This window comes from Tardiphaga sp. 20_F10_N6_6 (assembly GCF_052076045.1).
Taxonomy (GTDB): Bacteria; Pseudomonadota; Alphaproteobacteria; order Rhizobiales; family Xanthobacteraceae; genus Tardiphaga; species Tardiphaga robiniae.
The window spans coordinates 1,751,458-1,862,090 of record NZ_CP197239.1 but is presented as its reverse complement, the minus strand read 5'-3'; the positions used below and the strand labels follow the sequence as shown (position 1 = coordinate 1,862,090).

General features: G+C 59.9%; 124 protein-coding genes, 1 tRNA gene and 1 other annotated feature (2 of these 126 only partly in view). Of the genes, 72 read left to right on the top strand and 53 right to left on the bottom strand.

From position 1 onward, the window contains the following. From AB7813_RS09145 to AB7813_RS09130, 4 genes are all read right to left on the bottom strand, one after another. Positions 1-710: the 5' portion of an NAD(P)/FAD-dependent oxidoreductase gene (locus AB7813_RS09145; RefSeq protein WP_439083202.1), read on the bottom strand. Its footprint begins 439 nt before the window's first position; 710 of the gene's 1,149 nt are visible here — the first part of the coding sequence; its start codon is at positions 708-710; the stop codon falls past the left edge of the window. Further along, on the bottom strand, positions 707-1,444 hold the full coding sequence (locus tag AB7813_RS09140) for a methyltransferase domain-containing protein (protein WP_439064283.1): 738 nt from the start codon (positions 1,442-1,444) through the stop codon (positions 707-709). Before AB7813_RS09140 ends, AB7813_RS09145 begins: the two co-directional genes overlap by 4 nt. A gap of 4 nt (positions 1,445-1,448) precedes the next feature. Further along, positions 1,449-2,525 carry a type III polyketide synthase gene (locus AB7813_RS09135; RefSeq protein WP_439064282.1) on the bottom strand — a complete coding sequence of 359 codons (1,077 nt, stop codon included), beginning with the start codon at positions 2,523-2,525 and terminating at the stop codon, positions 1,449-1,451. 91 nt (positions 2,526-2,616) lie between these two features. Further along, positions 2,617-2,871: a hypothetical protein gene (locus AB7813_RS09130; RefSeq protein ID WP_141137186.1), complete on the bottom strand. Its 255-nt coding sequence runs from the start codon at positions 2,869-2,871 to the stop codon at positions 2,617-2,619. Between the two features lie 530 nt (positions 2,872-3,401). Here AB7813_RS09130 and AB7813_RS09125 point away from each other — a divergent pair. The 20 genes from AB7813_RS09125 to eutC all read left to right on the top strand — a co-directional run bounded on the left by AB7813_RS09125 (position 3,402) and on the right by eutC (position 27,035). After that, positions 3,402-4,079 (top strand): response regulator transcription factor, encoded by a 678-nt coding sequence (locus tag AB7813_RS09125; RefSeq protein WP_089267551.1) that lies wholly within the window; start codon positions 3,402-3,404, stop codon positions 4,077-4,079. Next, a complete protein-coding gene (locus AB7813_RS09120) occupies positions 4,039-5,421 on the top strand; it encodes an ATP-binding protein (RefSeq protein WP_439064281.1) in 1,383 nt (460 codons plus the stop codon). Before AB7813_RS09125 ends, AB7813_RS09120 begins: the two co-directional genes overlap by 41 nt. A 124-nt stretch (positions 5,422-5,545) precedes the next feature. Continuing rightward, on the top strand, positions 5,546-5,983 hold the full coding sequence (locus AB7813_RS09115; protein ID WP_439064280.1) for a hypothetical protein: 438 nt from the start codon (positions 5,546-5,548) through the stop codon (positions 5,981-5,983). A 227-nt stretch (positions 5,984-6,210) separates the two neighbouring features. Beyond that, on the top strand, positions 6,211-7,164 hold the full coding sequence (rpoH, locus tag AB7813_RS09110; protein WP_439064279.1) for an RNA polymerase sigma factor RpoH: 954 nt from the start codon (positions 6,211-6,213) through the stop codon (positions 7,162-7,164). A gap of 93 nt (positions 7,165-7,257) precedes the next feature. Beyond that, entirely contained in the window at positions 7,258-8,631 is a 1,374-nt protein-coding gene (locus AB7813_RS09105; protein ID WP_439064278.1) for a sensor histidine kinase, read from the top strand. A 91-nt stretch (positions 8,632-8,722) separates the two neighbouring features. After that, positions 8,723-9,067, top strand: coding sequence for a hypothetical protein (locus tag AB7813_RS09100; RefSeq protein ID WP_141137184.1), 345 nt, complete (start codon positions 8,723-8,725; stop codon positions 9,065-9,067). Positions 9,068-9,139: 72 nt separating this feature from the next. Further along, positions 9,140-12,322, top strand: coding sequence for an efflux RND transporter permease subunit (locus AB7813_RS09095; RefSeq protein ID WP_439064277.1), 3,183 nt, complete (start codon positions 9,140-9,142; stop codon positions 12,320-12,322). Beyond that, the gene (locus AB7813_RS09090; protein ID WP_441228080.1) at positions 12,319-13,572 is read left to right on the top strand and encodes an efflux RND transporter periplasmic adaptor subunit; all 1,254 of its coding nucleotides are present in this window, start codon (positions 12,319-12,321) and stop codon (positions 13,570-13,572) included. The genes AB7813_RS09095 and AB7813_RS09090 overlap by 4 nt, the downstream gene beginning before the upstream one ends. Before the next feature lie 20 nt (positions 13,573-13,592). Then, entirely contained in the window at positions 13,593-14,240 is a 648-nt protein-coding gene (locus AB7813_RS09085; RefSeq protein ID WP_439064275.1) for a hypothetical protein, read from the top strand. Positions 14,241-14,661: 421 nt separating this feature from the next. After that, entirely contained in the window at positions 14,662-16,245 is a 1,584-nt protein-coding gene (locus AB7813_RS09080) for an ABC transporter substrate-binding protein (protein ID WP_120292964.1), read from the top strand. A 68-nt stretch (positions 16,246-16,313) separates the two neighbouring features. Then, complete coding sequence (locus AB7813_RS09075) at positions 16,314-17,294, top strand: ABC transporter permease (RefSeq protein ID WP_175367975.1); 981 nt, start codon at positions 16,314-16,316, stop codon at positions 17,292-17,294. Continuing rightward, positions 17,294-18,211 (top strand): ABC transporter permease, encoded by a 918-nt coding sequence (locus AB7813_RS09070; protein WP_439064273.1) that lies wholly within the window; start codon positions 17,294-17,296, stop codon positions 18,209-18,211. Before AB7813_RS09075 ends, AB7813_RS09070 begins: the two co-directional genes overlap by 1 nt. Next, positions 18,211-20,049, top strand: coding sequence for an ABC transporter ATP-binding protein (locus tag AB7813_RS09065; RefSeq protein WP_441228079.1), 1,839 nt, complete (start codon positions 18,211-18,213; stop codon positions 20,047-20,049). The genes AB7813_RS09070 and AB7813_RS09065 overlap by 1 nt, the downstream gene beginning before the upstream one ends. 64 nt (positions 20,050-20,113) lie before the next feature. Further along, entirely contained in the window at positions 20,114-20,875 is a 762-nt protein-coding gene (locus AB7813_RS09060) for a DeoR/GlpR family DNA-binding transcription regulator (RefSeq protein ID WP_116661694.1), read from the top strand. Further along, positions 20,868-22,154: a Zn-dependent hydrolase gene (locus AB7813_RS09055; protein WP_441228078.1), complete on the top strand. Its 1,287-nt coding sequence runs from the start codon at positions 20,868-20,870 to the stop codon at positions 22,152-22,154. The genes AB7813_RS09060 and AB7813_RS09055 overlap by 8 nt, the downstream gene beginning before the upstream one ends. A gap of 1 nt (position 22,155) precedes the next feature. Beyond that, entirely contained in the window at positions 22,156-23,121 is a 966-nt protein-coding gene (locus AB7813_RS09050) for a phosphotransferase family protein (protein WP_439064271.1), read from the top strand. Between the two features lie 14 nt (positions 23,122-23,135). After that, on the top strand, positions 23,136-24,071 hold the full coding sequence (locus tag AB7813_RS09045) for a phosphotransferase (RefSeq protein WP_439064270.1): 936 nt from the start codon (positions 23,136-23,138) through the stop codon (positions 24,069-24,071). Then, entirely contained in the window at positions 24,071-24,859 is a 789-nt protein-coding gene (hisN, locus tag AB7813_RS09040) for a histidinol-phosphatase (protein WP_439064647.1), read from the top strand. The genes AB7813_RS09045 and hisN overlap by 1 nt, the downstream gene beginning before the upstream one ends. Positions 24,860-24,868: 9 nt before the next feature. Beyond that, positions 24,869-26,260 carry an ethanolamine ammonia-lyase subunit EutB gene (gene eutB, locus AB7813_RS09035; RefSeq protein ID WP_439064269.1) on the top strand — a complete coding sequence of 464 codons (1,392 nt, stop codon included), beginning with the start codon at positions 24,869-24,871 and terminating at the stop codon, positions 26,258-26,260. A 1-nt stretch (position 26,261) separates the two neighbouring features. Continuing rightward, positions 26,262-27,035, top strand: a complete 774-nt coding sequence (gene eutC, locus AB7813_RS09030) for an ethanolamine ammonia-lyase subunit EutC (protein ID WP_439064268.1) — start codon at positions 26,262-26,264, stop codon at positions 27,033-27,035. A 984-nt stretch (positions 27,036-28,019) separates the two neighbouring features. Here eutC and AB7813_RS09025 read toward each other — a convergent pair. Beyond that, entirely contained in the window at positions 28,020-28,331 is a 312-nt protein-coding gene (locus AB7813_RS09025) for a hypothetical protein (RefSeq protein WP_184518050.1), read from the bottom strand. A 475-nt stretch (positions 28,332-28,806) separates the two neighbouring features. Between AB7813_RS09025 and AB7813_RS09020 the strand changes: the two genes are divergently transcribed. Further along, entirely contained in the window at positions 28,807-29,028 is a 222-nt protein-coding gene (locus tag AB7813_RS09020; protein ID WP_141137104.1) for a hypothetical protein, read from the top strand. A 9-nt stretch (positions 29,029-29,037) separates the two neighbouring features. On the opposite strand, the gene AB7813_RS09015 is transcribed toward AB7813_RS09020, so the two are convergent. After that, the gene (locus AB7813_RS09015) at positions 29,038-29,241 is read right to left on the bottom strand and encodes a hypothetical protein (RefSeq protein ID WP_439064267.1); all 204 of its coding nucleotides are present in this window, start codon (positions 29,239-29,241) and stop codon (positions 29,038-29,040) included. A gap of 93 nt (positions 29,242-29,334) precedes the next feature. Beyond that, positions 29,335-29,598: a hypothetical protein gene (locus AB7813_RS09010; protein WP_093762074.1), complete on the bottom strand. Its 264-nt coding sequence runs from the start codon at positions 29,596-29,598 to the stop codon at positions 29,335-29,337. Between the two features lie 290 nt (positions 29,599-29,888). On the opposite strand from AB7813_RS09010, the gene AB7813_RS09005 reads away from it, so the two are divergent. After that, positions 29,889-30,314 (top strand): hypothetical protein, encoded by a 426-nt coding sequence (locus tag AB7813_RS09005; protein ID WP_184518042.1) that lies wholly within the window; start codon positions 29,889-29,891, stop codon positions 30,312-30,314. A gap of 50 nt (positions 30,315-30,364) precedes the next feature. Continuing rightward, complete coding sequence (locus tag AB7813_RS09000) at positions 30,365-31,027, top strand: hypothetical protein (RefSeq protein ID WP_439064266.1); 663 nt, start codon at positions 30,365-30,367, stop codon at positions 31,025-31,027. Between the two features lie 124 nt (positions 31,028-31,151). Here the strand turns inward: AB7813_RS09000 and rlmB are convergent, their stop codons facing one another. Beyond that, the gene (gene rlmB / locus AB7813_RS08995; RefSeq protein WP_439064265.1) at positions 31,152-32,003 is read right to left on the bottom strand and encodes a 23S rRNA (guanosine(2251)-2'-O)-methyltransferase RlmB; all 852 of its coding nucleotides are present in this window, start codon (positions 32,001-32,003) and stop codon (positions 31,152-31,154) included. 245 nt (positions 32,004-32,248) lie between these two features. On the opposite strand from rlmB, the gene AB7813_RS08990 reads away from it, so the two are divergent. The 3 genes from AB7813_RS08990 (at position 32,249) to AB7813_RS08980 (ending at position 34,118) form a co-directional block, all read left to right on the top strand. Further along, positions 32,249-32,334: transfer RNA gene (locus tag AB7813_RS08990), tRNA-Tyr, on the top strand. Positions 32,335-32,904: 570 nt separating this feature from the next. After that, entirely contained in the window at positions 32,905-33,441 is a 537-nt protein-coding gene (locus tag AB7813_RS08985) for a helix-turn-helix domain-containing protein (protein WP_441228077.1), read from the top strand. Then, positions 33,438-34,118 (top strand): hypothetical protein, encoded by a 681-nt coding sequence (locus AB7813_RS08980; RefSeq protein WP_441228076.1) that lies wholly within the window; start codon positions 33,438-33,440, stop codon positions 34,116-34,118. The genes AB7813_RS08985 and AB7813_RS08980 overlap by 4 nt, the downstream gene beginning before the upstream one ends. Before the next feature lie 177 nt (positions 34,119-34,295). Here the strand turns inward: AB7813_RS08980 and AB7813_RS08975 are convergent, their stop codons facing one another. The 6 genes from AB7813_RS08975 to AB7813_RS08950 form a co-directional block, all read right to left on the bottom strand. After that, complete coding sequence (locus AB7813_RS08975; protein ID WP_441228075.1) at positions 34,296-35,099, bottom strand: hypothetical protein; 804 nt, start codon at positions 35,097-35,099, stop codon at positions 34,296-34,298. A 218-nt stretch (positions 35,100-35,317) separates the two neighbouring features. Continuing rightward, entirely contained in the window at positions 35,318-35,536 is a 219-nt protein-coding gene (locus AB7813_RS08970; RefSeq protein WP_441228074.1) for a hypothetical protein, read from the bottom strand. A gap of 134 nt (positions 35,537-35,670) precedes the next feature. Continuing rightward, positions 35,671-35,901: a hypothetical protein gene (locus AB7813_RS08965; protein ID WP_441228073.1), complete on the bottom strand. Its 231-nt coding sequence runs from the start codon at positions 35,899-35,901 to the stop codon at positions 35,671-35,673. Positions 35,902-35,982: 81 nt separating this feature from the next. After that, the gene (locus AB7813_RS08960) at positions 35,983-36,222 is read right to left on the bottom strand and encodes a hypothetical protein (RefSeq protein WP_441228072.1); all 240 of its coding nucleotides are present in this window, start codon (positions 36,220-36,222) and stop codon (positions 35,983-35,985) included. Between the two features lie 75 nt (positions 36,223-36,297). Then, positions 36,298-36,522 carry a hypothetical protein gene (locus AB7813_RS08955; RefSeq protein ID WP_441228071.1) on the bottom strand — a complete coding sequence of 75 codons (225 nt, stop codon included), beginning with the start codon at positions 36,520-36,522 and terminating at the stop codon, positions 36,298-36,300. Positions 36,523-36,843: 321 nt separating this feature from the next. Further along, the gene (locus AB7813_RS08950) at positions 36,844-37,074 is read right to left on the bottom strand and encodes a hypothetical protein (RefSeq protein ID WP_441228070.1); all 231 of its coding nucleotides are present in this window, start codon (positions 37,072-37,074) and stop codon (positions 36,844-36,846) included. A gap of 72 nt (positions 37,075-37,146) precedes the next feature. On the opposite strand from AB7813_RS08950, the gene AB7813_RS08945 reads away from it, so the two are divergent. Further along, positions 37,147-37,338, top strand: a complete 192-nt coding sequence (locus AB7813_RS08945; RefSeq protein ID WP_441228069.1) for a hypothetical protein — start codon at positions 37,147-37,149, stop codon at positions 37,336-37,338. A 110-nt stretch (positions 37,339-37,448) separates the two neighbouring features. On the opposite strand, the gene AB7813_RS08940 is transcribed toward AB7813_RS08945, so the two are convergent. The 9 genes from AB7813_RS08940 to AB7813_RS08900 form a co-directional block, all read right to left on the bottom strand. Beyond that, positions 37,449-38,528, bottom strand: coding sequence for an acyltransferase family protein (locus AB7813_RS08940; RefSeq protein WP_441228068.1), 1,080 nt, complete (start codon positions 38,526-38,528; stop codon positions 37,449-37,451). A gap of 532 nt (positions 38,529-39,060) precedes the next feature. Continuing rightward, complete coding sequence (locus AB7813_RS08935) at positions 39,061-40,371, bottom strand: hypothetical protein (protein ID WP_441228067.1); 1,311 nt, start codon at positions 40,369-40,371, stop codon at positions 39,061-39,063. Continuing rightward, positions 40,304-40,672 carry a hypothetical protein gene (locus tag AB7813_RS08930; RefSeq protein ID WP_441228066.1) on the bottom strand — a complete coding sequence of 123 codons (369 nt, stop codon included), beginning with the start codon at positions 40,670-40,672 and terminating at the stop codon, positions 40,304-40,306. Before AB7813_RS08930 ends, AB7813_RS08935 begins: the two co-directional genes overlap by 68 nt. A 13-nt stretch (positions 40,673-40,685) precedes the next feature. Next, complete coding sequence (locus AB7813_RS08925; protein ID WP_441228065.1) at positions 40,686-41,228, bottom strand: hypothetical protein; 543 nt, start codon at positions 41,226-41,228, stop codon at positions 40,686-40,688. Further along, complete coding sequence (locus AB7813_RS08920) at positions 41,228-41,698, bottom strand: hypothetical protein (RefSeq protein ID WP_441228064.1); 471 nt, start codon at positions 41,696-41,698, stop codon at positions 41,228-41,230. Before AB7813_RS08920 ends, AB7813_RS08925 begins: the two co-directional genes overlap by 1 nt. Positions 41,699-41,771: 73 nt before the next feature. Then, on the bottom strand, positions 41,772-42,761 hold the full coding sequence (locus AB7813_RS08915) for a hypothetical protein (protein WP_441228063.1): 990 nt from the start codon (positions 42,759-42,761) through the stop codon (positions 41,772-41,774). Beyond that, entirely contained in the window at positions 42,761-43,492 is a 732-nt protein-coding gene (locus tag AB7813_RS08910; protein ID WP_441228062.1) for a phage regulatory protein/antirepressor Ant, read from the bottom strand. Before AB7813_RS08910 ends, AB7813_RS08915 begins: the two co-directional genes overlap by 1 nt. 79 nt (positions 43,493-43,571) lie before the next feature. Then, positions 43,572-44,204: a helix-turn-helix domain-containing protein gene (locus AB7813_RS08905; protein ID WP_441228061.1), complete on the bottom strand. Its 633-nt coding sequence runs from the start codon at positions 44,202-44,204 to the stop codon at positions 43,572-43,574. A 395-nt stretch (positions 44,205-44,599) separates the two neighbouring features. Beyond that, a complete protein-coding gene (locus AB7813_RS08900) occupies positions 44,600-44,854 on the bottom strand; it encodes a chemotaxis protein (RefSeq protein WP_441228060.1) in 255 nt (84 codons plus the stop codon). 544 nt (positions 44,855-45,398) lie between these two features. Between AB7813_RS08900 and AB7813_RS08895 the strand changes: the two genes are divergently transcribed. From AB7813_RS08895 to AB7813_RS08860, 8 genes are all read left to right on the top strand, one after another. Then, positions 45,399-45,851: a hypothetical protein gene (locus AB7813_RS08895; protein WP_441228059.1), complete on the top strand. Its 453-nt coding sequence runs from the start codon at positions 45,399-45,401 to the stop codon at positions 45,849-45,851. Between the two features lie 30 nt (positions 45,852-45,881). Next, a complete protein-coding gene (locus tag AB7813_RS08890; protein ID WP_441228058.1) occupies positions 45,882-46,250 on the top strand; it encodes a hypothetical protein in 369 nt (122 codons plus the stop codon). A 2-nt stretch (positions 46,251-46,252) separates the two neighbouring features. After that, a complete protein-coding gene (locus AB7813_RS08885) occupies positions 46,253-47,206 on the top strand; it encodes a hypothetical protein (RefSeq protein WP_441228057.1) in 954 nt (317 codons plus the stop codon). Between the two features lie 22 nt (positions 47,207-47,228). After that, complete coding sequence (locus tag AB7813_RS08880) at positions 47,229-47,861, top strand: hypothetical protein (protein ID WP_441228056.1); 633 nt, start codon at positions 47,229-47,231, stop codon at positions 47,859-47,861. 413 nt (positions 47,862-48,274) lie between these two features. Continuing rightward, positions 48,275-48,586: an HGGxSTG domain-containing protein gene (locus AB7813_RS08875; RefSeq protein ID WP_441228968.1), complete on the top strand. Its 312-nt coding sequence runs from the start codon at positions 48,275-48,277 to the stop codon at positions 48,584-48,586. Further along, positions 48,583-48,957, top strand: a complete 375-nt coding sequence (locus tag AB7813_RS08870) for a hypothetical protein (RefSeq protein WP_441228055.1) — start codon at positions 48,583-48,585, stop codon at positions 48,955-48,957. Before AB7813_RS08875 ends, AB7813_RS08870 begins: the two co-directional genes overlap by 4 nt. Then, positions 48,954-51,623, top strand: coding sequence for a beta strand repeat-containing protein (locus AB7813_RS08865; protein WP_441228054.1), 2,670 nt, complete (start codon positions 48,954-48,956; stop codon positions 51,621-51,623). The genes AB7813_RS08870 and AB7813_RS08865 overlap by 4 nt, the downstream gene beginning before the upstream one ends. A 146-nt stretch (positions 51,624-51,769) precedes the next feature. Next, a complete protein-coding gene (locus tag AB7813_RS08860; protein ID WP_441228053.1) occupies positions 51,770-52,162 on the top strand; it encodes a hypothetical protein in 393 nt (130 codons plus the stop codon). A 134-nt stretch (positions 52,163-52,296) separates the two neighbouring features. Here AB7813_RS08860 and AB7813_RS08855 read toward each other — a convergent pair whose 3' ends face one another. Both AB7813_RS08855 and AB7813_RS08850 read right to left on the bottom strand, forming a co-directional pair. After that, entirely contained in the window at positions 52,297-52,620 is a 324-nt protein-coding gene (locus AB7813_RS08855) for a hypothetical protein (protein WP_441228052.1), read from the bottom strand. A 980-nt stretch (positions 52,621-53,600) separates the two neighbouring features. Continuing rightward, on the bottom strand, positions 53,601-53,774 hold the full coding sequence (locus AB7813_RS08850; RefSeq protein ID WP_441228051.1) for a hypothetical protein: 174 nt from the start codon (positions 53,772-53,774) through the stop codon (positions 53,601-53,603). Positions 53,775-54,071: 297 nt separating this feature from the next. On the opposite strand from AB7813_RS08850, the gene AB7813_RS08845 reads away from it, so the two are divergent. After that, positions 54,072-54,425: a hypothetical protein gene (locus AB7813_RS08845; RefSeq protein WP_441228050.1), complete on the top strand. Its 354-nt coding sequence runs from the start codon at positions 54,072-54,074 to the stop codon at positions 54,423-54,425. 303 nt (positions 54,426-54,728) lie between these two features. Here AB7813_RS08845 and AB7813_RS08840 read toward each other — a convergent pair whose 3' ends face one another. The 6 genes from AB7813_RS08840 to AB7813_RS08815 all read right to left on the bottom strand — a co-directional run bounded on the left by AB7813_RS08840 (position 54,729) and on the right by AB7813_RS08815 (position 58,399). Further along, a complete protein-coding gene (locus AB7813_RS08840; RefSeq protein ID WP_441228049.1) occupies positions 54,729-54,938 on the bottom strand; it encodes a hypothetical protein in 210 nt (69 codons plus the stop codon). A 733-nt stretch (positions 54,939-55,671) separates the two neighbouring features. After that, entirely contained in the window at positions 55,672-55,965 is a 294-nt protein-coding gene (locus tag AB7813_RS08835; protein WP_441228048.1) for a hypothetical protein, read from the bottom strand. A gap of 554 nt (positions 55,966-56,519) precedes the next feature. After that, positions 56,520-56,801 (bottom strand): hypothetical protein, encoded by a 282-nt coding sequence (locus tag AB7813_RS08830; RefSeq protein WP_441228047.1) that lies wholly within the window; start codon positions 56,799-56,801, stop codon positions 56,520-56,522. Beyond that, positions 56,798-57,526 (bottom strand): SOS response-associated peptidase, encoded by a 729-nt coding sequence (locus AB7813_RS08825; protein ID WP_441228046.1) that lies wholly within the window; start codon positions 57,524-57,526, stop codon positions 56,798-56,800. The genes AB7813_RS08830 and AB7813_RS08825 overlap by 4 nt, the downstream gene beginning before the upstream one ends. Positions 57,527-57,528: 2 nt before the next feature. Beyond that, entirely contained in the window at positions 57,529-57,978 is a 450-nt protein-coding gene (locus AB7813_RS08820; RefSeq protein ID WP_441228045.1) for a hypothetical protein, read from the bottom strand. 43 nt (positions 57,979-58,021) lie between these two features. After that, on the bottom strand, positions 58,022-58,399 hold the full coding sequence (locus AB7813_RS08815; RefSeq protein WP_441228044.1) for a hypothetical protein: 378 nt from the start codon (positions 58,397-58,399) through the stop codon (positions 58,022-58,024). A gap of 521 nt (positions 58,400-58,920) precedes the next feature. On the opposite strand from AB7813_RS08815, the gene AB7813_RS08810 reads away from it, so the two are divergent. The 3 genes from AB7813_RS08810 (at position 58,921) to AB7813_RS08800 (ending at position 59,743) form a co-directional block, all read left to right on the top strand. Next, positions 58,921-59,145, top strand: coding sequence for a hypothetical protein (locus AB7813_RS08810; protein WP_441228043.1), 225 nt, complete (start codon positions 58,921-58,923; stop codon positions 59,143-59,145). 67 nt (positions 59,146-59,212) lie between these two features. Beyond that, positions 59,213-59,476, top strand: a complete 264-nt coding sequence (locus AB7813_RS08805) for a ribbon-helix-helix domain-containing protein (protein WP_441228042.1) — start codon at positions 59,213-59,215, stop codon at positions 59,474-59,476. 99 nt (positions 59,477-59,575) lie between these two features. Next, positions 59,576-59,743 carry a hypothetical protein gene (locus AB7813_RS08800; protein ID WP_441228041.1) on the top strand — a complete coding sequence of 56 codons (168 nt, stop codon included), beginning with the start codon at positions 59,576-59,578 and terminating at the stop codon, positions 59,741-59,743. 26 nt (positions 59,744-59,769) lie between these two features. Here the strand turns inward: AB7813_RS08800 and AB7813_RS08795 are convergent, their stop codons facing one another. Next, on the bottom strand, positions 59,770-60,033 hold the full coding sequence (locus AB7813_RS08795; protein ID WP_441228040.1) for a PepSY domain-containing protein: 264 nt from the start codon (positions 60,031-60,033) through the stop codon (positions 59,770-59,772). Between the two features lie 67 nt (positions 60,034-60,100). Then, positions 60,101-60,280, bottom strand: coding sequence for a hypothetical protein (locus AB7813_RS08790; RefSeq protein WP_441228039.1), 180 nt, complete (start codon positions 60,278-60,280; stop codon positions 60,101-60,103). Between the two features lie 682 nt (positions 60,281-60,962). On the opposite strand from AB7813_RS08790, the gene AB7813_RS08785 reads away from it, so the two are divergent. Beyond that, entirely contained in the window at positions 60,963-61,136 is a 174-nt protein-coding gene (locus AB7813_RS08785; RefSeq protein WP_158596809.1) for a hypothetical protein, read from the top strand. Between the two features lie 823 nt (positions 61,137-61,959). Here the strand turns inward: AB7813_RS08785 and AB7813_RS08780 are convergent. Continuing rightward, entirely contained in the window at positions 61,960-63,450 is a 1,491-nt protein-coding gene (locus tag AB7813_RS08780) for a SulP family inorganic anion transporter (protein ID WP_441228038.1), read from the bottom strand. 68 nt (positions 63,451-63,518) lie between these two features. Continuing rightward, positions 63,519-63,574, bottom strand: a sequence feature (sul1 is cis-regulatory element that is thought to sense ions involved in sulfur or methionine metabolism; They are found in Alphaproteobacteria). Between the two features lie 1,478 nt (positions 63,575-65,052). Beyond that, positions 65,053-65,562 (bottom strand): lipocalin-like domain-containing protein, encoded by a 510-nt coding sequence (locus tag AB7813_RS08775; RefSeq protein WP_441228037.1) that lies wholly within the window; start codon positions 65,560-65,562, stop codon positions 65,053-65,055. Between the two features lie 147 nt (positions 65,563-65,709). Between AB7813_RS08775 and AB7813_RS08770 the strand changes: the two genes are divergently transcribed. After that, positions 65,710-65,973, top strand: coding sequence for a ribbon-helix-helix domain-containing protein (locus AB7813_RS08770; protein ID WP_441228036.1), 264 nt, complete (start codon positions 65,710-65,712; stop codon positions 65,971-65,973). Positions 65,974-66,361: 388 nt separating this feature from the next. Here AB7813_RS08770 and AB7813_RS08765 read toward each other — a convergent pair whose 3' ends face one another. The 3 genes from AB7813_RS08765 to AB7813_RS08755 all read right to left on the bottom strand — a co-directional run bounded on the left by AB7813_RS08765 (position 66,362) and on the right by AB7813_RS08755 (position 70,261). Continuing rightward, positions 66,362-68,566, bottom strand: a complete 2,205-nt coding sequence (locus AB7813_RS08765; RefSeq protein WP_441228035.1) for a xanthine dehydrogenase family protein molybdopterin-binding subunit — start codon at positions 68,564-68,566, stop codon at positions 66,362-66,364. Between the two features lie 172 nt (positions 68,567-68,738). Next, the gene (locus tag AB7813_RS08760; RefSeq protein ID WP_441228034.1) at positions 68,739-69,755 is read right to left on the bottom strand and encodes an FAD binding domain-containing protein; all 1,017 of its coding nucleotides are present in this window, start codon (positions 69,753-69,755) and stop codon (positions 68,739-68,741) included. Continuing rightward, on the bottom strand, positions 69,752-70,261 hold the full coding sequence (locus AB7813_RS08755; RefSeq protein ID WP_441228033.1) for a (2Fe-2S)-binding protein: 510 nt from the start codon (positions 70,259-70,261) through the stop codon (positions 69,752-69,754). Before AB7813_RS08755 ends, AB7813_RS08760 begins: the two co-directional genes overlap by 4 nt. Positions 70,262-70,481: 220 nt before the next feature. Between AB7813_RS08755 and AB7813_RS08750 the strand changes: the two genes are divergently transcribed. Continuing rightward, a complete protein-coding gene (locus tag AB7813_RS08750; RefSeq protein WP_441228032.1) occupies positions 70,482-70,727 on the top strand; it encodes a hypothetical protein in 246 nt (81 codons plus the stop codon). 1,805 nt (positions 70,728-72,532) lie between these two features. Here AB7813_RS08750 and AB7813_RS08745 read toward each other — a convergent pair. Both AB7813_RS08745 and AB7813_RS08740 read right to left on the bottom strand, forming a co-directional pair. Further along, positions 72,533-72,661, bottom strand: a complete 129-nt coding sequence (locus tag AB7813_RS08745; protein ID WP_441228031.1) for a hypothetical protein — start codon at positions 72,659-72,661, stop codon at positions 72,533-72,535. A gap of 884 nt (positions 72,662-73,545) precedes the next feature. Continuing rightward, entirely contained in the window at positions 73,546-74,268 is a 723-nt protein-coding gene (locus tag AB7813_RS08740) for a hypothetical protein (protein ID WP_441228030.1), read from the bottom strand. A gap of 173 nt (positions 74,269-74,441) precedes the next feature. On the opposite strand from AB7813_RS08740, the gene AB7813_RS08735 reads away from it, so the two are divergent. Both AB7813_RS08735 and AB7813_RS08730 read left to right on the top strand, forming a co-directional pair. After that, on the top strand, positions 74,442-74,834 hold the full coding sequence (locus tag AB7813_RS08735) for a hypothetical protein (RefSeq protein ID WP_441228029.1): 393 nt from the start codon (positions 74,442-74,444) through the stop codon (positions 74,832-74,834). Positions 74,835-74,892: 58 nt separating this feature from the next. Continuing rightward, positions 74,893-75,357 carry a hypothetical protein gene (locus AB7813_RS08730; protein WP_441228028.1) on the top strand — a complete coding sequence of 155 codons (465 nt, stop codon included), beginning with the start codon at positions 74,893-74,895 and terminating at the stop codon, positions 75,355-75,357. A gap of 581 nt (positions 75,358-75,938) precedes the next feature. Here the strand turns inward: AB7813_RS08730 and AB7813_RS08725 are convergent. After that, positions 75,939-76,304, bottom strand: coding sequence for a hypothetical protein (locus AB7813_RS08725; protein ID WP_439064264.1), 366 nt, complete (start codon positions 76,302-76,304; stop codon positions 75,939-75,941). A 1,102-nt stretch (positions 76,305-77,406) separates the two neighbouring features. Between AB7813_RS08725 and AB7813_RS08720 the strand changes: the two genes are divergently transcribed. The 3 genes from AB7813_RS08720 (at position 77,407) to AB7813_RS08710 (ending at position 79,504) form a co-directional block, all read left to right on the top strand. After that, positions 77,407-78,456, top strand: a complete 1,050-nt coding sequence (locus AB7813_RS08720) for a YeeE/YedE family protein (protein WP_439064263.1) — start codon at positions 77,407-77,409, stop codon at positions 78,454-78,456. Between the two features lie 88 nt (positions 78,457-78,544). After that, a complete protein-coding gene (locus tag AB7813_RS08715) occupies positions 78,545-79,021 on the top strand; it encodes a DsrE family protein (RefSeq protein WP_439064262.1) in 477 nt (158 codons plus the stop codon). A gap of 30 nt (positions 79,022-79,051) precedes the next feature. Beyond that, positions 79,052-79,504 (top strand): DsrE family protein, encoded by a 453-nt coding sequence (locus AB7813_RS08710; protein WP_184518027.1) that lies wholly within the window; start codon positions 79,052-79,054, stop codon positions 79,502-79,504. Between the two features lie 67 nt (positions 79,505-79,571). Here AB7813_RS08710 and AB7813_RS08705 read toward each other — a convergent pair whose 3' ends face one another. The 3 genes from AB7813_RS08705 to AB7813_RS08695 form a co-directional block, all read right to left on the bottom strand. Continuing rightward, positions 79,572-80,681, bottom strand: coding sequence for a YeeE/YedE family protein (locus tag AB7813_RS08705; protein ID WP_439083208.1), 1,110 nt, complete (start codon positions 80,679-80,681; stop codon positions 79,572-79,574). Between the two features lie 69 nt (positions 80,682-80,750). Beyond that, complete coding sequence (locus tag AB7813_RS08700; protein ID WP_068731992.1) at positions 80,751-81,128, bottom strand: ArsR/SmtB family transcription factor; 378 nt, start codon at positions 81,126-81,128, stop codon at positions 80,751-80,753. Positions 81,129-81,163: 35 nt separating this feature from the next. Further along, positions 81,164-81,535 (bottom strand): thioredoxin fold domain-containing protein, encoded by a 372-nt coding sequence (locus tag AB7813_RS08695; protein WP_320444733.1) that lies wholly within the window; start codon positions 81,533-81,535, stop codon positions 81,164-81,166. A 79-nt stretch (positions 81,536-81,614) separates the two neighbouring features. Between AB7813_RS08695 and AB7813_RS08690 the strand changes: the two genes are divergently transcribed. Both AB7813_RS08690 and AB7813_RS08685 read left to right on the top strand, forming a co-directional pair. Continuing rightward, a complete protein-coding gene (locus AB7813_RS08690; RefSeq protein ID WP_320444732.1) occupies positions 81,615-82,358 on the top strand; it encodes a cytochrome c biogenesis CcdA family protein in 744 nt (247 codons plus the stop codon). A gap of 21 nt (positions 82,359-82,379) precedes the next feature. Continuing rightward, on the top strand, positions 82,380-82,967 hold the full coding sequence (locus tag AB7813_RS08685; RefSeq protein ID WP_320444731.1) for a SoxW family protein: 588 nt from the start codon (positions 82,380-82,382) through the stop codon (positions 82,965-82,967). 15 nt (positions 82,968-82,982) lie between these two features. Here AB7813_RS08685 and AB7813_RS08680 read toward each other — a convergent pair whose 3' ends face one another. The 3 genes from AB7813_RS08680 to soxA are packed head-to-tail and all read right to left on the bottom strand — an operon-like array spanning position 82,983 to position 84,967. After that, on the bottom strand, positions 82,983-83,483 hold the full coding sequence (locus AB7813_RS08680; RefSeq protein ID WP_414716955.1) for a GlcG/HbpS family heme-binding protein: 501 nt from the start codon (positions 83,481-83,483) through the stop codon (positions 82,983-82,985). A 22-nt stretch (positions 83,484-83,505) separates the two neighbouring features. Then, complete coding sequence (gene soxX, locus AB7813_RS08675; RefSeq protein ID WP_320444730.1) at positions 83,506-84,132, bottom strand: sulfur oxidation c-type cytochrome SoxX; 627 nt, start codon at positions 84,130-84,132, stop codon at positions 83,506-83,508. Positions 84,133-84,142: 10 nt separating this feature from the next. After that, positions 84,143-84,967: a sulfur oxidation c-type cytochrome SoxA gene (gene soxA / locus AB7813_RS08670; RefSeq protein ID WP_320444729.1), complete on the bottom strand. Its 825-nt coding sequence runs from the start codon at positions 84,965-84,967 to the stop codon at positions 84,143-84,145. Positions 84,968-85,132: 165 nt separating this feature from the next. On the opposite strand from soxA, the gene soxY reads away from it, so the two are divergent. The 6 genes from soxY to AB7813_RS08640 all read left to right on the top strand — a co-directional run bounded on the left by soxY (position 85,133) and on the right by AB7813_RS08640 (position 90,236). Continuing rightward, a complete protein-coding gene (gene soxY, locus AB7813_RS08665; protein ID WP_068732003.1) occupies positions 85,133-85,597 on the top strand; it encodes a thiosulfate oxidation carrier protein SoxY in 465 nt (154 codons plus the stop codon). Positions 85,598-85,645: 48 nt separating this feature from the next. Further along, positions 85,646-85,975: a thiosulfate oxidation carrier complex protein SoxZ gene (gene soxZ / locus AB7813_RS08660; RefSeq protein WP_089264796.1), complete on the top strand. Its 330-nt coding sequence runs from the start codon at positions 85,646-85,648 to the stop codon at positions 85,973-85,975. A gap of 102 nt (positions 85,976-86,077) precedes the next feature. Next, on the top strand, positions 86,078-87,775 hold the full coding sequence (gene soxB / locus AB7813_RS08655) for a thiosulfohydrolase SoxB (RefSeq protein ID WP_439064259.1): 1,698 nt from the start codon (positions 86,078-86,080) through the stop codon (positions 87,773-87,775). A gap of 40 nt (positions 87,776-87,815) precedes the next feature. Then, a complete protein-coding gene (gene soxC, locus AB7813_RS08650) occupies positions 87,816-89,090 on the top strand; it encodes a sulfite dehydrogenase (RefSeq protein ID WP_320444727.1) in 1,275 nt (424 codons plus the stop codon). Beyond that, positions 89,074-89,775, top strand: coding sequence for a c-type cytochrome (locus tag AB7813_RS08645; RefSeq protein WP_439064258.1), 702 nt, complete (start codon positions 89,074-89,076; stop codon positions 89,773-89,775). Before soxC ends, AB7813_RS08645 begins: the two co-directional genes overlap by 17 nt. Before the next feature lie 71 nt (positions 89,776-89,846). Further along, a complete protein-coding gene (locus tag AB7813_RS08640; RefSeq protein WP_184517989.1) occupies positions 89,847-90,236 on the top strand; it encodes a c-type cytochrome in 390 nt (129 codons plus the stop codon). A gap of 14 nt (positions 90,237-90,250) precedes the next feature. On the opposite strand, the gene AB7813_RS08635 is transcribed toward AB7813_RS08640, so the two are convergent. Further along, positions 90,251-92,218, bottom strand: coding sequence for a cache domain-containing protein (locus AB7813_RS08635; RefSeq protein ID WP_439064257.1), 1,968 nt, complete (start codon positions 92,216-92,218; stop codon positions 90,251-90,253). A 912-nt stretch (positions 92,219-93,130) separates the two neighbouring features. Between AB7813_RS08635 and AB7813_RS08630 the strand changes: the two genes are divergently transcribed. Both AB7813_RS08630 and AB7813_RS08625 read left to right on the top strand, forming a co-directional pair. Then, the gene (locus AB7813_RS08630; RefSeq protein WP_439064256.1) at positions 93,131-93,586 is read left to right on the top strand and encodes a type II 3-dehydroquinate dehydratase; all 456 of its coding nucleotides are present in this window, start codon (positions 93,131-93,133) and stop codon (positions 93,584-93,586) included. 11 nt (positions 93,587-93,597) lie between these two features. After that, positions 93,598-94,512, top strand: coding sequence for a 2-hydroxyacid dehydrogenase (locus AB7813_RS08625; RefSeq protein WP_439064255.1), 915 nt, complete (start codon positions 93,598-93,600; stop codon positions 94,510-94,512). Here the strand turns inward: AB7813_RS08625 and AB7813_RS08620 are convergent. Then, the gene (locus AB7813_RS08620; protein ID WP_439064254.1) at positions 94,480-95,427 is read right to left on the bottom strand and encodes a LysR family transcriptional regulator; all 948 of its coding nucleotides are present in this window, start codon (positions 95,425-95,427) and stop codon (positions 94,480-94,482) included. The genes AB7813_RS08625 and AB7813_RS08620 overlap by 33 nt on opposite strands. Positions 95,428-95,518: 91 nt before the next feature. On the opposite strand from AB7813_RS08620, the gene AB7813_RS08615 reads away from it, so the two are divergent. The 7 genes from AB7813_RS08615 (at position 95,519) to AB7813_RS08585 (ending at position 101,991) form a co-directional block, all read left to right on the top strand. Next, a complete protein-coding gene (locus AB7813_RS08615; RefSeq protein ID WP_089264772.1) occupies positions 95,519-96,979 on the top strand; it encodes a 4-hydroxyphenylacetate 3-hydroxylase family protein in 1,461 nt (486 codons plus the stop codon). Beyond that, a complete protein-coding gene (locus tag AB7813_RS08610; protein ID WP_093762112.1) occupies positions 96,976-97,479 on the top strand; it encodes a flavin reductase family protein in 504 nt (167 codons plus the stop codon). The genes AB7813_RS08615 and AB7813_RS08610 overlap by 4 nt, the downstream gene beginning before the upstream one ends. 11 nt (positions 97,480-97,490) lie before the next feature. Beyond that, entirely contained in the window at positions 97,491-97,901 is a 411-nt protein-coding gene (locus AB7813_RS08605) for a RidA family protein (RefSeq protein WP_089264770.1), read from the top strand. 175 nt (positions 97,902-98,076) lie between these two features. Beyond that, a complete protein-coding gene (locus tag AB7813_RS08600; protein WP_439064253.1) occupies positions 98,077-99,114 on the top strand; it encodes an ABC transporter substrate-binding protein in 1,038 nt (345 codons plus the stop codon). Positions 99,115-99,192: 78 nt separating this feature from the next. Next, complete coding sequence (locus AB7813_RS08595) at positions 99,193-100,047, top strand: ABC transporter permease (protein ID WP_439064252.1); 855 nt, start codon at positions 99,193-99,195, stop codon at positions 100,045-100,047. Then, positions 100,044-100,859 (top strand): ABC transporter permease, encoded by an 816-nt coding sequence (locus AB7813_RS08590; protein ID WP_439064251.1) that lies wholly within the window; start codon positions 100,044-100,046, stop codon positions 100,857-100,859. The genes AB7813_RS08595 and AB7813_RS08590 overlap by 4 nt, the downstream gene beginning before the upstream one ends. Continuing rightward, complete coding sequence (locus tag AB7813_RS08585) at positions 100,843-101,991, top strand: ABC transporter ATP-binding protein (protein ID WP_439064250.1); 1,149 nt, start codon at positions 100,843-100,845, stop codon at positions 101,989-101,991. Before AB7813_RS08590 ends, AB7813_RS08585 begins: the two co-directional genes overlap by 17 nt. A gap of 11 nt (positions 101,992-102,002) precedes the next feature. On the opposite strand, the gene AB7813_RS08580 is transcribed toward AB7813_RS08585, so the two are convergent. Beyond that, positions 102,003-102,656, bottom strand: coding sequence for a DUF1028 domain-containing protein (locus tag AB7813_RS08580; protein ID WP_439064249.1), 654 nt, complete (start codon positions 102,654-102,656; stop codon positions 102,003-102,005). A gap of 39 nt (positions 102,657-102,695) precedes the next feature. Here AB7813_RS08580 and argE point away from each other — a divergent pair, with 39 nt between their 5' ends. Genes argE through AB7813_RS08560 form a run of 4 tightly spaced genes read left to right on the top strand, consistent with a single transcriptional unit; the run spans position 102,696 to position 105,972 of the window. Beyond that, a complete protein-coding gene (argE, locus tag AB7813_RS08575) occupies positions 102,696-103,874 on the top strand; it encodes an acetylornithine deacetylase (protein ID WP_439064248.1) in 1,179 nt (392 codons plus the stop codon). Next, the gene (locus tag AB7813_RS08570) at positions 103,871-104,881 is read left to right on the top strand and encodes an NAD(P)H-quinone oxidoreductase (protein ID WP_439064247.1); all 1,011 of its coding nucleotides are present in this window, start codon (positions 103,871-103,873) and stop codon (positions 104,879-104,881) included. The genes argE and AB7813_RS08570 overlap by 4 nt, the downstream gene beginning before the upstream one ends. A gap of 48 nt (positions 104,882-104,929) precedes the next feature. Continuing rightward, complete coding sequence (locus AB7813_RS08565; RefSeq protein WP_439064246.1) at positions 104,930-105,355, top strand: GlcG/HbpS family heme-binding protein; 426 nt, start codon at positions 104,930-104,932, stop codon at positions 105,353-105,355. An 8-nt stretch (positions 105,356-105,363) separates the two neighbouring features. Further along, the gene (locus AB7813_RS08560) at positions 105,364-105,972 is read left to right on the top strand and encodes a glutathione S-transferase (RefSeq protein WP_439064646.1); all 609 of its coding nucleotides are present in this window, start codon (positions 105,364-105,366) and stop codon (positions 105,970-105,972) included. A gap of 8 nt (positions 105,973-105,980) precedes the next feature. On the opposite strand, the gene AB7813_RS08555 is transcribed toward AB7813_RS08560, so the two are convergent. Both AB7813_RS08555 and AB7813_RS08550 read right to left on the bottom strand, forming a co-directional pair. Further along, positions 105,981-106,253: a hypothetical protein gene (locus AB7813_RS08555; RefSeq protein WP_089264763.1), complete on the bottom strand. Its 273-nt coding sequence runs from the start codon at positions 106,251-106,253 to the stop codon at positions 105,981-105,983. Between the two features lie 73 nt (positions 106,254-106,326). Beyond that, positions 106,327-107,472: a GGDEF domain-containing protein gene (locus AB7813_RS08550; protein ID WP_184517961.1), complete on the bottom strand. Its 1,146-nt coding sequence runs from the start codon at positions 107,470-107,472 to the stop codon at positions 106,327-106,329. 220 nt (positions 107,473-107,692) lie between these two features. On the opposite strand from AB7813_RS08550, the gene AB7813_RS08545 reads away from it, so the two are divergent. Both AB7813_RS08545 and AB7813_RS08540 read left to right on the top strand, forming a co-directional pair. Beyond that, positions 107,693-107,941 carry a hypothetical protein gene (locus AB7813_RS08545; RefSeq protein WP_184517958.1) on the top strand — a complete coding sequence of 83 codons (249 nt, stop codon included), beginning with the start codon at positions 107,693-107,695 and terminating at the stop codon, positions 107,939-107,941. A 117-nt stretch (positions 107,942-108,058) separates the two neighbouring features. Continuing rightward, on the top strand, positions 108,059-108,382 hold the full coding sequence (locus AB7813_RS08540; RefSeq protein ID WP_089264760.1) for a GrlR family regulatory protein: 324 nt from the start codon (positions 108,059-108,061) through the stop codon (positions 108,380-108,382). A gap of 8 nt (positions 108,383-108,390) precedes the next feature. On the opposite strand, the gene AB7813_RS08535 is transcribed toward AB7813_RS08540, so the two are convergent. After that, complete coding sequence (locus AB7813_RS08535) at positions 108,391-108,804, bottom strand: hypothetical protein (RefSeq protein WP_120293092.1); 414 nt, start codon at positions 108,802-108,804, stop codon at positions 108,391-108,393. Between the two features lie 210 nt (positions 108,805-109,014). Here AB7813_RS08535 and AB7813_RS08530 point away from each other — a divergent pair, with 210 nt between their 5' ends. Continuing rightward, positions 109,015-110,022: an ABC transporter substrate-binding protein gene (locus tag AB7813_RS08530; protein ID WP_120293156.1), complete on the top strand. Its 1,008-nt coding sequence runs from the start codon at positions 109,015-109,017 to the stop codon at positions 110,020-110,022. 42 nt (positions 110,023-110,064) lie between these two features. After that, on the top strand, positions 110,065-110,633 hold the 5' portion of the coding sequence (locus AB7813_RS08525) for an ABC transporter permease (protein WP_068732044.1). 247 nt of this gene lie beyond the right edge of the window; the window shows 569 of its 816 coding nt (coding positions 1-569); its start codon is at positions 110,065-110,067; its stop codon lies beyond the right edge, outside the window.

The following is a 110,633-nucleotide window of genomic DNA, read 5'->3' as shown; positions in this document are numbered from 1 at the left end:
AGTGCGGGAAGTGCCGCCGCCACATGGTTGCGCAGCGCGGGCCAGCCGGATCCGAACTGGCTCATGACTTTACCCGGCAGCACCATGCAGAGGTTGGCGATACCGTCTTCGACCAGTTCGAGGCCGATATAGCTGGCCTCCAGAAAGTAAAGCTCGACCCGACCCTCGAGCGCTCGGCGAATGTGGGGGGTAGGCCGCAGGTGCATTTTCAACCCGACCTGCGAGCCGTCGCGTGTGTCGTCGATGCCGCGCAGACCCAGCTTGCCGGTGGCCAGTACGAGGTTCCGGCAACTCACCGTATGGCCGTTGTCGCACACGACCAGCCAGCCGGATCCATCGGGTCTCGCCGTTTTCACCGTCACGTCGCGATGCAGGCGTGCGCCGCTGAAATGCGCGTGTCGCAGCAGCGCGGCGTCGAGTCGATAGCGCGACAGCGACAGCCCGCGAAACGGTAGTGCCGAGGTCACGCTGCGGCGCGAGGAATAGAGCGCCACCTCATCGACCGGCACCGCGCCGAGCGCCAGCGGATCGACGCCCAACCGCCTTAACAGCAGCTGTGTCTCGACGCTCAGGAATTCGCCACACACTTTATGCTGGGAGGTCGCTGTGCGCTCGATCAGCATGACGTCGTGGCCATACCTGGCCAGACCGCAGGCCACCGCGCTGCCGGCCGGCCCGCCGCCGATGACGATCGTCTCGACCTGAATCATCGCACACGTCCGATCACGAAGCGGAACAAGAACCATCGCAGGCGCACCACGCGCGGCGCGATCCCGGCATCGCGTAACCGCGCCGTCCATTCCGCGCGGGTGAGGGCTCTCGCAACCGAGATCCGGCCGTCGTGAATGACGATGGGATGCAGCCGCGTCAGCCAGCCCATCAGGCCGATGAAATGGAACGGCACCCGGTGGCGCTGCAGGTCGTAGATCATCCAGCCGCGTCGCGCGGTCCTCTCCATCCAGCGCAGGAACGTCACGATCATCTCGTCGGACATATGATGCGTGAGCAGGCTACTGACGACGAAGTCAATGGGGGAGGGCGGGATGAAATTGAAGATGTCCATCACCTGATATTCGATATTGAGATCGTTTCCTGTCGCCGACTGCGCGATGCGGACCGTCTCGCGATTGAGATCGAGCCCGATCAGCTTGATCTGCCGGCCGCGCCCGGCGGCCCAGCTGCGGATCGCCCGCAGCAGGTCGCCATAGCCGCAACCGACATCGACGAGTGTGAGCTCGGTGCCTTCAGGTATCCGCTGGATGGCGGCGTCCAGCCAGGCGATCACCGCCCGGTGCCCGAGCATCGCGCCGTTGAAGCGGGCGAGGTCGCGCAGCACAAGTTCGAGCTCTTCCGAACTTGCGCCGGCGCTGTCCAGCCATTCGGCTTCGGTACTTCGCTGCGACAGGTCCGTCGCTGCAGCGCGGGTGGTGCTGAATGTGCTCATGGGCTCAGGCCGCGGTTCGAAAAAGCATGGTTTCTGCGATCAGTCCGGGCCCGAACGACATTGCGCACCCGCTGCGGCCGCGTGCGCCCGAACGCATCAGTCGCTCGATCACGAACATGACCGTCGCCGACGACATGTTTCCATAACGGCGCAGCACGTCGCGCGACGCCGCCAGTGCGGTCGGCGCCAGCGCGAAGGCTCGCTCCACCGCGTCGAGAACGGTCCGGCCGCCGGGATGCACCGCCCACAGGTCGACCGCCGCCGCGGGCGCTCCAGCCAGGATTTCATCGGCGCTCCGCCGTAGGCCGTCCTGGATAACGGCCGGAACGCGTCCCGACAAAACCATGTCGAAGCCGGCATCGCGGATGTTCCATGTGATCAGATCGCGGGTATCGGGGACCAGCATGGCGCGGAAACTGTCGAGCGCGATGCCGGACGGCTCGGCGCTCACGAGGCTTGCCGCACAACCGTCGGCGAACAGCAGGAACGAGAGCATCTGCTCGAGATCGGCGTTTTCCTTGAGATGCAGCGTACAGAGTTCGAGGTTCACGACCAGTACGCGCGCCGACGCCTCGGAGCGGACGATGTGATAGGCCAGCTTCAGGGCGTTGATGGCGGCGTAGCAGCCCATGAAGCCGATAACGGTACGTTCGACCGTCGTCGGCAGCTCGCAACGCGCGATGAGATCGAGGTCGAGGCCGGGCGCGGAGAAACCTGTGCAACTGGTGATGATCAAGTGCGTGATGCGGTCACGATCTGCTCCGAGATGCAGGCGATCGACGGCGGCTTGCGCCAGTTCGGGCGCGTGCCGCTCATACTGCTCCATCCGCGTCGCCGTATCGGGAAAACCACTACGGGCATAGAAGCCGCCGGCATCGAAATGGTCGCCTTCCGGTCGATTGCCCGGCGTAAGGCACGAGAAGCGGTGCTCGATACCGGACTTGTCGGCCATGCGTTCGAACAGCCGCGCCTGACGCGGGTTGGCCAGATGGAGCGTAGACTGTGCGAAGCGGCGAAAAGTGTCATGAACGTCGTAAGGCGGCACAGCCGTTGCGACACGATTGATATAAACTGCTGGCAAGGGAATCCCTCCGTATGCCTCCGCCGAAATGAGCGCCGGCCGATGAAGGTCGAGATAGCGAAGAAAGTCCGCGGAGCGATTAAATTGCGATTTAAGAACGGACCGACGCTCTGCTTCGGTTGCTGCCGGGGATGTCGATGGCAGGTGTCTGGCCGGCAATCGTTGCGCACGGGGCGTCGCTGCGTTGCAGGTTAAATTCGTATTTAATTGAAGAACAGAAGCCTTCCGAAGATGTTGTGGCCATTGGTTCGCCGTCCGGCTCGGCGCGTTCCGATGGCTGCTGCATCAGTAAGCGCCGTTCGCAGGTGGGTGGATGCTCGGAATTTTGACGTCGTTCGTTCGACAAGGTGCGATCTCGTTAGGGGTATCGCTGTTGCTTGCCGCAACCGCATTTGCGGTGGCGCGCCCGCCGCACAAGTCGCCGCCGTTTCAACCGGCAGCGATTGAGCGTCGCCCGGCCACTGCAGCCGCGTTCATTGGAGCGAGTCCGCTCGCTCTCAACAGCTGTTCTGCGTCCGACAAGATGGTCGCTGATATCAATCTTCGGCCGATAGCGGGTAGGGATCAGGATGTGATTGCGGGATTGGTATCGCGAGGGCCGGACGCAATCGACCTGGCGCAGGCCGTGCTCTGCTACGGACACGAGGAAAAGCTCCGCGGACTGGCCCGGCAGATCATGGTGACACGGCATACCGATGCCGGAGCAACGCTGTACGCGATCCCGGGATCCTTGGTCCCTGTCGCAGCGGTGAGGCTTGTACCGACCGGATGGACGAAATGACCGAGTTTCGACAAAATGACGACGTTTTCCGCTATGCTACGGCGCGGTCGCACCTTGTCGTGTCTTCAGATCAAACGGTGCCCGAGATACTCCAGATGACCAAGATTCTGCTGATCGAGGACGACAATGAGACCGCCGAGGAACTCGCGGCCGAACTGACGCAGCGCGGCTTCGAGGTCGAACATGCCGCGAACGGCATCGAAGGACTCGACAAGGCTCGCTCCATCAAGCCGGACTTGATGGTCGTCGATCGCATGTTACCGGGAATGGACGGACTCACCATCGTCGAGGCGCTGCGGCATGACCAAATTCGCACGCCCGTACTGATCCTGAGCGCGCTCGGAGCGGTCGATGATCGCGTCCGCGGATTACGTATGGGCGGCGATGACTATCTGACCAAGCCTTTTGCGATAGTCGAACTGGTGGCGAGGATCGAGGCCCTGTTGCGCCGTCCGATCGAAACGCGGGAAACCATGTTGCGGGTGGGACCGCTCGAACTCGACCTGATCGAACGCACAGCGCGGCGTGGCGAGCGGGAGATCGAATTGCTGCCGCGGGAATTCCGCCTTCTCGAATACATGATGCAGCGTAACGAGCAGCTGCTGACGCGGGCGATGTTGCTGGAGGAGGTCTGGAACTATAAATTCGTCCCGGACACCAATCTTGTCGATGTTCATATGGGGCGGCTGCGGCACAAGGTGGACACGCCGGGCGATCCGCCGATGATCCACAATGTCCGCGGCGCAGGATTTATTCTTCGTGCGCCTTCCTGATTTCGTCCGCACGACGACGTTCCGGTGGACGTCCATCGCGATCGCGCTCTGCATTCTTTTGTTCTCGGCCTTCGTGTACTGGGAGGCTGGCAGTTCGATGCGGGCTGACATGGACGCTTCGATCGCGGAGGCAAGCGAGGCGATCGCGTCGGATGTGCCGGAGCGCAGGATCATCGCCATCGAGGACCGCCTGGCGTCCGATCCGCGCCGGACCCGGTTGGCCGGTCTGTTCACAGCTGACGGAAAACGGATCGCCGGCAATCTGCGCGATATCCCGCCGCAATTGGCGATCGACGCGCGGATTCATGCGACGCAGGTGGTCAGGATCGATCCGCACAAGCCGGAGTCGATGTCCGTGCGCGCCATCGGTCGTCGCTTGTCTGACGGCCAAGTGTTGGTCATCGCCCGCCATAGCGGCGAACTCAAGGAACTGGCGGCGGCGATCGGCCGCGCCCTGCTGCTCGGTCTGCCGGTGGCGGGCGCCCTTAGTCTGGCGATCGGTGGCGTGCTCAGCCTGCGGGTGCAGCGTCGTGTCGATGAACTCCATACGCAGGTCAGGCGCATTATCGATGCCGACCTACGCGAGCGACTTCCCACGGCCAACCTCGACCACCCCTTCGATAAGCTGGCCATCATCGCCAACGGCATGCTCGACGAGATCGAGGTGCTGGTCACCGAAATGGCAGGGACCGGCAACGAGATCGCGCATGACCTGCGCACGCCACTGACCCGTGTCCGCGTTGGCCTCGAGCGCGGCCGCGCCAATGCCTCGACGGTCGCGGACCTGCAGGCGGTCGCCGACCGCGCGATCACTGACGTGGACGAAGTGCTCACCATTATCACCAGCCTGCTGCGTATCCAGGAGATCGAGCATTATGGCGACCGCAGGGGATTCGGCGATGTGGTGCTGGCGGGTTTACTACGTGAGGCTTGCGACCTCTACGAACCGATCGCTGAAGACAAGCAGGTCAGCCTGCGCGTCGATGTCGAGGACGATGCCATTGTCCGATGCGACCGCGATCTGCTGCAGGAGGCTATCATCAACCTGGTGGATAACGCGGTCAAGTTTACGCCGCCCTACGGATGCGTCCGGTTGGCTCTGGTGCGAGGGCCCAGCGATGTCATTGTCAGAATATCGGACACCGGACCCGGCATTGGAGAAGACGAGCGTGAAGCAGTGCTGCGGCGGTTCTATCGCTCCGACAAGAGTCGCAGGACCGTTGGCACCGGTCTTGGCCTCAGCCTGGTTTCCGCGATCGTCAAGCTGCATGGATTCCGGTTGACGCTGTCGACCGGTCCCGGCTGCGTCGCGGAGATCGCCTGTCCATTGCCGGAAAGGTGATCTGTCTGAAGGACATTTTAGTCGTCTCGCCGTGTCCCCTCACCATGTTTCGTAGATCGCGCTGTTGCCTCGATGCCATATGGGCGCTTTCGGCAACAACGGCCTCGATGGAAAGGATGAGATCATGAAAGGACGTACATTCAAGGTACTCGCAACGGCTGCGCTGGCGTTGAGCCTGCTAGCCACCGCCGCTGATGCACGCGGCGGCGGCGGAGGTGGCCACGGAGGTGGTTTCGGCGGCGGTGGCGGCCATATGGGCGGCTTTGGCGGTGGCTTCGGTGGTGGTCACATGGGGGGCTTCGGAGCCGGCGGCGGCCATATAGCAGGCATTGCCGCCGGTCATGTGGGTGGAATCGGCGGCGAGCATCTCGGCGGAATAGGCGGCCAGCGTTTCGCAGGAGGCGGATTCGGATCGCACGCTTTTGCCGGACATCACCTCGTCAGACATACCGGCCGTGGCTTCGGCTTCCCGGGCTACTACGATGATTACGGCTACGGCTGTCCGTATGTTTACGGCCCGCTGCATCCCCACCATTATCCTTGGGTCGCCGGCTGCAGCTAACGAACCGTCCTGCAAGGCATCGCGGGCGTGACGTTGCGGAAGCCACGTCACGCCCGCCTTGTTCGTGCCGCAAGCCGAATCTGAATTCGAATTTATATCCTTAACCTGTAATTTAATGGTTCCCGTGATCGCCGCCGCTATCTTTTCAGGATCGTCCGCAAAGGCCGTGACATCGGCCCCGGACGGACATTGATCAGCAACAGATCAATCATAGCGGAGGGGCTGACATGAATATCGATGGAACGTCGACGGAATATTCCACACCGGCGTCTGGTCTGGCGGCTCCGATCGGGCTGCGGTCGCCCGCGGCAGCCGGCACCGCCTTGAATTACCGAACCGACATCCGGCGTTTTGCGATGCTCGAACGCGAGCAGGAATACGTGCTGGCGATACGCTGGCGCGATCACGGCGACCGTGCTGCAGCCGAGCAACTTGTCACCAGCCACTTACGCCTCGCTGCCAAGGTGGCCATGAACTATCGTGGTTACGGCCTGCCGCTGTCGGAGATCATGTCGGAGGCCAATCTCGGCCTGATGCAGGCCCTTGACGGGTTCGACCCGGACAAGGGATTCCGCTTCTCCACCTACGCGGTGTGGTGGATCCGTGCGGCGATCCAGGACTACATCCTGCGCTCATGGTCGCTGGTGAAGATTGGCACCACCGCGAGTCAGAAGAAATTGTTCTTCAAGCTGCGTTCGGCCAAGAGCAGGATTTCGGCGCTGGGAGGCGGCGACTTGCGGCCCGACCAGGTGACTCTGATAGCCAGCGATCTGGGCGTGACCGAGAAGGACGTCGTCGACATGAACCGTCGGCTCGGCGGCGATGCTTCGCTCAACGCGCTGGTGCACGATGACGAGGGTGCCGCCGAGTGGCAGGACTATCTGATCGACCAGGCGCCCACGCCAGAACTGATGACGGTCGAGCAGGACGAAATCGATCATCGCCGCCAGGTTCTGGTGCGCGCGATTGACGTACTCAATGCGCGCGAGCGGCACATCTTCGAGGCGCGTCATCTCGTCGACGAGCCGGATACGCTCGAAGACCTCGCGCAGCACTATGGGCTGTCGCGCGAGCGGATCCGCCAGATCGAGCAGCGGGCGTTCGAGAAGGTGCAGTCGGCGGCGCGCAAGCTTTCGCACGATCGACGTCACACCCGCGCCCCGGCGCTGGCAACGCATTGAATTGCGTCATTCCGGCGGACGATGACGAATCGCGCAAGCGTGGGAAATCCGTTATGTTGGCGGCCCAAATATCCCCCACGGGCCGCTCACGCGATGAATCTGGCCGAGTTTGCGAGTAGTTCAACCTTCCGCGCCGCTACGGTCGCGGCTGTCGCGCTTTCTTTGTTCGTGCTGGTCCTGTTCGGCTTCATCTATTGGAAGACCGACCGTCTGCTGGTGACCCGCTCCGACCATGTCATCGCCTTGCAGCTGCAAACGGTGGCGGCATTGCCGAATGAACGCAGGCTCGACGCGCTTCATCTTCAACTCAGCGAGGATTCGCGCGACGTGCATTTCGTCGGCCTGTTCCGGGCGGATGGAAGCCGGGTCGCCGGCAATCTTGAGCGCCCGCCGGCGATGCTGCGGCTGGACGCCACGGTGCAGACCGTCGAGATCATAAGGCCGCGCCCCGCTGGCCCGGAGCAACTAACCGTTCAGGCCATCGGCCAGCAGTTGCCGGACGGCGAAATATTGGTGATCGGCCGCTATGTCGATGAGGCGATTCAGCTGTCGATGGTTGTCAGCCAGGCTCTGGCTCTCGGTCTGATCCCGGCTCTGCTGCTATGCCTCGCGCTGGGCGCACTGCTCAGTCTGCGTGCCGAACGTCGGATCGCCGGAGTTAATGAGCGCATTCAGCGCATCGTGGCGGGTAGTCTGCATGAACGGCTCCCGGTTGATCGCGGCCGCGATCCGTTCACTCAGCTCGCCGCCATGGTTAACAGCATGCTGGACGAGATCGAAACGTTGATCCACACGATTGCCGGAGTCGGCAATGACATCGCGCACGACCTGCGGACCCCGTTGACCCGGGCACGCCTGGCCCTGGAGCGCGGCCGGAACAACGCCAGGACGCTGCCCGAACTGCGATCTGTGGTCGACAAGGCCATCTTGAGCATGGACCAGTCGCTGGCGATTGCCGCAGCACTGCTAAGGCTGGCCGAGATCGAGAACAGCCGTCGCTCCACCGGATTCGGCAAGGTCGCACTGGAGGAACTGCTGCACGAGGTCCGCGATCTCTATGCGCCGATCGCCGAAGACAAGGGCATCACGCTGCGCACCGATATCGTTCATACCCCGATCGTCGAGGGAGATCGGGACCTGCTGATGGAGGCGATCGCCAATCTGGTCGATAACGCCGTCAAGTTCACGCCGCGGGGTGGGCAGGTCCAGATCACGACCGTGTCCGGCGACGGCGAGAGTATCCTGCGCATCACGGACACCGGCGCGGGGATAAACGAAGACGAGCGCAGTGCGGTGCTGCGGCGGTTCTACCGCTCCGATGCGTTTCGCAAGACACCAGGTCTTGGGCTTGGCCTCACTCTTGTTGCCACGATTGCCAAATTGCACGGCTTTCGGTTGACGATCTTTTCGGGGGCGGGGTGCGTGATCGAAATTGGATTCCCTGACGCTTCCGAGACAAAAGTCTAGATCGCGATCACATCGCGGCGAGATCGCTGTCCGTTGTTCGGTGCGCCGTTTCCTAAATCGTTATTTAGTTGGCCCTCCGCATCGCATCATTATGTCTTCCGAAGACCCAACTGTCGCGCGCCGCTGGATTGCCAATCCGGTCGGGCGTCAAGGAAGGAATGATCCAATGCGCTCAAATCTCATGCCAGTAGTGTCGGCAGTCTTCATCGCGTTGATCGCCATCGCAGCAGCTCCGAATGCCGCGATGGCCCGTGAACCCATCGTTGCATCGAAACCCCTGCCGGCTCCGGTGGGGCATGCCCAGCCGACCCCGAATGGCTTTCTGTCAGACGAAGATGCGAACGCGGACGAACAGCAGCGACTTTCGAAGTTCGATGCGCAGCAGCATTTGCTGGACGAGCAGCTCGACAAGTCGCTGAACATCTGCCGGTGCTGATGTTCTGCCTTCACACGGCGCTTCGGGGCAGTCGCAGAATTATTCCACGTACGGACAATCTTGGAGCGAGCAATGGGCATCGTGCGGTTTGCACTGAGATTTCCGTATACCTATTACGTGGTGGCGGTGCTGATTCTGTTTCTCGGCGGCGTTGCCATCCGCTCGATGCCGACCGACATCTTTCCAGAGATCCGAATTCCCGTCGTAACGGTGATCTGGAGCTATACGGGTCTCTCGACACCTGAGATGGAAGATCGGGTCTCGACTTACAGTCAGTACTCCATCAGCGCGAACGTCAACGGCATCAAGAATATCGAAGCACAAACTCTGAACGGGCTCTCGATTCAGAAGATCTACTTCCAACCCGACGTCAATCTCGACCTCGCAATTTCGCAGATTGTTTCGGCTACAAATGCGATCCGTGCGCTGATGCCGCCTGGCATCCAGCCGCCAATCGTGGTGCAGTTCAATGCCTCCAGCGTTCCGGTGCTGCAGCTCAGCCTCAACTCCGATACGCTCAACGAACAGCAATTGTATGATTTCGGCATCTACAGAGTCCGGCAACAGCTGGCGCCGGTGCATGGCGTGACGCTACCTACCCCGGCTGGCGGCAAGTATCGCCAGATTATGGTTGATCTCGACCCTGACAAGCTACTGTCGCGCGGACTGACGCCGCTCGATGTCGTCAACGCGGTCAATACTCAGAACCTGACGCTGCCGACCGGAACCGCCAAGATCGGTGACAAGCAGTATACGATGCGTACAAACGCGACGCCCGCAAGCATCGCTGACCTCAACATGATCCCGGTCAAGTTTGTCAACGGCGCGACGATCTTTCTGAAGGACATTGCCCAGGTTCGCGACGCGTCGGCAGTGCAGCAAAATATCGTGCGCCAGGACGGCCGGCGTTCGGTGCTGTTGAGTATCATCAAGAACGGCAACGCCTCGACGCTGACCGTGGTCAACGCAGTCAAGGACGTGCTTAAACAGGCGCGGGCAGCAGCGCCTGCCGGGTTAAAAATCAACGAATTGTTCGATCAGTCTGTATTCGTCAAGTCATCGGTGACGGGCGTGCTGCACGAAGGCGCGATCGCCGCCGGCCTGACGGCGCTGATGATCCTGCTCTTCCTGGGATCGTGGCGTTCAACACTTGTGGTGATGATCTCGATCCCGCTGGCGATCTTGTCGTCGCTCGTGGTGTTATATTTCCTCGGCGAGACGCTCAACACGATGACGCTCGGCGGCCTCGCGCTTGCGGTCGGCATTCTGGTCGATGATTCCACGGTGACGATCGAGAATACGCATCGGCTACTGACCGAGGAGCACATGACGCTGCCGGACGCGACCCTGCATGGCGCAGCCGGCATCGCGATCCCGACGCTGGTCTCGACGCTGGCTATAAGTTGCGTCTTCACCTCGGTAGTGTTCCTCGATGGCCCCGCGAAATATCTGTTCACGCCGCTTGGCCTGGCGGTCGTATTCGCCATGCTGGCATCCTACGGCCTGTCGCGGACGCTCACCCCGATTACTATCGGGCTGCTGCTGCGGTACGAAAAGCACGGCCCGGACGATGGCCATCCGAAGGGGCTGTTCGCGCGGCTGTCGGGTGCGTTCGAGCGCGGCTTCGAGCAGATGCGTACTGGCTACGTCGCGCTGCTGACCCAGTTGCTCAAGAACCGCGTCGCCGTGCCGGTGGCTGCAGTGCTGATCATCGGTCTCGGCGGCGTCATGCTGGTCTCGGTCGGCCGCGATTTCTTCCCGTTGATCGACGGCGGCGAGATCCAGCTCCACGTTCGTGCCCCCGCCGGCACGCGGATCGACGCCACCGAAAAAATCTTTCAGCAGGTAGAGGACAAGATCCGCCAGATCGTTCCGGTGAGCGAGCGCAGTCTGATCGTCGACAATATTGGCCTGCCTGCCCGACCCTATAATCTTGCCTTTACCGACGGCTCAACCATCGGTGTCAATGACGGCATTATCCAGGTGGAGCTCAAAGAAGGTCACAAGCCGACCGCTGACTACGTTCGCAAGCTGCGCGAGGTGCTGCCTGCGGCATTCCCCGACGATGTGTTCTACTTCCAGGCTGCCGATATCGTAACGCAGATTTTGAATTTCGGGCTGCCGGCGCAGATCGACGTCCGAACCGTAGGCTACGATCCTGGTGACCTTGCTATCGCGCAGAAGCTGCGGGAGCGCATCGCGGCGATCCCCGGCATTGTCGATGCGCATCTTCAGCAGGAAACTGACGCGCCGTCATTTTATACCGAGATCGACCGTACCCGCGCGGCGCAGCTGGGACTCAATGCCAGTACGATTGCGACGAATATCAATGTCAGCCTGAGTTCCTCGTCGCAGGTGTCGCCGAACTTCTGGACCGATCCGACATCTGGCATTCCCTATTATCTCGCCGTGCAGACACCCGAATACCGAGTCAATTCGCTCAACGCCTACGGCAATACGCCGGTGTCGAGCACGCTGACCGTCGGCGGCCAGCCGGTGCCGGGAATGCTCAGCAACGTCGCGACCTTCAAGCGCGAGCCGCTGCCCACCAACCTGGACCAGGCCAACGTGCAGCCGGTTTACGACGTCTATGCCAGCGCACAGGGCCGCGATCTCGGGGCGATCTCCGCCGACATCAACAAGGTAACGGCCGATTTGCAGAAGGAGATGAAGCCCGGAAACAGCATTGTCGTACTGGGGCAGATCCAGAGCATGAACGATGCCTTCGTCAACCTCGGTATCGGTTTGCTGTTCGCGGCTGTGTTCGTCTACCTCCTGATGGTGGTGAACTACCAGAACTTCAGCGATCCCTTCGTCGTAATGTTGGCGTTGCCGGCGACCCTGGCCGGCATCGTCACCATGCTGTTCATCACAGGTACCACCCTGAACGTGCCGTCGATGATGGGCGCGATCATGGCGGTCGGCGTCGCGTCGGCGAATTCGATCCTGTTGGTTACCTTCGCGCGCGAGCAGCAACTCGCAGGCCATTCTGCGTTCGAGGCCGCAATCAGCGCTGGCCACACCCGGATCCGGCCGGTGCTGATGACCGCGGCGGCGATGATCGTCGGCATGATTCCGATGGCGATCGGCAGTGCCGGGGAGGAACAGAATGCAGCGCTCGCCCGTGCGGTGATCGGCGGATTACTGTTTGCGACGCCGACAACGCTTTTGATCGTGCCGTATTTGTTTTCGCTGTTGCGCAAACGCGTCGACGGCCAGCCGCAACACGGCGTCTTTGAGGAGGCAAGTTCATGACCGGGATTCAGAGGTTGCATGAGGCGCGGACGCAAGAAGAGCCATCCGTGGTAAATCGGCATGCGGATCCGCCGCCAGTGCGGCCTCGTTCCAAGGCCCGACTGATGCTGGTTCTGGCGGTTCTGTTGTTACTCGGCAGTGGTCTCAGCTTCGGCTTCTGGCGGCATGAGCAGGCGCAGCAGGCCGTTGCGGACGCAGCAAAGGAACTCCGCGATCTGGTCCCGGACGTTAAGGTCGCGGTTATCAACGACAGCACCGGCAGCAACGACATCTCACTGCCGGCCACCACCACGGCGTTCGAAGCGGCGAATATCTTTGCCCGAACCAGCGGCTATGTTGAAAAACGCTATGTAGACATTGGCGATCGGGTCAAGGCTGGCGACCTTTTGGCCGAGATCACCGCGCCGGAACTCGATCACCAGATCACTCAGGCTCAGGCCACGCTGAAACAGAACCAGGCTGCGTTGCAGCAGACCCAGGCCAGCCGCGATCTGGCGGACGCCACCAACGGCCGTGACAGCAGGCTCGTGAAACAGGGCTGGCTGACGCTGCAGCAGGGCGACAACGACCGGCTGACGCTGGCAGCCCAGCAGGCGGCGGTCGGAGTCGCGCAGTCCAACATCGCCGCGCAAGAGGCGCAAATTCGAATACTCACGCAGGAGAAGGCTTATCAGCGCGTGATCGCGCCGTTTGACGGCGTCATCACCCAGCGCAATATCGATAACGGCAGCCTGGTTCAGTCCGGATCCACGTTTATGTATACGCTGATGCACAGCAATGTCATCCGCGTTCAGCTATTCGTGCCGCAGGACGCGGCGTTCGGTGTGACTCCCGGCGTGAAAGCGAGCGTCCACGTCCCGGAAATTCCCAATCAGGTGTTTGACGGCACGGTCACGCGGATCGCTTCTGCGTTGCAGCCCGGCAGCCGGACGTTGTTGACCGAAGTCGACATCCCCAACCCGGACGGGGCGCTCAGCCCGGGCGTCTATTGCACCGTGGATCTGCATGTTCCTCGCAAGACGTCTGCTTTTATCGTGCCCGCAGATGCTGTGATCTTCAACGCCGATGGCACGCAAGTGGCCGTTGTGGAGAATGGCATCGTCCATATGCACAAGATCACCATCGCGCGCGACTTCGGCACCTCCGTCGAAGTGCGCAATGGCATCAAGGCGGGCGACCAGGTGGTGCTGAATCCGATGGTGAATCTGGCCGAAGGTCAGAAGGTGAGGGCCCACAAGCAGGCTGTGTGAGCAGGAAAGGAAACGTAGCCATGGTGCGACTGTTAGGCGTTTTGATGCTATCGCTGTTGGGCTGCGATGCGGTTCTGGCGCAGGTCTCGACCATGGGCACGACGTCGATGGGGCTTCCGACCACTCCTGGTACAATGGTTTCCTCGCCGCTCAACGGCCCGAGTCCGTTCTCCGCGGCGACGCGTCCGGGGGCGGCAGATACCAGCCTGGCTCCGGTGCCGCTGGCGTCGGATCCGACAACGCCGGGCACCGTTATCAATTGCGCGCCAACCACAGCGCCAAGTGCGGCGACGCCCGCCGCCGCACTGGGAACGATCTCGACGACGAATCTCGGTAGCGCGACCGGTACGGCCACCCCGACCACGCCGGTTGGTAGCCCGCTGGACTCCAGCAGCTGTATCCTGAACGGGAATACCAGCCCAAGCGACCCCTCATCGTTGCCGCTCACGACTCCGCTGATTTCCAGCGTCCTGCCCGGCACGCTTGAGGCGCTGACTGCCATCCTCGGCGACACCAGTATCGCCCCGTCGGCGACGATGCCTACACCGAACGCGACGGCCTGCAACGAGACCGTCTCGATGAACCTTGCCGCCCCCGGCATGATGGCGGCTGCCAATGCCACGGGTGCCACAGCGACGCCAGGGGTAACCACGCTTTCGGGCTGCTGACTTAAGGTGCAGAGCTGTGCCTATGACTGCTTCTGGCGCAAAGCGGACGTCGTATATCGCCGGAGCATGGCTAAGCGCTGATTGCCCAAGAAATGTTGCACCATGCCGAGCAAATTTAACGACGCTTATGTCACTGAAATTGCCTTTTAAGTCATTGGGGGAGTTCCGTGGTGGATGTCGCTGTTGGAACATGGTGCTAATAGCTGCATCATGTCGGCGATGAGATCGTCATAGCCGATGCCTAAGAGATAGCCGTTCGCTCTTCGAAAATCAGGCAAACGATGTCGCAGTCATCTATGGCTTCGAACAACGGTCAAAAAACACACAAAATATCATCTGGTTTTCGCTATTTTTGAAGATGGCACAGCTCCTGCATGACCGTTTTGACCGATTGTCCGGTTTGCGGAAACAGGAGATGGCTATGCCTACACAATTTGACCGTCGCTACTTTCTGAAGGGAGCTGCCGGCGCTGCAGTCGCCGCTGGCTATGCGCAGATCGATCCGGACTTCTTCATCTCAAAGGCTCATGCCCAAGCCGGCAAGACCATGAGCTTTCTGTCGGCCGAAAACATCACGGGCAATTGGGATCCGACCGCGCACACGACGCTGTCGCAGAAGAACATCGAAGGCTTCGTGATGGGCTTTCTCACCCGCACGCCAATGAAGCTCGATAATCCCGGCGAGGTGATCTACGAACTGGCGACCGACATCAAGCTGCTCGATCCCAATCGCCTGCAGATCAAGCTGCGCCAGGGCGTGACCTTCCATGACGGCAAGCCGTTCAAGGCGGAAGACGTTAAGGCCACATTCGAATATGGATCGCGCGCGGATCGCCCGGCGCAGTGGTATCCCGGCCCGACAGAAACGCTGAAGATCGAGACGCCGGACGACTACACAGTGATCGTCGATACGTCGAAGGGCGGCTATCCCGCACATCTCTTCATGTTCCTGGCGGCGTTCCTGCCGATCATGTCGGCGAAGGACATCGCGGCCGGTCCCGGTGGCGTGTTGCCGCAGCGGCTTAACGGCACCGGGCCGTTCCGCTTCGTCGAGCAGCGCGGCAATGACACCGTGATGAAGGCCTATGACGGCTATTTCAAAGGCAAGCCTGCCATCGCCGGCATCAACTTCACATTCACCGGCGATTCCACCACGCGGATGCTCGCGCTGATGAACGGTCAGGCCTCGATCGTCGAGCGACTGGAGCCCGAGCAGGTCGATACAGTCAAGGGCAACGCCAATATCCGCATCAATCGCGTGGTGTCGGTCGAGAACAAATATCTGTGGTTCCGCTGCTCGAAGCCGCCGTTCAACGATCCGCGCATCCGCCTCGCCGCCTGTCACGCCATCAATCGCGACCTCATTCTCGAAGTGCTGGGATCGGCCGGCCACGCATCGTCGAACTTCGTCTCGCCCGTGAAGTTCGGTTACGTCGATCTCGAAAACTATCCGAAATTTGATCCGAAGAAATCCCAGGCGTTGCTTGCCGAGGCAGGCTTCCCGAACGGCAAGGGATTGCCGCCGCTCGAATATATCACATCGGTCGGCTTCTACCCGAAGACCAAGGAATATGGCGAGGTCATCACCGCGATGCTCAACGAGCAGGGCTTCAATGTCAGCCTGACGGTGCTCGAGCCGGCCGCCTGGAACGAGCGGCTCTATCATCGTCCGGGCGGCGGTCCCGGCCATATGGTCGATTGCGGCTGGTCGACGGGCTCGCCGGAGCCCGATCTGGTCCTGCGCACCCACTTCCATTCGTCGTCGCACCGCATCTGCGGCATCGAGGATCCTGCCATCGATGCAAGCCTCGACAAGGAACGCAGCGCGGCGACGCTCGAAGAGCGCAAGAAGATCCTGCAAACCGAAACGATGCCCTTGCTCGCTTCAAAAATGCCAGCGCTCCCGCTGTTCACGTCGGTCATGATCCACGCGATGCAGAAGGATTTCGAAGGCATGTATATCTATCCGGATGGATCCATGGACGCATCCAAGCCCGTTGCATGACCAGGAGTGACCGCTGCGCACTGCAATGATGCGGTGCGCAGCCATGCCTGGCTTTCTTGGAGCTTTGAATGTTCATTCTGAATTTTCTTATGCGGCGCCTTGCTCAGGGAGTCGTCATTATCTTTCTCGTTTCGCTGCTGATCTTCACATTGCTGAGGGTCGTACCGGGCGATCCCGTACGGCTGATGGCGGGAGGCATGGCGCCCGAAGCGCTGATCGAGAAGATCGCAACCGACATGGGCTTGCGCGATCCGATCCTGGTGCAGTTCGGCCGCTACATGTATGGCGTCGTCCGCGGCGATCTCGGCCAGTCCTTCGTGCGGCCCGCCAACGGAGCCTCGACCGGCGGGGCGAACTTCAACGACACGACGCGTGGTGAGCGGGCTTCTGTTCTCGGCCTCATCATGGAAGTTCTGCCCATGACGCTGCAGCTCGCTGCGGTGACTCTGGTGATCGCGCTGGTGTTTTCAGGGATCGTGGGGATCGCCGGCGGCCTCGCGATCGGGCGATGGCCGGACAAGCTCGCATTCTACGTGTCGTCCGTCTTCATCTCACTGCCGAATTTCTGGCTGGGCATCGTTCTGGCGCTGCTGTTCTCCGTCAAGCTCGGTTGGCTGCCGGCGATCGGCTATCGCGGCTTCGCCTATACGATCCTGCCGGCCATCGTGCTTGCGGTGGAGTTGTCGCCGGTGCTGATCCGAACGCTGGTGAGTTCGGTGTCGGCGCAAATGACCGAACCCTATGTGGCGGTAGGTCATGTGCGCGGCCTTAGCCGCAGCCGCATCATCGCCAACCATGCGCTGCGCAACGCGTCGGTGCCGCTGCTCAACCTGCTGGGAATCCAGTTCTCCAGCCTGCTCGGCGGAGTCATCATCGTCGAATACATCTTCGACTATCCCGGTCTCGGCCTGCTGACGATCAACGCCGTGCTGCAACGTGATTTCCCGCTGATCCAGGGCATCGCGATCGTGACCAGCGCCATCTTCGTGCTCATCAATATCGTCGTCGATCTCGCTGCCACCGCCATGGATCCGAGGCTGGAATACTGATGTCCATCGTCACCGCCACCGCAGCGCCCATTGCGCCCGTTACATCGCAACGCTCCATTGCTCGCCGAATTTTCAGCCGGGCAGCGTCGATGCCCGGCTTTCGCGCGGGCCTGGGAATATTTCTCATCCTCGCGTTCGCCGCGGCATTCTACCCCGAGCTAAGCGGCATCGACCCCACCAAGATAAATATCAAGGCACGGCTGCTGCCGCCGCTCTTCATCGGCAACAACTGGAGCTGGGCCTATCCGCTCGGAACGGACCAGATCGGCCGCGACATGCTGGTTCGTTCGCTGGTGGGCTTGCGCTATTCGTTCCTGATCGGCGTCGCGTCGGTCATCGTGACGCTGATCATAGGCTGTGCGCTCGGCACTATTGCGGGATATTTCGGCAACCGGACCGACGCCATCATCATGCGGCTGACCGATGCCCAGCTTTCCATTCCCATGATCATCCTCGCCATCGCGGTTCTGGGCGTGTCGCGGCCCACCATCCCGGCGATCATTCTGGTGCTCGGCGTCTCCAACTGGCCGGTCTATGCACGCATCATGCGCAGCATCGTCATGACCGAGCGACAACGCGAATATGTCCGTGCCGCCAAGATCGGCGGATCGACGGATCTCCGCATCATCCTGACACTGCTGCTGCCGCTGCTCTTGCCGCCGGTGCTGTTCACGTCGGTTCTCGACGTGGCCCGCATGATGATCTTCGAATCGACGCTTGGCTTTCTCGGCCTCGGCGTCCAGCCGCCGACGCCGACATTCGGCAACATCATCGCTGACGGCCGCAAATATCTGCTCAATGCCTGGTGGATCGCCACCATGCCGGGCCTTTTTCTCGGCCTGACGCTCACCAGCATCAATCTGATGGGCGCCTCCCTCGAACGCGCACGCAGCACCATTCATGGAGGTTCGGAGTGATGACGGAGCCGCTTCTCGAACTTAGGAACGTGACGGTCACCGCCGGCCGCAGCTCCTCGAAAATCATCCTCAACGACGTATCACTGAGCCTCGCGCCACGTGAAATCGTCGGTGTGGTCGGCGCCAGCGGGTGCGGCAAGACCGTGCTCTCGAAGACCGTCGTCAACTGGCTGGAGCAGCCGCTGGCGAAGCAATCCGGCGAGGTGCTGTTCGAAGGACGTGACCTCTACGCCATGCGCGGATCCGACATGCGGCTACTGCGCCAGCGGATTTCTTACGTGGGTGCGAACCCGCAGGGCGCGCTGGATCCGACGCTGTCGGTGGGTGCACAGATCGTGGAGAAGATGCGTGCCGTCGTCCCCAACGTCTCACGCCGGGAGGCGCAGGATCGGGTCGTCGAACTGCTCGACGCCGTCCGCATCCCCTCGGCGCGAAGCCGCTTTCATGACTATCCGTCGCATTTTTCGGGCGGCATGATGCAACGTGCGCTGATCGTGGACGCGCTGGTGACAAACCCGGCTTTGCTAGTCGCGGACAACGTCACGCAGCCGCTCGACGTCACCGTGGCTGCGCAGGTTATCCGGCTGATGAAGGAACTGACGACTAGTTTCGACACCGCCGTCCTGTTCGTGTCTTCGTCGTTGCCGGTCGTACGCGAAGCATGTTCGCGGATCCTGGTGATGGATGAGGGCCGGATCGTCGAGGAGCAGTCGACCGAGGATCTGATCGCAAAGCCGATCTATTCATATACGCGCGATCTCGTCAGCCAGACCCCGAAAATCTGGATCGACGCGCCCGTGCCCGCGCCGCGCGACGATCGCCGGGATGTCGTGCTAAGCCTGCGTGATGCGTCGCAGAGCTACAAAGTACGCAAGAAGACGGGTTTCGGCGGGGTCGATCTCGTGCGCGCCGTTCGCAACGTCACCTTCGACATCCGGCGCGGCGACAGCTTTGCCATCGTGGGCGAGTCCGGTTGCGGCAAATCCACGCTGATGCGGCTGCTGTGCCGGCTCGAACTGCCGAGTTCCGGCCAGATTCTGTGCAGCGAGGCCGATATCGCAAATCTGAAAGGCAAGCAACTGCTGGCATTCCGCGGGAAACTGCAGATGGTCCTGCAGGATCCGTTCGGATCGCTGCCACCTCGCACCTCGGTCGGCAAGATACTGGAGGATCCGCTGCGAACGCACGGATGGCGTGACAAGGCAAAGATTCGCGCGCGCGTGCTGAAGGTGATGGGAGAGGTCGGGCTTCCGGTCGATCTCTATGAGGAGCTTCCGTTGGGACTGAGCGCGGGGCAGCGGCAGCGCATCAATGTTGCACGCGCGCTGGTTCTGGAGCCCGAGATCCTGATCATGGACGAAACCTTGTCGTCCCTCGACCAGGCCGAGCAGTTCAAGCTTCTTGATCTGTTCCAGAAGCTGCAGAAGGAATACGACCTCACTTACATCTATATCTCGCACGATCTCGCGATGGTGCGGAAGGCGTGCAACCGTGTGGCGGTGATGTATCTCGGCGAGGTGTTCGAACTCGCCGACAACGAGCGGCTGTTTTTCGATCCGGGGCATCCCTATACGAAGGCGCTTCTCAGCGCGATGCCGACGCTCGAACAGCGGCGCTACCGGCCGGAGGACTGCCTAATGGAAGGCGAGCCGCCGAGCCCGCTCAATATTCCCGAAGGGTGCAGTTTCAGGTCGCGCTGTCCGCAAGCGATGGACAAATGCAGCCAGTCGCAGCCAAGCCTGACGGTGCGGGAGCGGCAGGATTTCGCCGCCTGCCATCTCGTGGTGCCGCCGGCCGTAACCGCTCGCTTCAGCGAGACGGTCCCGGTCAATTCCTGAGGATGGTCGTGCATAAGGACATGGGCCAAGAGCCTGCAAAAGCTATCGAAGTCGAGGAACGTCCATGAGTTTCACGGAGCATCGCCTGGAATTGATCCGCGAAATGCTGCGTCACAAGCAACGTGTTCACGTCAAGGATCTCGTCGATCAACTCAGGGTCAGCCACGAGTCGATCAGGCGGGATCTCAGGGAGCTCGAGACGCAGGGTTTTGCCCGCCGGGTTTACGGCGGCGCCGTCATCGATCGGCAGGAAAGCGATCAGCCGTTTGCGGAACGTCTGCGGGTAGGCGCCAAGGAGAAGGCACGCATCGGCGAAGCCACCGCAGCGCTGATTGAGCACGGCATGAAGGTCTTCATTGACGAGGGAACGACGGCTCTCGCCTGCCTGCGCTATATCGAGGGACGCAAGGATCTTACCATCGTCAGCAATTCACTGGCTGTCGCAGCCCACTTCTACCGGGAGCCGACGCCCAGCGTGCGCGTGCTCGGCGGCCGACTGCGGACCGAATACCAGGCGACGTTCGGACCGGAGACGGTGGCCGCGATGAAGGACCATTTCTTCGATCTCGCCATCATCGCCATCAGCGCGGTGCATGCCGAGCGCGGCTTCATGGACTACGGCGAGGACGAGGCGATCATCCGCCGGATTGCGCGCACACAGGCCAAGCGCGCCGTCATCGTCGCCGACAGTTCGAAATTCGGGCGCATCGGTTCGATCCACACATTCGGCCTTTCGGATGTGCATGCGGTGATCACCGGGGCACCGCTGACCAAGGACTTCGCCAGCCAGTTTCTGAAATCCAAAGTGGACATCATCTATGCCTGACACCCTCTCTGACCACGCACCGATCGACGAAGCCCGCCTGCAGGCGATGATGGACGAACTGTCGGTCTTCGGCGGTGGACCGGACGGCGCCATGACGCGGCTGACATTGTCGAAAGAGGATGGCGCGGCGCGGGACTGGCTCGCGGGCTGGTTTTCCGCTCAGGGCTTCACACAGGCGGTCGATGCGATCGGCAACCAGTTCGGCAGCCTGATATTGGCAGGCGCAAATGCGCCGGTGGTCATGGTCGGGTCGCATATCGACAGCCAGCCCAATGGCGGTCGATTTGATGGCGCGCTCGGCGTGGTGTCAGCCTGCGAGGCCGTTCTCGCCGTGTCACAGCGCCTCAAGGCCGAGGGTAAGTCGTCGCTCTGCAATTTTCAGGTGGTGAACTGGACCAACGAAGAGGGCGCTCGTTTCCAGCCGAGCTTGCTCGGTAGCAGCGTGTTCGCTGGCGCAGCTGAACTTGATTGGGCGCTCGACCGCGTCGACGGCGACGGCATTTCGGTGCGGCAGTCGCTCGTAGAAATCGGATATGCAGGCACGAGCAAAATTGCCGTGCCAAGCGCTTTGATCGAGCTTCACATCGAGGGTGACAAGGCACTGTTTCAGTCCGGAGAGAAGTTTGGTGTCTTCACCCAGTTCTGGGGCGCTACCAAATATCGCCTCGCATTTCTCGGCCGACAGGCTCATACGGGCGCGACGCCGATGGCGGAACGCAAGGACGCGGTGCTTGCAGCCGCCTATCTGATCGCCGATCTCAAGCAGATCTCGCGCGAGCACGGCCTCGACCTGCACACCTCCGTCGGGCGGCTCGAAGTATTTCCCAATTCACCGAACACCGTGCCGTCGGAGGCCGTTCTGTTCATTGAGCTGCGCTCTGGCTCGCCGGAGATTCTCGCCGAAGCCGAAACCAAGATGCTGGCCCGGATCGAGGTGGCGGCGGCAAATGCCAGCGTCGCCTACGAGGTTCGCGCAATTGATCGTCGCAAGGCCGGCCGCTTCGATGCAGGGCTGATCGCGCTGGCCGAGCGGATGGCCGCAACACACGGAGAGACCGCGCGTTCGCTGGATACGATCGGCGGACACGACGCCGTTGCGCTATCGGCCGTCTGTCCGTCCATCGTGATGGCCGTGCGTTCGCGCGATGGCGTCATTCATCACCCCACCGAATTCACCAGCGCCGCGGATCAGGCCTTCGGCACGCGGGTCCTCGCGGACATGCTCTACGAGATCGCCTGCAAGGGTCTGCAAAGCTTCGGCAACACGGACGGGGCATGACATGAAGGCGCTCGGGAATCCGGTTTCTCTGCTCGAACAACGCGTGGAACGTGCAATCGTGAGTCTTCCGGTGCTCGATGCATCGCGGGTGACTTATGTCGCCTGCACGTCGCCGGTAGCGTCGCCGTCCTATCAGGCTGTCGAGTCGCAGTCGTTTGATGTCGCGATCGGCGGCGCAGAACCAAGCTACTTCCTGCGCCTGGCAAATGACGAAGTGGCTGAGCTGGTCGATGACGATGTCGCGTTCGCCGCTGCAGGCAGGCTCAATGATCTCGCGTTTTCGCCGGAACCAGTCGGACGTGCAGCCGAGCAGCGCGCGGTGCTTTTTGCTCGACTCGGAAACGGCTGGCGTGCGGCCAAGATCGACGACTTGATGCAGCCGCCGATGACAACCCGGTTGATCGAGATGCAGAAAACCATCGCGGCGGGCGCGCCATTCGGGCGGTCATGGTCGGTGTTCGACGGCATCGACAGGCTGAAAACGCTCGTCGTGCAGAGTGGTGAGAACCTGCCTGCTGACACGGACTGGATGCTGGAATGGATGGCGGCGATGCGAGAGGCGATCTCCGCAGCGGGCGTCACCGACAAGCCGGCACATGGCGATCCGCATTCCTCCAATGTGATGCTGGATCCGGATGGATCAATCATACTGGTGGATTTCGACATGGCGGCCGACATGGATCCCTATTATCAGCTCGGCGTTCAGATGAACGAGCTCTATCAGTTCGAGAGCCAAATGAAGCCGCTGCTGGAAATGCATGACGGGCATTTCAGCGAAACAGCCTTCAGTCGTTGCCGGATCTATGCTGCTGCCGACGACCTGTACTGGGCGCTGCGCAGTCTGCTGCAGCATGCTCGATCGCCGCTGCGCAGCGTCGAATTCCTGAAATATGCGGGCTGGCGTTTTCTGCGCTGCCGGATGCTGCTGGGGAATCCCGGTTTCGGGCAGCGCTTGCGATCCCTCTAGGCGAGACGAGAACCATGATGGAAGTAGGCGCTGGCACATCGGATGCCGAACGGTCGCTCGAAGCGGCTATCATTCAGGTCGCCCATTGGAAGGGGCGCCGCCTGTCCTACGCGCCGGTCTCCGGTGGAATCAGCAACATCAATTTCTGTGTGAGGGTCGAGGACGATCCGGTCGGCTACTTCGTCAAGATTCCCGGCCGCGGCACGGAGATGTTCATCGATCGCAACGCCGCGCGGGCGGCGAGCAAGCAGGCGGAGGCGATCGATATCGGACCGCGCACTTTCGATTATCTCGATCATCTAGACATCGAAGTGTCGGAATTCCTCGATGATCGCCGCGCATCGACCCATCGCGATGCCGTGGATCAGGGTTTTCGCACCAACGTGGTGCAGATCTATCGTCGCTTCCACCGGGCTCAACCGCTCCCATTGACGAAGACCGTGTTCGACATGATCGATGAACACTATGATCAGGTCAGGCAGCTCGGCGGCTACTGGCCAGAGGATCACACTTGGCTCTATCGTCAATATCAGCAGGCGCGTGCAGCACTGGACGCATCGGGGCTGGATCTCGTGCCATGTTTCAACGATCCCATGCCAGGCAACTTCCTGGTTGGCGATGACGGATCGGTCAAGCTGATTGACTTCGAATATGCCTCAAACAATGAACGGCTCTACGATCTTGCGATCTGGAGCAGCGAGCACTTCTTTCCGGAGGATGTCGAACAGGAGATCATCGAAGCCTATTTCGGCCGTTTCGACCGGCGGCTGCACGCACGCTTCGTGATTCACAAGGCGCTCGCCGACATCAAATGGAGCACCTGGGCGATGGTGCAGAATCGCGTCTCGACGCTGGATTTCGATTTCTACAAGTATGGGATCTGGAAACACATGCGCGCCCGCTCCATCATCCAGGATCCACGATGGCCGTCGTTTCTGAAGGCACTTTGATGTTCGAGGACGCCCTGGTGGCAGACGATGCCGACGCCTATCTCGCTTTTGCCACCGAACTCGCGGATTCGGTGCGACCGCTTCTGCTGTCGCATTTCCGCAGTCCGCTGGACGTCATCTCCAAACCTGACGACAGTCCGGTGACGGTCGCCGATCGCGCGGCCGAGCTGCATTTGAGAGAAAGGATCCAGCAGCGCTTTCCGGATCACGGGATCATCGGCGAGGAAACCGGCGGCACGCCGCGCGGCGCCTTTAACTGGATCATCGACCCGATCGACGGGACCAAGAGTTTCATCACGGGTTTCCCGCTTTTCGGGACGTTGATAGCGCTCTCTCATGAAGAGAAGCCGTTCTGCGGAGTGATCGACATTCCCTTTACGGGGGAGAGATGGAACGCCAGGCCGGGACTGACCAACTGCAACGGCGAAGCGGCGCGGACCAGCTCTTGCGAGCGGATTGCTGAGGCACGCTTCTACACCACGTCACCGGATATGTTCCACGACGGGGAAGCCGAGACCTATGAGCGACTGTCGCGGAGCACGAGGCTGCGTCGCTTTGGTGGCGACTGCTATATCTATGGATTGCTTGCCTCAGGGCATTGCGACATCGTTCTGGAAACGGGGCTTCACCCCTATGATTACATGGCACTGGTTCCTGTCGTGCAAGGTGCGGGTGGTTGCATGACCGATTGGGAGGGGTGTCCACTGTCCCTCCGCTCGGACGGGCGCGTGCTGGCGAGCGCGACACCCGCGCTGCATGCGGAAGCGCTGGCCTTCATCCGGCGGTAACGAGTGAAAATGCCTTACAAAACCACTATCGAAGGCACCGTCTTCCGCTTCAACGATCTAAAGGATCTGATGGCGAAGGCGACGCCCGAGCGATCGGGTGATCAGCTCGCCGGCATTGCCGCGGACGGGCCGGTGGAGCGGCTGGCAGCTCAGATCGCGCTGGCCGATCTGCCTCTCAAAACATTCCTGACTGAAGAGCTGATCCCGCCGGAGACCGACGAGGTCTCGCGTTTGATTCAGGACAGGCACGATCCGATTGCCTTCGCCGCCGTCTCGTCGTTGACCGTCGGCGAGTTCCGGGAATGGCTGCTCGCCCCCAAAACCGCCCAGCAGCAACTTGAGGATCTGACACTCGGCCTGACGCCGGAAATGGTCGCGGCAGTGTCCAAGATCATGCGCCTGCAGGATCTGATTTCGGTCGCGTCGAAGCGCGAGGTCGTCACTAAATTTCGTTCGACCATCGGGCTGAAAGGACGGCTATCCACGCGCAACCAACCCAATCATCCCGTCGACGACTCCTATGGCATCGCTGCATCGGCGCTCGACGGGCTGCTGATGGGTTCCGGCGATGCCGTGATCGGGGTCAACCCGGCCACCGATACTGTGGAGGACTATGTCCGCATCGTCGCGTTGCTCGACGAATTGCGCACGCGCCTAGCGATCCCGACACAGACCTGTTGCCTTGGTCACGTGACGACAGCGATGAAGGCGATGGCCGCGAAGGCGCCGGTGGATATCGTGTTCCAATCGGTCGCCGGTTCGCAAAAGGCGAATGACGGCTTCGGCGTCAGTCTGTCGCTGTTGCGCGAGGCCTATGAGGCGGTTCGTGCCCTCAAGCGTGGTCCGGCGGATGCTCATCTGATGTATTTCGAGACGGGGCAGGGCACGGCGATGTCGGCCGACGCGCATTTCGGTGTCGATCAGCAGACGATGGAGGTACGTGCCTATGCGGTCGCGCGCGAGTTCGATCCGCTGCTCGTCAACACGGTTGTCGGCTTCATCGGCCCGGAATATCTCTTCAATGGCAAGCAGATCATCCGCGCCGGGCTCGAGGATCATTTCTGCGGCAAGCTGCTGGGCCTGCCGATGGGCGTCGACGTCTGCTACACCAATCATGCGGATGCGGACCAGGAAGATATGGATGTGCTGCTCACACTGCTCTGCGCCGCCAATGTCAATTTCGTCATTACGGTGCCTGGTGCCGACGACGTGATGCTGAACTATCAATCGCTCGCGCATCACGACGCCGTTTATTGCCGGGAAACCTTGAATCGTCCGCCGGCGCCGGAGTTCGAGCGTTGGCTCGTTGAGGTCGGCTTGACCGATGAGGCGGGTCGCCTGATCGACGCGCCAACCCGGTTGACCGACTACATGGCGAATTCCAGATTACTCGGGATCTGACATGACGAAGGAGCCAGAACGTACATCCCCACTGCCACGCGATCTGCGGCAGATGACGGACGCACGGGTACTTCTCGGCAGATTCGGAGCGGGCATGCCGACACGCGCGGCACAGTCCTTTCTGCTCGATCACGCGCGTGCACGGCAGGCCGTGTGGTCCAGTGTCGATTGGGCTTCGGTCGAAGCCGGCCTGAATGAGCTCGGGCTGGGTATCATCGAGGTCGCCAGCAAGGCGGGCGATCGTGCCACCTATGTCCGTCGCCCCGATCTCGGCCGAACTGTCTCCGCCGAGGTTGCAGAGCGGCTCGCAAGCATGACGCCGGGCTGCGATGTCGCGATCATTCTCGCCGACGGCCTTTCCGCCAGCGCGATCGACATCAACGCGGTGCCGCTGACGAGGGCGATCGTCGCACGGCTGTCGGCCCGGCAGCTTTCCATTGCGCCTATCGTTCTGGCATCGCAGGCGCGCGTCGCCATCGGAGATCCCATTGCGGCGATCATCGGCGCGAAGGTGTCAGTCATGATCATAGGCGAACGTCCCGGCCTTTCGGCGGCCGACAGTCTCGGAATCTACCTGACCCATTCGCCCGCGATCGGCACGCCGGATTCGAAGCGAAACTGCATCTCCAACGTCCGGGATGGCGGCCTTGCCATTGTGGATGCCACCGACCTGGTCGTATCGTTGGTGGTCGACATGTTGAAAGTCGGTGTCAGCGGCGTCGGGCTGAAGGCGGCTCTCGACGTCTTGCCGTGTCCGGATGCGAACGGGCGGTGACCTTCCGGAACGCTCGTGACGTCAGCGCTGCAATAACATCGGCATGGTCCAACGGGCAGACCGAGGGACGGATAACAAAGCTCAAGCTCGTTAAGCGTCAGTCAGATGTATGGACGCGCCAAGCTCGACTTGCTCCAAGCCCGACTAATCGGCGCCCCGTGATGCGCCTGCACCAAATTGCGTCAGAGCCCAATATTGCCCCCTTAAGCCGGGGATCGCGCCTTCGATCCGAGGCGTGCGAGGCCGCGCCGAGCGGATGCTAGCGCGGGACGCCAGAGCCGGCTGGAAGGCGCAATGTGCGAACCTGCATTGTTGCAATGCAGCAATGATCTATTGCAATGCAGCAAAGGGGGCTAGGCTGGCTTATTGAATCCTACGAGGAGAATAATAGTGAAGATGACTTCCTTATCGATCGCAGCCGTCGCCGCGATCGCGATTTCGGGTGGCACTGCCGGCTTCGCTGCGGAGTTGCCGACCTATGAATCGGCGGATTTGCCGATATCGGCGGTGCAAGTTCGAGTGCTGGGAGCCGCGAATGTCCAGGAACAGTCGGCGGCGCCAACCTCCACGGCCTCTGTGCATCAGCTGGGAGTCCTAGCACCGCGGACGACAATGACGACCGCGACGGCCGCAGCAACCCGGACCGAAACCGCTCACCCAATTCGTTGACCGGCACCTCCGTAGCCGTTTGAGGTCTGGGCCCTCAACTGCGGCCGCTCGTCATATGTCTGCTGTAGGAGCACGGCGGCGGGGACTTCCGATTGTCCACCTTCACCGTCGGACAGCCGTTATCTCATTGAATTCATAGTCGAAGATGCGCACCATCGCACTCCAGATCCCTAGGGGCGAGCTGTGCGAGATGGCGCTCCCACTCTTCAAGCACCTCAAACAGAAAGTTCAAGCTTTCTCTCTCTAAGCGCACCATCATTTCAATAACCTGGCCAAACGGTCTTTTCGCACCGGCTCGCCATCGGTGGGTTCAACCTATGAACGTTGTTCCAAGGTAGCCCGGACTTTTGCGATGACCTCCTGATAATCGGCCTCCCGCTTGTCCTGCATTTCCTGTTGCCGTGCCTTGAATGATGCAACGCGATTGCGGATGTCTTCCCGGAGATCAGTCAGCTTCATCGGCTGCGCAGGTTCCGGGACGATCTGCTTCGGATTTTCAGCGGCTTTCATCTCGGCGTCTACCGCAACGGTCAACTTCGCGGCCAGCTCGGGCTGGTTGCCCGAGACCTCTTTTACAAACGCCAATGTCTCCGCGATTAAACGATCGCGCTCTTCGACCCAACTCATGGCGTCATCATTTAGATTGAGCGACGTTAGTGCAAGCGCGTCAGCGGGTTAAGCCTAACGGGGCACAGTGCAGAATTGGCTCCGTCGTCGTGTCAGCGCCAATGCGTCTCCAAGCGGCCTGCTGACGCCTTTGGGCGGCTGGCTGTGGGAGGTTCGCCGAAGGCGAACGGGCGTCAAATAATCAAATAAACAGACAGGCTGCGAACGAGGCCGTCAGGCCGAAGAGTAGGGCGCCTGCGCAGAGGGCGCGCTCCAAAACCTCGCGTGCGTGATGTCGCTCGAAGCACTGCCGGCTGAAATACTGGTGAGTGAAGTGGTCTTCCATCTCCGCCTCCCTGAACGGGGATAGAGAATCCTTCATGTGATTCGCCGTCAAGCGGCGTGTGTGCTAAACTGTTAAATAAGCCCCGCGGCGAGTTGAACCAATTTGCCGTTCGCGCGACCAAAGCGCGTCTCAATGAGTAAGGGGAATCGCATGACTTTTCGCGAATCCATCACCCGGCTTTTCGGCAGCACCTCAACGCCCGAATCTGAAGAGCGCGCCAGGCGACTGAACGCGTCCATGGATGAGTTTGTGCGGCTACTGCATACCAATGGCTACGACAGCAAAAGCCCCACCACCCCTGGAGAGGTGGCAGGACTTTCGGAACGTCCATCCTGCGCTCAGGACGCTCAGTCTTCCAACCAAGGATTGTGAGAGTCGTTCCTAGGTCACTGCCGACGGTACCGCGATCGGCTTGCCCGTGTCCTCTTCGGTGCTGCACGGTTGAATAGTGTAGCCGTCCTCCAGCACCGTCTTGCCGTCCACAACATCAACGAGCCCGGCTTCGTCGGCATGTTGCCAGACGTCCTCCTCGGTCGGGAATTCCTGGCTGAGCTTCTGGTCGTCTTCGAATAGCGCGTAGGGCATGTGCCACCTCCGGCGCGGCAATGCGGCAGAGGTTGAGTAGTTCGATCGCAGTGGCCAATCTGCCCACCCGTCAACCGGCCTGTGGAACCTTAATCAGAAGCAGGGATACGCCCGGCCGTCCTGGCCGCGATAGGCCGCGGCCGATTGCTTGCAGCGGGCGGCGAGGGGACCGTCGTAATAGGCGAAGGTGCCCGGCTGCAGACCCGGACCGTAATTGTGCCCGAACTGGATCCGGTAGGGCTGGCCGGGTGCGGCAAAGACGAAGGTTTCGGCGCTGTGATGATGTTTCCAGTGGCGCGCGAAAGCAGGGGTCGCGACCAGCGTCGACAGGATGATGGCTGCACTGAGGAACTTCATCGGGGCTCTCCGGACATGACGACTGCAGATGTCTGCGACAACGACGGCTGAAGGGATCAGACCACGTTGCCAAGGCAACGCGCAAGATGTGTGCGGCGCGCGCTTGACGTCTTTCGACCGGGATCAGATCGCCGTGCGAGCGCGTTGCGTTAACGAATCCACGCTGCGATCCCGCGCATTTGAACTTCGCCTGATGCTTGCGCGTTAGGCTTACCGGCAGTTTAGACCGCGCCCTTAACCCATCCTGCCAGGCGTTCGAATATCGTACCGCCGAGATGCAGGACATGGCCATGCGAACCCTTTCAGCAGTGCTTTTCGTGATCGCGACCACGCTTCCGGCTGCAGCCGCCGATGGTTTCAACATCGTCGTGCCCGGTCGTCCCGGCGTGCCGATCATCATCAACGGCGTCGATGCGTCCTATCGCGTGATCGAAGGCGATTGGGGCTTGCAGCGCGGCATTCATATTCAACCGACAGTCTATGGCGGTCGTTACGTCGATCCGGTGCCGAATGTCGGCCACTACTATCCGAGCCTCGGCCACAAGCCCGGCTACGGGCGTTTGGAAATCGAGCCGCCGGCCAATCGCAAATTGCCGCAGCCGGCCGAGAGCTTCCACGAGCACTGGTCGGCGAAATCCGCGCCGATGGAGCGGCAAAATGAAGTGCCGTTCAATCCACCTGAGGTCATCGTCGCACCGCCGGAATTCCGACGCTGACCGATCAATCACCAACACCAAAAAAAGACACCCGACAGGAGAGAGTATTCATGCGTAACGCGATTTCAAAATGGGTTGCGGCATTCGCCGTTGTCACCGCCACTGCCGGCGCAGCGCCTGCAATGGCCTGCGGCGGCGGCCTGTTCACCTCAAACGGCTGTTCGCCTTGCGGTCAGGCCTATGTCAGCCCCTGCGGACAGGGCTATAGCGCCGGTTACGGTTACGCCGGTGTGGCCGCCTATGAGCGGCTGCCCGATCCGACGCCGGTGACGCGTCAGTATTATTACGCCAACCAGGGCCCGACCTTCAGCGGCCCGGGCATGTTCGCTCCGGTCCCGACCTATCAGGAGACTGCGATCGGCTGGCGCGGCTATGGCCAGGGTTACGGTCAAGGTTACGGTTACGGCTATCGTCGCGGCTATTACGGCGGCCCCTATGCCAATCCGGTGAACTACTCCTATGGTCCGGCCTATCGCGCGCCGGCGATCTACAGCTATCCGTCGCGCAGCCAGTATCGTGCGCGCCCGAGCTATCGCTACGGCTACAGCATGCAGCCGCGCACGCGTTACGGCACTACGCAGCGCAGCTATGTGGCGCGCACCGGTTATCATCAGGCACATCGCTACGGCGCGCCGAAGGTGATGTATGCGCCGCGCGCCGCAGGACCGCAGCGTGGTTATCACCAGTCGCAGCAGCATCGCCGCGCGTACTGATCTGATCGAACGACGAACGCCCGCTCGCAGCAATGCGGGCGGGCGTTTTCGTTTTGGATAGAGGGATTCTTGTTTTGACGCGTTTTCTTGACGCGAACCGGGACCCACTTCGCTCGAAAACGCTCTAGCCCATCAGTCCGAGCTTGCTGGCGCCGACATAGAGCGCGAGCACGGCGGCATTCGACACGTTGAGGCTCTTGATCTCGCCGGGCATGTCGAGCCGCGCGACGACGCTGCAGGTCTCTCGCGTCAGCCGTCGCAAGCCGCTGCCTTCGGCACCGAGCACCAGCGCCAGCGGCTGTTGCAGCTGGATCGCGCTGATGTTCTCGCTGCCCTCGCTGTCGAGACCGACGGTCATGAAACCGAGATCGTTCAATTCATTCAGCGCCCGCGCCAGATTGGGCACCGTGATCATCGGCACCAGTTCCAACGCACCGGAGGCGGATTTCGCCAGCACGCCGGTGGCCTCCGGGCTGTGCCGGGCCGTGGTGATGATCGCCTTGACTGCGAAGGCCGCGGCCGAGCGCAGGATGGCGCCGACATTATGCGGGTCGGTGATCTGGTCGAGCACCAGCACGATGCCGTCCTGGGACAGGCTGTCCAGATCCGGCGATTCCAGCGGCTCGACCTCGGCCAAAAGGCCCTGATGGACGGCGTCGGGCCCAAGGCGGCGGTCGATCTCGTCCGGACGGACCAGCACCGGGGCAACGCGGGTATCTATCTTCTCCTCCGCGAGGCGCCGGGCGGCGTTCTCGGTCAGAATCAGCTTGAGGATTTTCCGCTGCGGATTGGCCAGCGCCATGGTGACGGTATGCCAGCCATAGAGAATGGCCGGGCCATCGCCGCCGGATTCCCGGCCCCGCCGGGGCGGCCGCCGGCCCTGATCGCGCGGTTTATCCCGGTTTTGACTGCTTTGGCCGTCGCGTCCCTTGTCAGGTCCACGCTGGAATCGCTGTTTTCGTTCTCGATCGCTCATGGCTGGCTTGTCTCACGCATGCCGAATAATGGCAATTTGGGGCCCCCGGAAAGAGGTCGGGAAGGGGGGATATTCCTGCCAGGGTCGGTTGACTTTGCCCCATGGCTTCCGTCATAAACGCGCCAACCGGGAGCCCGTTTACGGGCGCGCGTTTTAACGTCATCCATGGCCGTCCAGCCACTTATTCGGTGGGACTGCCGTGTTGGGCCAAGGTCTTGTTGGGCTTGGGTCCGATGGCGTCAGGCGGGGGAGTGTCCCGAGTGGCAAAGGGAGCTGACTGTAAATCAGCCGTCTTATGACTTCGAAGGTTCGAGTCCTTCTTCCCCCACCATCCTCATTTCGCTAGCGAATTTCCCCTGACGGGGTCGAGCTTGTAAGCAATTCGTAAGCAATCCCGTAAGCAATTCCATTTTCGGTGTTTGTTCGCTGGGCCGTCTCGGAACCTAGCTAATTAATCAGCCATGTTCCAAATTGGGGGGAGATTCGGTCGCGCACAACCTAAGCGGTCGTTGGCTGGTAATATCGCAAAAAAGTAATATTATGTGGACGTATCGCTGTTACGATGATGGCCGAGAGCCGAACTTGTGGCGGCGATGGTTCGATTCTGCCCCGGACGTTCATGGTTCGCATGACAGTGTGTTCGGCGGTCTCGAGCAGTTAGATCAATGGAAGCCGCCCTGGTCGGAATACTTCGATAAAAATAATCGCATTGTCGAAGTGCGATTGGACGGAAGCGTGCAATGGAGGGTGTTCGGTTTTTTCAGCAGCGTTCAACGGCGTGAGTTTATTGTGCTGGACATCGGATACCACAAACAGCGCGTCTACACACCGGCCGGGATCCGCAAAATCCTAGTTAGGAAGAAGAAGGAAGTTGAGGCAAATCCAAGAAAGGCTCCGTCCTGTGTCAGGCCTGAATAAGCTAAGAAAATTTGCGCAAAAGATTTATCGTGATGGATACCTGCGTACACAGGTGGGCGGTGGCATCGCTTACCAAATTCAAGCACTCCGTGAAAAACTTGGACTGACGCAAACCGAATTTGCGGAGATTACTGGAAAGAAGCAGAGCGTAATCTCACGGCTTGAAGACACATCCTACGGGAAGGTCACGGTTCAGACGCTGCTGGACATCGCCTGCGCGACGGACGTTGCGCTTGTCGTGAAATTCGTTTCCTACCCCGATTTTCTGCGGCAAACGGAAGACATGACCGTTAGAGGGCTGCAACCCGATACAATCCGTGAGTCGCTCGCTCGTGCCGAGCGGTCAAGCTTCTACGTTATAGAGAACAGGCAAGATGTTTACGGTCGTGCGGATGCCGCAGCAAACTCCTATCAACGGTATGAAACCCCGCTGCACGATAGACTGGAGATGAACGACAACTCGCAAGCGATGAGTGCGTTTAAAGCATCTTCAAGGTCAGAAATGAGAATCCTTCAATGAAAGTAGTCGCATTCGAAACAGGCCGAACATCTTTCTTATTCCCACTGGAGGAAATCAGCCCGCTGCTCTCGGTTGACGGCCGAAAGGTGGTTGAGGGAATTGTAAGCCACTATAATTTTAGGGGCTATCCGCCAGTTAATATTCCAAGGGATGAGATTGCAAAAAACGGAGCTAAATTTGAGAACGGCTTATTTGAGTGGGGCGGCCAACTCATCTCCATCGCGGACTTTACCGCCTACAATGACGGCATTGTTGTAAGTTCATCGACAACAGAGGGGGCCCTTGCTTTCCTTGACGACCTTCTTTCGTTTCTTCGTGAGAACTTCGGCTTCAGGGACTTTATTTCGAAAGTACAAAAGACTTTTGTTAGCCAAGTAGTCGTCGAGTTCGACCGTCCGTTGTCCGCGGTTTTTCCGATATTCACTAAAATAACTGCAATGATTGCTGAGCAGACTACCGAGACTTACGGAGTTCCAGCTAAGATGGATTTTGCGCGCATAGACTTTGAGATCGACCGGAACACTCATCACCTTCGATATCTTGTCCCCCGATTTCTTATTGAACGGCGTCCAGGGACTCCATTTTCTCAGGAGCGATATTTTTGCGGTGCGCCGATGCACACCGCGAGACATTTGGCTTTGCTTGAAGAAATAGAGAGAATGATACCTGCGAGTTAGCTTCGGCAAAGGGCGCAGCCACAAAAGTTAGGCCGAGTTCTTTATCTTTTTCCTAACCGCCGCCCGAGCCCGCGCCAACCGCCGCGTGATCTTAACATTGGTGACGTCGTCCGCTTGGTTTCATTTTGCATGTGAGAGAGATCATAACGCCGCTGATTAGATGGCTCACTACGACGTTCAAAACAGCTTCAGCCCAGGATTTCCGATTGAATAGTCGCCGATCTCCTTACCGGTTTTGCCGTCGTATATACGGACGCTGTCTGCGATGTTGCTGCCATTAAAATAGTAGGCGTAAACAACGCTGACGAACTTCTGCTTTGTCTCGAAGTCAGCGGAGTGGAAGCCTGAGTCCACCCAGAGCCGAGGCAGGTTTCCTGGCATCTCAACTTTTTGAAAAACACCTTGTGCCCTCATCTTCTCCATAAGTTTTAGGCGGTTGGATTGCATCTCGTCGGATTTATCGACTGTCGCCTTCTTCGCTTCGGGAGAAATAGTCGGCGCCTTGGATTGCACGGGTTGCGTTGTATTTATGACTTGAGCAGCGATTGTTTTCTCGGATGCTGGTGGCTGAAGCGCGTTGTTCACAACATCATTCGATGTTGTTCGCGAGACTATAGCAAAACCTAGCAATACAGCGCCGAGCGCAACGACGCAGATCGTCAGCCGCCGGTGCGTCGGGGGCGTCTGCTGATTGACGTTGGACAAGAGTCTGTCTACCGGCGAGTCCTCACGAGCCTTGGAAACGAGCGCTCGTTCAATGCGCTCCATACGTGCCTCATTGCGCCTGGTCGAAATCGCTATGCCGGCAAATACCCAGGCAGCAATCCAGAAAACGACAGAAAGGCCGAATGTTGGGATCGCGCCGACGGCCGCGATCAGGCAGCATAAGAACGCAAGGAATTTCCAGATCCCGCGCCCGCTCAGGGACACGAGGGCAGGCAGAAATGAGACTATGACGGCAACTATTAGAAGGCCTTCCATGCTCTCCCCCTACTAAAGCAAATAGGGAAGCGCAACCTGCGCGCGAAGGCAATGACTCTTTAGCTCTGTGCGAGAGCTGTTGGCAGGCTCGTCACGGTGGGGCGGTGAAGGCCGCGTGCAAGGACGGGTCCTGGCTGCCGTGCCCGGGTTGAACCGCGGTTTCGCAGGACCTTTCCCGCATGACGCGCGCATGTGGCGACGTTTCGATGAGCAAGCGCTCAGTCCTTCAAGCCATAACGTTCCGAGAGAAGGATGCTCGCCGCGATCACGTCATTCCTGAAGTCGGGATGGTCGTCGTGGCGAGCGGACATGGCGCGCCAGGTGTCGTTCAAGGCGAATATCTTGATTTGCTCGGACCTATGGTCTTCGGGCGGGATACCAAGCCATTCCGATACAAGGAGCTGAAGCTCGCGAGCGGTCTTTTGCTGTTTTGCCATCGCCTACGTCACATCTTCCAGTTTCTCCGCCTTGCACGCGAGGTCTATCGATTATGAACGTTAAGCCAATTTTCGATGGTCCGCATAGCCCGTACCCACTCGGTAGAGCCTTGGTGCGCGATTCTGCTCTGCAGCTATCCAGCCAGATCGCGGATAGCGGACAAAGCAGCGCGTTCGGCCTCAGCCATCGCGGCAGAAGTGTTGGAAGTCGGTTGCTCGGTCGCCAGGCCTTCCAGCAGTCCCCGCGCTTCGGAGTCGGTGCTGATCGCGGCCACCTTCAAGATCGATCGGCAGTAACGGGCTTTGATGAGGCTCTGCTCGTCGCTCGTTGGAGCGAGCTGACGGTTAAATACATTGCTGTTCAAAATGCCCCCCTTGTCGATGGGGTCATAAAACAGGCCAAGGGCGGTTTAGTTCCGAGGGACAAACGCGCAGTCCGTCCAATGTCAGTCCTCGGAGAGCTCATACTTCTTCCGAAGCTCCAGCGTCAGCGCTCCGACGATGCGCGCGCATTTGACGTGGGAGATACTGTCGGCGGGATTAGTTATGGCGCTCCAGCCAGGACCTTCGGAGGTCTTGACCTTCCGTATCTCAACGGAAATCCCCGGTGGGCACTCGGCATGTTCGTCCATGCGATGGCGGATAAGCTTCGCCAAATCGGCTTTGGAAATCGGCTTCTTTGCCATCGGTCCCTGCCTTCTGGCAGTAACCGTAGCAGGGAACTGTCGCGGGCGGAGGTAACGACTTCGGCTCGTGAGAAGTCAGCTTTCCTTCAAATTGTAACGAACTCGCAGCTGCTTCTCGATACGCGCCACAGTCTTTGCAAGATCAGGATAGTGCCGGCGTTCCGTGGCGTTCGTCAGCGCGGACCAGTTGCCGCCACCAATTGGAATGATTGCAATTCCGGCTTTGGGGAAGTTGGAGCTCGCGAGCTTCTCGTGGAAGAGCCAGATCAGCTCGTCGGCGGTCACTTTCTTTTTGGGCATGGAAGTCAGACGTCATAAGAAGGTGGGAGTCTGACTTCCTGTAAGAGATTACTGCGACAAGCGCAATTCGCGGGAAGATCACTCGATGAGCAATCTGTCCATTTCGAGGGCGTGACGGAAAGCGTACTCGGCCGCAGCGTGGTCAGCGTCACTCATCCATGCGACCTCAAGCATACGATGAGCGATGCGCCAGTGCGGGCGGGCGAGGTACCCAACGGTTCGCACGAAAGCGGATGCGCTGCCGGTCGTGACGATCTTAAGCGTTCCCGTGGGGGATTTGACGGTGAAAGGGCCGAAAGCCATTGCTCTTTGACTTCAATCTCAACCGATCAGTTCGTGGCTCGGCGCCAGCTCTTGTCCGATCGAAGCGACCAGCTCCGCGATAGCACTCTGATCTTCTTTCGAGCGGTCCCTTTTGAAATGACAGACGGGATACCACCCGCCGCAACCTCTAAGGATTTGTATACGGACCTCCTCGGCGGCGCTCGGCCTTGTTTTCGCCAGTTCACGTTTGACCAAGAACTCAAGGTCGTGCGGCGTGTATTTGATCATGCCTTCACCTCCAGTGCTTTCGACTAAAATCGCGAAAAGGGCGGAGAGTTCCGGGCGGTTTGTAGATGGCTCATGCCAGCCAGCCCCCAGGCCGCCCGATATCACGCCGCGCTGAAAGCCGTGTTCAAACGCGCGATCATCGTGCTCGACGCGCTCGGCGGCGACTCCGAGATGAGGTTCCAGAACCAGGTCAGGCGCGGCGCCTGGCGGTTGATTTGGGGGACTACACAGGTTCGCCTGCGTCTACGTCGCGTCAGCGGGTAATCGTGCCGGGTTGGTTATGCCCTGCTTGCCGGCGGCGATATCCCGCGGCGGTGACCGTGCCGCATGATCAGCTTATCAGTCGCTGGGCAAGAAGAATGGCCTGAACTGTCCTACGCTCCACTTTGCTGAGGTGAGAATGTCGCTTGGCCCTCTTTCTTCCGTGATGTGAGCAGGCGACCGACACCGATGAATGGAAGCTCTACGTATTTCACCGACAGGTAGGCTACGGGCACGGTGAAAGCCGTGATTACCAAGCCCGAGACGAGGCCGGTGATCAGCGGGTGCGGCAAGCCTGATATTTGATGGAGCTGGAGATTAATGATTTCCAGAAATAACACGTTCCACAGGTACAGGCTGTAGCTGATGGTGCCAAGAAATACTGATATTGGCCTGGCCAGCACATCGCCGAATACGCCGGCTTTCCGGTTGTAAATGAGTCCAACCAGCAACGCCGCAATCGACTCCTGAATGGTGTGCCGCGCAAAAAGAGTACCGATGAGCAGGACGGGCCACGACCAGGTCGGTATGCGACTGATCACGGCTTTGCCAAGCGATGTGGGGATCAATGCGCCCAGGGCGAAGCAGTAGATGAACATGCGGAACTGGACGAGGTATCCCTTCAACGGCGGCAGGTAGAGGTACGCGAATATCAGCGCTACGACGATCAGTCCGGCCTCTTTGAAGCGTTTGAAGGCCAGGAAGCCGAGCGCGAGCAGGACTGCCCCCCATGCTTCGACGCCAAGCGTCCAGGTGGCGCCGTTTACGGGATATTCCAGCAGACTCAAGTTGAGAAGAAGGCTGTCTAGTGGGCGAGGCGTTCCGCACGCGTTGAAAACCAGCCAGCACGCTACCAGGCAGACGAGTAGCACGGGGTATATTCTGAAGAAGCGGCGGATGAAGAAATTGCGAATGAGCAATGGAGTGGGTGAGCTGTCTCTCATGAGACTTTCAAAGAGGACCGCACCGCTCATGATGAAGAACAAGACGACCGCCGTCTGGCCGTTCATGAGGGTGAGCCCGATCTTTGACAGCCAATCGCTCGATCCGTTGATCTCGCTAGAGTTCCGGTAGAGCACTCGGCTGACTAAATCCGGATCAGCGCCCAGGATGGCGTGGAAGAAGAGGACCATGAGGGCTGCATACCCTCGCAGGCCGTCGAGCTGTTCGTTTCGCTGTGAAGGGGCGGACATGCTCCGAGTGTTTCAGAATGTTTCGGAAGGTGCAAATCTCGGACTATGTCGGGAATGACCTGCAAGCATCTGCCCAATGGCTTGACGTGGTCGCCCAACTGAATTCCGCAAACCAAGAAGTGGCCCGCACCGTGCGAGCTAGAAACGCATTTCATGATGCGATGATCGCGCACGGCTACACCAAGAGAGACGTCCACTGACCGGCCGACGCCACGGGACCTTGGGTCATAGTCTGGCCGCAAAGCGCGAACACTTTTCTGATGTGGCGTGGGGGCGTCACAGCTTGGGGAAGCGCAATGCAAGAACAGGAACCGAAAACCGGTTACACGTTCTATTTTCAAATGTCTGACGGAAGAGGCCGTTTATCTTGTGCGGTAACGGTCGCATCCCCCACTCGCGATCAAGCCGAGATAATTTTCCGAGACAATTCGTCAGAGATCGTTCGGCTGGCGCGTGCCAATATTGCCAGCAGATCGGTTGATGCCAGTCCACTTAGGTTGAATTTTCCCTAGACCGGTCACATGGCTGGCCATCACTGCTGACCGTCGCCATCCGCCTTCTTCCGCTCAGCGACCCGACTTCTCGCCACGCGCCGCGTCGTTTCGACATTGCCGGCGATATAGTCGCGCCTGGTGCCTTCCATGTCAGACTTCTGCATGTGGTCGGTGGTGTCCTCGATCGAAGCGCCTGACGCGCGCGCCTCTGTGCCGCCGCCATGGCGGGCCCGGGCGTTCCAGACCTCCTTGGGCACGCCGGCTGCGTCGGCGACGCTGCGGTACATGTCGTAGAACACCCGGTATCGGACGGGGTCTCCGTTCTCATCTGTGACATAAGGGCCGGTGCGCAGATCCTCAGGCACCGCTGCCAGCGCAAGCTGGAAGAGGGGATACTCCATCACGTCGAACTGGGCGGCGTGGCCGGTTTTGAGCCGCGAGAGATCTAGGATGCCCGTCTCGAAGTCCTCGAACCGAAGCCCGGGACGCCAGACCTTACCGCCGCGGATAATCATGTCGTCGGTGACCTCGACGGCGCGCGCTGGCATCCAGTAGCCGATGGCGTCGATCTGGCTGATGGTAAACTCGAACTGCGCGGAAACGGCGAGGGCAACTGACCGGCTGCGTCGCGTGCCCATCTCGATGCCTTTGAGCACAATCGCTTCGGCATGGGCATAAGTCATCACGACCTTGGGCGCCTTCTTCACCTTGCCGAGCTTCTTCTCGTCGTTCTCTTTCCTGAACTCCATGCCGTCGATCATCTCAGCCAGCTTCAGGCAGTCCTGCAGGCCGAGTTCGCAGCCATAGGCGAGGATGATCCGGAATATCTGGATGATGGCCTTGGCAAGACGCTCGCGCGGCAGACCGCCGGGCTTGGTCGGCTTGCGGACTTCGCGAAACCACGTCCGCAGATCTGCGCCAGTGAGGGCGGAGATACGACGCCGGCCGGCGACCTTGTCGAGTGCGGTCAGCCAAGTAAGGTAGCCGCGCTGGGTATTGTGGCGGGTGTCGTGAAACGGAGACTGCTTGTCGGTCTGATAGCAACGGATCAGCGAACCGACGGTGCCATCATAGACCGGGCGGGTATCAACTTTCCCGGCGGTGATCCAATCCAGCATTTCCGACCAAAGGTCGTTGCAGCGATTGAACATCGTGTTGACGGCGGTGAGTGAGTTCAGGTCGCCATGCAGACGGACGGTCGGTGGCTGGAAGCCGACATCGACAGCGCGCTTGGCGGCGTACCAGTAGGCCTCACGCACACCAGACGGACGCGTGATGATCCTAAACCCCTGACCGGTGATCTCGACTTCGATGCCGCCGACCATCAGGGCGTTGTGTTTCCGGGCCATCGAAGCTTTCCTTGCCGTCCGGCTTGAACGGCACCACCCGGACGCGGGTACTCGTCATCCATGAATTTGAAACCCCGTCAACGGCGGGTGGCAATGCAATTCCGTGCCGCGTTTTGAAATACTCGACGACGGCTGGCCAGAAACGACCTCCCATGAGTTCGTCGACTGGGGGGAGGCCGTGCTTGTCTTCCAGGTATCGCGCCTTGCTGGGCCACTCCTTCGCGCGTGCCGGGCCCATCACCTCCAGGGCGATCCGATTTTCATCGGGGTACATGGGGATAGGAGCCTGCTCACGCGCCATCGTATTCTCCTCACTATGTCCGCTTAGCGAGAGCGCGGAAAGCAGCTTCCAAATGGAGAAAAGCTGCCTGTTCCCGTTCGTGGCAGGCTTCCGGCCCACCCCGAGCCCGGCACTCGTCCATACCAATGTGCGGATAGAAATTTCCGCCGACCTCGTTGCGCACGGCGAGCATCAGATAGCGCGCGTAGCGACCAACTTCAGCCTTGGAAGTGGGCACGGCATTTATGAATTGCCGAAGGGCGCGCCGCTGAATCATGACGGCGTCATAGACGAGCCGTTCAGCTGCCGTGATTCCAAACTTACGGCACCTCCGTTCGAACTCAGCGTAGCCAGCCGGATCAGCTTGGAAGTGAGGTCGCAGGTCTGGTTTCAGATATGGATGTGCAGCGTACAGCTTCTCAAGAAGAGTTTCGCGCGATCGGCGCAGCTGCGATGCTGCCTTGTGATCTGCGACGGCGATGTTCAGCGGCGACGCAAGTCGCTGGGACTTCTTCTTGGCGGAGATCTTCGGCACGAAAGTCGTGCGGTGATCGACAGTCTGTGGAAGATGCAGCATCAGCGTGTTCCTCCGTTTACGTGGGCGACCACAGCCACAGCTGCGTCCAAGCCGGCATCCATTCGGAGGGCGCAGCTGAACAAAGTCTCAGCGAACCACTCGCGACTGAAGTCGTCCGCTTGCATGTCCTTCATTGCGAAGGCTACGGCATAGGCGCGCGCCCAAAGATCGTCATAGATCACAGTCTCGACGTATCCCGCCGCGATCCCGTCCGTCCGGGGCTTGTTGAAGACGCCGAGCAACGTCTCGGCCGCTGCTGTCAGCGCTTCGTAAAGGGCGAGCATGCCGGTCAGGTCGTTGGCATTCTGCATGTCGAGCAGCATCTGCTCGAACTTCGGATCCGGAGGCGATATCTTGTGATAGTCGCGCCTGATCACGTCCAGGGCCGAGGGCGCCGTGCGCTTGCGCGATTCGCCGTCAGGCAACCGCAACACCTGCGGCGGGTTGGTCGATTGGTCTACGGTTTGCATTGCGAACATTCCCATCCCCTTTGTTTGTGAGGACCCGCCCGGCGAACCGGGCGCGCCTCCGTGCTGTGCTAAATTATGCAGATTGCCAAAGTCGATCGGCGTCGGTGAGCCGCTCTATGCGTGACGCCGGATTGTCGTCGCCCATTGGAGCGTCGAGCGAGTTGAAGCCGTAGCGGCCAATGTTTTGGGAAAGCTTGTTGTTGGCGCGCACGTACTCACCGACCCGCGCCTTGATGTCTTTTTTCTTCAGGTGACCGTCTGCGAGCGCGAGGTACATGGCCGTGGTGATGTCGCTACGCTGGTCACGGTCGAGCCACTTCGGCAATGCGGCGTCGATGATATCGACGACATTGGAATTCGCCGATATCCGCAGTTTATCTTTGCGGCGCTTGGCCATGCCCTCTTGCTTGTGGGCTTGGCGGTTTATCTCTAGCTGCTTTTCGAGAACGGCAGCCATCTTTGGGTTTTTGCGGAGCCAGTTGTTGAACCGCGTCCCATCCGTGACACCCTTGGTAAACCGAGGCTGGTGTTTGCCGTCAAAATTGCGGCCCCGCCGGCCCGTCAAGTTGTGCTTTGTGAAACCAAAATCAACTATCAATGCCACTATGCGGCGGATCGTCTGTTCTGAGAAGTTCGCTTCGACCTTGCACTTCTTCGCAGTCGCGGCCAAGCAAGTGCGACACAGCACGGACCTCCGGCCCTTTTCCGCTTCACGCTCTGTCGGCATGCGGAAGTCAGCTTCTGTCTCGAGTGCATGGCCATTTTTGCAACTGCGTTTTGCGCCGGCCTTCCACTCGTCATAGGTCGGAGCTCGATTTGCTAACGGCATCCCCCCACGCGCCAAGGTACGTTCGCGCCAGCAGGTGCGGCAACCCCACCCGTTGCCTTGCTGAAAGCGGCTTTCCTCTGTGAGTTCGTGTAGGCCTTTGTTGCAGTGTGTAACAGTCGTCTCTGTTTGCGCACTAATCATCAACTCATCCTCCTGGCACGCAGCGGGATTGCTACGGGCGGGCTGAGTGATTCTGCTTCGAAGGGCGAAGGTGAGGCGGGAAGTGTCGAGCACTATGACACCTCCGGCTTTTGTCCGAGGATCTCAGCTAGCCGTGTCAGTCCCTTCGGCGTCAGATAGACCTGCTCCTTGAGCACGGTCTCGCCGCCTTGAACGATCGAGCGATACTTGTGGGCGAGATAGCCGTCTCTAATCTTGTCGGCGTGGCCGATGTCGCGCTTGGAGTGACCGCGACGGAAGATCCAGCGGTTTGCCCGCAGCCAGGCGAACAGTTCCTTGATCTGCATTTGCAACTGCTTCGCCGCGTCGCTGATCAGAATCATGCCGTCGGTGTCAGCCAGGCGATCGAGGGCGTCGGCCTTCGGTGCCAGCGCTGCGACACGGCTTTGCAGCTCGATGGTGCTGTCAAGGCTCTGCAGCAGCAGCGCCTTCAGTGTTGCGGGATTATTGAGATCGGGGAGGGCGGGCACAAGGCGCGCCTCGAGCTCCTGCCAGCGGTCGACAAGCCGGGCTGTGAATGCGGGTGAGAGCTGCGCCACGACGATGTAGCTGTCGCGCTTGCCGAGCAAATACTCTTGCGTAGCGACGCCGTTGGCTGACTTCGGGCCGTCCACCAATGGTGGCTGGGAAATGATCCGGCGCTCGACCAGACGCTCTACCGTCCGCTTGACGCTATCGTGCCGGCTTTCGACCAGCTCCGCGATCTCGCGGCTCGACATCGTCGGCATCCCGCCTGCGATGAACGGGCTAGGCTGTGCTGCGGCGGTTGGCAGGCGAAGCGACAAGGCGGCGGCTCCCGTGAGTACGGGGCGCATATAGCCATAATAGCTATATTTACGTCAAGGGATATTATAGCCATTATCGCTATAAAACTTCGTGCCCGTCTTCGTCAGTCGGACCGAGTTGCTCGGGTTCGTCAAAAAGCGCCATCGTTAATTGAGCGATTGCAGCTACCTGGATGTCCCTAATCGGGCGGTCGCCGATCACCTGAATGTCGAACAGTCCTGGGGCCGAACCGTTGGCGAGCACGCCGAAGAACTGATTACGTTCCTTGTCTTGAACAGTGCACAGCCGACCCAAATACTCCTGGGGCGGCTTCCGCTCCAAGCTGAATTTCAGCAGGTCGCCCTTATGAAACATCGGGAAAAAGCCGTCCTCTCCAACTTCGTACCAAACGGCCTCTGGATCGTCGAAAGTCCACTTGTAGAAGTGGCGAGTCTTCATAGCGTCTGCTGGAATCGGATCGACGATCCCGCGCTTAGTCAGGCGGCCGTAAAGGTTCACGACTGCAACCGGCTCGGTGTCGCCTAGAAGGACCCAGCGGCCAACCTCTAGCGCAGCTGCAATCTTGTCCATCCATTCTGTGGTCAATCGCTGCTTGCCGCGCTCGAGCTTGCTAACGGTGATCCAATGGACGCCTAGCTTCTCGGCGAGTTGCTGCTGGGAAAGCCCGCGCTCTTTCCGGATTCGGGCGATTTGATTTGGTGCGGCAGCCATATAGCTCTTTTCGCTGTATCCGTAAAAATGTCTATATATCAAAGCGCTATAAAGCTATTGCCTTAATATAGCGTTTATGGCTATATATAACGATGCAGACATCACCGCGAACTTGGCGCGTCAACGCGAACCTCTCGATGGCCAAGGCCGCAAAAATCGGCGGCGTGGTCGGCAAAAACCCTGCGCGGACGTGGCAGCGATGGGAAACCGGAGAGCTTGAACCCCCGCTTCACGTTGTGAGCACGATCGCCATCGAGAGCGGAGGGGCTGTGACGCTGCAGTCATGGATTGATCTCCGCCATTCGCGGTTCAGTGCAGCGTCCGCTTCATCCTTCAAGGATAGGGCCGACGGTGCGGTGGCCGTACTCCGACAGGTGGGGCCGACATGACCTACCTCAGGAGGGCTGGCCCCTCGGTTTTATGCTCAGAACCTTCTCCGCTGCGGTCAGTAGCGCCTGAGCAAGCTGTTGCGCTTGAATCGGTGTTATCACGAGTTGAAGACCGCCAGACGGCGTTTCGAATTTATCTCCGGCGACCAGATAGTCGAGCTTCACGCCGATCGCAGTCTCTGCAGCGATCATCGTCGAATACCCCACGAGGGGATTCACGCTGATGTTGCCGGTCTCGTCCTTCTTCCAATCGTCGAACATTTGTAGCTCCGTTGGTTCGGTTGGCACCACCAACGAGGGATGCAAGCCGGGTGAGTCGCAAGGCTCATCCGGCAAGCATCCCAGTAATACACATGGGCGCTGCAATATCAGTGCAGCGTCCAGCCCATTTCTCTGTAGTACAGCGGTCCGTGAAGCCGGATCATCTCACGATCCCAGTCTTGATAGCGTGCCACGGCAATTTGCGTGTGGCTCTCGCTCGCCCGCGTCCTGTGTCGAGAGGGAGGTGTGATGGCGGTCGATCGCAGAGTCATTGGCGTCTCCGATGTGCCCGAGCGGCGGGCAGACGCGTCGGGGTGTTCCGCGTCTGCCCGCCCTTGTGTGCCTGGTAGGGCCGGGGCGAACCCTGCAGGCAACTTCTTCCGACCGACGGCGCACATGCGCCGCGGTGGGTCTCATCCGAATCTTCTTCTTGTTCAGCAGTCGCCGTCTTCGTCGCCAAACTCTGCCGGCGTGCCGCCTGATCGTTGTGTAGTTCGTGTCGCGTTGCGTAACGCCTCGCGTCCCAACCATAGGGACACAGGTGATGTCGAAAAAATCCGAAAATCGGTCGGAAGCCATGAGTGAGATGCTCTTAAGCGAAGCGTCGAGCCTTTTGCGAGTAGTCGCCGGCGCACGCCGCGCCGATGAATCCAAGAAGGCCGTGCTTCGACGCGTGGGTCGCGAGCTCCAGGACTGGACGGCATCTCGCATCAAGGACGTCTGGTATCGCGACAGCCGCGTGTGCATCCGCGCTAGCGAGGTCGAGTATTTGCGCGCGTTGGTGAGCCGGCGCCAGGAACAGAAAGCGGAAGCGAATGAACTGGACGCGCTTCGGGACCGGGTTTCCCGCATCGAGCGGCTGCTGGAAGCAACGGATCCGGCGTTCCACAGCCCGTCGATTGCTGCGGCTCGGCAGCAACTCAGCGACATGGCTGGAAAGCCTCGCGTTGTGGATCGATCCGACCCTCGAGCCGGAGGCGGACAAGAACATGCGTGACGCCGCCTTTGATCCAACGGGAGAGAGCCGATGAGTGAAGCAATGGGAATGGCCGTGGCAGCGTCCGACGTCGCCTGCATTGTAGGCCGCATGGGCCAGCGACATCGTGTGCTGGATCCCACCGGCATTGATCGCCTGGTCGTAGAAACGCTGATGGGCACTTCGCCGGACTATAGGGCGGCGGTGAACACCCGGCTCGGTGCATTCGTGGCGATGCTCTACGGGCGTCCTGACCTTGCGCCATTCATCTCCGACGATCTCGACTTCCTGTTTCCGGCAGCGGTCGTCGGCGCCATCGCCAGATGCCCGTTGCGGTCATGCGGGGCTTTCTCGCGCTATGAGGTGGACGAGTTCAGGACGCATCTGCTGCTCGCAGCACCGATCGGCGGTGTGGCATGAGCATGAACTACGGCATCGTCTGGCCATCCTTCTGGACCGGCTCCACGGGCCGGCAGCTCCGTGGAGATGCCAATGCGCAACTCGTCGCGCTGTACCTGATGACGTCGCCGCACGGGAACAGTCTCGGCATCTATCGCTGTCCACTCCAGTACATCACGCTGGAAACAGGATGCCCCATCGAAGGGGCATTGAAGGGGCTTCGAAGGCTCTGCGAAATCGGGTTTTGCACCTTCGATGAAGCGACAGAGACAATCTGGGTCCGCGAGATGGCGCGATACCAGATCGGCGCCGACCTGAAGCCGCAGGACAAGCGGCAAAAACACATTCAGCGCATCTTCGATCAGATCGAGAACAAGCTGATACAGCAGTGTTTTTTCGAGAAGTATGGCTCGTCGTATCACCTGACGGCCCCGCCTGTTCCTCCGAAGAGTGAGGCACAGGATGAAGGGACATCGAAGCCCCTTCCAAGCCCCTCCGAAGCCAATAACAACTTCAACTTCAATATCAATAACAACTTCAAGACAGACTCTCTCGCGCATCCTTCGGATGACGCGGAGACTGAAAATCAAATTTCGAAATCGAAAGCTAAGGCAGCCAAGCCGCGGAAGCAGATCGCGACGTCTGACGGATTCGATGAGTTCTGGTCCGCATGCCCGCTCAAGAAATCCCGAGCCGCGGCACTGAAGGCATGGCCCAAGGCAGTCGCATCCGGTGCGACGCCGGCAGAGATCACCGCGGCGATGCGCCGGTATGCCATCGAACGGGCAGGGCAGGACCCTCGCTACACCAAACACCCATCGACGTGGCTGAACGCCGGATGCTGGGCCGACGAGCCCGCAAGCCCGCTCGGTCACGCGTCCACCGCCGGCTTGAGCGGCTATGCGCAGATCTTGTTCAACAGACACATGGAGCGAAGTGGTGAGCCGATTGCCGACGCCTACGACCACCAGGATTAGCCAGGGTTCGCCTGGGACCGACTTGCCGCTGGCGAGCGAGCTCGCGGCGATCCGTCTCGGATGGGAGGACGGCTGCCTGTCGGCGCCTTTGCCCGAGCCTGTGCGCGAGCGCCTGACCAAGCGACTGGACCTGCTTCGATCGAGCTCGAAGCCCGCTGCGGTCGAGGCGATCGAGGAGGAGATCGCAAAGCTGATGCTGGGCTTCCCTTCGACGCGAGGTGTGCCTGTAATCGAGGTGCAGCTGCAGGTGCGCAAGTATGCCGAGGATCTGCTCGGCGTGCCCCTGTGGGCCGTGAAGGACGCATGCCGGGATATTTCACGGGGATCGGTGCCGGGACTTAACCCCGACTTCCCGCCGACGTCGCCGCGCCTGAGGCTGGTCGTGAACAGCTACGTCTCCAGGGTTCACGTCGAGGCGCATGAGATCAAGCAGGTGCTGCACGCGCCGATCCTGCGGCCTGCTGACCCGGCGGTATGGGAAGCTATCAGGGCAGGTCTTGTTGCCAGATCACGGGAGCTTGCCTGTCTGCACGACACGCCCCCGAAGCCGGCACCGACCCCGGAGCAGCTCAAGGCTCACTACGACAACCACGGACTCCAGTTCGAGGCAAAGTCAAAGCCTGCCGCTGGATCAACATCGCAGGCCGACACATGAGCCGCGATGCACGCCCCCGGGGGCATTCGAAACTCTACGAGCGTGTCGCTTACGGACCGGTGCCATCCAGCAAAACGAAATTCCGCAGGTTTTGAGAAAGGGTCAGAACGAATGCAGGGCAGGAAGCGAGGCGGGCAACCGGGCAACCAGAATGCGGTCAGGCATGGTCGCCATAGCGTCGTCCAGAGAATGCACCAGCGGCGCGCTCTTGATGCCATGCGAGCAGAGGAAACGCGACGGCACGCGGACTGGCTCAAGACAGTGCCTTCCACTGACTACGCCGCGATCTGCGCAGCCATCGCAGGCTGCAGACCCCGGGGTGGCCTCGATCTCTGAGCCGTTTCGGTTCGGGACCGGTGGGCAAGTCAATTTCTTACGCGTGCAAATCTGAGGAGAAAACCTTGATCAACCCCATGGACGGCACCTGCGGAGCCAAGAACAGGGGTGGATTGCCGTGCAGGCGTTCGCCGGCGGTTGGCAAGCGCCGATGTCGGCTTCACGGCGGGGCGCCGCGGAGTGGCGCACCATTGGGAGAGGCGAACGGCAACTATCGGCACGGTCGGTATGGCCGCGCGGCGAAGGAATTGAGACGGAAACTGCTGGCTGAGGGCATCGAGCGCCTCAGGCAGGCGGAAGCGCGAGCCCGCGCTCCTCGCGCACTGGTCCCAAATCTCGCGACCACGGATGCACTGGCGCGGATCACGAACGAAGGAACGAAAACATGAAACTGCTTATGACGATCGCCGCCATTGGCGTCACGCTTTGCACCCAAGCGGTGGCAGGCGAACGATGCACACCGGTAAACTACCAGTCGACTGTTGCAGGTATCCGAAATGTCTCGGGCTCCGGGCCGATTGACGTGCGTCCGGGAGACAAGCTCATTTTGGTCAACAGCGATCAAGTAGGCGTCGTGCGCCTTGGCGACCCGACCAAGCATGCAGACCTCACCTCCGTCGTCATCAAGGATTGCATGGGCCGCGCCTCTCGATCGCATATCATCGTGACGGGCCGAACCGACGTAGGTGACTACCATCTCGACGGGAATTTTTCGTCTGTCTCTTTCATGGCGCTTGGCAAGATGTGGGTCGCGCGATGAGCAAGTTTTCGCGCCTTCTCATCCCAGCGGCATCTGCGCTGGCGTTCGCCCTGGGCTGCTCGCCTGCTTTCGCGCAGACCAATCAGGGCTCGTCGGTGCTCACGCCATCCAAGGGCGGCACGAATTCGGCTTTTGTCGGCTTTGCTGGTCCTGCATCCACGATCAAGACTTTCACGCTACCGGATGCGAGCGACACCATTGCGACGCTGGCCGCCGTGCAGGCCTTTACGGGAGCAAAGACCTTCGCTTCGGCCAAGCTTATCTTGGCCGGCTCGTCGTCCGGCACTACGATTCTGAATGCCGCCGCAGCCGCATCCGGCACGCTAACGCTCCCGGCTGCGACCGACACGCTGGTCGCGCGTAACACGACGGACACGCTGACCAACAAGACCTTGACGAGCCCGACATTGACGACGCCATCGCTCGGTGTGGCCACCGCGACGTCGATCAATAAAGTTGCGATCACCGCGCCGGCCACCTCGGCGACGCTGACGATCCCTGACGGCGTCACCCTCACCGGACCGGCTGCGTCAGGCACGGCGATGACCCTGGGCAACACCGAGACCGTTACAGGTATCAAGACCTTCGGCTCGCCAGGCGCCGTCGGCCGTCTGAAGCTCGCCGGCACGACCAGCGGCACGACGACCCTCGATGCCAGCGCTGTGGCCGGCACCACGACGCTGACGCTGCCTGCAGCCTCAGACACCATCGTTGGCCGCGCCACGACGGATACGCTCACGAACAAAACACTGACGACGCCTGTCATCGCATCGATCGTGAATGCCGGAACGCTGACGCTACCGACTTCGACCGATACGCTTGTCGGTCGCGCGACGACGGACACCCTGACGAACAAGACCTACGACACGGCCGGGACGGGCAACAGCTTCAGCATCAACGGCCTGGCTGCAACGGCGAACACTGGGACGGGGGCTGTGGTGCGCGCCACGTCGCCGGCGCTCGTTACCCCGGCTCTGGGCGTAGCCTCGGCGACCAGCGTCAACAAGGTGGCAATCACCGCACCGGTGACGTCGGCAACACTGACAATTCCTGACGGGGTAACGCTGACCGGACCGGCTGCATCCGGCACCGCCATGACCCTCGGCAATGCCGAGACCGTTACCGGTGCCAAGTCGTTCAACGATGCGACGGTGGTCCTTAAGGGGGTGACGTCCGGCACCACCACGCTGAAGGCGGGCGCGACGGCCGGCACGACGACGCTGACGCTACCGGTCGCGACCGACACACTGCTCGGCAAGGCTACGACCGACACACTCACGAACAAGACTTTTGACACCGCTGGAACGGGCAACAGCCTGTCGATCAACGGCGTCGCGGCCACAGCGAACACTGGCACTGGCGCGCTGGCGCGTGCGGTCTCTCCGGTGTTCACGACCCCGACGTTGGGGGCGGCGACTGCGACCTCGATCAACGGCAACGTCTTCACGGCCGGGACCTACACGCTGACAGGTTCGGCCGGGAAGACACTGAACTTCAGCAACTCGTTGACCCTGTCGGGCACTGACGGCACAACGCTGACGTTCCAGGGTACGGACACCTATGTCGGTCGCAACACGACCGACACACTGACCAATAAGACGCTGACCGCGCCGGTTATCGGGAGCATCGTAAACACTGGAACTCTCACGCTCCCGACTTCGACCGATACCCTTGTTGGGCGGGCGACCACAGACACACTTACCAACAAGACGCTGAGCAACGCGATCGTGGGTACACAATCCCCGGGGGACAACTCGACGAAGGCCGCAAGTACGGGTTATGCCGATGCCATTGCGGCGTTGAAAGCTAACGCATCTCGCAACATCGCTACGGGGTGTGGTCTTGCGGGCGGGGGCGATCTCTCCGCCGATCGAACCCTTCGGGCGAGTCTGACCATTAACCCACAGACCGGCACCAGCTATACGGTGCAAGACAGCGATTGCGGGAAGCTCGTTACTCTCAACAATGCGTCAGCTGTAGGGGTCACGCTTCCGCAGGCGAACGGGTCCACCTTCGTCAGCGGCTGGAGTGTCGCCTTCCAGAATAGGGGGGCGGGAACGGTAACGATCACGCCGACGACATCGACGATCAATGGTGGCGCAAGTCTAGCTCTTTCGCAGAACCAGGGCGTGCACTGTCATTCAGATGGGACAAACTATAGCTGTGTCTTAGGTGTCGGAGCCGGCGGCGGGTCTGGTACAGTGACAAATGTTGCGACCGCGGGCCTTGCTACCGGCGGTCCGATCACCGCGACCGGCACGATATCGGTCCCAGCGTCAACCAATGCCCAGGCGCTGGCTGGCACGGACAACACCACGGCGATGACGCCGGTTCGTGTGGTCGATGCGATCAATACATTTGCGGTACCGGCCCATTCTCAAAGCTCCAATGGCTACGTGAAGCTTGCAGACGGCACCATTATGCAATGGGGCACCAACTCGGGGGCAGATACCGCGATCACGTTCCCAATCGCCTTTCCCACGGCTGCGCGCTCGGTGCAGATCACGTTCACGACGGCTGCGACCTCCACATACATACTGCAGAGTAACGCATCGAGCATCACAACGAGTGGATTTGTAGCTCGTAATCGGTATTACGCCATCGGCAATTCACCGATGGTCTTGGCCTCCGGTGATGCCTATACGTGGCTTGCGATCGGTTACTGATCCGGAAAGCGCCCGCGAAGCATTCAAGAACGCAAGTAGCGCGGCGACGCCGGGGGGTGGTTCAAAACTCTACAAGGTCGTCGCTTGGAGACCGGTGGGGTTCAAAAAAACGCAAAATGGCAAATAGAAATCGTGGAATGTGAATTATGACGGCGAGAGGCAGGAAACCGAAGAACTCGCATCTGCGATTGGTCGACGGTTCACACCGGCCGGATCGACATGGCAATGCCGGCGCGGTCCGCGAGGCCGTGGAGCAGTCTGCCAGCAGCTTTGGGCCATTGAGCCGCCCTCGCAGCTTCAAAGGCATCACGCGCGACGCGTGGCAACGCTATATCGTACCCGCGGTGTGGCTGGACGCCTCGCGTGAACCGGCGGCGATCGCCTTCTGTGAGCTATGGGGAGAGCTCCGCCGAGCGCCCGTGTCATTTCCGGCGTCGAGGCATTCACAACTACGCGCCTATATGGCGGACTTGGGCCTGACCGATGAGCGCAACAGACCGCTGCCGGACCATAGCGAAATAGACGAGCACTTTGATTGACTTTGGTGCGTTGTGTTGGCGCACCTTTCCATGACTATCGCTGCCGTGACGCTTAAATGGCTGCAAAAACATTTCGGCAGGAGGCGCAATACCTGCTGGCCTAGGTACATAAACCATCCTGCTATCAAACGGGCTTAGGACAGTGCGTGGCTTGTGACGGTTGCAATGCGATCGATCAGCCTGGCGTCGCACCAGTAAATGATGGCAGCGACGAAGACCCAGAAGCTGATGGGTTCAAGGAATCTCCGCCATGTTGCGAACAGCGAAACGACAAGGCAGACGATGCCGACGAGCAGCGCTTTTCCGAGCGCGCCGCTGAATATTCCAACCGCTATACCGCTCATGAGCGCAATAACCGGCGCTTTGCAGGCGGTCCGAATGTGAGGCTCCAGGACGCCGATCACCGTCTCGATCGTTGCGTCGTCGACGTCCAGAGCACTCGCTTTATGCCGATCCATTGAGTCGTCCCCTCGCATCGACGTCGAGAATTTAGTGAGTTGCGGAATCCTTGTCTACCCGCGAAAAGTGCGATCAGCGCCTATTTTTAGTTTCAATTTAAAGCGCTTTGGTCGTCACGGCCCTTTTTCCCATAGGAGATCCCTCAATGACGACATCCATCGCTGCCTTTGTGGCGGGCGTTCCCTCGGTCGTGGCTTACTCAAACAGTTCCATCATCGCGAGGACGTAGCCAACCGTCAGGCCAACAAGGGCGGAACCGATGAGCAATATCAGCACGGATTTCATTGCCTGACCTTGCCTGCCTGCAGACGTCATGCATCGCCTAGTAGGATAAGTATGAGCAATCCCAACCGGAAATAGTCGCGATCGTGGCCACCCTTTTGGGCGGGCAGTAGTCCACGACTTAAGATGGACCGAGAGTGTTAGGCGTTACGGCAATCGTCTTAAGCATGCCGCGACGCCGCGGCGCTGATGCCCGCCGCCAACCCGAATCCGATCAGTAGTTTTTCGAGAACGTACATCGGCCGTCTCTCCGACGCCCGAATCCTGCGCATGCGGAATCAGGGTCATCAAGAGTCGTATCGCGCACCCGCGCGAACCACCTTGCAATGACGGTCCCTGTCCTCGTAGCGAGGATTTTCACCCGGTGACGGACCGTCCGGTGCGGAGACAGTTCGAATATCGCGGGGAGAGTAAAGCCAGAGTTTCGTGCACTTTGGGCACTTAAGGCTGAACATCGCCGGTGTCGGATCGGGCACGTCAACCCGGATAACAAAAGAGCAGCCCACGCAATCCAGGGCCGTCTGACCATTCGCGGTCATATGGGCACACCTTCAAAACCTCCTCCTATCACAACAAAAGGCTGCCGTGGACGTTTTCGTTGGATTTTACTGGCCGAAGGGTGCGGCGCTGCCCGCTAAGGTTAGTCTGACGAACCTGCCGATTGTCACGACGTCCGGCAGGCCTGCCTCTCCGAAGCCTAAAAGTACCAAGACAGGTACACGAGACTGACGATGACAGCTGCGGCCACAAGAGCCGCAAGAATCAAATCGTTGATCTCCTCCCGATCATTTTCCGGCAGCCGCATCCATCCGACCTTCATCGGATAATCGCGGTAGCCTCTATGTGTTCCCCGCGCGACGGCATCGCGCAATCAATCATCACTGGAGAACTTAAAATGAAGTGGGATAAACAGGCCGAAGGGGCGAAGGCTCAAGGTAGCGACTGCTGGTCTCAGCGTGCTTTTTGCTGTGCGCATTTTTCATCGCCCCAGCCGAGGCCAAGACGACGGTTCCGAACGCGACCTGATGTCCTAGTGTGAAGTATGTCACAGAACGGTAGGAGGGGATCCTGTACGGGTATCCAGCCGAGATTTGCCATCTGCAATCGCCCCCGGTCGGACGATGTAGCTTAAAAGTGTGCTCACCTCGGCGAACTGGTGGGGGCGTGCATGGGTGTTGGGGATCCTGAATACTCAATTCGCCGACTAGCTGACGATCGGTTTGCGATCGAAGCCCGTTGGCCGACGGGTAAAACTAAATTAATGGCGGGATCTTTTGCTCGGCAAGCGGACGCAACGCGGTTTGCTAGTCGATTGCGCTCCAAGCCAGCAGCTTTGGCCAGCGACGAGATTGTGGAGGCCGCCTCTGACTCCGGATACACCGTCGACTTTTTGGCCTTCAAACATGGTCTCACGCTAGAGGAGGCGAGCCAACTACTTCGCGAGATCGGAAACTCTCGTAAAAAGCTGGATGCAGCAGTCACGGCATTAAAGCAAAACCGTGCTCGGGCTTTGAAGCCATAGACTCATGCCGCGCGGCGCCTAGGAACAGGTTCTCGCGATAGCCAACGCAATCGGCATGGGCGGTATCGCGCGCGTCACCGTCCAGTAGCCCAGGGCCCCGAGAGGGCGATCGGGATGCCCCGGTCTTGTTTACGGAGCGATTCTCAGCCGGCGAGAAACTAAGCGACTTGAGACAGAAATCCGGTTATCATTGACGTCGCCGGTTGCGGGCAGGGAGGAATACCGTTTCGACGTCGAAGCTCGTGTACATGCGGCGAAGAGCTAAGCTCCGTGAAGCATGGAGGCCCTGCGATGTGGATAACATTAACGGCTTGCTTCGCTTGTTTTCTTATCGGCGGATATGCTGGCCTCTGCCTTGGTTGCTTCGCCGGTACGGAAGTGGTTCGGGAAGAGGTGCGAGAGTTCTTGAATAGACGGTGGCCGATCGCAGAAGGCCAGTCGACAGTCATTCAGTACGACGACGGCGCCTTCCCCGCAAACTAAACGAAGGCCGGTCGTCAGGATCATCTCCATTTGAGCGCAGTCCGGCGCGTTCCTCGACTCTCCGAGCTTGTTCTTGGTATTTTATCGCCAGTGCATTTAGCCGATCGGACACAGATCGATACCCGACGAATCTCGCAAACTCTTTGCATCTTCGAGATATCGCTCTCAGTCGAGCAGCCGCTGCGATCGCTTCTCGTTGGCTCTTCGTCATGGACGTCTTCGGCCCAGCGCGACTAACCGATCCAGCATCTCGTGGTTATTTGCGCGGTTCGACACGCTCTTGCATCATTGCTGCCGAGGCCGAGGCCGAAATAATTGCAAGAGTGAGTACGCTAACAATGATGCTCTTCATAAAAAAACTCTTGGGTAAGCGAAAGTTGGAGTTTGTGTAGTTTAGTTCGGTGAACGCAGGCAATATCTGCCGAGAAAAAACCGCCGGCATTCTCGCGCGGCGGCTACCGGAACTACTCAAAATTGACTGGTACTAAAAAATCGTCCCTCCTCCGGTAGCACGAGCAAAACACATCGATCTCGATCTAATAAGGGCCGTTTGTGTTCCAACGCACGGAACAAGGTGGGCAGTTGCGCTTTCACAACACTTTCTCACGCAGTGAGAGTAATTCAATCGACGTAGGGTGCGCGGTACCTCATTTCATGAATCCGATTATGAAAGCGATGGTGATATAGGCTGCGCCAATAACAGCGGCCGTCACTGCAAGAGCGAGCAAAAATCTCCAAACTTGAAACGGCCCGACTTCATCCCTCACTGATCCCTCACCAGCTTGGGCCGGTTGCGCCACTTCGGATCTTTGTCGACGGAGTGGTAGACCGGCGTACCCTTTGGCCACAGCGCCTGCATCATACCGAGCCGGGCGAACTCGATCGGCCCGCCATGATCGGCGGCCTGGATCAAGACGTGCATGGCGTTTTGCCACGGCCCACTGTCGTGGATCTGCTTCGGTAATTTTGTGATGTAGGCGCCGGCATCCTGCAGGGTCGCCAGCTTACCGCCGGCGGGCAGAGCTATGGGCTCGGGAAATCGGGTCGACCAGGACACAACGCAACTCCGCAACTGAACAGCGGACTCAAACGTCCTGCGGCAGATTGGTTCCTATCGAGCGCCCATGCCTCTCTCGTCGGTCCCGATAGCGCCCTTGTCTCGTAGCTCAGCCCTTACCTTTCGGACGCCGGCCAGCGGAATACCCAGATCGAGCGCTTTCCTTCTTACCGATGTAAGGGGCCGGCCGAGCGCGGCCGCGGCTCGCAGGGCAGACGCTCCATTGTCGGCCAGCTCTTTCAGCTTGGCGACGTCATCTGTGTCCCATCGTTTCGCAAGCAGGCGCCTGACCACGGCTAATTCTCCGGCGGTCGCAGTTCGCGCTTCAACCAGCCCTTTGCTTGGACCACTGGATCTGGCTCAACAGCGGCATGGATGAAGCTGCACTTTGGGCACTCATAGGTGTGCGCAACGAAGTCATTTTCGGGGAGGGAGCATCTGATCCAATAAGTGGCGGCTCCGCAATTTGGACAGGGTAGGGTTCGGGTGAGTGGCATGGCCGGTACTCGTACTAGAGCCGTCGCGCGGCAGGGCACAGAGTATCGTTAAAACTCTCAAAGTATCGGTTGGGTTCCGGGGAGCTCGCCGTCCGGCGCCTCCGACTTCCACATAAAGAATCCGCCGCACTCGTGGATCCGGATGATGCCGTCGGCGACTAGCTTGTCGCGGCCCGCGGTGTATTCCTCGACGCTCGCCTTGTCCTTCCATATTAAGGTCGAATTCCATTCCCCGACCGGCATGCGGCCTTCGTCGATCCGGAGGGTCTTCGCGATCTCAAGCAGTCTGGCGGCGGCGTTATCGGGATCGGCGTAGGGGCGGCCTTTGACGAACTTCATGGAGGAGGGGCACCATCGTATTTGGACGGGCCTTGTGCCACGATTCTCAGAGCATCGTCAGGTAAAGACCGCTGGAGCGACTTCGCTTCGTCCCACGGCGCGCGCATCCAGACTTCTACCTCTTCCGGCTTGGTGAGAATAACGGGCATAGCCTTACTGTGGATCGGCTTCATGAAGTCGTTGGCGTCGCAGGTCAGGAAGCCGAACAGGTCGTTGGTTGTCTCGCCTTCCTTCACCAGGCGGACCGATGTCCAAGCCGGCAGCCAAAGGCCGGCGAAGCATGTCAGCGGTCGACTTTCGTCCAGCGCAATCCAGACGTTTCCGCCATAATTGGCGTTATGCTCGCTGAACGATGTGAATGGCACGATGCATCGATGCTGGACGCCGGTCCAGCGCAACCAATGCTTGCTCTGCAACGTGCGGATGTTGGTCACTCCAGCGTCGGGCTCCATGCGCAGCAGTTCCTTGAAGTCGAATGGCTTGCCTTTGGCTTCAAGCTTCGCCGCGCGCGCCTTTGCGTCCTTAAGCTGGACGAAATCGGGTGACGGCATGCCCCATCGCACCATCGCTAGTTCGCGCTCGCCGTCAGTGTTGCGCACGATCGGCGCCATCCGGTTCGGGAAAATGCCGGGCATTGGCGGGAGATTGCCAGCGATGTCCTTCGTCACGCGAAAAAGTTGCCGGATCGCATCCTGGGTCTTCGTCATCGAATAGAGATTGCACATTATCAAGTGTCCGTTCGCAATTGCCGCGGTCGCTCGCCTAACTGTAGCAACGTTGCAGACGGCCGCTTCCCTGCCTTTCTACATTTCTCGCATCTTAGCTTGCTGGCGAGATCGTGCACGAAGGTGGTTGGCGGACAGCGTAGCGTAGCGAGGTCGATGTTGTTTGGCGTCTTGCACCGGGAGCATTCAATCTCCAGCCACGGGAAGCCGCCGTTGACGGCCTGATCGACTGCAGGAGAAGGATCAATCGGTTCGCCATCCGCCCACATCCGTTCGTTCCAGCTTTCGCAGAGAAGCCGATCGGCCTGCCTGATCAAGGCGTCACCTTTGGACCTCATCTCGTCGGACTGGGTGGCAAGGATGGCAGTCATCCCGCGCGCTTTCCGGAGCTCTTTGCTCAGAGCTTTGCGGTCGCCGCCGGAGAGGGGCGTGGGATGATATTTCGGAGCCATATGGGCATCCAGGCGCGACGGTCAAAAAGGAAAATCAAAAATGTTATGTCGTCTCAAATGACGGCCAGCAGCCGTCTTCCTCAAGGCGTCCTGAGCGTTCTTGGCAGCCGTTGTCGAGCAGCTTCATGCCGACATCTTTCCAGACTGCATGGACTCCGTAGAGGCGCACGGCATCTACTGTCTGGATCTCCACGATCCGGTCGCAGCGCCGGCAGGTCACGCGCAAGACGTGCCGGGGAATTTCCGAGAGGCGACGTTGCTGGATGGGAACGCCGGTGCAGATCTGACCGCGCGGATCCCGGACGATGGAATCCCAATACGCCTCCGGCAGATCGTCCGCAGGCCCGGGCACCGGAATAGGCGGCTCGGGTACGCGGCTCGGCTTGGAAGCCAGCTTTTCCATCTGTTTGGGCGTCGGCATGCGCCAGCTTGCGGGTCTGTCACTCATGCCCTCAATTAGAACATAAGAAGAACGGAAGTCGAGTCCGCTGAGGTTGAACTTCCGGCCTAGGAAACCGTCGCTGGCGCGGAGGTTACTAGTTTTAGTAGATCCAAATCGCGTTATGCAACCTTCGGGCGTTTAGGCGGTTGTTGTAAGCCGACATCGGAGCGGCCAACAATGAACGCCTCAAATCCAATCGACATAAATCGAAAGATTAGGCTCAGTGGCGTTGCCACCGATCTAAGGCGATCCTCTACCAGTAGGCATGGAAACATCGAGGGATGGAAAATATCTCATCTGCTACGTGACGCTCAGACGACTGCACAAGCCGATGAAGCTGAGCAGCGGTTAGAGATTTGGCGAGCGAAGCCGATCGCCGGATGATGGGTAGTGTCTCAGTTTGAATCCTGAACTTTTGCTTAGGCCTTGAAAGGTAACGACCTGCTTCCGACGCTGAAACAGCAGTGGCCTAATTTGGATATCGCGGCCACAATATCCCCATGCCCTTCTCTGCAATCCTCGCGAGGATCAAGAAGCTCATTCTTGTAGATGAGTCTGAGCACTACGACGCCATCGAACTAGGCTTTCGCGACGGCTCTTTGAGACAGCCTGTTACCCCGATGTCGGATGCTGAGCTGGCCAAGGCCATAGCCGAGTTCACGAAGACGCAACCATCGGCCGGAAGCATGAAAACCTTGGGTGGGCGCTTCAATCCCAAAAAATAGTGTTGGCCTGCTTCCATGCGACTTTAGCGCGCATCGCGACTTAGATTTCCGCGACTAGTATCGAGCGATGCGACACACATCGCCGCTGCCTTCGCTTGTTCAAAAGCATTCGGTTCTCATCGGTGGTGTGCGCACCAGCATCAGCCTTGAAGCCAGCTTCTGGCACGCCCTAAAGCATTTGGCGGCGGAGCGCTCTATGAGCTTGGGCGAGTTGGTCTCCGAAATTGGCACTGCGGCGGGCCGCGGAAATCTATCTTCGGCGATACGCGTGTACCTGCTCGACTACTATCAGCAAAAGGCTGAGCGGGTAGCGAGGGAGCGGGGGCCATAGCCAACTTTGGCGACGGTATGAAGCTCGACGCCTTCCAGGGGACGTGCATAAGCCGCTTTGCGGTGGAGTAACCTCCCGCATTGCGGTATAAACGGCGGCATGAAGCCAACGAAGTCACTGAGGAAGCAGGCTGACAAAGCAGAAGCTGAAGCTCAGCACTCGGAAGATGCCGAGCATGCCGAGCGAATGCGGAATCTGGCTGAAGCATTCCGCGCGCAAGCCGAGGTGCTCAAAGCTGAGAAGAAAAAGGCGAAGGTGAAGAAGTAGCCCTCTTTGACCGCTGGCCGAGAAGCCTAGTCATCAAGCTTCTCAGAGACAATCACACCCGTCTTCGGATCTGCGTGAAAGTCCGTCTTTTTACCATTCTTGATGCCTTCACCTTCCCATCGGCCATCATCAGCCTCGAGCTTGGTAACCTGAGAGTAGCCGGACTGCAGGACTTTCGCCTTTACTTGCTCAATTGGCATCCAGTCCGGTCCAGGCTGATCAGCGCGCGCCATACTAACTACGGCCAATAGCAAGGATCCACAGAGAGCAACTGCAGCTAGCCTGTTCATCGCAACCTCCCTAGTTTGTGTGATCCCAATCGTGATGCCGGCAGATCGTTCCTGCGGTACAAAGGCTTCATTGGATCTTACGATATCCCGCTTCGGTCAGCTTGACTTGGTCGTCCACGACTTCGACGAGCCCCATCTCCAGGAGCTCGCTCAACTGGTCTTCCGTGATGGGGGACAGCTTCAGCCGGCCGCCATTAATATCGCGGAGCGTCCACAGAAGCTCGATATCGTCTTTCCAGTATTCCATCTAGTTGGGCCGTCGCCGGCAGAAGTGTAATGAAATTAAAAGCCCGCCGGATCGTCCGCGCGGGCTTTCACTGTCTAATGCCGAAAAGCAACGTAGAGACCGATCATGGTGATGGCCGATACCAAGATGAAGCAAAAAAGCCCCCAAGCAATAATCGTAGCTTCATCTGGAGTATTGCGATTCGTCTTCTGTAGAACGCTCAAAAGTCTCTCCCTGTAATCTATCGTCAGCGCCCGCATCTTGAGGCGAGCTTGTGCAAAGCGTAGCGACGGCAGGTCGCAGGGTCTAGACTGAATTGATGGTGCGCTGCAGCGTCCTGTCCCGAGGACGATGAAGGCCTGGTTTATCTACGGCACCGCGTTCGCTAGAGCATAACGGTTTGCGGGTCGAATCGGGCCGTGGGCCTCCGCTGGCCTTGGAATCTGAAGAGCGCTGGTTCGAATCTTCGCTGATACCTCCGCTTTGTCGCGATAGACGTTCACCATCGTGAGGTCGGGACGTCCGGCTTCCTTGCCGACATACTGCCGCACGCCGGTTCGAGCCGTATGCGCGACGCGCACTCCGGCGAGCGTGACGGCATGCACCAATGCGCGTGTCCAACGCGGCCTCATGGATCCTGGACGTATTCCTGATTCGCAAATGCAACGCTAAAGTCTGCGTATCAACAGATTCGGAGACTGGAATGCAGACGACCACGGTTCGCGTCACCACACCAATGCCATCGGGCAAGGAGCCACTGGTTTGGCACTTCGATCTGATGACAGCAAACCCCGCAGAGGCCATCCGTTGGACAAAGGCCACGCCTCAGGTCCTTCCTCACGCGATCGTCGAAGTTGTCGAGCGCGCTCCTAACTGATCGTTATTCGTCCGCGCGTGAGCCACCGCGATGCTAGCTGGTTCGGCTCGAATGGACCAAGCTAGCTACAAGAATTGCCCAAGCCGCAATCCAACATAAGAGTGAGACGTTGTAGGCGCCGATGGCGGCCATCATAAGAGAGAATAATGCAGCCGGTATTGTAGCGAAGCGAAAGTCTCGCTGTCCCTTCAATAGCGCGATGATCGCTGGCGAAAGCCATAGGGCGCACAGTGCTAGGCCGGCCGGAAGATCACCGACCAAAGGCAGGCCACCAAATTTGCTGATATAAGAATCGAACATGGCCTGACGTTCCTATTTCATCTGCGCGGAGGTGACCCACGCGATCTCGCATGCTATATTACCACTCGGGAAACCTGACCGGGGCTGGTAAGATGGCATGCAATGCATAACGACATGGTCGAGATCTCGCTGGGTGGTTGAGCCCGAACCTAGTGAACCAGGCGGCGCCCGCCCGGAAAGCACTTGTAGTCGGGCCCACGCTCTTGTTTGCAGGAGGTGTGCACATCGGCCACGAAAAAGGCGGCCATCAGAACCACGAGAATTAAACATGCTATGGCTATTCGCGGGTTCGTCATTGCCACTCGCAGATTCCAAGTAAGCCACTGAGTTCGAAAGAGGCCATATCCCATTTACCCGATGGCGGGGAGGGCGTCACGGGGCAGACCACAACGATCATTTGTTCAATGCATCGGCCGGTCCAGCGAAATTTCCGCAATCATGTTGCCGCCGTCATCGAGAACCTGCAGGCTCGCATTAGCATTGGGTTAGAGCCGTGAGCGTCTAGAGGATCGAGAAAGTGCACTCATCCAGATGATGCAGTGGTGTCTCGCACCAGCGGCGCGTGGCGATCCACTAGTACGGCGCTCGCCTGGTTGAGGCCGATTATCTCGACCGCTATACCGTGCCGCCGCATCTTGCCGACGACTTCATCGAGCGCGGCGACGGAGGTGATGTCCCAAAGGTGAGCCGCGGTCAGGTCGATGCGGACGGTGCGGACAGTGTCGCGCAGGTCGAAGTGATCGGCAAAGATGTCGGCGCTGGCGAAGAAGATCTGGCCGGATACAGTGTAGATCCGGGTGTCCGTCGCAGCGTCATGGCTGATCTGCACCTCCATCAACCGGGTTACCTTGAAGGCGAAGAACACGCCGCTGAGCAGCACACCGACCCCCACGCCTATGGCCAGATCGTGGGTAGCGACAGTCACAGCTACGGTGGCCAGCATGACGATGCCCGAGACCTTTGGATGGCGGGCAAGGTCACGGATCGAGCCCCAGGAGAAGGTGCTGATCGACACCATGATCATGATCGCCACGAGTGCGGCGACGGGTACCTGCGCCACCCACGGCCGCAGTGGCACCATGACGATCAGCAGGAAGACACCGGCCACCAGCGTCGACAGCCGGCCGCGGCCGCCATAGCGCACATTGCCGACGGTCTGGCCGATCATGCCGCAGCCGGCGATTCCGCCGAACAGGCCGGCAGCTATGTTGGCAAGGCCAAGCCCTGTGCATTCGCGGGCCTTGGAACTGGTGGTCTCCGTCAAGTCGTCGACGACGCTGGCGGTCATCATAGACTCCAGCAGCCCCACCGCGGCCATTGCCAGTGCATAGGGCGCGATGATGCTGAGCGTTGCCCATGTCAGCGGTACGCCCGGAAAGCTGAAGGTGGGCAGCGCATTCGGCAGGCGGCCGAGATCGGCGACGCTGTGGATCGGCATCGGGAAGGTGACGGCAACCACCGTCAGCACGACGATGCAGATCAGTGGCGAGGGAATGGCAGTGGTCAGGCGTGGCACCAGATAGATGATGGCGAGGCCGAGCCCGATCATCGCATAGGTGTGCCAGGTGGCGCCGAGCATCTGCGGCACCTGCGCCGAAAAAATCAGGATTGCCAGCGCATTGACGAAGCCGGTGCGCACCGAGCGCGACACGAAGCGCATTAACACGTCGAGCTTGAGCAGGCCGAACACGATCTGAAGCAGCCCGGCGAGCAGCGTGGCCGCCAGCAAGTATTTTAAGCCATGGCTGCCCACCAACGCCGCGGCGACAAGCGCCACTGATCCTGCGGCACCGGAGATCATCGCCGGGCGCCCCCCGGCGAAGGCGATGACGATGCCAATAACGAAAGACGCAAACAGTCCGACCTCCGGATCGACGCCGGCGACGAAGGAGAATGCGATGACTTCGGGGATCAAAGCAAAGGTGCCGACCATGCCGGCGAGAACGTCGCGGCGAATGCTAATGGCGCCGCCAACCCACTCGGAGTGGTAGCGGGGAAAGGACGAGGATTTCATGGATAGTTTCCGCAGTGGCGCCAAACAGTGCACCGCGGGATGCGATGGACGACTGTCGGGCCGGCGTGCGTGGTCCGGCGGATCGGCGGCCGGAAGAGCCACCCGGGGTCTCACCGGGTCCAGAGCGATGACAAATTACTAGCGTCATACAATAATTAAGGCAAGCGAGAGAAGATCGCGATCATACGGCGCGGCCTACAACGCAGTAGAGTCCGACCAGGACCTCCAAGGCTCTATTTGTTCATCGAAGCAACGGGCACATCCAGCGTGTAAGTGAAGCCTGACGGTGGGTATAGTCGCGACTATTCGTCTCTCTCTGCGCGCTGACAATGACTTTGCTGATGGCGGAAGCATCGCCTGGCTTCGAATGGCGCACTTCACAGCTCAGGATTTTTGGCGCTTCCGATTTCAGTTTTGACCCATCGCCCGCAGTGGCGGCAGACCGCCGAATATAAGATATGCCTGGTCCTTATTGTCAGTGCGATAGCTACTTTGCAGATACCACGGCGGCATCTATTCTGACGGTAGCGTCACGAGAGGGCCGGCCGTCGAATGGATCAAGTCGTAGGGACCCTAATCCACATCGTTCTGGACATCATCATCCTATCTACGGGACGAAACGTGCTCAAACTCGTCGGGCTGCGAAGTCGATCTGAACGGACCGAGACGATTGTCGGGAGTGCGTTCTGGGCAGTAATAGCAGTCGCAGCCTTCGTCGGAATCAGATCGCTGGCATGATCCCTCCTTTTCCATCAGCGCGAATGCCGTCCGAAACCATTGGCCAATCAAGCTTCGACTCGTCGCCCTTTTTGGTACCGGTAGGTCAGTGCACGAATGCGCATTCAAATTCGATATTAAATGTGTCTGGTTACCACGCGTCTTTCCCAGGGCACCGTTCGGATCAGTTGAATCAAGAATGAAGGAACTGAAGTTCGCACCGTAGGTTTGCAGACGGCTTTGTCGGTAGTCGTCCATTTCTATGGAGTTGATTATGTCGAGAGTCGCATTGTTGGCTTGCGCCATTATTTTAATTGCTTCCTCAGCTGAAGCCCGAAAGGGAAATCAACATAGAGCCCGAGCATGGTGCGGAACGTATCTCAGCAAGTATCTTGGTCAATCTGATCGACGTCTTGCGCTAGCTCGAGAGTGGGCTCGAACGGGTATGAATGCCGGAGGCCCAGGCATCGGGGTGGTCGTCGTATGGCCGCATCACGTTGGCATCATTACGGGGCGGGCATCGAACGGCGAATGGATAGTACACAGTGGCAATGATGGCGGCGCGGTAAGGACCCGTCCGAGATCTGTTGCGCGCGCTATAGCCTTCCGTCGCGTTTGAGGCTCCGGCCATTGCACTCTTTGTTGACATCCCGATGCAACTTGGTGGCCGCGAGGCTTGCATGTTCTGCTCAATCGTAGAGAGAAGTTGGCTCGGCATCCCAAAGGCGCCGTCGGTTATGACGTCGCCTCTGAGGACAATTGGTTCGCAAGCGTAGCAGTATCGGCCCGACTTCATCGGGCGATGCGTATCAACCTTTGAAGATCCTGTCCGACGCGTAGAGGTGAACAGAACGATGTGCCCATGGCGAAGGACCAACCAAAAGATTACTCGGTTGCGCTTGTCGCGCGTTTCAGAGTCACCACAGCAGTGCCCCCACCGGTTGCCGGTGTCGGATTCTTATACGTGAGCTCATCGTTGCTGATCGCGATTAGACGCTTCTTATTCGTGTTGTCCCACGCGGGAAAGCTACCGCCGATAATGTGCAAGGATAGCGAATTGTCAGTTTCATTCACTTTATAGTCGCCAAACATCACGATCATTCCCTCCAGAGCGGCTTTGCCTTCGCCGGCAGTCGGAAAGTCGCGGTTGCCATATTTTGGTCGCCGCGCACGGATGAGATTGATTGAGAAGTGACCTGTTGCATCGAACATGAAATATCCTTTCGGATCCGAACCAAATACTTTGGTTGTCTTCCCAGTTCTTTCATTCTCGTTGACAAATGAAATGACGCTCCAAGTGCCTACCAGCTGCTGTTTGAGCGGCTCTGCTGCTCGCGCGGACAACGTGCCGCATGTAAGAGCTGCGACTAGCGGAATTATGAATAGTGCTTTCATGGGTGCTCCCTCCGATTTTCAGGCACGTTCCATTGTAGACGGGTTCTGGCCTGGCCTACCAGCTTGGTCAGAGCCTCTAAATCATTGTACCGAGAACTCAGCGGTCACTGGGGCAACTCATCCCACAACACGGCACCGACGGCGAGTATGCCCAAACTGAGGAAGCCCACAAAACCGCGAAAGCAGACTTTCAGCAGACCTAACGGGACGTCAACGAGTGTAAGCCTCGAGGACGCCTTTTGGGACGCGCTGACAGAAATCGCGCGAGAAGAAGGTATTTCTCGGTTAGCGCTGATTAGGCGGATAGATCGCGACCGGGTTCATTCCAACCTTACGTCAGCTATCCGAGTTTTCGTTGTGAAGTATTTTATCACCGAGTACCGATCGGCAACTGGCGCCAATCCGGACTAGCAGCAAAAGGTCGCCGACGGGGTTGGTCTCGGTCCTCTTTTGTAAAAGTGGGCGGCTCATCGTACCCGCGCCGGCTACTGAAGAAGAGCAGGGCCATCAATCCGGCGCCGACGATAATGGAAAGAACTATGCCGATGGTCAGGGCGATATAGCCGTCGCGAGGCATGGGCTCGCCGGGTACAATGAGACCCTGGTAGGCGTACCAGCCAGCGGCACCGAGTATGGCCACCAATGCTCCGATTAAAGCTATCGCGCCCTTGCGCATACCTACCTCTAACACGGTTGAACCGACATCAAAGCGCTAGCTCCGACGATGAAAATCACACCGCAAAGAAGAGACCGGCCGGTGAGAAGCCGAAGCAGCTTGACTGATCAAGATCCGCAGAGGTCAGCGCTGCAACTTGTCTAATGTAATCGGCAGGTCGCGGACTCGTTTTCCGGTCGCGTGGTAGATCGCATTGGCTATCGCGGCGGCGACACCGACGAGACCAATCTCACCCAAACCCTTGATGCCCAGCGGATTGACGATGTTATCCTGCTCCTCGACGAAGATCACCTTGATGTCGTGAACGTCGGCGTTTACCGGTATATGGTATTCGGCGATGTTGGCATTCATGATGCGACCGAACCTGTGATCGATCAGCGTCTCCTCGTGCAGCGCCATTCCAATACCCCACACTACGCCGCCCATGATCTGGCTATGCGCTGTCTTGGGGTTCAAGATTCGCCCGGCCGCAACCGCACTCACGACGCGGGTAACGCGCATGACACTAAGCTGTTCGTCTACCTTCACTTCAGCGAAGAGCGCAGAATGCGCGTTGTGCGCATGCTTTCCGTCATTGGCGAAGCTGGTGGATTTCTCGTATTCGATGCGGTCGACCGCGCCAACCCGCATCACATCCGCGATTGATATCGCGCGCGATGCATCTAGCCGGCTCACGAGCCTGCCGTCCGCAAGTGCGACCTCGTCGCTTGTTGCATTTGCGAACGGCGAATCCGGCACTCGCTTCGACAGACGCAGTAATTCTTCGCGGATCGCGTTGCTTGTCGTCACGATCCCGTTTGACACCGATGCCGCGATCCAGGATCCACCTTCTACCGGCGATTGCGGCAGTGTGGAGTCGCCAAGCTTGATACTAATGTTGTCGAGCGGAAGTCCGAGCGCGTCGGCCGCGACCTGTGCCATGATGGTGTAGGTACCCGTGCCAATATCTGACGTTGCGCATGCGACCTCTGCGTGACCGTTCGCGGTCAGCTTAATTCGGACAGTGATTGGCACCTGTAACGCTTCCCAGACGCCCGTCGCCATGCCCCAGCCGACCAACTCGCTGCCGTCGCGCATCGAGCGGGGCTCGCGGTTGCGCTTTTCCCAACCAAAAATTTCCGCCCCTTGGCGGTAGCATTCGTGCAAATTCTTGCTGCTGAACGGCACGTCGCCGTTGTTCTGGTCGCGATCCGAGTAACACCGCAGACGCAGCTCCAGCGGATCAAGGCTAAGTGCAACCGCGAGTTCGTCCATCGCGGATTCGAGTGCATAGACACCAGTCGTAGCGCTCGGACCGCGCATGTCGCACGACGTCGGAAGATCGAGCCGGGCGAGCTTGTGTGTGTACTGCGCATTGGCGGATTTGTAGAGCAAGCCGGACCAGGTGGTCTCGTTCCGGTAGAAGTCTTCGTATTGCGACGTCACCGTAATCGCATCGTGCATGATTGCATTGAGTATTCCGCCGGTAGTCGCGCCCAGTTCAACCCGCTGAAGCATGGCGGGGCGGTAGCCGAGCGAGTACATCTGCTGGCGCGTCAGAACAAGACGGACGGAGCGCTCCAGCGCGCGGGCCGCTAGTACGGCCAGGACCACCTGATACTGCGGGCGCAGTCCTGAGCCGAATGCCCCACCAACAAAGGGCGATACGACGCGCACATCGTCCGGTTTCATGTCGAATATGCTGCATACATAGCGCTGAACATTCTGCACGCCTTGGGTTTTGTCATAGACCGTCAGCTTGCCACCGCCGTCCCATGTCACCGTCGACGCAAACGGTTCCATGGGATTATGATGCTCGACCGGGACGAAATACTCGCCTTCGTGGCGTATGTCGGCCGCGGCAAAGGCTTCTGCTGCATTGCCCCGCGATTTTGCCGGTTCAGGCAATGCAAAGGCGGCCTCACGCTGACGATGCAGGTCCGTGACGTGCGCTTCCAGTTCGTACTCCACGCGCACCAGTGAGGCGGCTAAGCGCGCAATCTCCCACCCCTCCGCAAGCACAAGGGCGACTGGCTGTCCGCTGAATAGGATCCTGGCGTCATAAAGTGGCCGGAACGGCGTACCCTCCGGCGCCACATCGTCTTTGTAGGCCTGATCAGCATCGGCCATGCGCGGCCGTTTTCCGTGCGTTAGAACATCAATCACGCCCTCGACGCGGAGCGCCTCGCTCGCATCGATACGCAAGATCCGTCCTTTAGCGATGGTCGATCCGACGACGAAAGCGTGGACGAGGCCAGGCACGTTGAACTCGGCGGCGTATTTGGCCCCGCCGGTCACCTTCGCGTGTCCATCAATGCGTGAGGTCGCAGTACCGATGTAAGATGTCATTGGCTTGCTCACTTGGCTCTTGTGGTCGACTGCGATGGCGGCATGGGGCACCACATCCGCGGCTCGTCCGGGTCCGAGCGCCCCAAGCGCAACAGCACCCTGCAGGACGCTGCGGCGGCTGATGTCGTCTTCACGCGGAGGGCAGGGAGCAGTGCATTGGGCCATCGCGCCCTCACGCCATCTTCTTGCTCGATTGCGACTGCGGTGTGCCATTTGCTGCTTGCGTCAGCGCGCGCACTGCCGCCTGGCGCGCCAGTTCGATTTTGAAGGTGTTGTGGGCAAAGCCCTTGGCGTCCCGTAGCAGCACATCCGCAGCGCGCTTAAAAGTCTCGGGGCTCGCAACCTTACCATTCAGGACCGCTTCGGCTGCGAAATCCCGCCACGGCTTGTGCGCGACGCCACCGAGTGCGAGTCGCGCTTGGCGAATGGTTTGGCCATCCATCTCTAGTCCGACCGCGACTGACACAAGCGCGAAGGCGTAAGAGAGACGGTCGCGTATTTTAAGGTAAGTGTAGTTTTTGGCGAAGCCTTGCGCGGGGAGTTCAATCGCAGTGATGATTTCATCACGGTCCATATTGGTGTCCCGCTGCGGTGTGTCGCCGGGGAGCCGGTGGAAGTCCGCAATGGCAATCGCGCGTTCACCTTTGGGCCCCGTAACGTGAACAGTTGCCTCCAGGGCCGCTAGCGCCACGCACATATCGGATGGGTGCGTGGCGATGCAGGCCTCGCTTGTGCCGAGGATCGCATGCCCCCGATTGATGCCGTTGATTGCGGAGCAGCCGCTGCCGGGCACCCGCTTGTTGCATGGCGTCACCGTATCGTAGAAGTAAGCGCAGCGTGTCCGTTGCAGCAAGTTTCCACCGGTCGAGGCCATATTGCGCAATTGCTGCGAGGCACCGGCCCGGATTGCGCTGGAAACGACCGGATACCGCTGCTCGATCAGAGGGTGGTAGGAGAGGTCGCTGTTCGGCACGAGTGCGCCGATCCGCACACCCCCGCCAGCTGTTTCCTCAACGGTCTTGAGCGGTAGACGTGTGATGTCGATCAGCAGGGAAGGGCGCTCGACATCCTCTTTCATCAGGTCGAGCAGGTTTGTGCCGCCAGCGATAAATTTGGCGGCCGGGTCCGCCCTGATCTGCTGCACTGCGTCCGCAACGTCGCTTGCGCGCGAATAATGAAAATTGATCATGGCTTTTCAGCCATCACGGACATTGCCTGCCTGATCGCTGCAACAATGTTGGGATAGGCGGCACAGCGGCAGAGATTGCCGCTCATTAGCTCGCGGATTTCGTCGTCAGCCTTCGCTTTGCCTTCGGCGATCAGCGCTGCCGCCGAGCAAATCTGTCCGGGGGTACAGTACCCGCATTGGAAGGCGTCGTGGTCGATGAAGGCCTGTTGCAGCGGATGCAGACCAACGCTGGGCGCAAGGCCTTCAATCGTTGTCACTTCGGCGCCGTCCTTCATGACTACTAGCGTCAGGCATGAATTGACGCGGCGACCATCAACCAGCACCGTGCAGGCACCGCACTGACCATGGTCGCAGCCCTTTTTTGTACCGGTTAAATCGAGCTGGTCACGGAGAGCGTCGAGCAACGTTGTCCAAGGTGCGACCGTAAGCTGCTGTCCGACGCCGTTGACGACCAACGCTACCGAAATGCCGTTACGTGTCTGCGCCGCCGTGTTGTTTTGTGTCATCTGATTCCCCCGCACGAGTCGAAGAGAGTCACGCACTGCCGGCACCGGGTCATAAGCCCAGGCTCTAAGGCTCGGCCAATAACGCAGGGTCTCATGAAGAGCTGCTTGAGGCAACTGTCCGAGATTTGTGGCTTTCGGTCAGCGTTATTGACACTTGCCGGTTTCATCGTGTGTTCCCCGGTTGGGCGGAACGAATCCGATGCGTGCCGTTTGAATAGGCATGCGAAACAATCCCGACCAACTGGCCCACCTCGCTGTCCTCATGGAAGAGGCCATCCAGATTGCATGGGATTATCTGGAACGGGCAGGCGAGATCGAGGACGCAGAGTTCTGCTCGCACACTCTGCTCCACTCGGTTGAAACCATGATCCGGCAGGGAGTAAGGAGCCGCTTGCTACTCTCAAACAGAGCCATTGCTCAATACATGGAAGCTCTGGAAGCGCGCACGCTTCAAGCAGCCTCGTAGAAGGGCGATAACGATGGTGATGGGTGAAAATCAAATATATCTCAGGCGCCAGCAGACGGGCATTGGATGGCTCGTCGATAAGTGGCTGGCTTATTGTCAGGCTGAAAAATGTCGACGGTTGAACCGACGGCCTCAAGAGATGTAAGGGGCGACGATAATCTAGGACTTGGCGTCCTCGTCATTTTCCTGCTGGTGCTGGGCTTGCCTCTATTGCTCTTGTGAACTTAGAGCCAGGCCACTGACAGCAAAAATACTGCGGTCGCAATGAGCGCCCCAGCTGTCATCGCCGCCATCATCATTGAAAGCACGCGCATGCCGTAACGAAGCGGATGCGCACCCGGTCATCAAGAGCGTATTGCCAGGATCAGATATGCAGAGCAGAATCGGTCAATGGTGGACAGACACGCACGATCAGAGGCAAGAAGTGGAACTCGCCGCCGCGCTGGCGGTCCAGCTGGCGGCGGTCGCTACGGTGAGCCTACGGTTACTGTTCGAGGCCCTGTGAGCCTGACTAAGAAGATCGCTGCGTTGGTTCTAGCGAGGGGCCGAAGCTGCGGGAGTATGGTCGTTGTCTAGCGGCGTGTAACCCAAGTGGGTGATGCGTCTTAATCAGCGGCAAAGAGATCATTTCATTAAGCTTTGACGTAGAGGCTAGCTCCAAGCGGCCTTCGTATTCGCACCGCGACTAAGACCCGCCGAATTCGTCCTCGGCGGGTTTTTCTGTGCGCTCATGCGATCGGATTTCAAGCAACCAGATCACAAGCCCCCGCCGCGATTCCGAACGTTAGCACGCTCGCGCCCAGCGACGCCAAGTCGAAAGACGGCCAGCCTTCAGGTAAGGCACCGATGATTTGCGCAAACGGCAATTTCGCCTCCCTGGATGTGGCCTCTGCCCTCATCAGACAGGAGCGATTACAGTGTGAGAATGCCCAGTAGAAAATAAGCATCTGTTGCGAGAAAAGAATACCAAGAAGGTACCCGGCGCTCCCCGAGCATCGGGCGGCTAGTGACGTGCGCTTCAGCCTCGGGAAGGGCGCCAAGGAACCAGGGGTCAACCTCGAAGTAGAAAGGCGTAGGCGCCTAGCACTGCCAACCCACCCACGAGCAGCCAAACGACTAGACCGATTGTCAGCATTTTGGCTGGGGCAGGGGTGTGATCGGTCTGTGGCGTTTCATGGGGAGCAACGGCTGTTTCTTGATTGGCTGGCATCAGGGACATCCTTGTGGCCGCACCTTGCCGCCATGGACGAATGAACGGTTCGCAGATCGTAACGTTCCGGCATCCGCCATTTTACCCCATGGCGGGGAGGGCGTCGCGTGCGGTTCGTCCCGTCATGATCCCTCAGATTCCGCCTTCTGCATCAGTCTGAGAAGCGCAACCGCTTCGGCACAGGCTCGGGCTTCATTGCGGAACCGCTTCGGTTGAAGGTTGGCGGCCTGGAATGGCCCAACTGGAATGACATGAGCGGCATAGGACACATTGAGATAGCCTTGCTTCACCATGATTTTCCCGTTGTCGCTGATCAGCGCTTCTTGCCCATTGTCGGTCCGGTACCGCTGGAATGTCGAGCCGGCGACGCCTTGGCCGCCTCGTCGAGTGACTTACTGGTCGATGCAGTATTGTCCTGCATCGCATCCATGAGATGGGCTTCGAGGTTTGAGAGAATGTCGTCGGTCGGCTTGCTGAGGTGTCGGCAGTCTTTGAGCGCCGCCTCGGCCGCCTTCTTTATCTTCGCACGAGCGAAGTTCTCGCGGATGGGTTCGGCAAGTCCAGCGCCGCGCCGGCATCGCTGGCGTCATTGATTTTAGGCTGGAACGCTACCAATCCCAGCCAACCAGCGGATCGTGGAAAAGACCCCGAGCGCGACGATCATGATGATCACCAATCCTATCAAAACGCGCCCATATTGACGGGCCGTAACATGCTCGATCATGTTCGATTCCTCGACCGGTGCCAGACAGGATCCTTGTCGGATGAATGGTAAACTGGCGTCCCTTTTGGATAGAGCGCTTGCAGCATTCCCAATCGCGCGAACGGCGGATTCAAGCGTCGTGTGGTAGATTCGTTCCCGATAACGTTATTGGCGGCCAATTCTCCAGGCGTATACGCAACGGTATGAACCCATTTCGGCAATTAGCTCTGGCCTGCTGCTTCGTTTTAGGCGCTTGCTCAGGCCCAATCCAAACGCCTGTGGCAGACTTGGACCCCATCGCACCACCTGACGCCGTTGCGATGGCGAAGGCATTCACGGTGGCCGCGAAGGACGCAAAACTTTCGGATCCATTGGAAGTTTCTGCAGCGCGTCCGGCGGGACCGTTGGCCCCAGGTGCGCCGGGCGCCTTCGTTGCGTGCTTAAGGGGCGTTCAGCCGGGCGGTGGTCAAAAAGAGTACGCGCTATTCTTCAAGCGAAAAGATCCGGTCGTTCAGAGACTCGCCCTCTATCCGGATGGTTGCACGGAGGATGTGTATGTTCCGTTCCGTCGCCTGCCTGACGACGTTAGAAAACCGTCTTAGATGAGCCGAGCGGTAGATCGCCGTCCGGCGCCTCCGACTTCCACATGAACATTCACCCGCACTCGTGCATCTCGATAATGCCGTCAGCGATCAGTTTGTCTCGGCCGGCGGAGTATTCGGCGACGTTGCCGGCGCCGCCTTTCAGGAGCCGAGCAGTCGCTCGGGCCATCGGTCCAGGTAGGGCGTGGTCAGCCGCACCTATGATCGCAGCAGCAGCCCTTCCGGCAAACGTGTCGACGAAATTCAGTCTTTCACGCGGCCGCCTTCGATACCCGGTAGGTCTTTCCCGTCTGAAATCGGTTCTTACTCAAAAGAGTGAGATCGTTCTTTGCCTATCTGGTCGAAGTAACCCTGCGCGTAAAGCATGTACCAATCGGTGTACAAATTGTAGACTTCTTGCCAATAGAAGCCGCGTTGGGGTCCACCTTCTTTGGTCGTAAATGGCACTAAGTCGATCATATGCGGCTGCGCTGGCATGTTGAAGTACGAGCTAATCACGATCAGCTCGTAGTCCTGGAAGTGATACTGTAAAAACCTGCTTGGGTGCTCTTTCTGATACGGGAATAATTTGCCGGCCTCGGCAAGAACCACCATAAATCGGAACTGATCTCTGTCGGGATCTAACTGGCCAAGCGTGACGATCTCGCTGATGTCGTTCTCTGGGATGTCGAAGCGGCCATTCTTGAAATCACCGCAAATGACAAACGTGAGCGGAGCAAATAGGTGATCCTTTTTTAGCGCCGTCGTTAACAGGACGCTGTCACCGGTTGATTGTCCGGCGATCATTACTTCGCGGTGAATGCTGTTCACAGTGGCGCTTTTCACCGACGCATGGACCGAAAAATGGATATGACAGTCCTGATATTGATCAGTTGGAGGCGGTCTAATCAACGTCTCGACAGACTCACCTCGAAAGATCTTGCCCCCCGAGCTAAAATGTATGTTCAGATCAGTTTTTGACCGATCGTCGCGGTTGGCGATTTCGAGAACGGAAAACAGATTCTTCGGAGAGCCCTTCACGTCCAAGGTAAATCGCGTTCGCATGATTTGTTCGATCCAAAGCAAAGTTCGTATTTTTTAAGGCTGTAACGTCGTCTGAACGATTGCAAGCTACTATTCTGTTTGCGCTGAGGTGACCGTAGCGATTCCGTATGTTATTGATGCCAGTTGGGAGACCTTACCGGGGCCGGTAAGATGGCATGCCAACCTATCTCGTTCGAATAATCGAGACGCATGATCTCGTCGGGGTCTTCTCAGCCGATAATATCGTTCAGCTCATCGACATCGTGGACGAATGCACCGAGCCCGATGAATGCGAGTATACGCGCATGGGCCCCGGCGGCATCATGTGGGCGAGCCCGGCAATACCGATCCCTATTGCGATCCCTGAGGATGCCGATGGCGGGGACCCTGATCCCATGCCATGGGGTGACGCCAGCGTTACTGAAACTTGGTGGGACTATTTCTACGGATACGCTGCCTATCGCTGGAAGCGGTTCTTTCCCGACGATCCGCCGAAGCCTAAACAGCCGGTGCTGCCGCAGCGTCCGGGGCCGGGGCAGGTGGTGCCGTTTAAGAAGAAACGGGAATGAGGAACTTTCTTGTTAGGCTGAGCATTTTTTTTTATCAGTCGTCTTATAACTTTGGAGATTGCGCAAACTCTTCAATTGTATTTTCCTTACCGTCTTCGTGCACAAGGAGGCGCGGATGCTGGAAAGAGCGACAATTGTCGAAGACGAGATCGACGTCGAACAAGTGGTTCTCAACTACCAACGTCTGATCTGCGAGGCGCTGAATCAGATAGAAGTTGCCAAGGTTCGCCTGCTCATATTGGAAATAGAAGAAGAGCTCGATAAGTCGGGGAGCGCCGCTTCGCCTGTGCGTCGCCAGGCCGCGGAAGTGCTTCGGCGGGCGAGAAGACTTCCGGCAGGCCCGGACCGTAACGAGCTTCGACAGATCGCGCATGCTTTGCTCTGGCTCGAAGAAAAGGGCCTGAGCCTGAAGGCCCCTGCGCCGGGTGGCCGGTTGATTAAGCCAGAGCCAATGCGACACGGCCCATGCTGCCCCAATGTTCGGGACGCACCATGTGGTGCACTTTCGGAAAAGCAGGAATGAGGAAAATTCCTTACAAAGCTCAACGATTCCAACAGGTCGCACGAGACTGTAAATCAGCCGTCTTATGACTTCGAAGGTTCGAGTCCTTCTTCCCCCACCATTTTCACATCATTGACGAATTGGCCCTGCGGGGCGGCGGGTTGCAGGCAATCCTGTAAGCAATTCCATTTTCGGTGTTGTTCGCTTCAAGCAGCGCATATTTGCCTGGTTCCGAACGCGTCAGCCTAATTCGATTTGGGGTCCGACGGCGGCTTCCGCAGGTTGGCGGTCTCGGGATCGAAGCCAATAGCGTAGACGTCCAAGACGCCAGCTTCACGCAGCTTCCGTAGCTCGCTCGCCGTCTGATCGAGGGTCTGTACGGTTCCGTAGCAGACCTTCTCAGGCTGCCCGTGAGGGGTCCCGTAGATACTGTAGGCCACGACTGAAGCACACCCCGTGATTGCTGTGAAAGGTTTGCAAACGCTACCGCAGTCATTGGCGTGTTGTCTATAAAAATAGACAACTTGGCGGTGGACGGCTGCGTCAACACGTGTGCCCGTCAAGACTTGCGCAGATTGGTCCCGTGGTGGTGCTAAGCTTGCTCACGCATGCACGCTTCTCATTGGTTTATCTGACAGCCACGAACACACCGCGGCTGGAACTGCTCCCGCTATCGCAACGGACACATCGAAATATGGCTGGCCCATGTAGCTTGCGACAAGCTCGGCCAGGATAGCCGCCACCGGCATCGTCGCGATGAGCCGCACGTAAAGCGGCTGGCCGGAAAGCGCCCAGTCCACTCCTGCCGTCAACCAAGCAGGAATGACGGCGAGCACATACGCAATTCCCACCAGCCACGCCAGGAAACCGATGTCGGGAAAACCATCGCGCAACAACTGATCGGCTGAGATGTAAACGAACAGCACGAGTGGCGGAAACAACATCGTGAAAACGAGCAGTCGCTTCATAAAATCATCTCCAAGATCCGTTGGTCAGATTTGGAGGTGTTTCTGTTCAAACTACCCAGTCGCCAAAATTGGTTTCCCTTTCCCGGAACATTGCGGAATGCGCAGTGATCATGCCTCTCATTGGCGCTCGCATTCCTGGTCAGGAACGCGGAGGCGGCTTGGCCTCTTTCCGAGTCCAGTAGATGCTCACCAGTGTGGCCAGAAGAATTGGTGGAGCAAACAGCGCAATGTTGCGAGTGTGAATATCTGTCGTCGCGGCCTCCGCTGGAACGACGACCAACGATACTACGTACCCCGAGAGCGCTGCCAAACATGCGGATAGGAGCGCTTGCCATCCAAATCCTAAAGGCAGTTTCACGAGCAAGTACCCGAAGATGCTGCCGGGCACGAGCCCGACAATGAAGAATATGACCCAAATGCCTAGAAGCATGTGCATGTTAGAAGCGTTCCTTATTCGTGAGCGGGGAGGGCATCCGCATTGCGAATATTGTGGCAATGCCTATCCTGGCTGCACGCACGCCGCGACAGGACCCCGACGGCCGAATGGATCAAATCGTAGGAATTTTAATCCACATTGTTCTCGACGTCATCGTTAAGGCAACAGGACGAAATATACTTAGGTTCGTGGGTCTGCGTGATCGTTCGGAACGAGCTGAGCGGATTGTCGGGAGCATATTCTGGGCAGTAGCAGCGGTCGCAGCCTTCATTGGCATTCGGCAGTTGACGTAATCTCTCCTATTCCAGGACTGCTGAATCCCGCACGTCCTTACTGCGCGTCAGCCACCACCCAAGAAATGGTTGGCAACAGGAGCGCAAAGCTCGCCCCAGTGATCCAGATCGCTTGCTGTTCGAATGGTCCCGGAGCTGGGCAAGATCGAAAATGCCGTTTCGAAAATTGGGTGCGAAACACGCGTGTGGCGATCTCTGCCGCTCCCAGAGCGATAGTTATTCTGCATCGCATTCCGGGATCTGGTGGAATTATGTTTCCTGTTTTTCATCGTCCGTAGAACTTCCTCCTTAAATCATGCGCCAACTGGACCGGTTCTGAAACTGCCAGTAGTAATCCGGCGTCATCACCTCAAAATCACGTTCGGATCATTCGATGTTTGCGCTCCCGGTTATCGCGGGTTTTGCGATTGGCGCCGTTTTCGGCGTGGTCGGTCTGCTGAGCGGGTTCTGCCTCATGAGCAGCCTGCGCGACTGGTGGGCGCATGACGATGGACGCAAGATCCGCAGCTATGCGCTGGCGGTTGCCGTGGCGGTTGTTGGCACACAATTCATTGCCGGCGCTGGGATCGTCGAGATCGCCAAGTCGCTTTATCTGCAGCCGTCATTCTCGGCGCCTTTGATCTTCGTCGGCGGCCTGTTGTTCGGCTTGGGCATGGTGCTGTCGAACGGCTGCGCGTCCCGTGCACTGGTGTTGCTGGGCAAAGGAAATCTGAGATCGCTGGTCGTGATCGCGATCATCGGCGTCACGGCGCAGATGACCTTGAAGGGCTTGCTCGCGCCGATGCGGCTGTCGATCCTGCAATGGACGCAGACGACGCCTGGGGTGAATTCTCTCCCGTCGCTGTTCGGAACGCTCGGCCTGCCTGACGCAACGGCGCGCGTCGTAGCAACTTTGATTGTCGGCGTTGCGCTGTTGGTATTTGCGCTGTCGCATCGTGCGTTCCGCCGTTCGCCGGGGCAACTCGCGGCGGGTCTCGTGATGGGCCTCCTGGTGATCGCCGGCTGGCTGACAACCGGTTGGCTTGGTGCCGATGAGTTCGATCCGATTCCGGTGGCGTCGCTGACATTCGTGTCGCCGGCTGCCGATACGCTGCAATTCATCATGCTGTCGACGGGCATGACGCTGAATTTCGGCATCGCGCTGGTGGCGGGTGTGTTCGTCGGCAGTCTGTTGACCGCGCTGCTGACAGGCCGGTTTGAATTCGAGGGCTACACCTCTGCGCGTCATACCGGCCGCTCTATGGCCGGCGCGGCGCTGATGGGGATCGGCGGCGCGATGGCTTATGGCTGCTCGATCGGGCAGGGGCTGACAGGTGTGTCCACGCTCGCGCTGCCATCCTTCGTCGCGGCCGCTGGTATCTTTGCGGGCGCTGCAGTTGCGATCCGCGGCCTGGCACTGCGTCCTGTGTTTGCGACGCAATAAATCCTCTCCAGTCCGCTTCGTTAGTTTGATTGCGCTGGCGCAGGGCGATTGCTAATCAATCCCCTGATCGTCAGAGGTTTTGTGCGCAATGAATAAGCGAGGACTGTTTTTCTTTCTGTCGATCCTTGCGCTGACGTCATTTGCAACGGGCCCGGTCACTGCGCAGACACGGCCCGCGAAGCAGGACGCCGCCGCGCCTGACAAGCCCTTCGCCGAGCATTTCATCGCCTTGCAGCTGTCCGATTCCGATCCGAAGAAAGAACGCCTCGTTCTCAGCGTCGCCAGCAATCTCCTGAAAGCCTATGGGCCGGACAAGGTGGCGGTCGAGGTGGTCACCTTCGGCCCCGGCATCGATCTGATGCGCGACACCAACGAATACCGCGCGCTGGTCGATAGTCTGGTGACCCAGGGCGTGCGCTTCAGCGTCTGCGGCAACACGCTGGACACGATCGAACGCGACACCGGCAAGCGCCCGGCGATCAATCCGCATGCGGTGGAAGTGCAGGTCGGCGTCGGCCATTTGCTGGATTTGACCGAGCGCGGTTTCACGATCGTGCGTCCCTGAAATTATACGTCCCTGAAAAGGAATTTCGAGATGCGATCATTGTTGAGATCGATTGCCGGAGCCGTCCTGTTGTCGCTGATCGCGTTGTCCGCTTACGCAGCAGGCGCGAAGGAGCATCGCGTCGCCATTCAGGTCAATCAGAACGATCCGGCCCTGATGAATCTGGCCTTGAACAACGCGACAAACGTCATGGAATTCTACAAGGCGAAGGGCGAGGACGTTCAGATCGAGATCGTCACTTATGGGCCAGGTCTGCACATGCTGCGCGACGACACCTCGCCGGTGAAGGACCGCATCAAGCAGATCGTCGATGCCAGCTTTCCGTCCAGCGTCAAATTCATCGCCTGCGGAAATACCAAAGAGGGCATGGAGAAGCGCGAGGGCAAGGCTATCAGTGTCGTATCCGAGGCGACGGTGGTGCCATCGGGCGCGGTTCGGCTGATTGAGTTGCAGGAAGCCGGCTGGAGCTACCTCAAGCCTTGAAGATTCGCTTTTTTTGACGCGTTTTCTTGACGCGAACCGGTCTCCACTTCGCTCGAAAACGCTATGACTACTTGGACGGTGGCGCTTTCCGCGCCAGCAGCATCCAGTTGCGCTGAATGAGGTCGCGTGGCGAGCCATCGACCAGGATCGCAATGCCGATGCGTGCGCCAAGTATCATGCCGCCGACGGCAATCGGCCAGGACAGCGCCAGCATCGATCCCGCGGTGATGCCCTGACCGATGGTGCAGCCGCCCGCCAGAATGCCGCCGACACCCATCAGGCACGCGCCGATAAGATGACGGCGCATTTCGTGATCGTCGTCGAAGGCTTCCCATCGGAGTTCAGCCGCGAACCACGCTGCAGCCAATGCACCGGCAATGACGCCGAACACGCTGCCGACGCCGAAATCGGCGAAGTTCGCGACATTCAGGACCCCGGCATACAGTGCTTTTCCGATGGTCGACACGAATGTCAGGCTTTGCGGGCGCGGCGGACCCGCGAAATCGTCGTTCAATCCCACCGTGACAATCCAGCCGGCAATCGTGAGTAATCCGAGTGCGATACCGGCAGTGAGCAGGCGCGGCGCGCGGCGCAGGCGTTTGTCGCTGAGTGCCAGCCAACAAAGGCCGCTGCCGACAATGATGGCGAGCGGCACGCGCAGATCGCGGCCGGTCGCTTGCGTCAGCAGCGATGCAAAGTCGGAGCGTATGCCGTCCGGCATGCGGATCGCTAGCTGCTCAAGCACGCCAATGCGGAGATCGGCGAACAGTCCGCGCAGAGTGGCATAGGCCGTCGCGCCCAGCACGAGGATCACGATCAGGCTCCTGAGATCGCCGGTGCCGAGCCGGACCAGCGAGCCGAAGCCGCACGTGCCGACCATCGCCATGCCGGTGCCGAACATGATGCTGCCGATGACGATCGCAATGAGGGGCAATGCAATGGGAACGTAAGTGGTGTGTTCGGGCGCGAGAAAGCCGGACAGGATCAGCGCCTGCGTGCCGAGCACGGCGATACCCAGCGCCAGCCCAAAGATCTTCAGGCGGCGATTGTCACCGCCCATCAACGCATCTTCAATCGCGCCAAATGTGCAAAGCCGCGCGCGTCGTACGGCAAACCCTGCAGCAGCGCCGATGGCAAATCCAGCCAGCGCCGATAACCAGGCAGACATGTTCTGCATGGGTTTCCTCCTGATGTGAGGTGCGCTGGCCTTACGGGCCGCGCGCCTCCGCCTGCCAGATCGGCGGCGTTATTTTTTCTTGGTCGGCGCCGGCGTGGCGCAGAAGATATCGTAGATGACCGAGATGACGCTTCGCACATCGTCATTGGCCAGGCTGTAATAGATCGTCTTGCCGTCGCGGCGGGTCTCCACCATGCCGTCGTAGCGCAGACGCGCGAGTTGCTGGGACACGGCTGACTGCCGCAGCGACAGGATGTTCTCCAGTTCGGACACCGACCGTTCGCGCTCAGCCAAAAGGCACAGCAGGAGCAGGCGGTTTTCGTGCGAGATCGCTTTCAGGAAATTGCTGGCCTTGCGGGCCTTGCGCATCAACTGGTCGAGTTCGGGGGAATATTCCGCACCGTCGCGCAGTTCGTCTTCGAGTTCGGATGGGATGATAGAAGCCATGGCAGCGTGCGTGTCCCGCGAATGTTTGAAGAGGATCAGGAACGATTGGCGTTGGGCTGTGAGTTGGTCAGTCTGGCAGCATACTTCCCGAGCAGGCTCCAGAAAGATTCGTCGTTCATGTAACCGGTGATGCGGCCGATCTCGCGGCCGTTATTGTCCACGATCAGAAAGGTCGGCGTGAAACGCACCGGCGACGCCAGTGCGACGCCGGGCGACTTGTCGCGATCCATATCGATGCGGCGCAGCGGAAGAAGCTTGGCTTCGTCGGTCCTGTCATAGACCGGCGCGATCTCGCGATTCCAGCGCGCGCACCAGACGCAGCCATCGCGCTCGAACATCAGTAGTTCGGACGCATCAGCGATGCTCGGCGACAGCGCCGCAGTCATCACCAACAATGTTGCGATCAACGAGGTTTTCAGAGGCAATTTCCACGTCATGTGCTACATATACACGAATTCGAATATTTATGCCAGAACCGGATCCGCCGTGGTGTCCTCAATCTCGTTCCTTGGTGCGCTGGGCGCAGGGCTGTTGTCGTTCTTGTCGCCCTGCGTTCTGCCGCTGGTGCCGCCCTATCTCTGCTTTCTGGCAGGCGTCAGTCTGGACGAACTCGACGATCGCGGTGGTCAGGCCGGCTGGCGACCGAACGGACGCGTGGTCGCGTTGTCCTTCGCTTTCGTGCTGGGTTTTGCCACGGTCTTCGTCGCCTTGGGCGCATCGGCATCGCTGATCGGCAAGGCGATCACGGCCTATTTCGATACGCTGGCCGTCATCGCCGGTCTGCTGATCGTCATTCTCGGACTTCACTTTCTCGGCGTCTTCCGGATCGGGCTGTTGTTTCGCGAAGCGCGCTTTCAGGCGGTGCGCAGACCGGCGGGCTTTCTTGGCGCCTATCTGGTCGGCCTCGCCTTCGCCTTCGGCTGGACGCCATGCGTTGGTCCGGTGCTGGCCGCCATTCTGATGGTCGCAGGCGCGGAAGGTGCGCCGGCGCAGGGCGCACTTCTGCTTGCGGCCTATGCGATGGGGATTGGAATTCCCTTCATGCTGGCCTCGCTGTTTTCGGGGCCTTTCATGCGGCTGATGGCGCGGCTGCGTCAGCATATGCTGGCTATCGAGAAGGTGATCGGCGCCGGCCTTGTCCTGACAGGTGTTCTGTTTTTGACTGGTGCCATGCCGCGGATTTCAGGTTGGATGCTGGAGACCTTTCCGGCCTTCGGCACGATCGGATGATGTGTGGCTCGGGAGGATCGAATGTCTGAGGTAACTGGCGTGATCACCAGACGGCATGCGCTCGCGGCCATCGGTTTCGGCGTGGTCGGGTTACGCGCTGCACCGGCATCCGCAAAGGCGACGCTCGGTGATGACGGGCTCTATCAGATGGACTGGTATCTGGAGAGCTTCCTCGATCTCTCCGAGGATCTGGCGGGCGCGACCGCCAAGGGCAAGCGCTTCGCTGTGATGTGGGGGCTCAAGGGCTGTCCGGCCTGCAAGCGCATGCACGAAAGCTACATGACCGATCCGAAGATCGAGACCTATATCCGCGACAATTTCGAGATACTGCATCTCAATCATATCGGTTCACGTGAGGTCACGGATTTCGACGGCCGCAAGCGCGGCGAGAAAGCCTTTGGCGAAGCCTATGGCATTCGCTTCACGCCGACGATCCAGTTCTTTCCGGAGACCGTCGCGGGACTGGCATCGAAAAGCGAGCAGGCGCGGGAAGTCGCGCGCATGCCCGGGCTGCTGGAGCCGACCGAGTTTCTGGCTATGTTCCGCTACGTGCGCCAGAAGGGCTACGAGACCGCGACGTTTCCGGAATGGCTGAAGAAGCAGGCGTAGTCGCTAACGACCAGGTTAAAAATCAAGCTTGTCCTGGATCGCGGCAATGCCTGCCTTGGCGCAGGCTTCGTCCGCATCCCCGCCGGGGGCGCCCGAGACGCCGATGGCGCCCAGCATTGCACCGCCGCCTTCAATCATGACGCCGCCGCCGATGATCACGACACCAGGCAGGTTGCGCAGCCCGGCCTGCATCATGCCGGGCTGGCTGATCGCATTGAGTTCGGTGGTGCTGTTGCGGAACGTCGCGGAGGTCCACGCCTTGCCGGTCGCGGTCGGCGGCGTGTGCGGTCCGGCAAAGCGATCGCGCAGCAGGACTTGCGGTGTACCGAAGCGATCGACCACGGCAACGGCGACCTGATAGCCGCGCTTCTGGCAGTCCTTCAGCGCCGCACGCGCGGCATCTAGCGCCAGTTCAAGTCCGAGGGACTTGTAACTGACGACGGCTTCTTCCGCCTTTACTGCAGATGACGCAAGCGTCGACAGGACGATGGCAATCCATGCGTTTCGCATCGTCATATCGATCCCCTCTCAGCTTCGGTTACTTGTTGACCGGCGATTCCGGATCGAACAGGAAAGCCACAATATCCTTGATCTGCTGTTCGCTCAGCACCTTGTTGACGCCGAAGCGCGGCATGTTCGAGCAGGCGAACATGGCTTGCGAGTCGTAGACCTTGGTGAAGGCGTTCTTGATTTCCTGCGGATCGTATTTGCGATCCTTGCCGTAATTGGTCAGGCTCGGCCCGAGCGTGCCGTAGCTGACTTCCTTCTGCTCCATCTGATGGCAGGCGTAACAGTTGCCGCCGGCGACCGTATCAGGCGGATCCGAGAACTGGCCGCCGCGGCCGTTATTGGCGATCTTCGCGCCTTCCTTCCAGTTGCCGAGAAATTTGCCGTCGGCGGGATACACCACCCGCGCCAGTTCGCGCGCGGTGATCTTGTCGGCTTCCGCGCTGGGCACCTCGTTGTGAAAGGCATTGCAGGTCTTGAGCGTTTCGTCCGGCTCGATGCGGGCCTGCCATTCCGGCGGCGCCTTGCCGAAGGTGGATTTCATATAGGCATCGACGAGGGCCGGATCCGGCGCCTTGGCAGCGGTCTGCGCCGATGCGGATGTCGTGAGCGAGCCTGCTGCGAGAACGAGCGCGGCGAGTGTCAAAACGCGTTTCATCCCGGGCTCCTTATCGCTTGATCGACGGAACGTTGAGTTCGCCGGCCACCGCTTGTTTCTGCAGGAAAGAGGTGAGGGCGGTCAGTACGTCCGAGCCGTATTCCGGCACGGGCCAGCGCTGCTGGCGGAAGCAATCCCACAGGCGGTGCTGCATGGTGCGCAACGCGCCCTGCGAGACGCGGTAGGTCGGCCAGCCGCCCATGGTTTCCTGCGCCGGCTTGCCGGGCTTGGAGAAGTTCGGCAGTCCCTGCAGCCGGATGCGCTTGCCGTCGTCGGCATGGCAGGTGGCGCAGGAGAAATCGTTGACGCCGCCGCGGCGATAGAAGAGGGCTTCACCGACCGCCACCATCTCCTGCTCCTTGGGATGGCTCAGCGGAATGTCGATCTTCATGCCGTTCGATTTGTTGGCGATGTAAGCGACGAGGTCTTCCATGTCCGACGCACGGCCCGGGCCTGAAAAGCGCCGCGCGACGACATCCTTGGTGTCGAGACCCTGAATGTTCTGCATGCACCACAGCAGGCGCTGTTCGAGGTCCATGACCTTGTCGGCATCTGCGAAGTAGCGCGGCAATTGCGCGAAGGCGCCTTCGAGCTTGCCGGCGCCGAGACCGAGGTTGCAGGTTTCCAGCGAGACGTTCTTGGTGCCGCGGGCTTCGCTCCACAGCGCTTCGCCGCGGTCGACGGCGAGATAGCCGGGATTGGACATCGGGTCCGAGATCATCTCGCGATAACGTTCGATCTCTTTCTCGCTGGCGTCTTGCGCATGACTGCCGAAGCTCCCCGCGCAGAGTACCAGAATGGCCGCTGCCGCTGACCGAATGACGGTCTTCCTCATCTGTCCCCTCCCACATCGCCGTCTGTGCGGCACTTGTGCATTTCAGATCTTTACATTCAAGAAAAAGAATATAATGATATGTCCCAGATAAGATAGATCAGACTTGGAATCGTCAAGCGATACTATTGTAAAGGGATTGCTCAAATCCCGCAGGAGGAAGCACTCATGATTTTGAAGTCGGTCGAGAAGACCCGTCGCGAAACGCTGGCCATGGCCGCGATCGCCGGTCTCGCAGCAATCCTTGCTCCCAGACTATCGTTGGCCGATGAACAGGCCGTCGCCGCCGAAATCAAGAAGCTGTATGGCGACAAGAAATTCGAAAGCGGCAAGATCAAGCTCGACGTGCCCGAGATCGCCGAGAACGGCCTCGTGGTCCCGGTCAATGTCGATATCGAAAGCCCGATGACCGATGCCGACTACGTCAAGTCGGTGCATGTGTTCGCCGAAGGCAATCCGTTGCCGGCCGTCGTCAGCTACCGGTTCACGCCTGCCTGTGGCAAGGCCTCGGCCTCGACGCGCATGCGCCTTGCGGAAACCCAGAACATCGTCTGCATCGCCGAAATGTCCAACGGCAAGCTGCACATGGCGAAGGCCAATGTGAAAGTCACGATCGGCGGCTGCGGCGGCTAGTCGCGCGGCTTCGTTCACAGAACAGATTTATCAGGCGAGGACTTTCCCATGGCAACCAAACCAACCCCGCGCGTTCGCGTTCCGACCCAGGCCAAGCCGGGCGAACTGATCGAGATCAAGACGCTGATCTCTCACGAAATGGAATCCGGCCAGCGCAAGGATGCGGCCGGCAAGGTCGTGCCGCGCAAGATCATCAACAAGTTCACCGCAGCCTTCAACGGCAAGACGGTGTTCGAGGCCGACTGGAATCCCGCCATCTCGGCCAATCCCTATCAGTCGTTTTTCTATAAGGCTGCCGAGTCCGGCGAATTCACCTTCACCTGGAAGGATGACGACGGCTCCGACTATGTCGCGACCAACAAGCTGACCGTGGCCTGACGGATTGCAGACTTTGTATTGCAGATCCTGAATTGAAGATTCTGGATCTGACGTTCTTCTGAACATTCACCCTTCCATAGCGGAAGGGATCATAGGTGGATCATGATATCGAGGCGGGATTTCCTGCAAGCGACGGCGGCTGCGTCTGCGCTGACGATCGGAAGCGGCCTTGGTCCGCTCGGTCGGGCTGCGGCACAGCAGCGCCTGACACAGGCCGATATTCTGCGGTTCGATCCGCTGGGCACGGTGACGATCCTCTATGTTGCCGATACACACGCGCAGCTGATGCCGCTGCACTTCCGCGAGCCGTCGGTGAATCTCGGCGTCGGCGAAGTGAAAGGCATGCCGCCACATCTCACGGATGCCGAGTTTCGCAACTACTTCAAGATTGCAGCCGGTTCCGCCGATGCCTTCGCGCTGACCGCCGATGACTTCGTTGCGCTTGCGAAGAACTATGGCCGCATGGGCGGCATGGACCGTATCGCGACATTGATCGGCGCCGTGCGCGCCGAGCGCGGCGACGACAAGGTGCTGCTGCTGGATGGTGGCGATAGCTGGCAGGGCAGCTGGACGTCACTGCAGACCAAGGCGCAGGACATGGTCGATGTGATGTCGGCGCTGAAGCTCGACGCCATGGTCGGGCACTGGGAATTCACCTATGGCGCCGAGCGCGTCAAGCAGATCGCCGATAGCGCGCCTTTCGCTTTCCTCGCGCAGAACATTCGCGACAACGAATGGCAGGAGCCGGTGTTCGAGGCGCGCAAGATGTTCGAGCGCGGCGGCGCCACCATTGCCGTGATCGGTCAGGCATTGCCGCGCACGGCCGTCGCCAATCCGCGCTGGATGTTTCCGAACTGGGAATTCGGCATTCGCGAAGAGGACATCCAGAAGCAGGTGGATGAAGCCCGCGCTGTCGGTGCGTCCATTGTGGTGCTGCTGTCGCATAACGGCTTCGATGTCGACCGCAAGCTGGCCGGCCGCGTGAAGGGGCTCGATGTCATCCTGACGGCGCACACCCATGACGCGATGCCAGGCCTGATCAAGGTCGGCAATACGGTGCTCGTCGCCACCGGCTCGCACGGCAAGTTCGTGTCGCGTCTCGATATCGAGGTGAAGGACAAGAAAGTTGCGGATATCCGCTTCAAGCTGATGCCGGTCTTCTCCGATGCCATCAAACCCGATCCGGCAATGACCGCGCTGGTGGAAAAGGTGAGGGCACCTTTCGCGGGGGATCTGGCGCGCGAGATCGGCAAGACGGATTCGCTGCTGTATCGCCGCGGCAATTTCAACGGCACTTTCGACGATCTGATCTGCAACGCGATGATGTCCGAGCGCGATGCGGAGATCGTGCTGTCGCCCGGCTTCCGCTGGGGCGGCACGCTGATCCCCGGTGATGCGATCACCTGGGAGCAGATCACCAACGCCACCGCGATCACCTATCCGAACTGTTATCGCAACCAGATGACCGGCACGCAGATCAAGGAAGTGCTGGAGGACGTTGCCGACAATATCTTCCACCCCGATCCTTATTTCCAGGGCGGTGGCGACATGGTGCGCATGGGCGGCATGGGCTACGCGATCGATATTTCCAAACCGATGGGTTCGCGCATTTCCGGGATGACTCATCTGAAGTCCGGCAAGCCGATCGAAGCCAGCAAGACCTACACGGTCTCGGGCTGGGCCAGCATCAATGAGAACACCCAGGGGCCGCCGATCTGGGACGTGGTCGCGGCGCATGTCGCGAAGGTGTCGACCGTGAAGATCGAACCCAACACCGCCGTCAAGGTGACCGGTTCCTGATCGCAGGCCCCTGCATTGCAGAGATACGAAAGCTGGTCGCATGACTGATCGAACCTCAACCGAAACGCTCAATCGCCGTCGCTTTCTCGGCGCAGCGGGTCTGGCCGGTGCAGCACTTTCGGCGATTCCGGCGCTCGCAGGTGAGACGGCAAAATCCGAAGCACTCATTACGGATGTGCAGGACTGGCAGCGCTATCTCGGCGATGGCGTCGATAAACATCCTTACGGCGTGCCCTCGAAGTTCGAGAAGAACGTGATCCGGCGCGATGTTCCGTGGCTCACCGCGTCGGCGGAGTCCTCGGTCAATTTCACGCCACTGCACGACCTCGACGGCATCATCACGCCGTCCGGCCTGTGCTTCGAGCGGCATCACGGCGGTGTGGCCGAGATCAATCCGGCGGATCACCGGCTGATGATCAACGGGCTGGTCGACAAGCCGCTGGTGTTCACCATGGACGACATCAAGCGGATGCCGCGCGTTAACAAGGTGTACTTCCTCGAATGCGCGGCCAATTCCGGCATGGAATGGCGCGGCAGTCAGCTCAATGGCTGTCAGTTCACGCACGGCATGATCCACAACGTGATGTATACCGGCGTGCCGCTGAAAGTGTTGCTGGATGAGGCCGGGCTGAAGCCGAATGCCAAGTGGCTGATGCTGGAGGGTGCAGACTCTGCCGGCATGAACCGCTCGCTGCCGATCGAGAAGGCGCTGAACGATGTCATGATCGCTTTCGCGATGAACGGCGAGGCGCTACGTCCCGAGCAGGGCTATCCGCTACGCGCCGTCATTCCCGGCTGGGAAGGCAATCTGTGGGTCAAGTGGTTGCGCCGCATCGAGGCTGGCGATCAGCCGTGGCAGACCCGCGAGGAGACGTCGAAATATACGGATCTGCTGGCCGATGGAAATTCCCGCAAGCATACATTCGTGATGGATGCGAAATCGGTGGTGACCAATCCGTCGCCGCAGGCGCCATTGAAGCACAAGGGCCGCAATGTGCTGAGCGGGCTCGCGTGGTCCGGGCGCGGCACCGTGAAGCGCGTTGATGTTTCGATGGATGGCGGCCGCAACTGGCAGACTGCGCGCATCGACGGCCCGGTCTTCGACAAATCCGTCGTGCGCTTCTACGTGGATTTCGACTGGACCGGACAGGAGCTGATGATCCAGTCCCGCGCCATCGACTCCACCGGCTATGTGCAGCCGTCGAAGGACGATCTGCGCAAGGTGCGCGGCGTCAATTCGATCTACCATAATAACGGCATTCAGACCTGGCTGGTGCGTTCGGGCGGGGAGACTGAAAATGTCGAAATCGGCTAATGCCCTGACACTAATGCTGGCGGCATGTCTGCTCGGCGGCACGAGTGCGCCAAGCGCTGCCCAGCAGATGGCGGGCCGCGACGCTACCAAGCCCGCCGCGAAGCTCGGGCTGGGGCGGGCGGCCACGGCTGAAGAAATCGCCGCGTGGGACACCGACGTGCGGCCGGACGGGCGCGGTCTTCCGGTGGGCAAGGGCACCGTGAAGCAGGGCGACGATTTGTTTCAGGAAAAGTGCGCGTCCTGTCACGGCGAATTCGGACAGGGCGTCGGTCGATGGCCGGTGCTTGCCGGCGGCGCCGGGACGTTGAAGGCGGACCGGCCGGACAAGACTGTCGGCTCGTTCTGGCCCGATCTGTCCACCGTGTTCGACTACATCAAGCGCGCGATGCCCTATGGTAATGCGCAGTCGCTGACCAATGACGAGGTCTATGCGCTGACGGCTTACATCCTCAGCATGAACGATATCGTCAAGGACGAGACATTCGAACTCAACGAGAAGAATTTTACGTCGATCAAGATGCCGAATGCTGCAGCATTTTTCGAGGACGACCGCGAGACGTCCGAGAAGCAGTTCTGGAACAAGAACCCGTGCATGAAGGATTGCCGGCCGGCACCGAAGGTGATCGGGCGGGCCATGGCAATCGACGTCACGCCTGACAGCAAGTCCGGCCCCAAGGTCGAATAGTGCGACGGCGACGCGCGTTGTTGCCATCGCTTGCCCGCCATGACAATCACCACAATCGAGGTTTGACCAGGATGACGTTCCGCTTTTCGCTGCTCGCTTTGTCACTCGCACTGATAACAACCGATGCCATGGCGCAGGATGTTGCAGCGGGGGAGAAGTCCTTCAACAAGTGCCGCGCCTGTCATCAGGTCGGCGAGACCGCGAAGAACACCGTGGGGCCGATCCTGAACGGGTTGTTCGGGCGCAAATCCGGCACTGTCGCGGGCTACAATTATTCCGACGCCAACAGGAATTCCGGCCTGACCTGGGATGAGCAGGTGTTCACCGACTACATCAAGGACCCGAAGGGCAAGATCCCCGGCACCAAGATGAGCTTTGCCGGCATCAAGAACGAGCAGGAGATCAAGGATCTCACCGCGTTCCTGAAGCAGTTCGCGGCGGACGGCAAGAAGGGCGGCTAAAGCGCTGTCGCTTCTTACGCGGCCCTGATGCTCGCCAGGAAGCGGTCGACTTCGTTGCGCAGCACTTCCGATTGCGATGCGAGTTTTGTTGCCGAGCCCAGCACCTCCTGCGCCGCAGAGCCGGTCGTGGAGATGCCCGACGTCACGCTGGAGATGTTGCGAGACACGTCGTCGGTACGCGCCGCTGCTTGATTGACATTGCGGGCAATCTCCTGGGTTGCAGCACCCTGTTCTTCAATAGCTGCGGCAATAGCCGACGAGATTTTGTCGACCTCGTCGATGGTGGCGCAGACCGCCTGGATCTCCTCCACCGCGGCGTTGGTCTCGCCCTGGATTGACGCGATCTGGGCGCGGATTTCCTCGGTGGCCTTGGCGGTCTGGGTCGCCAGCGATTTGACTTCACCCGCCACGACCGCAAATCCCTTGCCAGCCTCGCCGGCGCGCGCCGACTCGATGGTGGCATTCAGCGCCAGGAGATTGGTCTGGCTGGCGATGTGATTGATCAAGGCGACGACCTCGCCGATCTTCTGGGCCGCTGCGGCCAGACTCTGCATGCGCGCATTGGAGCGCCGTCCGCTGTCGGCGGCCTTTCCGACCGCAGCGGAAGATTGCGCCAGTTGCCGGTTGATCTCGCCGATCGAGGACGACAGCTCTTCCGACGCTGCAGCGACGGTCTGCACATTGTCGGTCGCCGACAATGACGCATCGGAAACTTCGTTGGACTGGATTCGGCACTGTTCGACCACTGACGACATCGACTGCGCCGTGTTCTGCATGTCTGCCGCAGCCGATGAGACGTGGTCGACGACCTTGCGGACATTGCCCTCGAAGCTGTCGGCGAGCGAGGCGAAGATCGCACGTTTTTCCTGCTCGGCGCGTGCAGCGCTCGCATCCTGGTCGGCCTGAAAGTGACTGACCCGGATTGCGTTCTGCTTGAAGACCTCGACCGCCTGCGCCATCTGGCCGACTTCGTCCTTGCCGCGATGTTGCGGCAGGGCGACCGACAGATTTCCTTCGGCGAGTTCGCGCATCGCCTGCGTGATGGCAAGAATTGGTCGCGAAATGCCGCGGGCAATCAGAAGGCCCCCGGCGGCAGCTAGCACCAGACAGATCGCTGCGATACTGGCGGCCAGCAGACGCGCGTGCGCGATGGACGCCGCATATTCGCTGTTGTCCATGACGATCTCGACGGCGCCGATGGATTGACCGGAGAAGTCCTTGATTGGTCCCAGCAGGGCGACCACGGGTGTCGTCTTCATCTCGCCCTGCCGGACGATGAAACTGCCGTTCGTGGCGTTGCGATAGGCGTCGGCATCGAAGAAACTCGTGCTGCCCAGCGTACCGCCGAAGGTTTTGAAGCCGTCATTCCCTGCGAGATAGAACGCGACGTCGACGCTGCGCGCGCGCTTGAACTCGTCGAAGAAGCCCTGTCCGAACGTCAACCCGAACTCGACAGTGCCGAGATGTTTGCCTTTCTGTGCAACCGGCACGACGCCGCGAATGCCGAGGCCGGCGACGCCGCCTTCCAGGCCGACAACGGGTTTCATTGTCGAATTGGCCACGACCACGGTCTTGCGGAAGCCGGTCAGATCATCGCCGAACTTGGCAGGCTGATGCACCCGGAACTGGGACAATCCCGATGGCGTATGGAACTGAAATTGGTCGACGCCGTAGTCCGACTTGAGCTGGGCGAAGCCCGGTCCGAACAACTGCAACAGCGCGTCACGATCGTTACGTGCGACCGCGTCCTGCACCGCCGGAATGGTTGCTACCACGGCGCTCATGGCCGCCGCCCGGCGGGATTCCTGCATCAATCGCGACTGCAGGGCATCGTAGTTGCTTTGCAGTTCACTGCGATCGGCCCGATCGACGATGCCACCGATGATCCACATGGCCCCGAAAAGCACGGCGAGGGCGGTTGCTGCCGCAGACACTGCAAGTGCTGCTGTAATGCGGGCCTTCAGGCTCAGATTTGCAAGCATGTCTTGTTCCGTCTGGCGGCGTCGCGCCGAACTACTCAACTTCTGACGAATCTTTGATCAACTGTAGATTGAATAGGTTAAAATACAGTCGAGCTGTCAGATGCTTGCAGATTCGTCGCGGCGGCCCGCGCAAAGGGGCCGCTTACGGCGATGGCAACGGCGTTCCACCCTCGCGCAGTCAGACGACGAGCGTGATCGAAAAGGCCAAGCAGCTATAATTTGAACGGTGCCGCTCAGTGCCGCGGTATGCTGGATAATGAATAGAATGCAGGCCACTGGAGGAGGCGCGCTGCCACGTTAGTTTACATCCGCCGCCGCTCTCTTAGTACTGCTGTTGGCACAACTCTTGCTCGCCGCAATAAAGAGATAGGGCAGTAGCGGGAGTGAATCTTGAAAAACGTGTTGACCCAAAGAGCGAGAAATTGGGGTGTGAACATCTGGCGCGAAATCAGGGATTCCTTGAAACACGCGCCAATGCACTAGAGCCTTTTCGGTTCTGATCGAAGCAGAACCGAGTTCGCTCGAAAACGCTCTAGCCGGATGCCGACCGGGCACCGCATGTCATCCGGACCGATTTTTTCGGCCGGTTTTCTTCAATTGATCGGCTTGCATATTTTTACCGGGCGACGTACGGCGCCGCTTCCGGGCTTTTCACCTACGGCAAGAGCAACCTCTGAACCATACTGAAATCCGTCGAACCGCATAGGTTCTTTTGATTTCTGCAATGAGGCAGGTCTCTCTAAGGTTCAATTTGCGGGTGCGCTGCATCGATGCGTAGCTGCATGCGCCCTGTTGGCGAAGGGATGAGCATCTGGGATCATCCGACGTCACTCGTTCGTTGGTGTTTTCTCCCGGGTCGGTCTTGCCTCTCAAGAATACCCGATTGCCCTCCAGACAGATGAAAGCGCGACCATGACGTCTCCAGTTGTCTATTTCCTCAATGGTCCCAATGCTAATCTTTATGGGCTGGACAAAAGCGGCACCTATGGCCGCGAAAGTTTCGTCTCGATCAAGAAGCGCTGCGAGGACCATGCAGTTTCGCTCGGCTTGACGGTCGACTTCCGCCAATCCAACCACGAGGGCGTCCTGGTTGACTGGATTCAGGAGGCGAGGGAGAGGGCCGAGGGGATCGTCATCAATGCCGCCGGTCTCACTTACTCGTCGGTACCGATCCTCGATGCGTTGCTCGCTTTCGAGGGGCCGATAATCGAGGCGCATATGAGTAATATCTGGAAGCGAGAGCCGTTTCGCCATCACTCCTATGTGTCGCGTGCTGCAACGGGAGTCATCGCCGGGCTCGGCGCGCTCGGCTACGAACTGGCGCTGACTGCCGTATCGCGCCTGATCGCCGAAAAGGCCGCGCAATGACGTCGGAGGTGATGGCATTCTACAGCGTCCTCGATGACTTCAAAACGTGGCGTGCGGCGCTGGCCGCGGAGGGGATCGATCTTCGTCAGGCTGACGATATCGCTGACCTCGCCAGCGTGCGGCAGGCACTTGTCTGGAAGCCGCCGCATGGCTTCTTTGCGCGCTTTCCCAATCTCGGGCTCGTCGTCAATCTCGGCGCCGGCGTTGACGCGCTGGTCGGGCGTGACGACCTGCCGGAGGTTCCGATCACGCGCCTGTCCGATCCGAAAATGGCGCGGATGATGGCTGGCTACGTGTTGTTCGCGGTGATGCGGCACGCACGGGACATCCCCGCGTTCGAGCGGGCGCAGCGTGAGCACCGCTGGCACTATATTCATCCACGCGATCCAGAGACCATCACGGTCGGCGTACTCGGCCTCGGCGAACTCGGACTGACAGCGGCGCTCGAATGCGCCCGGCAAGGCTATCGCGTGCGCGGCTGGTCCAACACGCTGAAGTCGGTGGAGGGCATCGAGACATCGGCCGGCCTGTCCGCGTTGCCGGATATCCTGGGCGATAGCGACATTCTCGTCTGCATGCTGCCGCAGACGCCACAGACGCGCGGGCTGCTGAACATCGAGCGCCTGGCGCAGATGAAGCGTGGCGCGGTCTTCATCAATGTCTCGCGCGGCAGCATCGTCGATGAGCCGGCGCTGATCGAGGCGCTGCGTTCGGGCCATATCGCGGAGGCCACGCTGGATGTGTTTGCCTCCGAGCCACTGTCGCCCGAAAGTCCGCTCTGGGCGATGGACAATGTTCTGATCACGCCGCATCTCGCATCGGTGGCGCTGCCGGGTTCCGCGGCACAGCAGATCGGCGAGAATGTACGCCGGCTGCGGTCCGGGCAGGAGCTGCTAAGCCGCGTCGATCCGCGCCGGGGCTATTGAGCCCGGCGCGAATTGGCCGCCAACAGCAAAGGCGTCGCGCGCGTAGTCGGCGAATGTCTGTACCGCCGGCCGCAGTGCGTGGCGTTTCAGACGCAGCGCCATCACATGCGTTGGCGGCAGTTTTTCGGTGATCGGCACCACGGCGACTCGGCTGCCATCATAGCCGATGGTGGTGCGCGGCACGGCATTGTGGATCGAGTATCCCTGGCCATTTCCGATCAGTCCGCGGATCAGCTCGAATGATCGGGTCCGGAAGGAAATGCGCGGCTCGATACCGGATGCTGTAAACAGGCTGGCGAAGTAGTCGCGCGAATGCGGCAGGTCCAGCAGGATGAACGGCTCGTCGCGCATTTCGGTCAGGCTGATCGACGACCGGTTTGCCAGAGGGTGATCCGCCGACAGCACGATATAGGGCGGCAGCTCGCAGAATTTCTCACCGACGATCTCGTCAGGGACGGCAAAGGAATAGGACAGCGCGAGTTCGGTCCGTCCAGAGACCAGCCCATCGATGATCTCCTGCTGGTCGCCTTCCTCAAGTTTTACCGAGATGCCCGGCTGCCGTTCGCGAAAGCCGGACAGCAGCCCCGGCATGAAGCGTGTGGCGAGGGTCGAGAAGCTGCCGACCACGATCTCGCCGTGCAGGGTGCAGCCAAGCGACTGGGCGCCCTGGGCAAAATCGCGCGCATGCGCGAGCAGCAGCCGCGCGTCGTTCACCAGCCGCTGGCCGGCGGGGGAGAGCGTCACGCCTTTGGCGAGATGGCGAACGAAGATCTGGACGCCGAGTTCGGCTTCCAGCTGGCTGACGGCGGCCGAAATCGAGGGCTGCGACACGTTCAAGCGCTTGGCCGCCTCCGTTACGCTCCCCGCATCGGCTGTCTCAACCACGTAACGCAGGGCCCGGAGTGAAAACCTCATCGCGTTTTCCTATGCAACTCCAAAGATAAAAATATTTTCTTTATGATAGGCCCTTCGGCACCCTGTCGTCCAGTCGAACAGGAGCCGATCAATGATCCGCACGGGTGAAGAATACAAACAGGGCATTCGCGATGGTCGCGAGGTCTGGATCGATGGCGAGCGCGTCAAGGACGTGACCACGCACCCGGCGCTGAAGCCGATCATCGACGTCAAGGCCCGGATGTATGACATGGCGCGTGAAGAGCGTTACGCCGCCGACCTTACTTACGTTGAAGACAACGAGACACATTCGGTCTTCTACAAGCCGCCGACGGAGCAGAAGGACTGGCACGACAAGATCAAGGCCGTCGATCACGTGATGAAGGATATCGGCGGCGTGGTCACCCGCGTCGGCGACGAGACCATCGGCGAGATGTGGTCGCTCACCGACGGGCGCGACGTGCTGGCCGAGATCGATCCGCGCTTCGCCGCCAATATCGATCATCACATCCGTGCCGTGATCGAGAAGGACATCTTCCACGTCTCGGCCAATACCGATCCGAAGGGCGACCGCTCGCTGCCGCCGCAGCAGCAGGATCCCGACCTGATGGTGCACGTCACCCGCGAGACCGATGCCGGTATCATCATTCGCGGCGCGAAATACGAGACCGCTGCGGCCTATGCCGATCAGGCCTATCTGAAGCCGACTGTCGGCGCCTGGGCCAATGAAAAACTCTCAGACTACGCGGTGGGTTGCATCGTCAAGATGGGTGCGCCGGGCGTCAAGCACATCTGCCGCGGTGGCTTCGCCAATCGCAGCAGCGCCAACGCCAAGGATTATCCGCTCGCCAATCGCTTCGATGAGGTCGAGGCGCTGGTGGTGTTCGACGACGTGCTGATCCCGTGGGAAGACGTGTTCTTCTATCGCCATACCCGCGCTGCACAGTTCGTGCGTTCGACGCTGCATCGCTATTCGGCATTCCCTTATGTACTGCGTCTGCTCTACACCGCCGACATGATGATCGGCGCGGCGATGTGGAACGCCAAGCAGACCGGTCTCGACAAGCTGCAGTCGGTGCGCGAGAAGCTGGCCGATCTCGTTTGCTACCGCGAAGGCATCAATGCGCATCTCACCGCCTCGATCGCCATGGCGGAGAAGAGCCCGGGCGGCCTTTTGATGCCGCAGCAGTCGATGCTCTATGCCGGCCGCGTGTTCGCCTGTTCGCAGCTTCCGGCGATGATGCACATCGCGCGCGAACTGTGCGGCGGCCAGATCTGCATCACCCCTAATGCCGATGCATTCGAGGCTGAGGGATCAGGCAAGTGGCTCAACAAGTTCTATTCGCTGAATGACCAGTGGCAGGCCGACGATCGCCGCAAGCTGCTCGCTTTTGCGCGCGACCTGCTCAATTCAGACTATGCCGGTCATCGCCTGACCTTCGTGCAGTTCGCGCAGGCACCGCACTTCAATCATCTGGCGGCGGTCTATAACAGCTTCGACTTTGCCGGGCCGCTGGATTTCGTGAAGAAGTCGGCCGGGCTGTCCGACCGTATCGACGGGGTGAAGTCATGAGCGCTGCGGCGCATCCCTTGGTCGAGGTCGATATCTTCCGCGACGCCATGCGGATGACGGCCTCGGGCGTGGCAGTGGTGACAACGGATGGCGAGGCGGGCCGCGCGGGCGTCACGGTGTCGTCGTTGTGCTCACTGTCGATGGAGCCGCCATCGGTTGTGTTCAGCGTTCACCGCGACAATCGCCATCTCGAAAAGCTGCTGGCCAATGGCGTGTTCGTCGCCAACATTCTGTCTGATACGCAGGAGCGTGTTGCCAACAGCTTCGCCGGGTTGATCCCTGAACTGCGCGACAACCGTTTTCTTGCCGGTGACTGGTCGGAACTGCTGACCGGCGCGCCTGCGCTCGATGGCGCGCTGTGCAATTTCGACTGCCGCGTCGCCAGCGTGTTCGATTTCGGCTCGCATCGCATCGTCGCGGGCGAGGTGCTGAACGTTCGCAACCAAGCTGCGCTGCCCTTGATCTTTTCCGATCGCACATTTCGTCGTCTCGCCGCCTGAGGATCTGCTCCATGACCACCCATCAGCGTTTTCGCAAGTTCAACACCAAAGAAGCCTATCCCGAGCAGTCGCTCGACAACGATGTCTGCATGGTCGTTCGCGCCAACAACACCGTTTATGTGCGCGGCCAGACGGCGATGGATCTCGACGGCAAGATCGTCGGTATCGGCGATGCCGCTGCGCAGACCGAGAATGCCATGACATGCGCCAAGGTGCTGCTTGAAGAGGCAGGCTCCAAGCTTGAGGACGTGGTGAAGATCGTCATCTACATCACCGATCGCGCCTATCGCGAGCCGGTCTATCGCGTCGTCGGCAAATGGCTGAAGGGCGTCTATCCGGTTTCGACGGGGATTATCGTTCAGGGCCTCGCCAAGCCTGAATACTTGATGGAAATCGACATCATCGCGGAAATTCCGGCGTAACGACGCGTTTTTCGCCGGCACTACAGAGATCAATCGGACGTTTGCGGCTTCATCCTTCGCATGATCGATGAGTGCGGTTGCACGCGGCTGTTCGGCGGAAATTCCTGAGATTTATCAATCGTCTGGCACGATGTTTGCTTTTCTTTCTACGTCATAATCCTTGTGAGGTTTCGAGATGAAGCGCGCCTTGAAGTTTACTGCATTGATGTTGCTGTCGACGCTCGCGATTGGCGGGCAGGCATCCGCCCAGGAGAAGCTGGTAGTCAGCACCTGGGGTGGAAGTTTCCGCGATCTGATCGATGAAGCGATCGCCAAGAAGTTCACTGCCGAGACCGGCGTGAAGGTCGAATACATCACCGGCGGCACGATCGATCGCCTCAATCAGGCCAAGCTCGCCGCTGCCAAGCCCGAGAGCGACGTTACCTTCACGACGGCCCATGTCGGCTGGCTCTATGCCAACGACAATCTGTTCGAAAAGCTCGACATGGCGAAGATTCCGAACGCGAGCCATCTGGTTGAGCAGGCCAAGATCAGCCCGTATCACATCGGCGCCTGGGCCTATGTCTACACCATCGGCTATCTGCCTGATCAGTTGCCCAAGGGCGTCAGCTTCGAGAGCTGGGAAGGTCTGTGGAATCCCGCGCTCAAGGGCATGATCTCATCGCCCGATTTCGATCCGAGTCATGTGATGGTGGTCGCAGCCAAGCTGTCCGGTGGCGATGCATCGAATTGGGAAGTCGGCGAAGCCAAGATGAAGGCGCTGAAGCCGAACTACAAGGCGTTCTACACCAATGACGCCAACAGTCAGCAGCTCTTCGCCACCGGCGAAACTCCGGTGCAGGTCGTGCTGTCGATGAATGCCTATTACATGCAGGCCCAGGGCGTGCCGATCAAGCTGGCGATTCCGAAGGAAGGCGCCGTACTCGGCGTCGATACCATGGGCATCACCAAGGGCTCGACCAAGGCGGAGCTGGCCTACAAGTTCATCAACACCGCACTCGATCCGGACGTGCAGGCGAAGATCGCCGAACTGAAGAAGGGCAGCCCAGTGGTGGACAACGCCAAGGTCAAGCCCGAGATCGCAGCACTGCCGGGCGTGTTCACGACCGCGGATCAGTGGGCGAAGCAGACGCTGGTGATCGACGCCAAGCTGCGTGCCGAGAAGACCGGTACCTGGCGCAAGTGGTTCACCGAGAACATCATGGCTCCGTAAAGGAGCTCAGATCGCGATCCGGTTGCTACCGCCGGGTCGCGATCCATGACGTCACGTTCGCCCACCTCGAGTTTGTCCATGAACACACGTCCATTTCTGGGATGGTTCGTCTCGCCGGCCGGCCTCGTCGCCGTGGGCTTGATCGCGGCGATGCTGGCTGTGTTTCAGTACAGCGTGCGGGCCTATATTCCCGGTACGCTCGAAGTCGGCGGATTCACCTGGGCGAATTTCGAAGCCATGCTGCGGCCGCTTTACGCCCTGGCGTTCTGGAACACGGTGCTGATCTGTTTTGAAACGGCGGTGTTCACGTTGCTTCTTGCCTATCCGCTAGCCTATGCGTTGACGCGCACCAACAGCTCCGCGCTACGCTCCTTCATCCTGATCGTGTCGGTCACTCCGCTGTTTCTCGGCGAGGTGGTGCGGACCTATTCCTGGATGATCGTGCTCGGCAATAACGGCTTCCTGAACACGCTGCTGCTCAAGCTCGGCCTTGTGGATCGTCCGTTGAAGATGATGTTTACCGCCGGCGGCGTGATTGCGGCACTGGTGCATGTGACCATGCCGATCATGGTCATCATGCTGGCCGCGGCGCTGTCGCATATCGATCGCAATTACGAGAAGGCGGCCGAAAGTCTTGGCGCGGGTCCGATCCGCATCTTCATGACCATCACGCTGCCGCTGTCGATGCCCGGCATCGTTGCCGGCTTCTCGACCGCCTTTGCCTGGACCTTCAGTGCCTTTGCGACGCCGCAGCTGATCGGCGGTGGCCGCGTCGCCACGGTGTCGACGCTGATCTATCAGCTTGGCTTCTCGTCGTTCAATTTCCCCTTTGCCGCCAGCCTCTCCATCATCGGCCTCGCATTGTCGTTGGCTGTGATCGCGCTGCTGAAGAAAGCCGCGAGCCCGCTCGAACGTATGGCGGGCACCACATGAAGCGCTCACCTGCAACCCTCGCGCTGCGCTGGTCGGGCCGCGTCCTCGTCGCCGTCATTCTCCTCTTCGTGCTGCTGCCTGGCGTCGTGGTGGCAATTTCGGCCTTCAACGATCGTGCGATCCTGCAATTTCCGCCGCAGTCCTGGTCGCTGCGCTGGTTCTACCGCGCTTTCTCCTATGCCGATTTCGCGAAGGGATTCTGGAATGGCCTGACCGTGACGGTCTGGGCATCCAGCATCGCGGTGATGGTGGGATCGGCCTTTGCCTTTGCCATTCATCGCTATAAATTCGCGCTCAGGGATTTCCTTGAAGGCATTCTGCTGTCTCCGCTGATCATCCCGCATTACACCGTCGGTCTTGGCATTCTCATCCTCGCCTCGCAGACGGGCATTGGACGCGGCTTTCCGCTCGTCATCTTCGCCCATGTGGTGATGGTGTTGCCCTTCGTGATGCGCAGCACTTACATCTCGCTGGAAAATCTCGACACGCGCCTGGAGCTGGCCGCGTCCAGTCTCGGTGCCACGCCGCTGCGGATCCTGTTCACGGTGACGATCCCGCTGCTGATTCCGGGCTTGCTCAGCGGCTGGCTGTTCGCGGCGATCCTGTCCTTCAACGAATTCACGGCGACTTTGTTCGTCAGCAGCCAGGCCACGCAGACGCTACCGGTCGCCATGTATAACTACGTCCGCGAATTCGCGGACCCCACGCTGGCCGCGCTGTCGGTCATCTACATCGTCGTGACCGCAACCTTGCTCACGATCGCCAATTCCTTCCTGGGCCTCGGGAAAATCCTGAATGTTGATGCGCACTGATCCAATGACGGCACACACGCCAGCCGCGGCGAGCGACAAGATCCGTCCGGCGGTGCAGCTCGACGCCGTCACCAAGCGCTTCGGCGATTCCATGGCGCTGCATGAGGCCTGGCTGAAGATCCGGCCGAGCGAGTTCATGACCTTGCTGGGCCCATCCGGCTGCGGAAAGACGACGCTGCTCAATCTGGTTGCCGGCTTCCTCGAAGCCGATAATGGCGAGATCTTCATCGACGGCGATCTGGTCACCGAAACGCCCGCGCATATGCGCGAGATCGGCATCGTGTTCCAGAACTACGCGCTGTTCCCGCATATGAGCGTCGCCAAGAACGTGGCTTACGGATTGAAGACCCGTGGCGTCGAAAAGAAGGAGATCGCGCGCCGCGTCGACGAGGCGCTGGCGCTGGTCAAGCTGTCAGGCTTTGCCGACCGCAAGCCCAAACAGCTGTCAGGCGGTCAGCAGCAGCGCGTCGCGCTTGCGCGGGCCCTGGTGATCAAGCCGAAGGTGCTGTTGCTCGACGAGCCGTTCTCGGCGCTCGACAAGAATCTGCGCGGCTCGATGCAGGTCGAGCTCAAGCAGATCCAGCGCGAGCTCGGCGTCACCACGATCTTCGTGACGCATGATCAGGGTGAGGCGCTGTCGATGTCGGATCGTATCGCGGTGATGTCGGCCGGGCGCATCCGCCAGATCGCGGCACCCGACGATATCTATCGCCGTCCGGCCGATCGCTTCGTCGCGTCCTTTGTCGGTGATGCCAATATCCTCAACGGGCGCCTTGTCGAGAAGCGCGGCGATGTCGCGGTCGTTTCGGTCGGCGACATCAGCGCCGACGTTCCTGCGGCGCCGATTGCCGCGCTTTCGATCGGCGATGCCGTGGATGTCTTCGTGCGGCCGGAGCATCTCGCCGTCACGTCGCGCGGCGCTTCGGGATCGCTGCCCGGCACCGTGACGACGCAGGTGTTTCAAGGCGGTCATGTCGATCTCTATATCGACGCGCCCGGCAGTGCGGGCGAGCGCATCCTGCTGCGTTCGCCGGGCATTGCGGCGCTGTCGTCCTGTCCGGTCGGAGCCGAGATCGGATTGACCATCGGCTCCGACGATATCGTGGCGTTTCCGCCGGGTGAGGCGGCGTGAGGCGGTCGCGTCTAGAACGACGGCGCAGCGCCCGGATTCATCGCGCGCGCGACATAGTCCTTCTGCTGCGGCCGGTAGCGCTCCCACAGCGCGCGGAGTTCACCGATCGGAGCGTCGTGCCAGTCGACACGCAGGTCGACCACCGGCCAGTCAAACATGTGGGCGACATGCAGGCCCGCCGCATGTTCGTCGTCGGTCTCGCCGCCGGCATCGAGGCCGGCTTCCAGCGCCGACAGCAATCGCTCCGCCAGCGGCTGTCCGGCCGTAGCTTCGAACTTTGCGATCATCACGCTCGGGACTTTTTCATCGACCAGCAGATTGCCCATCGCGAGACAACCATTGCCCTGCGCAATGCCAACGATCGGCAGCGCCTGCGCGCCGGAATGCCACGCCACCTGGCCGTAGCGATCGATCACACCGACCTGCCGCCATGCGGGCTGCGGCGTGCCGAGCGTGAGATTGTTGAGGACGGCACCCGCGCCGAGGCCCTGACGCAGCAGTGCAAGGCCGGTCGGGCCGAGCGACGGATCAGTGACATTCTGCGACACCACGAGGCCGAGCGGTCCCACCCAGGCGCAGCGCGCCGGCACGCCAATGCTCGACGACGTAATGGCAATGCCGAACGCGCCGGTCTCCGGACAGCGTGCCGAGATGGAATAGGTCATCGTGATGCTCCTGCAATCGTAAAAGTATTGGTAGTATAGATGATCGAGAAAATAGCTCAAATACTTTGCGAGCTAATCAGTATCGAAAGTATAAGTGCGAATTCGAATCTCGATATCATCGCGTATATCGAGCGGATACTTGCGTCGTCGGGCGTGTCTTCGCGCCGCGTGCCGTCGCCTGATGGCTGCAAGGCGTCGTTGCTCGCGACTATCGGTCCCGTGGATCGTCCCGGTGTGGTCCTGTCGGCGCATACGGATGTGGTGCCGGTGGAGGGGCAGGCCTGGACCGTGCCGCCATTCGCCGGCGTGATCCGCGATGAGCGCGTCTATGGTCGCGGCGCGACCGACATGAAGGGCTTTCTCGCCGTCGTTCTCGCAAGCGTGCCGCGGTTGAAGGACGCGGCAACTGCCGCGCCCGTGCATCTTGCGTTTTCCTATGACGAGGAAGTCGGATGCCGCGGTGCCCCCGATCTCGTGTGTGCGCTCATGCAGTCCGTCGTGCCACCGGTGCTCGCCATCGTGGGTGAGCCCACCACGATGCGCGTCGTTCGCGCGCACAAGGGCAAGGTCGCGCGTCGCCTGACGGTCACCGGTCGCACCGGTCATTCGGCGATGCCGCATCGTGCGGCCAATGCGGTCGATGCGGGCGTTGCGATCGCGCATGCGCTGCGTGGCTTCGCTGATGAGGAAGTCGCGCGCGGCGGCGATGCGGCATTCGATCCGCCATACACGACCATTCACGTTGGCTCGCTGCATGGCGGCAGCATGGTCAATCTGGTGCCGGAACGGGCCGTGCTGGAATACGAGATCCGCACCATGCCAGGCCGTGACGCGGGCGAGATTCTTGCGCGGGTCGATGAGGTGGTCGCGCGCGAGCGTGATCGGCTGCGCGCCAGTGCGCCGGAGGCTGACATCGTCTCCGAGGAACTGTCGGCCTATCCCGGGCTCGATACTGCTGCCGATGCCTCCATGACGCGTCTGGTCGCAGAAATGGCAGGCGATACGCAACCCGCAACCACAGTCGCCTTCGGCACTGAGGCCGGCCTCTACGCAGAGGCGGGGATCCCGACGCTGGTCTGCGGACCCGGCGATATGGCGCGCGGGCACAAAGCCGACGAGTGGATCGGCTTCGACGAACTCGCAGCCGCAAACGTGATGATGGACAGGCTGGCGGATTTGCTGCGTCGGCCGAGTGAAGAGTGGATACGCGTATCATGAAGAACGAAGCGTCGACGATCATGTCGACCATGCAGGCGATCATCGCGACGCAAGCAGGCGGTCCTGACGTTCTGACGCAAGTCGAACGATCGGTGCCTGTGCCTGGCCCGGGCGAAGTGCTGATCGAGGTCGCCGCGGCCGGCGTCAATCGCCCGGACCTGATGCAGCGAAGCGGTGCCGTGCCGCTGCCGCCGGGTGTCACTGACGTGCTCGGGCTCGAAGTCGCTGGCCGCGTGGTCGGCGGCGACGCCGCGTTGCAGGGGCAGGCGGTGATGGCCCTGGTGAAGGGCGGCGGTTACGCGCGCTATTGCATCGCCAAGGCATCGCATTGTCTTGCGGTGCCCGAGGGGCTGACGATGGAGCAGGCGGCGGCATTGCCCGAAGCACTCTTCACCGTCTGGCACAATCTGTTCGAACGCGGCCGGTTGTCGAAGAGCGAGACCGTGCTGGTGCATGGCGGTGCCAGTGGTATCGGCACTATTGCGATCCGCTTGGCCATCGCGCGCGGCGCGACGGCCATCGCGACCGTGGGCAGCGATGCAAAGAAGAAGGCGGTGGAAGCGCTTGGCGCCATCGCCATCAACTATCGTACCGACGACTTTGTTGTCGCAGCGCGCGACGCCACCGCGGGGCGCGGTGTCGATGTCGTGCTCGATATCGTCGGCGGCTCTTATGTGGCGCGCAATCTCGATGCGCTGGCGCCGGGCGGACGGCATGTCAGCCTGTCCTTCATGGAAGGCGGCGTGGTGCCGATCGATCTCGGTCTGGTGATGCGGAAGGGGCTGTATCTGACGTCGTCGACGCTGCGGCCGAAGTCAGACGAGGAGAAGACCGCAGTCGCTGCCGCGCTCCGTGCCGAGGTGCTGTCGCTGGTCGCATCCGGCGTAGTGAGGCCGTTGATCTGGCGCCAGTTGCCTCTCGGAGATGCAGCGCAAGCTCACCGCATTCTGGAAGCCAATGAAAACATCGGCAAAGTGCTGCTGCTGCCAGCCGGCGCCGCCGCATGAGCGGCTATGTCGAGCACAAAGGCCGCATATCGATACAGGAGCAGTCCCATGGCGACGACTAAACCCTCTCTCAAGCTGACACATGAAGGCGCGCTCAAAGCGCTGGCGGGTGCCGTCGCCAAGGCAGAAGAGTTGGGCGTGGCGCAGAACATCACGATCGTCGACGACGGCGGCAATCTGCTGGCGTTCGTCCGGATGGACGGCGCCAAATTGCTGTCGCGGGAAACATCGATGTCCAAGGCCATTACGGCCGCGTCGCATCGGCAGCCGACATCGCGGCTCAATCCCGCCGACGAGATCAAGTTGGCCATCGCAGGCGGCGGCCACCTCACCAATCTCGAAGGCGGACTGCCCATCGTGATTGCAGGCCAGTGCGTCGGCGCGGTCGGCGTTGGATCGGGCACCGGCGCGCAGGATGTCGAAGTCGCGCGTGCCGCGCTGGCAGCCATCGACGCGGAGGATCAGAAGCCATGAGCAACAAGATCGAACTGTTTTATGCGCCGACATCGCCTTATGTGCGCAAGGTGATGGCCTGCGCCATCGAACTGGGGTTGGCCGATCGCATCGTGCGGCTCCCGAGTGCGGCGCATCCGCTCAAGCGGGACGCGCGGATCGCAAGTTTCAATCCGCTGGCCAAGGTGCCGGCGGCGAAGCTGGCGGATGGCACGCTGCTGTTCGACAGCCGGGTGATCTGCGAATATCTCGACGACCTCGGACACGGTTCGCTGTTTCCGCGCGGCGCGGAGCGCTGGCGGGTGCTCACCGAACAGGCGCTCGGAGACGGCCTGCTCGATGCGGCGCTGCTGACGCGCTATGAGAATACCTGCCGTAGCGACGAGATCAGATCGGTGGAATGGATCGATGGTCAGATGATCAAGATCGCCGCGGCGCTGGATGAGATGGAAAAGACCGTTGCCGTGTTCGGCGCGCGCATCAGCATCGGCAGCCTCACCATCGCCTGTGCGCTCGGCTATCTGGATTTCCGTTTCGCATCATTCGACTGGCGCAGATCGCGCCCGGCGCTGGCCGACTGGTTCGCTGCCGTGTCGGAGCGGCCGTCACTGCGAGATACGTTTCCAGCCGAGAGGTAATTTGGTCGTCAGCTTTCAGCCTCGACCCAGTTCAGCGTCATCCGCATCGCATGGCTGTGCCGGGCTTCGATCAACCACTGTTCTTCGCGATAGCAGATCGAGCGCAGCAGGCTCTCGATGGCGAAGGAGGCGAAGAACCGCGGCGTAATTTGCTCGACCTCGATGGGGCCGAGCGGAAAAGCGACGATCGACGCCGCCTTGAGGTGGCTGTCGTTGGGACGAGGTTCTGAGGCGCGCAGCAGATTGAGCGTCTCTATGGCAATGGTTTTCTGACCGGGCATCGGGGCATTCTGCCGAAAAACCTTACGCTGCCAGCCAGTGCTTAATTTTTCGTGGAACCGGGTGTCGCGCGGCTCAGGCGGCCAGATGGAAGTCCGAAATCTGCACGCGATTTCGGCCTGCCGCCTTGGCTTGGTAGAGCGCCGCATCGGCCCGGCTAAGCAATGCCTGCAGCGTTTCAGGCTCGGCTGACCGGATCGCGATTCCCACGCTGACCGTGGCGTGGATAACACCGGCGGAAGTCGGGAACGTCTTTGTCTCCAGCGTTGATCGGATGCGCTCGGCGACAGCGGCCGCTGCTTTTGGGCTCGACGCGGATAGGACAATGCAGAATTCCTCGCCGCCCAGACGCGCGGCAACATCTTCGGCGCGAATGTTCGAGAAGATCACTTCAGCAAAGGCCCGCAGCACGCGGTCGCCGGCGGCGTGGCCGAACTGATCGTTGATCGTTTTGAAGTGATCGAGATCCATCACCAGAATTGCAGTGTTGGATGCTGTCTCCGTTACCTTTTCGCCAAACAGCGCGCGCCGATTGAGCAGGCCGGTCAAAGGATCGGTCATGGCATCGGATTTATGCCGGTTCGACGTCCGGATCTGGTTGATTGTCAGTGACAGTGCACCGATCCCGGTCAGACCGACGATCACCATCAGTGAATTGAACTGTTCTGCCCAATTCATCGGTCGATCGGTCAGCACGAATTGTCCGGTACGCAAGAGTTCGGCACCGCAAGCCACGAACGATGCGGCCGTGACGAGATAAAGCAACGCATTTGCGACCATCAGCAGCGGTGCTTCGGCGCGCGCGTGCCAATATTGCGCAGCCGAGAGCGCAACGAGAAGGCCCGTGCCAAAATTCGCGGCCATCGTGCCGGTGCCGGTGTAACCAAGCGCAAAGCCGATGATCATCGGAACGAGCCCTGCAGTGGTGACGAGGGCGGCGCGGATCCAATGGGCCTGGTTCGAGCAGAATTGCGTGGTGCCCGCATAGATCACCCCGAAGCCGACAAGCAGCAATATGAATGCAGCGAGCTGTAGCCTCGAATCATATTGTTCGAAGCCTGCATAGATGATGACGGCAACGACCGTGGTCGCGAGACCGATCGACCAAGTCAGCAGATAGGTCTCGGATCGCGCGACGAGCCAGGTGGCGAGCAATGTGAGCGCGAGCGCCGCGCTCGAGAGTCCGATCGCTGCGAAGATGGAGGACTGATCTAGCAACATGATGTCCGAACGCGGTGTAATTTATTTGATGCGCAATAAGCAGCACCCACTTACCACCGATCGCGGTCGGGGCCACCCATTTTGTATGGTGAGCAAAGCGTTACCAGACCGATGGAAGGGATGTCCGGAGATCGTCGTAAGACCGTTTTTTGCAACGATTTGTGCCGGAACGAGACGCAGCGACCGGCGTTTTCCTGAAGGGCGTTACAGAGGTTTGAACATGAAAAAGATCCTGGCGACGGCGGCAGCTGCACTGATGATCGCGAGTTTCACGGCGACGGCGGCGTCGGCGAAGAAAGTCCATCGCGGCTACAAGGCGCACCACGGATATTACGGGACCTATGGCCAGATGCGAGGGCCGGCGATTTTTCGTGGTAATGCCGCGATGAGCGGCAATCATGGCAATTCTGCCTATGGCAGCAACTCGCTCGGCCATATCAAGGGCGGCAATATCGGGGGTGGCAAGTAGCGCGGCATTACATTGGGGAAGGCGAGATCGATCGTTTCAATGCGACCGATCTGGTTAACGTCTTTCTGATGGGTTGGTGGTAATTGGCTATACCGCAACTTACAGTTCAGGTTTGTCATGCTCCCGGATGGCCGTTATTCGGCGTGGTTTCGTATTCCCGAAAAGGAAGGCATGGGGATCATCACGCTCGCTGATGGTCGATTGTCGGGCGGCGATACGGTGATCGCCTATAGCGGTTCCTATATCCAGAACGGCGATGCTTTCACGGCGACGATTGCGACCCGCCGGCATGCGGACGGCCAGCCAACGATCTTCGGCATCGACGAGGTCGAGATTGATCTGGTCGGGACATCCAAGACCACGACGGCGTCCTGCAGAGGTGTCGTCAAGCAACGCCCCGGCGTGCCGTTTGAGGTCGTGCTGGTGCGCATGGAAGGCTAGCCTCCGGTCTATTCGCGCAACTCGTATTGATGTCGCAACAGCTGAACCATGTCCTGGACCCGCTGGCGCCAGGCACGCGCGTCAGGCACCGCGCCGGCGGCCGGCGTGATGCGCAACATGGCGTTCCATGGGCGCGTGCCATAGACGACCACCTCGAAGCCGGCTGTCGGACAGCCATCGATACCCCTTAGCGCGCGCAGGATCACATCCGCGATTTCCGACCGGCCAAGCGTGCGGGTGCTCTCGACCGCAAGTTGCGGCTCCAGCGATGCCGCTGGATTCTCCTCTGCGACGACCGGATCGAAACCGTCTCTGGTGTCCGCGTCTGGCTCAGGCCTGATCGGTTCGGGATCGCCTGGCCTCCTCATGAGTCGTTCGACCAGACCGAGCAGGCCTCGATCGCGTTCGGGCGTCTCTTTCACATCAACGGTCCAATATCAGCGGCGACACGTGATTTCACATCCTCCGCGGGGTGTTGTCGATGGGCTTCGCGGTCATTGCGGTGCACAAATGCGCTGCGGGTTGGCTTTGTCGCAAAAGTTTCATCCGCGGCCTATAGTGGGGCGTCACGCATTCCCCTCAGACTTCTATGCGCCGGCCTTAAAGCCTGCGTCAGGATGGAGACGATCGCCGTGAAACCGTTCCGCTTGGTATTTGCTCTGTCCGCGCTGGCGCTCGCCGCCCTATCGCAGCCCGCCCGTGCTGCGGATGTCATCTGCTACAACTGTCCGCCGGAATGGGCCGACTGGGCGTCGATGATCAAGGCCGTGAAGACCGACCTCAGCATCGAGATGCCGCATGACAACAAGAATTCCGGCCAGGCGCTGGCGCAGATCCTCGCCGAGAAGGCCAATCCGGTCGGCGATATCGGCTATTTTGGCGTCACTTTCGGTATGAAGGCCAAGGCGCAGGATGCACTCGAACCCTACAAGCCTGCCGGCTGGGATCAGGTCGATGCCGGCCTGAAGGATTCCGAAGGCTACTGGACCACGATCCATTCCGGCACGCTCGGCTTCTTCGTCAACAAGGATGCCCTCGCTGGCAAGCCGGTGCCGAAGTGCTGGAAGGATCTCGCCAAGCCCGACTACAAGGGCATGGTCGGCTATCTCGATCCGACGTCTGCCGCCGTCGGCTATGTCGGCGCTGTTGCGGTCAATCTCGCCCTCGGCGGCACCGACCAGAATTTCGATCCGGCCATCGCCTTCTTCAAGGAGCTGAAGAAGAACGACGCGATCGTGCCGAAGCAGACATCCTATGCCCGCGTCGTCTCCGGCGAGATGCCGATCCTGCTGGATTATGATTTCAATGCCTATCGCGCCAAGTATTCCGAGAAGGGCAGTTTCGAATTCGTCATTCCCTGCGAAGGCTCGGTCGTGTTCCCCTATGTGGTCGGTCTCGTGAAGAACGCGCCGCACAAGGACAAGGCCAAGAAGGTCATGGATTATCTCCTGTCCGACAAGGGCCAGGCGATCTGGACCAACGCCTACCTCCGTCCGGCCCGCAAGATCGACCTGCCGGAAGCCGTGAAGGCCAAGTTCCTGCCGGACAGCGAATATGCCCGCGCCAAGAGCGTGGACTGGGGCAAGATGGAGCTGGCGCAGAAAGGCTTCAGCGACCGCTATCTCGCCGAAGTCCGTTGATGCACAATGGTGCCCCGGCGGGGGCAGGGGCACCATAATTTCATGTCGCATCGTAATTTCATCTGGATCTGCCTGCTGCCGCTCGTGGTGGTGACAGCAGCCTTCTTCCTCTTGCCGATGGCGCAATTGCTCGCCGTCGGTGCCGGTGGATCGCGCGGCGTGTCCGCCTATCTCGCGATCATTACAGAACCGCGCTATCGTGCCACGCTGATCAATACGGTCGTACTCGCTGCGGCGACGACCATCGCCACGCTGGTGATTGCCACCATCGCGGGCCTGTTTCTGCAGCGGCATCGCTTCCCCGGCCGCGCCGTGCTGATCGCGATGCTGACATTTCCGCTGGCATTTCCCGGCGTCGTGGTCGGCTTTCTCATCATTCTCCTTGCAGGACGTCAGGGCCTGATCGGCGCCATCACCGCCGCGGTGACGGGCGAGAAAGTCGTATTCGCTTATTCGATCTTCGGTCTGTTTCTCGGCTATCTCTATTTCTCGATTCCGCGCGTGATCCTCACGGTGATGGCCGCGGTGCAGAAGCTCGATATCGGATTGGAGGAGGCAGCGCGTTCGCTCGGTGCGAGCCCGTGGGCGGTCCAGCGCGACGTGGTACTGCC

Bases quoted from the DNA above. Each gene is read 5' to 3' on its own strand.
- AB7813_RS09140 (WP_439064283.1), bottom strand. From the start codon at position 1,444: ATGAGCACATTCAGCACCACCCGCGCTGCAGCGACGGACCTGTCGCAG.
- AB7813_RS09125 (WP_089267551.1), top strand. From the start codon at position 3,402: ATGACCAAGATTCTGCTGATCGAGGACGACAATGAGACCGCCGAGGAA.
- AB7813_RS09120 (WP_439064281.1), top strand. From the start codon at position 4,039: ATGTCCGCGGCGCAGGATTTATTCTTCGTGCGCCTTCCTGATTTCGTC.
- AB7813_RS09115 (WP_439064280.1), top strand. From the start codon at position 5,546: ATGAAAGGACGTACATTCAAGGTACTCGCAACGGCTGCGCTGGCGTTG.
- rpoH (WP_439064279.1), top strand. From the start codon at position 6,211: ATGAATATCGATGGAACGTCGACGGAATATTCCACACCGGCGTCTGGT.
- AB7813_RS09105 (WP_439064278.1), top strand. From the start codon at position 7,258: ATGAATCTGGCCGAGTTTGCGAGTAGTTCAACCTTCCGCGCCGCTACG.
- AB7813_RS09100 (WP_141137184.1), top strand. From the start codon at position 8,723: ATGTCTTCCGAAGACCCAACTGTCGCGCGCCGCTGGATTGCCAATCCG.
- AB7813_RS09095 (WP_439064277.1), top strand. From the start codon at position 9,140: ATGGGCATCGTGCGGTTTGCACTGAGATTTCCGTATACCTATTACGTG.
- AB7813_RS09090 (WP_441228080.1), top strand. From the start codon at position 12,319: ATGACCGGGATTCAGAGGTTGCATGAGGCGCGGACGCAAGAAGAGCCA.
- AB7813_RS09085 (WP_439064275.1), top strand. From the start codon at position 13,593: ATGGTGCGACTGTTAGGCGTTTTGATGCTATCGCTGTTGGGCTGCGAT.
- AB7813_RS09080 (WP_120292964.1), top strand. From the start codon at position 14,662: ATGCCTACACAATTTGACCGTCGCTACTTTCTGAAGGGAGCTGCCGGC.
- AB7813_RS09075 (WP_175367975.1), top strand. From the start codon at position 16,314: ATGTTCATTCTGAATTTTCTTATGCGGCGCCTTGCTCAGGGAGTCGTC.
- AB7813_RS09070 (WP_439064273.1), top strand. From the start codon at position 17,294: ATGTCCATCGTCACCGCCACCGCAGCGCCCATTGCGCCCGTTACATCG.
- AB7813_RS09065 (WP_441228079.1), top strand. From the start codon at position 18,211: ATGACGGAGCCGCTTCTCGAACTTAGGAACGTGACGGTCACCGCCGGC.
- AB7813_RS09060 (WP_116661694.1), top strand. From the start codon at position 20,114: ATGAGTTTCACGGAGCATCGCCTGGAATTGATCCGCGAAATGCTGCGT.
- AB7813_RS09055 (WP_441228078.1), top strand. From the start codon at position 20,868: ATGCCTGACACCCTCTCTGACCACGCACCGATCGACGAAGCCCGCCTG.
- AB7813_RS09050 (WP_439064271.1), top strand. From the start codon at position 22,156: ATGAAGGCGCTCGGGAATCCGGTTTCTCTGCTCGAACAACGCGTGGAA.
- AB7813_RS09045 (WP_439064270.1), top strand. From the start codon at position 23,136: ATGATGGAAGTAGGCGCTGGCACATCGGATGCCGAACGGTCGCTCGAA.
- hisN (WP_439064647.1), top strand. From the start codon at position 24,071: ATGTTCGAGGACGCCCTGGTGGCAGACGATGCCGACGCCTATCTCGCT.
- eutB (WP_439064269.1), top strand. From the start codon at position 24,869: ATGCCTTACAAAACCACTATCGAAGGCACCGTCTTCCGCTTCAACGAT.
- eutC (WP_439064268.1), top strand. From the start codon at position 26,262: ATGACGAAGGAGCCAGAACGTACATCCCCACTGCCACGCGATCTGCGG.
- AB7813_RS09025 (WP_184518050.1), bottom strand. From the start codon at position 28,331: ATGAGTTGGGTCGAAGAGCGCGATCGTTTAATCGCGGAGACATTGGCG.
- AB7813_RS09020 (WP_141137104.1), top strand. From the start codon at position 28,807: ATGACTTTTCGCGAATCCATCACCCGGCTTTTCGGCAGCACCTCAACG.
- AB7813_RS09015 (WP_439064267.1), bottom strand. From the start codon at position 29,241: ATGCCCTACGCGCTATTCGAAGACGACCAGAAGCTCAGCCAGGAATTC.
- AB7813_RS09010 (WP_093762074.1), bottom strand. From the start codon at position 29,598: ATGAAGTTCCTCAGTGCAGCCATCATCCTGTCGACGCTGGTCGCGACC.
- AB7813_RS09005 (WP_184518042.1), top strand. From the start codon at position 29,889: ATGCGAACCCTTTCAGCAGTGCTTTTCGTGATCGCGACCACGCTTCCG.
- AB7813_RS09000 (WP_439064266.1), top strand. From the start codon at position 30,365: ATGCGTAACGCGATTTCAAAATGGGTTGCGGCATTCGCCGTTGTCACC.
- rlmB (WP_439064265.1), bottom strand. From the start codon at position 32,003: ATGAGCGATCGAGAACGAAAACAGCGATTCCAGCGTGGACCTGACAAG.
- AB7813_RS08980 (WP_441228076.1), top strand. From the start codon at position 33,438: ATGAAAGTAGTCGCATTCGAAACAGGCCGAACATCTTTCTTATTCCCA.
- AB7813_RS08975 (WP_441228075.1), bottom strand. From the start codon at position 35,099: ATGGAAGGCCTTCTAATAGTTGCCGTCATAGTCTCATTTCTGCCTGCC.
- AB7813_RS08970 (WP_441228074.1), bottom strand. From the start codon at position 35,536: ATGGCAAAACAGCAAAAGACCGCTCGCGAGCTTCAGCTCCTTGTATCG.
- AB7813_RS08960 (WP_441228072.1), bottom strand. From the start codon at position 36,222: ATGGCAAAGAAGCCGATTTCCAAAGCCGATTTGGCGAAGCTTATCCGC.
- AB7813_RS08955 (WP_441228071.1), bottom strand. From the start codon at position 36,522: ATGCCCAAAAAGAAAGTGACCGCCGACGAGCTGATCTGGCTCTTCCAC.
- AB7813_RS08950 (WP_441228070.1), bottom strand. From the start codon at position 37,074: ATGATCAAATACACGCCGCACGACCTTGAGTTCTTGGTCAAACGTGAA.
- AB7813_RS08945 (WP_441228069.1), top strand. From the start codon at position 37,147: ATGCCAGCCAGCCCCCAGGCCGCCCGATATCACGCCGCGCTGAAAGCC.
- AB7813_RS08940 (WP_441228068.1), bottom strand. From the start codon at position 38,528: ATGTCCGCCCCTTCACAGCGAAACGAACAGCTCGACGGCCTGCGAGGG.
- AB7813_RS08935 (WP_441228067.1), bottom strand. From the start codon at position 40,371: ATGGCCCGGAAACACAACGCCCTGATGGTCGGCGGCATCGAAGTCGAG.
- AB7813_RS08930 (WP_441228066.1), bottom strand. From the start codon at position 40,672: ATGGCGCGTGAGCAGGCTCCTATCCCCATGTACCCCGATGAAAATCGG.
- AB7813_RS08925 (WP_441228065.1), bottom strand. From the start codon at position 41,228: ATGCTGCATCTTCCACAGACTGTCGATCACCGCACGACTTTCGTGCCG.
- AB7813_RS08920 (WP_441228064.1), bottom strand. From the start codon at position 41,698: ATGCAAACCGTAGACCAATCGACCAACCCGCCGCAGGTGTTGCGGTTG.
- AB7813_RS08905 (WP_441228061.1), bottom strand. From the start codon at position 44,204: ATGGCTGCCGCACCAAATCAAATCGCCCGAATCCGGAAAGAGCGCGGG.
- AB7813_RS08900 (WP_441228060.1), bottom strand. From the start codon at position 44,854: ATGTTCGACGATTGGAAGAAGGACGAGACCGGCAACATCAGCGTGAAT.
- AB7813_RS08895 (WP_441228059.1), top strand. From the start codon at position 45,399: ATGTCGAAAAAATCCGAAAATCGGTCGGAAGCCATGAGTGAGATGCTC.
- AB7813_RS08890 (WP_441228058.1), top strand. From the start codon at position 45,882: ATGAGTGAAGCAATGGGAATGGCCGTGGCAGCGTCCGACGTCGCCTGC.
- AB7813_RS08885 (WP_441228057.1), top strand. From the start codon at position 46,253: ATGAACTACGGCATCGTCTGGCCATCCTTCTGGACCGGCTCCACGGGC.
- AB7813_RS08875 (WP_441228968.1), top strand. From the start codon at position 48,275: ATGGACGGCACCTGCGGAGCCAAGAACAGGGGTGGATTGCCGTGCAGG.
- AB7813_RS08870 (WP_441228055.1), top strand. From the start codon at position 48,583: ATGAAACTGCTTATGACGATCGCCGCCATTGGCGTCACGCTTTGCACC.
- AB7813_RS08865 (WP_441228054.1), top strand. From the start codon at position 48,954: ATGAGCAAGTTTTCGCGCCTTCTCATCCCAGCGGCATCTGCGCTGGCG.
- AB7813_RS08860 (WP_441228053.1), top strand. From the start codon at position 51,770: ATGACGGCGAGAGGCAGGAAACCGAAGAACTCGCATCTGCGATTGGTC.
- AB7813_RS08855 (WP_441228052.1), bottom strand. From the start codon at position 52,620: ATGGATCGGCATAAAGCGAGTGCTCTGGACGTCGACGACGCAACGATC.
- AB7813_RS08845 (WP_441228050.1), top strand. From the start codon at position 54,072: ATGGGTGTTGGGGATCCTGAATACTCAATTCGCCGACTAGCTGACGAT.
- AB7813_RS08840 (WP_441228049.1), bottom strand. From the start codon at position 54,938: ATGGAGATGATCCTGACGACCGGCCTTCGTTTAGTTTGCGGGGAAGGC.
- AB7813_RS08830 (WP_441228047.1), bottom strand. From the start codon at position 56,801: ATGAAGTTCGTCAAAGGCCGCCCCTACGCCGATCCCGATAACGCCGCC.
- AB7813_RS08825 (WP_441228046.1), bottom strand. From the start codon at position 57,526: ATGTGCAATCTCTATTCGATGACGAAGACCCAGGATGCGATCCGGCAA.
- AB7813_RS08820 (WP_441228045.1), bottom strand. From the start codon at position 57,978: ATGGCTCCGAAATATCATCCCACGCCCCTCTCCGGCGGCGACCGCAAA.
- AB7813_RS08815 (WP_441228044.1), bottom strand. From the start codon at position 58,399: ATGCCGACGCCCAAACAGATGGAAAAGCTGGCTTCCAAGCCGAGCCGC.
- AB7813_RS08810 (WP_441228043.1), top strand. From the start codon at position 58,921: ATGCCCTTCTCTGCAATCCTCGCGAGGATCAAGAAGCTCATTCTTGTA.
- AB7813_RS08805 (WP_441228042.1), top strand. From the start codon at position 59,213: ATGCGACACACATCGCCGCTGCCTTCGCTTGTTCAAAAGCATTCGGTT.
- AB7813_RS08800 (WP_441228041.1), top strand. From the start codon at position 59,576: ATGAAGCCAACGAAGTCACTGAGGAAGCAGGCTGACAAAGCAGAAGCT.
- AB7813_RS08795 (WP_441228040.1), bottom strand. From the start codon at position 60,033: ATGAACAGGCTAGCTGCAGTTGCTCTCTGTGGATCCTTGCTATTGGCC.
- AB7813_RS08790 (WP_441228039.1), bottom strand. From the start codon at position 60,280: ATGGAATACTGGAAAGACGATATCGAGCTTCTGTGGACGCTCCGCGAT.
- AB7813_RS08785 (WP_158596809.1), top strand. From the start codon at position 60,963: ATGCAGACGACCACGGTTCGCGTCACCACACCAATGCCATCGGGCAAG.
- AB7813_RS08780 (WP_441228038.1), bottom strand. From the start codon at position 63,450: ATGAAATCCTCGTCCTTTCCCCGCTACCACTCCGAGTGGGTTGGCGGC.
- AB7813_RS08775 (WP_441228037.1), bottom strand. From the start codon at position 65,562: ATGAAAGCACTATTCATAATTCCGCTAGTCGCAGCTCTTACATGCGGC.
- AB7813_RS08770 (WP_441228036.1), top strand. From the start codon at position 65,710: ATGCCCAAACTGAGGAAGCCCACAAAACCGCGAAAGCAGACTTTCAGC.
- AB7813_RS08765 (WP_441228035.1), bottom strand. From the start codon at position 68,566: ATGACATCTTACATCGGTACTGCGACCTCACGCATTGATGGACACGCG.
- AB7813_RS08760 (WP_441228034.1), bottom strand. From the start codon at position 69,755: ATGATCAATTTTCATTATTCGCGCGCAAGCGACGTTGCGGACGCAGTG.
- AB7813_RS08755 (WP_441228033.1), bottom strand. From the start codon at position 70,261: ATGACACAAAACAACACGGCGGCGCAGACACGTAACGGCATTTCGGTA.
- AB7813_RS08750 (WP_441228032.1), top strand. From the start codon at position 70,482: ATGCGAAACAATCCCGACCAACTGGCCCACCTCGCTGTCCTCATGGAA.
- AB7813_RS08745 (WP_441228031.1), bottom strand. From the start codon at position 72,661: ATGATCGAGCATGTTACGGCCCGTCAATATGGGCGCGTTTTGATAGGA.
- AB7813_RS08735 (WP_441228029.1), top strand. From the start codon at position 74,442: ATGCCAACCTATCTCGTTCGAATAATCGAGACGCATGATCTCGTCGGG.
- AB7813_RS08725 (WP_439064264.1), bottom strand. From the start codon at position 76,304: ATGAAGCGACTGCTCGTTTTCACGATGTTGTTTCCGCCACTCGTGCTG.
- AB7813_RS08720 (WP_439064263.1), top strand. From the start codon at position 77,407: ATGTTTGCGCTCCCGGTTATCGCGGGTTTTGCGATTGGCGCCGTTTTC.
- AB7813_RS08715 (WP_439064262.1), top strand. From the start codon at position 78,545: ATGAATAAGCGAGGACTGTTTTTCTTTCTGTCGATCCTTGCGCTGACG.
- AB7813_RS08710 (WP_184518027.1), top strand. From the start codon at position 79,052: ATGCGATCATTGTTGAGATCGATTGCCGGAGCCGTCCTGTTGTCGCTG.
- AB7813_RS08705 (WP_439083208.1), bottom strand. From the start codon at position 80,681: ATGCAGAACATGTCTGCCTGGTTATCGGCGCTGGCTGGATTTGCCATC.
- AB7813_RS08700 (WP_068731992.1), bottom strand. From the start codon at position 81,128: ATGGCTTCTATCATCCCATCCGAACTCGAAGACGAACTGCGCGACGGT.
- AB7813_RS08685 (WP_320444731.1), top strand. From the start codon at position 82,380: ATGTCTGAGGTAACTGGCGTGATCACCAGACGGCATGCGCTCGCGGCC.
- AB7813_RS08680 (WP_414716955.1), bottom strand. From the start codon at position 83,483: ATGACGATGCGAAACGCATGGATTGCCATCGTCCTGTCGACGCTTGCG.
- soxX (WP_320444730.1), bottom strand. From the start codon at position 84,132: ATGAAACGCGTTTTGACACTCGCCGCGCTCGTTCTCGCAGCAGGCTCG.
- soxA (WP_320444729.1), bottom strand. From the start codon at position 84,967: ATGAGGAAGACCGTCATTCGGTCAGCGGCAGCGGCCATTCTGGTACTC.
- soxY (WP_068732003.1), top strand. From the start codon at position 85,133: ATGATTTTGAAGTCGGTCGAGAAGACCCGTCGCGAAACGCTGGCCATG.
- soxZ (WP_089264796.1), top strand. From the start codon at position 85,646: ATGGCAACCAAACCAACCCCGCGCGTTCGCGTTCCGACCCAGGCCAAG.
- soxB (WP_439064259.1), top strand. From the start codon at position 86,078: ATGATATCGAGGCGGGATTTCCTGCAAGCGACGGCGGCTGCGTCTGCG.
- soxC (WP_320444727.1), top strand. From the start codon at position 87,816: ATGACTGATCGAACCTCAACCGAAACGCTCAATCGCCGTCGCTTTCTC.
- AB7813_RS08645 (WP_439064258.1), top strand. From the start codon at position 89,074: ATGTCGAAATCGGCTAATGCCCTGACACTAATGCTGGCGGCATGTCTG.
- AB7813_RS08640 (WP_184517989.1), top strand. From the start codon at position 89,847: ATGACGTTCCGCTTTTCGCTGCTCGCTTTGTCACTCGCACTGATAACA.
- AB7813_RS08635 (WP_439064257.1), bottom strand. From the start codon at position 92,218: ATGCTTGCAAATCTGAGCCTGAAGGCCCGCATTACAGCAGCACTTGCA.
- AB7813_RS08630 (WP_439064256.1), top strand. From the start codon at position 93,131: ATGACGTCTCCAGTTGTCTATTTCCTCAATGGTCCCAATGCTAATCTT.
- AB7813_RS08625 (WP_439064255.1), top strand. From the start codon at position 93,598: ATGGCATTCTACAGCGTCCTCGATGACTTCAAAACGTGGCGTGCGGCG.
- AB7813_RS08620 (WP_439064254.1), bottom strand. From the start codon at position 95,427: ATGAGGTTTTCACTCCGGGCCCTGCGTTACGTGGTTGAGACAGCCGAT.
- AB7813_RS08615 (WP_089264772.1), top strand. From the start codon at position 95,519: ATGATCCGCACGGGTGAAGAATACAAACAGGGCATTCGCGATGGTCGC.
- AB7813_RS08610 (WP_093762112.1), top strand. From the start codon at position 96,976: ATGAGCGCTGCGGCGCATCCCTTGGTCGAGGTCGATATCTTCCGCGAC.
- AB7813_RS08605 (WP_089264770.1), top strand. From the start codon at position 97,491: ATGACCACCCATCAGCGTTTTCGCAAGTTCAACACCAAAGAAGCCTAT.
- AB7813_RS08600 (WP_439064253.1), top strand. From the start codon at position 98,077: ATGAAGCGCGCCTTGAAGTTTACTGCATTGATGTTGCTGTCGACGCTC.
- AB7813_RS08595 (WP_439064252.1), top strand. From the start codon at position 99,193: ATGAACACACGTCCATTTCTGGGATGGTTCGTCTCGCCGGCCGGCCTC.
- AB7813_RS08590 (WP_439064251.1), top strand. From the start codon at position 100,044: ATGAAGCGCTCACCTGCAACCCTCGCGCTGCGCTGGTCGGGCCGCGTC.
- AB7813_RS08585 (WP_439064250.1), top strand. From the start codon at position 100,843: ATGTTGATGCGCACTGATCCAATGACGGCACACACGCCAGCCGCGGCG.
- AB7813_RS08580 (WP_439064249.1), bottom strand. From the start codon at position 102,656: ATGACCTATTCCATCTCGGCACGCTGTCCGGAGACCGGCGCGTTCGGC.
- argE (WP_439064248.1), top strand. From the start codon at position 102,696: ATGATCGAGAAAATAGCTCAAATACTTTGCGAGCTAATCAGTATCGAA.
- AB7813_RS08570 (WP_439064247.1), top strand. From the start codon at position 103,871: ATGAAGAACGAAGCGTCGACGATCATGTCGACCATGCAGGCGATCATC.
- AB7813_RS08565 (WP_439064246.1), top strand. From the start codon at position 104,930: ATGGCGACGACTAAACCCTCTCTCAAGCTGACACATGAAGGCGCGCTC.
- AB7813_RS08555 (WP_089264763.1), bottom strand. From the start codon at position 106,253: ATGCCCGGTCAGAAAACCATTGCCATAGAGACGCTCAATCTGCTGCGC.
- AB7813_RS08550 (WP_184517961.1), bottom strand. From the start codon at position 107,472: ATGTTGCTAGATCAGTCCTCCATCTTCGCAGCGATCGGACTCTCGAGC.
- AB7813_RS08545 (WP_184517958.1), top strand. From the start codon at position 107,693: ATGAAAAAGATCCTGGCGACGGCGGCAGCTGCACTGATGATCGCGAGT.
- AB7813_RS08540 (WP_089264760.1), top strand. From the start codon at position 108,059: ATGCTCCCGGATGGCCGTTATTCGGCGTGGTTTCGTATTCCCGAAAAG.